Consider the following 111319-nt stretch of genomic DNA (forward strand, 5'->3'; position numbering starts at 1 on the left):
CGAGGCGTCGGCTGTGGTCGTCACGTCAGGCGGCATTGGCGGCAATCATGCTCTGGTGCGGCAGAACTGGCCGGTGGAGCGGTTGGGGCAGCCGCCTGCGGAGATGGTCAGCGGCGTGCCCGCCCATGTGGATGGCCGGATGATCGGTATTACCGAGGCGGCGGGTGGTGCGGTCATCAACCGCGACCGCATGTGGCATTATACCGAAGGCGTGAAGAACCATGATCCGATCTGGCCGAACCATGGCATTCGCATCCTGCCCGGCCCATCATCCTTCTGGTGCGATGCGCGCGGCGATCGTCTGCCAGCGCCCGCCATGCCGGGCTTCGATACGCTCGGCACGCTGAAAATCCTGCGCGAGAGGAACAGCGATTACAGCTGGTTCATTTTGACCAAGGCGATCATCAAGAAGGAGTTTGCGCTGTCGGGCTCGGAGCAGAACCCCGATCTGACGGACAAGAACATCCGCCTGCTGCTCAAGCGTCTGGGCAAGGAGCCGCCAGGGCCGGTGAAAGCGTTCATGGAGCGCGGCGAAGATTTCGCCGTGGCCGATACGCTGGAAGATTTGGTCGAGGCGATGAATGCGATCACCGGCGACGCCGAGCTGGATGTCGGGCATATCCGCACCCAGATCGAGGCGCGAGACCGCGAACTGACCAATGGTTTCAGCAAGGATGCGCAGATCACCGCCATCCGCGGTGCGCGCAATTATCTCGGCGACAAGCTGATGCGCACCGCCAAGCCGCATCGCCTGCTTGACCCCGCCGCCGGGCCGCTGATTGCCGTGCGGCTGCACATTCTCACCCGCAAGACGCTGGGTGGTCTGCACACCGATCTCAACGGTCGCGTGCTGGATGGTGGCGGCGTGCCGGTGCCAGGGCTTTATGCCGCAGGCGAGGTCGCAGGCTTTGGCGGTGGCGGCATGCATGGCTACAACGCGCTGGAAGGCACCTTCCTCGGCGGCTGCCTGTTTTCAGGCCGTGTCGCGGGCAGCAGCGTGGTCGCCTAGCTGGACTTCGCCAGCGTCACGACCTCGTCTCTGCCGTCCGTTTCGAACTGGAGGCGGGCCAGTTTCGCATAGAGCCCGCCCTGGCGGATAAGGCTTTGATGCGTGCCTTCCTCGATGATGCGGCCTTCATCCATCACCAGAATGCGGTCGGCCTTCAACACCGTGGCGAGGCGGTGGGCGATGACGATGGTGGTGCGCTTTGCAATCAACTGGTCCAGCGCCTTTTGCACCAGCGTCTCGCTTTCGGCATCCAGCGCCGAGGTCGCCTCATCGAGAAGCAGGATGGGCGCATCGCGAAGGATGGCGCGGGCAATGGCGATGCGCTGGCGCTGGCCACCGGAGAGCGTCACGCCGCGCTCGCCGGCGATGGTGTCGTAGCCGTCATCGAGATTGGCAATGAAGCCATCGGCCTGCGCGGCGATGGCGGCGGTGCGCACCTCGTCTCTGCTAGCATTCGGTTTGCCGAAGGCGATATTGTCATGGATGGAGGCGGCAAAGATCGCCACATCCTGCGGCACGATCGCCAGCCGCGAGCGCAGCGCTTCCAGGGTGACGGCGCGGATATCGGTGCCATCGATGGTAATACGCCCGGATTGCGGATCGTAAAACCGCATCAGCAGCGAAAAGACCGTGCTTTTGCCAGCACCCGATGGGCCCACGATGGCAACGGTTTCACCGGCTGCAACGGTGAAAGACAGGTCGGTGATGACAGGTCTGCCCGCACCTTGCGGGTAATGGAAGGCGACGTTTTCAAAGCTCGCTTCGCCGCGCGCCGGGACGGGTAGGGGAACCGGCGTTTCCGGGTTCGTGACGGGAGACTTTTCCTGCAAAAGTTCCGACAGGCGCTCTGCAGCGCCTCCCGCCTGCGACAGCTCGCCCCAGACTTCCGAGAGCTGGCCAAGCGAGCTTGCGGCGATGACGGAGTAGAGAACGAACTGGCTGAGCGTTCCAGCCGAAATGGTGCCGATCAGAACGCCATGCGCGCCGTACCACAGAATGGCAACGACGCTGCCGAAAACGAAGCTGATGGCGACAGCCGTCAGAACGGCACGGGCACTGATGGCAGCACGGGCGCCATGATAGGCCTTCTCGACGGCGTCATTGTAGCGGGTATTGGCCAGGGTTTCGGCATTGAAGGACTGAATGGTGCGGCTGGCGGATATGGTCTCGGCCGCGAAGGCGGACGAGGTCGCCAGCGTATCCTGCGTCGTTCTGGAGCGCGAGCGAACGGAACGACCAAACGCGATCAGCGGGAAGACGATGAGAGGGATGGCCAGCAGAGCAAGGCCTGAGAGGCTGGGGCTGGTGTAAACCATCATCACCACCCCACCCAGACAGAGCAGGATGTTGCGCAGCGCCTGCGATGCGGACGAGCCGAAGGCAGAGCGGATCTGCACGGTGTCGGCGGTCAGCCGCGAGGCCAGTTCGCCGGAATGGTTGACGTCAAAAAAGGCCTGCGACAGCGAAGTCAGATGCGCGAACACATCGCGGCGCAGATCGGCGACCACCCGTTCCCCGATGGTCATGACGTAATAGTAGCGCATGGCGCTGGCGAGCGCGAGTACGACGGCAATGGCCAGAAGCACGGCGAAATAGCTGTTGATCATCGCGCCATCGGCCCCTTCGAAACCATGGTCGATGATGCGGCGAACGGCAAGCGGAAGAGCAAGCGTGGTAGCGGATGACAGAACCAGTGCAAAGATGGCAGCGGCAACCAGCCCGCGATAACGCTTCAGATAGGGAAACAGGCTGGTCAGCGGTTTTGGCGTCTTGCGCGTAGCCGTTTTCGGTTCCTGAATGTCTGCCACGATCTACTCCTGCATGTGCCGGCTTTGCGAGTGGCTTCAACCAGCCTGCGGCAAGGTCAGCATCTCGGTCTGTGTCGCCAAGTGTGAAGCCAAGCATCGGCAGGCACTTGTTATCTCGGCGACCTTCATGTATAGGCTCCGCATCGAATTGGGAAGCCATGGCCAAATGGTCTCGAGCTTCATTATTGAATTGGCTCAGTTGACGCAATTGCGGCAAATGGTCCGCACGTCACTAAAGCAGGAAGATTGTCATGAAGGCTGAAATTCATCCCGACTATCACATGATCAAAGTGGTCATGACCGATGGCACAGAATACGAAACACGCTCCACATGGGGCTCCGAGGGTCAGGTCATGAACCTCGAGATCGATCCAACGTCTCACCCAGCATGGACGGGCGGCAACCAGCAGCTGATGGACCGTGGTGGTCGCGTTTCCAAGTTCAACAAGCGTTTCGGCGGCCTCGGCCTCTAATCCTGTTGACTGTGACGAATTCAAAAACCCCGGAGCGATCCGGGGTTTTTTGTTGTTCGACATTTCGCATCGTCCATGTGAACAACAAAAAAGCAGGCCGGAGCCTGCTTTTACAATTCATAATGTCGGCTGAAACTCAGTTGCCCGAGAAGGCCGTACGCAGCAGGTTGAGCTGCGCCTGAACGCTGTTTTCGTTGTCTGGAACCTTCGTGGCTTCCGACGGGCGATAGATTTCGCGGTCGAGAAGGGCAACGCGGTTCTGGAGACGCAGGGAACGCTCGACCAGATCACGGAAGGATTCCGGCAGGTCGTTCCAGCCTGGGGCTGCACGATCAACGTTGAAGTTATCGAGGCGAACCTTGTTCTTCTCGCTCAAGACCTGATCGCGGCTCATTTCGCCGTTGTTGACAGCACGCTGAAGAAGAAGCCAGGATGCCATCTGCATGAGGCGGGTCGTGAGACGCATGGACTCTGCTGCGTAAAGAACTGACGCCATACGCGGCAATACTTTGGAGGCTGCGCGTCCGGAACCGTCGAGGTAAGTCGCCGTTTCTTCCACCAAAGTCATGCCCTCGGAGTAGAGAGACTTGAACTGGTTGGATGCCGCAGCACGGCCAGCAAAACTGATGGTATTCAAAACCTGTTCTGACATTTTTTCAAATCCTGCTTACGCACCATACTAAGGCAACGGGACAGAGGCTTAATAGTTCCGGCCTCTTTGTATTTTCAGGATGATATCAATAACGCAAATGCGCAAGCTGATTATTAAAGAAAGGTTAATACCCACAGTTTTGCTCATATGAAGGCGAGACAAAAAAAGAGCCGCAAAAGCGGCTCTCAAGGTAAAACAGGGAGAAAAATCAGACCAAATCGCCGATAGGAGAAACTGCCTGAGGTTCAGCAGAACTGAACATGTATAATATTCACTTAAAAAGCTTAATTTTTCGTTAATGGTAAACGAAAATCTGATCCACTGCGTAACGTTAATGAAATGTTGCTCATGCTCAGGATCGAAACAGGCTCTCTGCTGCCTTGCGGCCCGCCGACTTCTTCTCTCGCTCGACTTCCAGTCGTTTGATCTCGGTTTCCAGACTGTGGATACGGGCCGTCAGATCATCCACCGACAGCAGCGACAGGTCGCCACCGATAACGTGAGTCGTGGCTTGCTGTTTCAACGGCTCATCATCAAAGACACTCATATTCCGGCTCCTTTTTCCAACTCCGCCTCATCCTCCGGGTATTGAGGTGCGCGAGGATCGAGCGAGGCGCTTTCCGGTGTGATCTGGGCCATGGCCGTGGTCGAGAAATTGTCCTTCTCTTCCGTCGGAAGGGCCGCCCGCTGTCTGGAGCGGAACATGGCATAGGCGGTGATGAGGAGATGCGAAGCGGCCGTAACCCAGAAGAGGGCGTAAGGGCCAAAGGATGTCATGATCGGGCCGCCGAGCGTCGGGCCTATGATGGTGCCTATGCCGTAGAGTAGCAAAAGACCGCCAGAGACTTTGACGAAGTCTTCCGACGAGGCATAGTCGTTGGCATGGGCCACGGCGATGGGATAGGGCGCATTGGCCGTCGCGCCATAGACCGCGATCATACCGATCAGCACATAGACATGGCCGGGCTGGATGAGGGTCACGGCAAGGCCTGCAAGCGCTGCAACGCCTGACAGGCCTGCCAGCACGTAGCGACGGTCTATTCTGTCGGAGAGCTTACCGGCTGGAAACTGCGCCAAGGCGCCAATGAAGATGGTGACACTGACCATGATGGCGATGGTGGTGGGATCAAGACCCGCGCGCGCGCCAAAGACTGCGCCCAGCGTTCCATATGCGCCGTTGGCAATGCCGATGAGCAGGATGCCGACGAAAGAGACGGGCGAATTTCGATAGAGCGCGGGTAAATCGAGTTTCACCTTTTTCAGGGGCTGAGGACTTTCCGCTTTCGACAGCATGGCGGGCATAATGGCGACGCAATAAATGATGGCGCAGACCATGAACAGCGTTGTGGTGTTGACGTTACCGAAGGGTACAACCAATTGCCCCGCCACGACGCCGAACAGGGTGATGGCGATGTAAAGCGAAAAGATCGCGCCTCGGCTTTCATTGGTGGCGCGTTCGTTTAGCCAGCTTTCGATGATCATCGAGGTGCCTGCGGTGCAGAAACCGGTCAGCGCGCGCAGCGCCACCCATGACACGTCATCGATGAAAAGTCCGGTTAGCAAGATGGTGAGGCAGATGAGGGCGACGAAGCTGCCAAAGGCCCTGATGTGACCAGCGCGCCGCACGATGGCGGGTGCAACAAAGCAACCAACAACGAAGCCAGCCGCCCATGATGTGCCGAGAAAACCCAGTACTTCGTTGGAATAGCCTTCCGCCGATCCGCGAACGGGAAGCAGAAGACCCTGAAGGCCGTTGCCCAGAAACAGAAACAAGGTGCTGGATAAAAGAGCGAATACGGGTAGAAGGTTTCTGCTCATAAGCCACTCTCATGCTAAGCGATTCAAGATAAAGATCTGGTCGACGACGCGCGAATAGGTTGCCTGTCCTTGGTGAACATTAAAAATGTCCAGCCTGTGACGCTGTTTCAATAAAGCCAAAAGGTTTCGGGATGACGAAGGCAATCGGGCTTTTTCTGCTTCTGGCCATGTGCATCCAGATCATCCGCCCGCTCGGCCTGCCGGGACTGCGCAAGCGCGGCGACTGCTGGAAGATCGCGGTTGCGGCGTTTGTGATTTGGACGCTGGTGTTGTTGCTGCGGCCTTGAGGGGGGGGGAGGGGCTGTCTCTCGACCCTCATGCCGAGGTGCTTTGCCCAAAGGGCAAAGCCTCGAAGCATCCGCCACGCATTCTGCCCTAAAGCCCGCAACCCACGTCCTTCGAGGCTCCTGCGGGGCACCTCTCCTTCGACAGGCTCAGGATGATGGATGCGGGTTGCTGATGTACCAACCTGAAACCGTGCCACTATTCGCTTTCGAGACATCCCGCCACATGGGATAAATTCAAAAACAAACCGCTCGCAACGGGTTGCGAGCGGTGTGAAGAATGGCGTGTGATGATGCGAACGGGTTAAGCCGCGATTTCCTGCTCATCGCTCCAGTTGCCGAGTGCGGCGAGCGAGTTCATTTCAGCGCGGTGCTGGAAGGCGCGTTGGCCGGCGGCGACGTTTTCTGGTTTGCCGCCCCAGGCCTTGAGCGCGGTATCCTGAAGCGCGCGACCGTAGGAGAAGGTGAGTGCCCATGGCAGGTCGTAGCCAGCATTCATGGCAGAGAGATGTGCGGTTGCTTCTTCGGCAGACTGACCGCCGGACAGGAAGGCAACGCCCGGAACAGCGGATGGTACTGTGGCTTTCAGAACCTTGACCGTCTTTTCGGCCACTTCATCGACAGATGCCTTACGGGAGTTCTTGCCATCAATGACCATGTTCGGCTTCAGGATCATGCCTTCGAGGTTGACTCGGGCGTCATAGAGATCGGTGAAGACGGTGCGCAGGACCCATTCGGTTACTTCCGCACAGCGATCGATGCTATGGGTGCCGGGTTCGCCGTCCATCAGCACTTCCGGCTCGACGATGGGCACGATGCCTGCCTGCTGGCAAAGTGCGGCATAACGGGCAAGGGCCTGCGAATCCGCCTTGATGGAGCCCCATGTGGGCAGGCCATCACCGATGTTGATGACACCACGCCACTTGGCGAAACGCGCGCCAGCGTCGTAATATTTTTTCAGGCGGTCAGCGAGGCCATCGAGACCTTCTGTTACGGTTTCGCCAGGGAAGAAAGCCTGTGGCTTGGCGCCGGTATCGACCTTGATGCCGGGGATAGCGCCCGCAGCTTTGATGATATCGACGAAGGGCGTGCCATCGGCCGCTTTCTGGAAGAGGGTCTCTTCGTAAAGGATCACGCCGGAAATGCACTTTGTCATGGCGTCGTTTGTGCGAAACAGCATTTCGCGGTAATCGCGACGGCTTGTTTCCGTCGATTCCAGATTGATGCCGTCGAAACGTTTCTTGATGGTGCCGGTGGATTCGTCCGCAGCCAGCAGGCCTTTGCCATTGGCAACCATTTTCACTGCAATATCTTCAAGACGCTCAGTCATTTTCAATCTCCATCGGAACAATGAATGTGAGTTAGCAGAAGTTCCAAGGCAGGAAAATGGCGCGCTAAATCATTGAAACGATTGAAATCATTTCAATCGTTTGAAACTTTAGGAATTCTTTTAAAATATTTAAATGTGCGGAACCAGTGCAGCTCTAAGCTTCGTCGTGCGTGGTCTCTGGCATCTGCTACGTAGCACTTGTGGATAGGGTAGTGAATTTTAGGGAGAGGCTCGAGGATGGTGAGCAAGAGCCCCCGCTCCCGTAATGAGAGCGGGGGATCAGTTTGTTTTTACTTCTGCTCGTGCAGAATGGCGACGCCCGGAAGGACCTTGCCTTCCATCCACTCCAGGAATGCGCCGCCTGCGGTGGAGATGTAGGTAAAGTCATCTGCCACGCCTGCGTGGTTCAGTGCGGCCACCGTATCGCCACCACCGGCGACGGAGACGAGTTTGCCGTTTCTCGTACATTCTGCTGCGTGCTGGGCAGCGGCGACGGTTGCCTTGTCGAAGGGAGCGATTTCGAAGGCGCCGAGGGGTCCGTTCCAGACGAGGGTTTCAGCACGGGAAATCCAGCCCTTGATGGCTTCAACGGACTTCGGACCGACGTCCAGAACCATCGCATCGTCAGGGATTTCGTTGATATCGACGACTTCGTTTTCAGCATTGGCCTTGAATTCGCGCGCGATCACGCCGTCTTCCGGCAGCACGATGGCGCAGCCGGCGGTGGCGGCTTCGATCATGATCTGCTTGGCGGTTTCAGCCAGATCATGCTCACAGAGCGACTTGCCGACATGGGTGCCGCGTGCAGCGAGGAAGGTGTTGGCCATGCCACCGCCGATGACCAGCGCATCGACTTTCTTGACGAGGTTCATCAGCAGGTCGATCTTGGAAGAGACTTTTGCACCGCCGACGATGGCAACAACCGGGCGAGCAGGTGCGCCGAGGCCTTTTTCCAATGCCTCAAGCTCCGCCTGCATGGTGCGACCGGCGTAAGCGGGCAGGTGGCGGGCGAGGCCTTCTGTGGAGGCATGGGCGCGGTGAGCAGCCGAAAACGCATCGTTGACGTAGATATCGCCGTTCTTGGCAAGCTCCGCGACGAAAGCGGCGTCATTCTTCTCTTCGCCCTTGTGGAAGCGGGTGTTTTCCAGAAGCAGGATATCGCCATTGTTCATCTTTGCCACCGCATCGGCAGCAGGCGCGCCGATGGCCTCGGAGGCGAAATGCACGCTGTGGCCCAGAATCTCTTCCACCGACGAGGTGATGAGGGAAAGCGACATATCGGCGACGGGCTCACCCTTCGGGCGGCCGAAATGGGCCAGCAGAATGACTTTCGCGCCTTTTTTCGACAGTTCGAGAATGGTGGGCGCAACGCGCTCGATGCGGGTCTTGTCCGTTACCTTTCCGTCGGCAACCGGCACGTTGAGATCAACGCGGACGAGAACGCGCTTTCCGGAGATGTCAGTGAGGTGATCGAGGGTCTTGAAGGCGGGCATATATCGATCCTGATGTCGTTGAACGGGATGGGTTTGCGGGCGAACATACTATGCCTGACCGGTGGTGCAAGTCGCTCAGTCATCATTTTCTGCCAGAGAAGTGTCCGGTGTCGATGCTGGTATCTTGGTACCGGAGGTGGTTGCCTCGCGGACCTGCTTCCGTTTTGCTCGTCTTGCGCGGCTGCGCTGGATGATTTCCTTCAGGTTGATGAAGACCGGGAGTTCGGTTGCCGGTTCCACCGGTTCCAGTGAGATGCCGACGCTGGAAATGGCGTGGTTTTCATCGAGATCGCGAACGATCAGAATGAGGGAACCCAACCGCACGCGATCGGCATATTCGGCCTTGCCACCGAAGCGGCTCTGGATGAGTTCGCCGACCGTCAGCGATAGTTCTTGTGTAGAGAGCAGACCGGGGCCGTAAGACGCATCCAGCTCTTTTGCCGGGCGCTGGGGGGAGATGGCGAAGGTGCCGAAAATATCCTCGTCATCTTTAGTTACCGGTTTGGCGCTGGCGAACAGACGGTCCAGAAGGCGGGTATAGCTGGGCATGACGAAGAGATAGACCAGATCGTTTTCCCGCAGGCGGCCCGCATATTGATAACGGATGGATTTGCCGTCCCGCACCACCAGCGAGGGCATAGCCCAGCGGGGAATACGCTCCCCCTGAAGCACGGCGCTGCCCTTGGCGACGCGGTAGGAGATGAGTTCGTGGTTGGCGGTGCCGGGCAGGTCCACCTCTAGCTTATCCACATCACCCATACGCGGTGGCACGATGAGGCCGAGCCGGGTGGCGACGGGCTTGATGGTCCAGCCCTGTATCAAAAGCGAGACGAGCACGATGATGAAGGCCGCGTTGAAATAGGTTTCGGCACCTTGTAACCCGCCCAATGCCGGAAGGATGGCGAGCAGAATGGAGACGGCACCGCGCAGGCCGACCCATGCGACGAAAGTGGTTTCCTGCTGGGTGTAGTTGAATGGCAGGAGGCTGAGCCAGACGGCGAGCGGTCGTGCGATGAAGATGAGGAACAGCGCGAGCAGAACGGCTGGTATGATGATAACGGGGAATTGCGACGGCGTGGCGAGGAGACCGAGCATCAGGAACATGATGATCTGCGCCAGCCATGTCATGCCCTCATGGAAGCGGCGGATGGCGCCCTTGGCAAAGACGGTGCGGTTGCCGGCAATGATGCCCGCCACATAGACCGCCAGAAAGCCGCTGCCATGCAGGGCGCCGGTGAAGGAAAAGACGAGAAGCGCCAGCGCCAGAACGAGAATCGGCACCAGGCCGCGGTCCACCTGAAAACGGTTGACGACACTGGCAATCATCCATCCGCCAGCCAAGCCGAAGATGACGCCGAGCCCCATTTCCTGGACGAACAGCAGAAGAAAGCTGGTATCGAAGCCCGCGAGGCCCTGACCCTTTGCCACCACCTCCACCAGCGCAATGGTGAGAAAGATGGCCATGGGATCGTTGGTGCCGGATTCGACTTCGAGCGTGGAGCGGACCTGATCGCGGATATGGATGCCGCCGATGCGCAATAGGAAGAAGACCGCCGCGGCATCGGTGGAAGCGACGATGGAGCCGAGAAGCAGGCCTTCCAGCCAGGAAAAGCCGAGCAGCAAAGCTGCGGCACCAGCGAAAAAGATCGAGGTCAGCACCACGCCGACAGTGGCCAGCGAAATGGACGGCCCTGCCGCCAGCCTGAAGGACTGGACGGAGGTGCCGAAGCCGCTATCGAACAGGATGACAGCCAGCACCAGCGAGCCCAGCATATAGGCCAGCGGATTGTTGCTAAAATGAATGCCGAGGCCATCGGTGCCAGCGGCAAGGCCGATCATCAGAAAGAGGAGCAGCAGTGGCGCGCCGAAGCGATAGGCGATGAGGCTGGAAAAGGCAGCGACAAGAACGAGGACGGTGGCGACCAGCAGTAAGATGTAAAACGATTCCACGCACACGTCCCTTCATGAAGGCCGCATGGCGCACATGCTCCCGCACGTCAGCAGTCAATGCGCCACGTTTTGGACGGCCACGGCGCATGGGTTTCGCGCGGCGGGCAGGGCAAGGCGAGGTGTATCGAGTGATACGGCAGGGCACGATGCGCAACGCACACGCGACCGAATCCCTAGAGGCGATTTTTCCGAGGCAAAATGGACCAGAGCAAGGCGAGCGGGGAGGAAAATGACGCTTTTGCCCATCGATTTGACGTCACGGCAGCTGGCTATCGAGTGTATAGTGTAGCTTGACACTTTTCGCGTTGTTGGGTAGTTTTAAACTCATGAAAATCCGAAACGTGATCCATAAGGGTTTGCGCCGTTTGATTGAGGACGATGACGCGTCCGGCTTGCAGGCGGCCGTGGTGCCGAAACTGCTTCGCATTGTCTCTTTCCTTCAGGATATGGAACGCGAAGACGAATTACGCACGGTTCCGAGCTGGAAGGCGCATCAGCTGACCGGTGATCGCAAGGGCACCTGGAGCCTGTTCGTTACAAAGAACTGGCGGATCACGCTGCGGATCGATCAAGCGGAAATCGAGATTGTCGATCTCGACTATGAAGACTATCACTAGGAGGTGGCTATGAATGCGATGCAAGGCATCCGCCTGAAAAACCCCGCTCACCCCGGCGGTTTCATCAAAAGCGAGATTATCGAACCGCTAGGCCTGTCTGTCACGGCTGCGGCGCAGGTCCTCGGTGTCACGAGAGCGGCCTTGTCGGCTCTGCTGAATGAACGCTCGCATCTCTCTTCGGAGATGGCGTTGAGAATCGAGAAAGCCTTCGGTGTGTCCATGGATACGTTGATGAGGATGCAGAACAGCTTTGATATTGCGCAGGCGCGCAAGCGGGAAGGCGAGATCAATGTCGCGCCGTTCAGCGGCAAGCCAATCGATCAGCAGACCGCGCTGGGCTGACCTGAAAACTGATGTCCCAAAACACAAAACCCGGCAGGATTGCTCCCGCCGGGTTTTGCTTATTTACTATCTGCGAAAAATCAGATGGTCTTGGCCAGTGCCACTGCCGTGTCGGACATGCGGTTGGAGAAGCCCCATTCGTTGTCGTACCAAGTGAGGATACGCACGAAGTTGCCTTCCATGACCTTTGTCTGGTCCGTTGCGAAGATGGAGGAGTGGCTGTCGTGGTTGAAGTCACGGGAGACCAGCGGCTCGTCCGTATAGCCCAAGATGCCCTTCAGCGCGCCGTTGGAGGCGGACTTGATGGCGTTGTTGATTTCCTCGACGGTCGTTGCCTTCTTGGCGACAAACTTGAAGTCGACGACCGAGACGTTTGGCGTTGGAACGCGGATCGATGTGCCGTCGAGCTTGCCCTTGAGGTGCGGCAGCACGAGGCCAACGGCCTTGGCGGCACCTGTCGAGGTCGGGATCATGGACAGGGCTGCTGCGCGGGCGCGGTACAGGTCCTTGTGCATGGTGTCCAGCGTTGGCTGGTCGCCGGTGTAGGAGTGAATCGTGGTCATGAAGCCGTGGTCGATACCGACGAGGTCATCCAGAACTTTGACGACTGGAACCAGGCAGTTTGTAGTGCAGGATGCGTTGGAGATGACGAGGTGATCCTTCGTCAGCTGGTCGTGGTTGACACCGAAGACGACCGTCAGATCTGCACCTTCGGCAGGCGCCGAGATGATGACGCGCTTTGCGCCAGCGGTCAGGTGAGCGGCGGCCTTGTCGCGGGCAACGAAGATGCCTGTGCATTCCAGCGCGATATCGACGCCGAGTTCCTTGTGCGGCAGCTGGGCCGGATCGCGCACGGCTGTGACCTTGATCGGCTTGCCACCGGCCACGATGATCGTGTCGCCTTCGACCTTCACGTCAGCCGGGAACTTGCCGTGGATGCTGTCGTAGCGGAGCAGATGCGCATTCGTTTCGACCGGGCCGAGGTCGTTGATGGCAACGACTTCGATATCCGTGCGGCCGGATTCCACGATGGCGCGAAGGACGTTACGGCCGATGCGGCCAAAACCGTTAATGGCAACTTTTACAGTCATTGAGATACTCCCTGTCAATATCGTCGAATTTTGTTTGAAATGCTTGGAGTGGCGACACTGCTTGTCGCGCCGCTCCAGATTCTATTCAGGCCGTTAGCCGAGCTTTTCTTCTGCGGCAGCAACGACGGCTTCTGCCGTGATGCCGAACTGCTTGTAGAGATCCTTGGCCGGTGCGGATGCGCCGAAGGAGTGCATGCCGACAAACGCGCCGTCATTGCCGATGAAGTAATCCCAGCCCTGACGAATAGCGGCTTCGACACCAACCTTGACCGGCGAGTTGCCGATGATCGCCTTGCGATAGGTTTCTGGCTGTTCCTTGAACAGTTCAAAGCACGGGACCGATACAACGCGGGTGGAGATGCCCTTGACCTTGAGGTCGGCGGCAGCCTTCAGCGCAATCTCGACTTCCGAACCGGATGCAAAGATCGAGACCTTGGCGTCGCTTGCCGAAACCAACTCATATGCGCCGTAGGAGACGAGGTTCTTTTCCTCGTAGTCCTTGCGGGCCGGAGCCAGGTTCTGGCGGGTCAGCGCTAGGGCAGATGGGCGGTTCTTCTGGTGCAGCGCGAACTGCCAGGCTTCCGCCGTTTCCGTCTCATCCGCAGGGCGGAAGACGAGAAGGTTCGGAATAGCGCGAAGCGCTGCGATCTGCTCGACCGGCTGGTGGGTTGGGCCGTCTTCACCAACGCCGATCGAGTCGTGCGTCAGAACGTGAACGACGCGGATGCCCATGAGGGCTGCCAGGCGGATGGACGGGCGGCAATAATCCGAGAAGATCAGAAAGCCGCCAGCGTAAGGAATAAGACCGCCATGCAGTGCGATACCGTTCATGGCTGCTGCCATGCCGTGTTCGCGGATACCGTAGTGGAGGTAACGGCCTGAGAAATCGGTCGGTGTGATCGACTTCATCTGGCTGGTCTTGGTATTGTTGGAAGGCGTCAGGTCGGCAGAGCCGCCGATCGTTTCGGCCAGAATGCCGTTGATGACTTCGAGCGTGTCTTCGGATGCCTTGCGGGTGGCAACCGTTGGGTTGTCGGCGGCAACCTTCTTCTTGAAGGCGTCGATGGAGCTGTCGAAATTACCGGTCAGGTCACCGGCAAAGCGGCGCTTGAACTCGGCCTTCTTGTCGGCGTCGGTCGCTTCCAGGCGAGCTTCCCACTCCTGACGCGTCTTGGTGGAGCGCAGGCCGGCCAGACGCCATGCATCGAGCACGTCCTCTGGAATGACGAAGGGTTCTGCTTCCCAGTTCAGGCTCTTGCGGGCAGCTGCGATTTCTTCGGCACCCAGCGGGTTGCCGTGCACCTTGTGTGTGCCCTGCTTGTTCGGCGCGCCAAAACCGATGATGGTCTTGCAGGCTATGAAGGTCGGGCGGTCGGATGCGTGAGCGGCTTCGATAGCATTGGCAATTGCTTCCGGGTCGTGACCGTCGATCTCGATTGTGTTCCAGTGAACAGCCTTGAAGCGGGCGATCTGGTCTGTCGAGTCCGAGAGGCCGACTTCACCATCGATGGTGATGTTGTTGTTATCCCAGAACAGCACGAGCTTGTTGAGCTTCAGGTGGCCAGCCAGCGCAATCGCCTCGTGGCTGATGCCTTCCATCAGGCAACCATCGCCGCACAGCGCGTAGGTAAAGTGGCTCTGAAGGTCGGAGCCGAACTCTTCTTCCAGCTTGCGCTCGGCAATGGCCATGCCGACGGCATTGGCGATGCCCTGACCCAGCGGGCCTGTCGTGGTTTCGATGCCGGTGGCGTGGTGGTATTCCGGGTGACCAGCGGTCTTGGAACCCAGCTGACGGAAACGCTTGATCTCGTCGATCGTCATGTCCTCATAGCCTGTGAGGTAGAGGAGCGAGTAAAGCAGCATAGAGCCGTGACCGGCAGACAGCACGAAGCGGTCGCGGTCTGGCCACTGCCATGCCTTCGGATCGAATTTCAGGTATCGGGTGAAAAGGACCGTGGCCACATCCGCAGCGCCCAATGGCAGGCCGGGGTGGCCAGAATTGGCCTTCTCCACAGCATCCATGGCAAGAAATCGGATTGCATTGGCCATCCGGTCGTGTTTGTCGCGAGAAATCATGGCTTTTCCGTCTGTTCCGGGTGAAAGGAGATAGCCGTTATGACTATCCAAAAAGCGGTTTGATGCATAGCAGGTAGGGCGGTGCTGTCAATAAAACGAGGGGCGCTTGCAGTTCGATCGGCAACAAAAATCGTTTCGTATTTTGGCAATATTCGGGCCACCGCCCACATTCGGCCCTTGCCGCGCTGCATTCATCCACAGCGCAAAGTGTTTGAATGTATTGGTTTGATTGACGTGGGCGTTAATCAGGTCATATCGTGCAAGCGCCCTGATTGACACCAAGAGACAACGATTCGGCTTGGCTCTGGCGGTTTGGAAGAAACGATGACGGCGGAAAAAACCATACAGATTGCGTTGACGGAGCTCAGCTCTGCCATCAACAACCTTGAGAACGCGATCGATATGCGGATCGAGCGCCAGCGGGAAAATGGCGAGGTCGAGAGCGAAGTGAAGCGTGTGCATGTGGACCGTGCGCGGCTGGCGCAGGAGCTTGACCAGTCGCAATTTCGCGCCAACCGCCTCGAGGAAGTGAACCGCGAGGTTTCCCGCCGCCTCGTGACCGCGATGGAGACGATCCGCGCAGTGCTGGATCGATAGGGACTGAGGATATCATGGCTCAAGTGACGGTAATGATTGACGGCAAGGCGTACCGCATGGCGTGCGAGGCGGGGCAGGAAGCGCACCTGACCGATCTCGCCAGCCAGTTCGACCAATATGTCGGCCATCTGAAAAGCCAGTTCGGCGAAATCGGCGATTTGCGACTGACGGTGATGGCGGGCATCATGATCACTGACGAGATGTCGGAGCTTTCCCGCAAGATCGAGGCGCTGGAAGCCAAGGTTGCCACGTTGCAGAAAAACCGCGACGGGATGGCACAAAGCAAGGCGAAAACCGAGGAAATGCTGGTGGACGCCATTTCCGAACTGTCCACGCGGTTGAACGGAATTACGGAAAAGCTCGTGGCTCGTCCCAAGCCGGTGGTGAATTGAGCCGTTTTCTTCGCTGCTGTTAAGCGTCGTTTTTCAAAGCCTCTATAGCAAAGCTGCGCTCGTAGGCTCCGAACGTTATTTTCCGCGATATTGCCGTCGGTTACCCCTTCCGCTACCCACAGAACCATCCTATATAGATGACGCGTTCTGCGCTTCTCGACAGGAAACTCAATCCCTGGGGCCATACTCGATCCAAAGGGAGCTGTCCCTGGCCAGGCCCGTGGGCTTGGACATATGGCGCCCACCTACGTTTGTAGGCACCCAGGATCGTAAAACTCCATCGGTCGCCGCGGATCGCACTTTCTCTTTTTGATCGATATTTCAGGCTTTGGCAGGCGCCTTGCCGCCAAGGCGTGCGCTGACCGGTTTCCGCGCCATTGTTGCGGCCATGCGCCGATATCACTGTATCATTTGTTTTTCATCTGCCGGTCATTGCATTGGCGGAACAATTCCTTATTATTCGTGTTGGTATGTCCGCTCCCGCTTTCAACTATAGCGATTGTGGTTGCAGCCGCGACATGCCGTTCAACAGCCCAGAAGAGCTAAACTTGTTTATTGAAATTATGACCGTGGTTTTGCTCACCGTACTGAACGGTGTGCTTGCCATGTCCGAGCTTGCCGTTGTCTCCTCCAGACCGGCGAGGCTCAAAGTGCTTGCCGCACAAGGCAGCAGGGGCGCCGCCATGGCGCTCACCCTTGGAGAAAATCCCGGACGTTTTCTTTCCACCGTGCAGATCGGCATCACGCTTGTTGGCGTGCTCTCGGGTGCTTTTTCCGGTGCGACACTGGGTGCACGCTTCACCAGCTGGCTTCTGGAGCAGGGCGTGCCGGACCGTGCCGCCGATGCCATCGGCGTCGGCGTGGTGGTTGTCGCCATCACCTATCTATCGCTGATCGTTGGTGAACTGGTGCCGAAGCAAATTGCCTTGCGCGACCCTGAAAAGGTTGCCGTGCGCGTTTCGCCTGCCATGGTCATGCTGTCGAAGATCGGCGCGCCGGTCGTCTGGCTGCTGGATCGCTCGGGCAAACTGCTGCTGGCCATCCTCGGCCATAGCGGCGAATCCAACGCATCGGTCACCGATGATGAAATTCGCACGGTTCTGGCCGAAGCCCATAGTGCCGGTGTGATCGAAACCGAGGAATCGGCGATGATCACCAGCGTCATGCGGCTTGCAGACCGCAATGCCCGTGGCCTGATGACGCCGCGTCGCGACGTGGAAGTGGTCGATATCGAGGATACGGCGGAAGAAATCCGCGAGCAGTTGCGCGCCACTCAGCGCTCTCGCTTGCCGGTGCGCAACGGTGCGTCCGACGAAATACTCGGCGTTCTCTTTGCCAAGGATGCCTTCGATGCGCTGGCGTTCGGCAAGGAACTCAACGTTCGTGAACTGCTGCGCGAAGTGCCTGTCGTGTCGGATTTGACCAGTGCTGTCGATGTGATCCAGTCGCTGCGCCGCTCGACCGTGCATATGGTTCTTGTCTATGACGAATACGGCCATTTCGAAGGTATCATCAGTTCCGGCGACGTATTGGAAGCCATTACAGGTGCATTCCAGGAAGATGATGGTGAAGAGCCTGCCATGGTGGAGCGCGAAGACGGCAGCTTCCTCGTAGCCGGCTGGATGCCAGCCGACGAATTTGCCGACCGCATGGGTTTCCAGATTTCCGACGACGCCGAATTCGAAACGGTGGCCGGTCTGGTTCTCGACGAGTTCCGTCGCTTGCCGGAGCTTGGCGAACACATTACCCGCAATGGCTTCCGTTTCGAGGTCATCGACCTTGACGGTCACCGCATCGACAAGGTGCTGGTCAGCCGGGCTGCCTGATGACATCGGGCGACCTCGATAAAGCACAGATCAGGCATGAGCGTCTCGCCCTGCGGGACGCTCTTTCCGTTGAAGAGCGCGTTGCCAAAAGTCTGAGCATTGCGGCCAAGGGTACAGATGCGCTGACCTTTGCTACTGGAAAGACCGTCTCTGGCTTCCTGCCGATCCGCTCCGAGGCGGATCTACGACCCTTGATGCAGGCCTTGCGCGCTCACGGTGCGCGTCTCTGCCTGCCGGTCATTCTGGACCGTGAGACGATTGTCTTTCGCGAGTTCGCGACGGGTGTGGAGCTGGTCAAAACCGGCTTCGGCACCACCGGCCCCGATGAAAACGCGGCGGTGCTGGACCCCGATATTCTGCTGGTGCCGCTATCGGCTTTCGACGCGGCAGGCCACCGGATCGGCTATGGCGCCGGGCATTACGACAGGGCAATCGCCAAACTCCACGCAAAAGGACTTGATACAACCCTTATCGGCATTGCATTCGACTGCCAGGAAGTGCCATCAGTGCCCGCGCAGCCGCACGATGTGGCGCTGGATGCCGTTCTGACCGAGAGCGGCATGCGTTACTTCAAGGGCAGGACGGCTGGATGAGACTTCTTTTTCTCGGGGATATGGTTGGCAAGTCGGGCCGCACGGCGGTGTGGGAGCGTCTTCCGGGGCTGATCTCCGACCTGAAACTGGATTTCGTCATCGTCAATGGCGAGAACGCCGCTGGCGGTTTCGGCATCACCGAGGAGATTTATCTCGAGACGATCAATGCCGGTGCCGATGTGGTCACGACCGGAAACCATGTCTGGGACCAGAAGGAAGCCGTGACGTTCTGCGAGCGGCACGACCAGTTCCTGCGGCCTGCCAATTACCCCAAGGGAACGCCCGGCAAGGGTTCCGGCCTATTTTATGGCCGCAATGGCGCGCGTATTCTTGTGGCCAACATCATGGGCCGCGTCTTCATGCACCCGGAACTGGACGATCCCTTTAGCTCGGCAGAAAGCATTCTGGGTGCCTGCCCGCTGGGTGAACAGGCGGATGCCATCGTGTTCGACTTTCACGCGGAAGCGACCAGCGAAAAGCAGTGCTTCGGCCATTTCGTAGACGGTCGCGCTAGCTTCGTCGTCGGCACCCACACGCATGTGCCGACCGCTGACGCGCAAATCCTGAACGGCGGCACGGCCTATATGTCAGATGCTGGCATGTGCGGCGATTACGATTCCTCGCTCGGCATGGAAAAGGAAGAGCCGATCAACCGGTTCATTTCCAAAATGCCCAAAGGCCGCTTCGAAGCGGCGAGCGGTCCCGCGACCATCTGTGGCGTTGGTGTAGAGATTTCGGATCGCACGGGACTGGCGGAGAAGATCGCGCCGCTGCGAATGGGGCCAAGATTGGCAGAGACGGTTCCGGCTTTTTGGGCTTGATGCTTGTTATTATATGGCGCCGGGTGGGGCTTACCCCCCCTCTGTCCTGCCGGACATCTCCCCCTCAGGTGGGGAGATCGACTTGCGGCAGCCTTTCGGCCACTTCTAACGTTGGAAGTGAAGCGGCGTCAGAGCGCCCAGCCGATCTCCCAACCTGAGGGGGAAATGCCGGCAGGCAAAGGGGGGTGAACCCTACCCGCCAACCTCACCATACCCACCTCCAATGACGACATTGTGAGCGGCATCCCGCTCTTGCTTCTGGACGATCTTCCAACCTTGCCGCATCCTTTCCTCACTCATCTCGTTTCCGGGAGTGGTGTTGATGCTTCGCATGCTCATTCTTGCAGTGTCAGGGCTTTTGATTGCTGGCGCCGCATCGGCTCAGCAGCAGCCGAGCCGTCCCTCCGTCAACCGCCCGCCCATCAGCCAATGTCAGGCCATTGCCCAAAATCTGCCCGGCGTGACCTTTGCAAGCGTCAAGTCTGCGGATGTCCGACTGGCTCAATCCACGGCGAAGGAAGAGGTGGCGATACAATATATCGCTCACTCGACATTTCTGATCACCTCGCCGGAAGGCGTGACCATTGCCACTGATTATAATGGCGTCTACCGCCCGCCCGTTACGCCAACCGTCGTGACGATGAACAATGCGCATTCGACGCATTATACGATGCACCCTGACCCCGGCATCAAACATGTTCTGCATGGCTGGAGCGATGTGCCGGGCGAAAAAGCGGTGCATAAATTGCAGGTTGGAGATGTCTATATCCGTAATGTCACCTCAGACATCCGCAATCGCTGGGGCGGCGGTGGGCTGTTGCAGAAGGATGGAAATTCGATCTTCATTTTCGAGGTCGCAGGCCTTTGCATCGGTCATCTCGGCCATCTGCATTATGAGCTGACGGAGACGCAATATGCCGAAATCGGCCGTCTGGATGTGCTGATGGTGCCGGTAGATGGTGGATTGACGATGGGCTCTGACAGTATGAGCCGGATCGTGAAGCGGCTGCGTTCCGCCTTGATCCTCCCGATGCACCAGCCAAGCGCGCTCAAGCAGTTTCTGGTGACGTTTGGAGCGCAGTTCAAGATTGCCTATGCCAGCAGCCCCGTGATCAGCGTTTCCATGAGAAACCTTCCCCGCCAGCCGCAAATCCTCGTGCCGCAAGGCATGTGAAAGGTGACTGGCGGGGGCTGTCGTTATGCGAAGGTCAGGTGCTGTCTAACACCGATATCCGGTGTCTTGTCATCCGACAGGTTTGCCTTGGCGATTTCCCAGCCGAATTTCAGCGTGCTGTCAGTGGATGCCCAAATCTCGGCATCATCGACATGCAAGGCGAGCATTGTGAGATCTGGGTCACTCTTCCCATGTTCGTACCAGGCAGCGGTGACGGAGTTCCAATATTCGTCCAGTTTCGCTTTGTCTTCGCGAACTTCCAGCTTGCCGGAGAGGCAGGCATGATAATCGTGATCCTTGCCGATGACGCAAAAATGGGCGCGCGCGCCGGACTTCAGTGTCTGGACGAGATCGGAACTCTTCTTGGTGAAAAACCAGATGGTATTGGTCTTGGGATCGGCATGAGGTGCCATTGGTTGCATGTGGTTGTGGAGGCCTTCAAGGCCCAGCATACCGGCATGCACGGAATTGATTTCGTCCCAAAGCTGACGGGCAGGGGCGTCGCGTGCTTCACTCAGACTGACCATTGAATGTGTCTCCTTCACGTTTCTCGTTATCTGTTACGATCAGCGGGCAAGGCTGCCTGCTTTCGTACTGGTAACCAAACGGCGAGAGTACATTTCAGTTCCCTAAAGCGTTTCCTGTTAACCGGAACAGGTCTCCTCATGTGTTGCGAGAAGAGTGGACCTGTGGGCTTGAACAGCCGGGCCATCGCACTTATAAGCACCGCAATCCAAACAAACGATCCGATCAGGGGTGCCATGGCTGGCCATTCACAGTTCAAGAACATCATGCATCGCAAGGGAAAACAGGATTCGATCCGTTCGAAGATGTTCTCCAAACTCGCGCGTGAAATCACCGTTGCTGCCAAGTCCGGTCTGCCGGATGTAAGCATGAACGCCGCGTTGCGTCTGGCGGTCCAGAACGCCAAGGCGCAGTCCATGCCCAAGGACAATATCGACCGCGCCATCAAGAAGGCGTCGGGCGCGGATGCCGAGAACTACGATTATGTGCGTTACGAAGGGTACGGCCCCGGCGGCACGGCGGTCATCGTCGAAGCGTTGACGGACAACCGCAACCGCACGGCCTCCAATGTTCGTTCGATCTTCACCAAGGCCGGCGGCGCACTGGGCGAAACGGGTTCCGTTTCCTTCTCCTTCGACCGCGTCGGCGAAATCACCTACAAGGCCTCGGTCGGCGATGCCGATACCGTCATGGAAGCCGCTATCGAAGCCGGTGCCGACGACGTGGAAAGCAGCGAAGATGGCCATACCATCATCTGTGGTTTTGAAGCGATGAACGAAGTGTCTAAGGCGCTCGAAAGCGTTCTGGGAGAAGCCGAAAGCGTCAAGTCCATCTGGAAGCCGCAGAACACGGTGCCGGTGGATGAAGAAAAAGCACAGTCGCTGATGAAGCTGATCGACAACCTCGAAGACGATGACGATGTTCAGAGCGTCTACTCGAACTTCGAAGTCTCAGAGGAAATCATGGCCAAGCTTTCGGCCTGATATTTTCGCCCTGAAGAATGCAGAGGCCTCCGGCAGCAATGCGCGGAGGCTTTTCTTTTTCAGTCGCTTTTTGCTATCAAAGATATTATTTCTGCCTTCGGTTTATTTTTTTGTCTTTTTATTCCGTTGGATGGAGAGCGTTTTGGGCGCAACGACGATCGTCAGGCTGGTGGGGTGGTGCTTTCTGGTGTTGGGGCTTGTGTTTGCCGCGGCTGGCGCTGGCCTGTTTTATTACGACAACCAGTTTGCGGCGCGCGCATTGCGGGCTGAAGGTGTGGTCTCGGACCTCGTTCGCAAAAGAGACGAAACGGGCTACACCGCGATCGTTCGCTTTACTGACGCCCAGAGTCAGCAGCAGGAAATGGCGGATCGAATGAGCTCCAGCCCGCCGCGCTTTTCGCGCGGAGACAAGGTGGATATTCTGTACGATCCGCAATCACCGTCAAGCGCGCTGATCGATGATGTCCAAGGCCGTTATTTTTTGCCCGGCATGTTTGGTGGGTTGGGGATCATTTTCACGATCCTCGGCGGTGCCATGGTTCTCGTGCTTTTTTTCAGGAAGCGTCGCAATGCCTGGCTGCTACGCTTCGGGCAGCCTGTGGAGGCGGATTTTCTGCATGTGTTTCGGGATGAGAAGCTGAATGTGAACGGTGCCAACCCGTTTCGTGTGGTTGCGCAGGGTGCCGACCCCACAAACGGGCGCATAAGGCGCTACGAAAGCGGCCCGATATGGGTCGATCCGACGGATCAGTTACAAGGCCGAAAACTGCGGGTTTTGGTCGATCCGAAAAAGCCCGAGCATCACATGATCGACTTGACCGATGTCGTCAGCGGTCCCGCATGACTGCGAGATCGCTTTGAACTGAATGCCGTTAGGCGGCCTGTCTCAGGCCGCTGCGAACTTCGGCGAAGACTTCGACCGAGCGAAGGCGTTTTTGGATGTCGTGAACCGGCATCGAGACGATCAGCTCGTCCGCATCGGTGGCCGACAGGAATTCGCCGAGTTTTTGCTCGACTGTCGCGTGAGAACCGACCACTGCGTATCTGAGCGTATGATCCACCGTGATGCGCTCCATGTCGCTCCAGTAATCATCCATATTGTCGACGGGTCGTGGGAACTGAGTGCGGACATTCTTTCGCAGATTGACGAATTGCTGCTGCGCCGAGGTGAACAGATGTTCCGCTTCATCGTCGGTATCTGCCCCGACACCCATGACGCCAACCATGACATAGGGCTTTTTCAGTGTTGCCGATGGCTGGAAGCGTTCGCGGTAGATCGCGATGGCGTCCATCAGCATGTCTGGCGCGAAGTGCGATGCAAAGGAGTAAGGCAGGCCGAGCATCGCTGCCAAATGCGCGCTATAGGTGCTGGAACCCAACAGCCATATCGGCACATTGGAGTTCATGCCGGGCACAGATAGAATGGCCTGGTCCGGCTGTGGTGCGCCGAGATATTGTTGCAGCTCGATAATATCGTGCGGAAAGTTTTCAGCACCGGCATCGAGATTGCGCCGCAGCGCGCGGGCTGTGCGCATGTCGGTGCCGGGCGCACGACCAAGGCCGAGATCGACGCGACCCGGCAGGAGGGCGTCCAGTGTACCGAACTGTTCGGCAATGACGAGGGGCGAGTGATTGGGCAGCATGACGCCGCCGGAGCCGACGCGGATGCGCGATGTTGCAGCACCAACGTGAGCGATGACGATCGCGGTCGCGGCGCTGGCGATGCCCGGCATGCCGTGATGTTCGGCAAGCCAGATGCGCTCATAGCCCTGTTCTTCGGCCTTGATCGCCATGCGGCGCGAATTGTCAAGCGCCTTGCTCGCGTTCTCGCCTTCACCGATGGGCGACAGATCGAGAATGGAAAAAGGAATCATAGGACGCTCCTGATGCGTTTCGTGTTGTGCAAGATGTAAGTTTTATGGCCGAATTTGCCAGTGCAATCGCGCCGAATTGAACGATGGATCAAAAAAACTGGTGCACCGCTGAGACGGTTTGCAACCGAAAAATCCAGCGAGGTTTTATCGCCCTCTGTGCAATCCCATCTGCCTTCTTTGGCAATGTTGTCGTTTTGTTCACTTATCGCTGGCAGGTTTTGACCCTTGAGGATAGGGTGCCATATGCAAAATGCGATTCGAATTATCGGGATAGATCCCGGACTGCGGCGAATGGGCTGGGGCATCATCGAAACACTGGGCAACAGCCTGCGTTTCGTGGCCTCCGGCACTGTCACGTCGGATGGCGATATGGACTTGGCTTCGCGTCTTTGCCAGCTGCATGACGGGCTGTCGGATATCGTGCATTCCCATCAACCGCATGAGGCGGCGGTGGAGCAGACCTTCGTCAACAAGGACGCCGTCGCAACGCTGAAGCTTGGTCAGGCACGTGGCATTGCCATGCTGGTTCCTGCGCGCGCCGGTTTGCCGGTTGCCGAATATGCCCCCAACGCCGTCAAGAAGGCGGTGATTGGCGTCGGCCATGGCGAAAAGCAGCAGATCCATATGATGCTCAAAATTCTGATGCCCAAGGCTGAGTTCAAGGGCAACGATGCAGCCGATGCCCTTGCCATCGCCATTTGCCACGCCCACAACCGCGCAAGCGAGCGCATGCGCCGCGTGCTGGCGGGCGGCTGATTTCCTCTTTTCACAGGCGTTACCATGATCGGAAAACTCAAAGGCACCATCGATGAAATCGGCGACGACCATGTGGTCGTGGACGTGCACGGTGTGTGTTACGTGGCCTATTGCTCGGCGCGCACCCTGTCTCGGCTGGGATCGGCGGGGGAAGCCGTCGTTCTCTTCATCGAGACCTATGTGCGCGAAGACCAGTTGCGGCTTTTCGGGTTCCTGACCGCTCTGGAACGGGAATGGTTCAACCTGTTGCAGAGTGTTCAGGGTGTGGGTGCCAAGGTTGCACTAGCCGTGCTGTCGACGCTGACGCCGTCTGAGTTGGCCAATGCGATTGCGCTTCAGGACAAGGTCGTGGTGTCGCGTGCGCCTGGTGTCGGGCCGAAGGTGGCGGTGCGTATCGTCACAGAGCTTCGCAACAAGGCTCCGGCTTTCGCGGGCGAGGCGTCCGGCTCTATCGGCTTCAAGCAGGAACTTGGTGAAGGCGTCGCGTCCGCGCCGGTGGCCGATGCCGTCTCGGCGCTCACCAATCTCGGTTATTCTCGCGACCAGGCCGCCAATGCGGTTGCAGCGGCGCTGAAGAACGGGGGAGAGGGTGGCGATAGCGCCAAGCTGATCCGGCTGGGGTTGAAGGAGCTTTCGCGATAAGCCTTCCTGTGTTATTTTCCTTACAATTTCCAAAAAGTAAGAAAGTTTGCGATCATGGGATTTCAGACCACCATCACATCCAAAGGACAGATGACTGTTCCGAAGAGCGTTCGCGAACAGCTTGACATCAGACCAGGTGACAAATGCTATGTCTGGGTCCGTAACCGTGAGATGGTCGTCGTGCCGCGCAACCAGTCATTCAACGATTTGGCCGGTTTGCTAGGTGCTCCACCGAACGGCAGGAAGCTGACGATTGACGACATGAATCCTGCGATCGGGTATTCGGTGTCTGCAGCTTATGGGGAATCAATGCGCAACGAGGATGATGAATGAGCGGTCGATTTGGTATCGATACGAATATTCTTCTGCGTATTGCCGTCAACGATGATCCTGCTCAAAGGGACTGCGTCGTAAACTTTATAAACGAGCTCGGGGAGAACGATACGCTGGTCGTTGGTGTGGTCGTGATGATTGAAACGGCTTGGGTTTTGGAGCGGTTTTATGGCTACTCCAAAAACGCCGTTCTTGATTTTATTCAGGCTATCCTCGAACGTCGTGAAATCGAGGTGCCGGATTATGAAGTGGTCGGTAACGCGATCGATATTTGCCGCAATTCCGGCGCGGATTTTTCCGATGCCGTCATTTCGGAAATGAACAGAGTGGCTGGCTGCACCGTGACCTATACATTCGACCAGAAAGCGGCGCGTAAAATACCCGAAATGGAAATGCTGACATGAGCGACGCGGCAAGGCTGATTTCTTCGGAAAAGCGCGGCGAGGATATCGATACGACGCTGCGCCCGCAGACGCTGGATGACTTTACCGGTCAGGCGGAGGCGCGCGCCAACCTCAAGATTTTCATCGAGGCGGCGAAGAACCGAGGCGAGGCGCTGGACCATGTGCTGTTCGTGGGCCCGCCCGGCCTTGGCAAGACGACGCTGGCGCAGATCATGGCCAAGGAACTCGGCGTCAACTTCAAGTCCACCTCCGGACCCGTCATTGCCAAGGCGGGTGATCTTGCAGCGTTGCTCACCAATCTGGAAGAGCGGGACGTTCTGTTTATCGACGAAATCCATCGGTTAAGCCCTGCCGTGGAGGAAATCCTCTATCCCGCGATGGAAGATTTTCAGCTTGATTTGATCATTGGCGAAGGGCCAGCCGCGCGGTCTGTGAAGATCGATTTGTCCAAATTCACGCTGGTCGCCGCCACCACGCGTCTCGGGCTTTTGACGAACCCTTTGCGGGATCGCTTCGGCATTCCCGTTCGCTTGTCTTTCTACACCGTCGAGGAGCTGGAGCTCATCGTGCGTCGTGGGGCGCGCATTATGGGATTGCCGATGACGGAGGAGGGCGCGCGCGAGATCGCGCGTCGTTCGCGTGGCACGCCGCGCATTGCCGGGCGGCTCTTGCGACGGGTGCGGGACTTTGCGGAGGTAGCGCGGGCGGAATCGGTCACACGTCAGATTGCCGATGAGGCGCTGACGCGGCTGCTGGTGGACAATATGGGCCTCGACCAGTTGGACATGCGCTATCTCACGATGATTGCGGTGAATTTCGGCGGCGGGCCCGTCGGCATCGAAACCATCGCGGCTGGTTTGTCGGAACCGCGTGATGCCATCGAGGATATCATCGAGCCCTATATGATCCAGCAGGGTTTCATTCAGCGCACCCCACGCGGACGTATTTTGACCGCAACGGCGTGGAAACATCTGGGCATGCAGCCGCCAAAAGACATCGAAGCGGCACAGTTTCGCATGACGCTCGAGGACGACTGATCGTGATCACCCGCCGCGCATTGCTCAAGACCGCTGCGACGATGGCGGCGGGGCTGGTCTCTCTTGGCGCCTATGCGGGCGGCATCGAGCCTTTGGCGCGACTTTCGACTACACGGTATCGCATCAATTCGCCTGGCTGGCCCAAGGGGCAAAGCTTGCGTATCGTGGCGCTTGCGGATTTTCATGCGTGCGAGCCGTGGATGCCCGCCGAGCGGATCGCCAGGATTTGCGATTATGCCAACACGCTGGGTGGCGATGTCATGCTGCTACTGGGCGATTACATGTCCGGAATGAAACTGGTGACGGGCGTCGTTCCGCCGGAAGATTGGGCCAAGGCTCTCTCGGGATTGAAGGCACCGCAAGGGGTACACGCCGTGTGTGGTAACCACGATTGGTGGCAGGACCCGGAAGCACAGCGTTTGCGGCTGAAGGAAACCATCGCGCATCGGGCGTTACGATCCGTCGGTATTCAGGTGCATTCGAACCAGGCTGTCCGCTGCGGTCCCGATATACAGCCGTTCTGGATTGCGGGAGTGGAAGACCAGTGGGCCTATCTGACTGGACGCCGAACGACGGGTCTCGATGATCTCCCCGGCACGCTTGCGCAGGTCACGGATGATGCGCCTGTCATTCTGCTGGCGCATGAGCCGGATATTTTCGTGTCGGTTCCGGAGCGTGTCTCGCTGACCTTGTCGGGGCACACCCATGGCGGTCAGGTCAATCTGTTCGGCTGGCGTCCGGCCGTGCCATCTCGCTTCGGGGAACGTTTCGTCTATGGCCATGTGGTCGAGGAGAACAGACATCTGGTGGTGTCCGGCGGTCTTGGATGCTCCATTGCTCCGGTCCGTTTTCTGTCGCCCCCAGAGGTGGTGGTGATCGATCTGGGCGAGGCTTAAGGAACCATTCACAGCTCTGACCATTCCCGTTTTTTGGCAAGGAGCGCAGGATGACGAAGTTTCGCAAGGGTACCAAGGTGCAATGGAAATGGGGTTCTGGCAAAGGCGAGGGCAAGGTCGCCGAAAGTTTCACTGAGGACGTAGAGCGCAAGATTGCGGGCTCCGTCATCAAGCGCAAGGCTAGCGAGGAAGAGCCCGCCTATCTCATCGAGCAGGAAGACGGCGGCGAGGTCTTGAAAAGCCATTCGGAACTGGAAAAAGCCAGTTGATCTTTTAAAGATGACTGCTCTTTCCGTTCCGACAACAGACGTGAGTGAGAGAGCCATGAGCTACGATCCGTGCCGCGTGTTCAGAAAACTGGCGCGCAACAATCGGCTGGCAAATATAAGACTTCACACCGCCTGCGGTCTGCTCTCGCAGGAGGAATTCGTCGCTCCCCGAACCAGTTTCTTTTCGACGATCCGCGCGACGCTGAATCATATCTATCTGGTCGATCTGTTTTATTTGGATGCCCTGAAGGGCGGCACGTTGGGATATGCCGCGTTTGCTCAGGAAGAGCCTTTCGGCGACATACCTGCTTTGCGGGATGAGCAAGCGCAGTTGGACGAGGACCTCATCGCTTTTGTGGATATGTTGAAGCCGGACGATTTAGCCGCGACCGTGCGAGTGCATCGGGCAGAGCGAATACAGCAAGACCGTTGCGACGATATTCTCACACATCTCTTCCAGCATCAGACGCATCATCGCGGCCAAGTACACGCGATGCTGTCCGGCACCTCCGTTAAACCACCGCAACTGGACGAATTTATCGTTGGCGATGATGCGGGGGTTCGCAAAGTGGAGCTGGACGCGCTAGGCTGGTCGGAACGTGACCTCATGTTCCCGGAAGACAAAACATATGACTGAAGACACCCGCATCCGCATGAAATTCAAACCCAAGCGCATTTTCCAGATGCGTGTGGCAGGCATCGCGTTTCGCGATGGCCATGTGCTGGTACACCGGGCAACGCATGAAAAATTCTGGAGCTTTCCCGGCGGTCGTGCCGAAATGGGCGAGCAGTCGCAGGAAACGTTGGCGCGGGAAATGGTGGAAGAACTTGGCGTCGAGGCTAAAGTCGGGCGGTTGCTTTGGGTGGTGGAGAACTTCTTCCATTACGAGGGCAAGGACTGGCACGAGCTTGGTTTTTACTACTTGATGGAATTGCCCGAGACGTTTCCTTTCCACGAAGAAAACATCGTCCACCGCATGCAGGATGGCAAGCATCCTCTGGAATTCCGCTGGGCAAGAGCGACCACGCAAGCCTTGACGCAGTTGGATATTCCACCGTATTTCATCGCGGGTGAGATCGAAAATTTACCCTCTACCGTCCAGCACGTTGTTTGGGATGATCGCAATCTGGATGACAAATGAGGGGGTGGGGGGGTGGTTCTCCCGCCGTGTCTAAAGCAGAAAACTTCTCCAAGGACCTTCGCATGACTGACCTCACCGTATCACTCTCCGGCGAACTGATCGAACACGGCCACCGGCTGACCCAGCGGGTCTACTACGAAGACACCGATTTCTCCGGCCTCGTGTATCACGCCCGCTATCTGCATTTTCTCGAGCGTGGCCGCACCGATTATCTGCGGTGCCTCGGCTGTGAACAGAGCGCTTTGCTGACGGCGGATGACGAGGGGTTGGTGTTCGTGGTCCATCGCATGGAAATCGACTTCAAGTCACCGGCGCGGATGGACGATGTGTTGACCATCACCACGCTGACAGAGAAAGCCGGTGGGGCCAAGATGGTGCTCAACCAGGAGATACGGCGCGGAGAAACACTGCTGGTTGCCGCCAAAGTGATTATTGCCGTGATCAATGCCAAGGGAAGACCGCGGCGGTTGCCGGATACGATTGCAGAGAAATTTCTGAAGTAAGAAATTGCAAATCCAACGATCACGGCAGAAGTGTCGATTTCGTAACACTCTCTTAACCATAATGTAGTCTACCTTAACCATTCGGTATTTGTGCGCCGCACGCCTTCCTTTTACCAAATTTACGGTCAAGGAAGGCTAAATGGTAATATCGGGGCACGGCTCATGGGGTTTTCGGCAGTCGCTGAAGGACTTCAAACGTTGATGCGCGTTTAAATCGCCCGGTCATGCACCGGGCGTTTGGATTCGGGGATTGGATTTTTATGGAACAGGCAGGTTTGGCCGCAGCAACGCACGACGTAAGTCTTTGGGCGCTGTTCATGCAGGCGGGTCTCATCGTCAAGCTGGTTATGATCGGCCTCATCGCCGCGTCTGTCTGGACATGGGCCATCGTCATCGACAAATATGTGTCCTTTGGCAAGGCAAAGCGCCAGTTCGACCAGTTCGAGCAGGTGTTCTGGTCGGGCCAGTCGCTGGAAGAACTTTACCGGACACTGGCAGAGCGCCAGAACACCGGTCTTGCGGCCATCTTCGTGGCCGCCATGCGCGAATGGAAGAAGTCCTTCGAGCGCGGTGCACGGTCTCCAATCGGTCTTCAGATGCGTATCGACCGCGCCATGGACGTGACCATGGCGCGTGAAGGCGAAACCTTCGAAGCGCGTCTCGGTTCGCTAGCCACGATCGGTTCGGCGGGTCCGTTCATCGGTCTGTTCGGTACGGTTATCGGTATCATGACCTCGTTCCAGGCGATTGCCGGTTCCAAGTCCACCAACCTTGCGGTTGTGGCCCCCGGTATCGCCGAAGCGCTTCTGGCGACGGCCATTGGTCTGGTTGCCGCTATTCCGGCGGTTATCGCTTACAACAAATTCACAGGCGATGCAGGCAAGCTCTCTGCGCGCATGGAAGGCTTTGCGGACGAGTTCTCCGCCATCCTTTCGCGCCAGATCGACGAGAAGCTGCAGACACGCCAGGCCGCGCAGTAACCGCGTAACCGAGCGAGTGGAGTAACACGATGGGTATGTCAGCAGGCGGTGGTGGCGGTGGGTCCGGTGGACGCCGTGGCCGAGGCCGGGGACGCCGCAAAGGTGGCGCGATCAGCGAAATCAACGTGACGCCGCTCGTCGACGTCATGTTGGTGCTGCTCATCATCTTCATGGTGGCGGCACCGATGATGACGGTCGGCGTGCCTGTCGATCTGCCGCAGACATCTGCCAATGCGCTGAACTCCGATACGCAGCCAATTACGATTTCGGTGAATGCAGACGGCGTCATCCATTTGCAGGAAACGCCGATCCAGGCGGCGGAAGTGGCCGACAAATTGCAGGCTATTTCGACGACCGGCTATAATGAGCGCATTTTCGTGCGTGCGGACTCCGTTGCCGCCTATGGCATCGTGGCCGATGTCATGGCGCGCATTCAGGCTGCGGGATTCAAGAATATCGGCCTTGTGACACAACAGAAACAGGACAATTGATCTAGGTATGAAGGGCAGCGTCACCACATCTGCGATTGTGCACGCCTCGCTGCTGGCCTTTGCCCTCGTGTCTCTGGGCTCGCCAGCGCCGCTCGAGGTGTCTCAGGCCGAGTCGATGCCCGTCGATCTCGTGTCTGTTGAAGAGATGACGCAGATCCAGCAGGGCGACAAGACCGCGCCCAAGGCCGAGAAGTCAGCCCCGGTGCCGACCACGCGTCCCGATATCGTGCCTGACGCCCAGAATACCGGCAACAACACGGCCGATCTCGACGCGCCGCCGACGCCGACCACCAAGCCCAACAACAATGACAGTGCTGCCGCTCCTCCCAAGCAGGAAAAGCCCGCGCCGGTTACGGACACCAAGCCGAACGATGTGAAAGACATCGTCAAGGAAGAGACATCCGCGCCCAAGCCGATGGAAACCGCGTCGCTTCCTATTCCGAAGCCCGAAATAGCGACACCACCGACGCCGACACAGCCACCAGCGCAGCAACAGGCGCAGGAACCACCGCCGCAAAATCAAGAGCCGGCGGAAATTCCGGTGCCGCCGAATGTGCCGCGCCCCAATTCCCGTCCGCAGCCGCCTGAGCCGAAGCCGGAGCCGCCCAAGCAGGCAGAGCAGAAGCCAGCTGAGACGAAACCTGCCGAAAAACCAGCGGAAAAGAAGCCGGACCAGGCCAAGTCGACCGAGAAGCCAACCGACAAGAAACCCGCAGATCGCAAGCAGGAAACGGCAAAGTCCGCATCCTCGCAGGCCAGCGAGTTCAATGCGGACGAGATTTCCAAGCTGCTGAACAAGCAGGCACCATCCGGTGGCGGCGCGAAACGGTCGACTGAAACCGCATCGCTTGGCGGCAAGAAGACGATTGGTACCGGCCTGAGCGCCAGCGAAATCGACAATGTCAGAGGCCAGATCGAAGGCAACTGGAACATGCCCGGCGGTTTGACCGGCGTCTCCGAGGTGCGGGTGGTCGTTCGCGTATCGCTGGATCAGAACGGCAATATCGTCGGCCAGCCCGAAGTTACCGCGACAGGTGGCCCGGATGGAACACGTCGCGCCGTCGAAGGCAGTGCGCGTCGTGCGATCTTCAGGTCTCAACCCCTGAAAAACCTGCCACCCGATAAATACGAAGGCGAAAAGGGATGGAATACGATGGTCCTGAACTTCGACCCATCCGAGTTTGCGACTTAAACCGACAGTTTTGGGACCGATGACAACACCCACACCCAATTCGATGTCCAATTTTTGTATGAAGCTGAAAGGCTTGTCTCAATGATCAAGTTCTCTCTCCTGCGCGCGATGGTGGTTGCCTCCGGCATGCTGCTGTCGTTCGTTGCCGTCACACCGGCCAATGCTGAAGTTCAAATCAACATCAACAAGGGCAATGTGCAGCCGTTGCCGATCGCCATCACCGACTTCATGTCGGGCGATGGTATCGGCGCGCAAGTCTCGCAGGTTATCGCGGCCGACCTTCAGCGCTCCGGGCTGTTTGCGCCCATCAACAAGAATGCGTTCATCGAAAAGATCAGCAATCCCGATCAGCAGCCGCGTTTCGAAGACTGGAAGGTCATCAACGCGCAGGCACTGGTCACGGGACGCGTCACCAAGGAGGCCGATGGTCGCCTGCGCGCCGAGTTCCGCCTGTGGGACACGTTTGCCGGTCAGCAGATGAGCGGCCAGCAGTTCTTCACCCAGCCGGAAAACTGGCGCCGTGTCGCCCATATCATCGCCGACGCGATCTATGAGCGTGTGACGGGTGAAAAGGGTTACTTCGATACCCGTGTCGTTTTCGTCTCCGAAAGCGGTCCCAAGACCGACCGTAAGCGTGCGCTGTCGATCATGGACCAGGACGGCTTCAACGTTCGCAACCTGACCAACACCAAAGACCTCGTTCTGACGCCGCGCTTTTCGCCGAGCCGCCAGGAAGTGACCTACATGTCGTTCGAAGGTCAGCAGCCGCGCGTTTATCTGTTGCAGCTGGAAACCGGACAGCGCGAAGTGGTCGGCAACTTCCCCGGCATGACGTTCTCGCCGCGCTTTTCGCCGGATGGACAGAAGGTCATCATGAGCCTTCAGCAGGAAGGCAACGCCAACATCTATACCATGGATCTGCGGTCTCGCACCACGACGCGTCTGACGAACACCGGTGCTATCGATACTGCACCGTCATATGCGCCGGATGGCCAGCGCATCGCCTTTGAAAGCGACCGTGGCGGCCGTCAGCAGATTTACGTGATGAATGCCGATGGCTCCGGCCAAACCCGTATTTCCTTCGGCGACGGCTCCTATTCCACGCCGGTCTGGTCTCCACGCGGCGATTTGATTGCCTTTACCAAGCAATCCGGCGGCAAATTCTCCATTGGCGTTATGAAGCCGGATGGTTCGGGCGAGCGTATTCTGACGTCGGGCTTCCACAATGAGGGGCCGACATGGGCGCCGAATGGCCGCGTGCTGATGTTCTTCCGTCAGGCAGCCGGTTCCGGTGGCCCGCAGCTCTATTCCATCGATCTGACCGGTTATAACGAGCAGTTGATCAAGACGCCGACATTTGCGTCCGACCCGGCTTGGTCGCCGCTTCTGGATTGATAAAGCCATTATGGCGGGACGTTTGAAGCGTGCCGCCATATTTTATAAGCATGTGATACCGGGAACTGTTTCGTCTTTTGCTGCGATGTTGTTGTGAGGGCGCAAAAAAAGTGGGACATTTCCTTTCTGTTAACCATAATTGTTTGGGGGCAATTAACTGCATTCGGTTATTGTCTGGCAACGTTACTGAAATTCTAAGGAGAGACCGGCTATGAGCCGTACAAACACTTCGGCACTCGGCCCGATGCAGAAAATTGCCCGTAACCCGGCCATGATCGCACTGACGCTTGCGCTTGCGCTGGCCGGTTGCGCCAACAAGAAGAACATGCCCAACAGCGCCGGCGAGCTTGGCCTGGGTGGTGGTGCAGGTTCTGCGACGCCTGGTTCCGCACAGGACTTCACCGTCAATGTTGGCGACCGCATCTTCTTCGATACCGATAGCACGTCGATCCGCGCCGATGCGCAGCAGACCCTGCAGCGTCAGGCACAGTGGCTGGCTCGTTATCCAAACTACGCCATCACCGTTGAAGGCCATGCCGACGAACGCGGTACCCGCGAATACAACCTTGCGCTGGGTGCACGCCGTGCAGCCGCCACCAAGGAATTCCTTGCGTCGCAGGGTGTTCCTGCAAACCGCATGAAGACCATTTCCTACGGTAAGGAACGTCCGGTCGCCGTTTGCGACGACATTTCCTGCTGGTCGCAGAACCGTCGCGCCGTCACGGTTCTGGGCGGCGCCCGCTAACTGTATCGCGATTGTGTGATGATGATTGAGAGGCGGTCTTCGGGCCGCCTTTCTTTTTTCCATAGTTTGGCCGAACTTAAGTTGCTTTTTTACGCCAGATGGAAAAAATCCGGTTTTGCGTCGTTGGGGCGCAAATCAACCAGACAGGACGCAACATGAAGAAACTTGTCGTGGCGGGAATGCTGGGGCTTGCAGCCTGCACCGGCTTGAGCGGCGTGGCCGTCTCGGGTCCGTTGTTCGGTTCAGGTGGGGCCTTCGGCACGTTGAACACGCAAAATGCACCGGTGGTAAAGGTGCAGGCAAACGATACCTATCGTGTGCAGCAGCTCGAGGAGCAGATCCGCCAGCTGAACGGTCGCATTGAGGAAATGAGTTTCCAGCTGCTGCAAATGCAGGAAACGATCCGCAAGGCACAGGAAGACAATGAATTCCGCTTCCAGGAGCTAGAAGGTGGCAAGTCTGCCGCACCGGCACCGAAGAAGAAGGCCGAAGCCGAGATACCATCGGCAGGTCCTCAGGATGACGTCGCAACCATCATTGAAACGCCGTCTCAGGGCGGCGCTTCAATGGGTGGTGCGCAGGGTACAGACCGGATGGCGACCGCACCGCGCGCCAATGCGGCCCCCGGCGAAAGCACGCTCGGCTCCATCGAACTCGATTCGCGCGGAATGCCGGTCGGTGGTTCGCTGAACCCGAATGTCAATAATTCCGCTGGCAAGTTGCCGGGTGTCGATACGGGACGTTCGTCCACGACCGATCCGGTCAATACCGCGGCACTCACCAGCGAAAACGATATCTATCAGGCCGCCTACAGCCATGTTCTCTCCGGCGATTACAAGGCGGCGGAAAAAGGTTTCGAGCAATATATTCAGGGCTACCCCAAGGGTGCCAAGGCAGCGGACGCCAATTTCTGGCTGGGCGAAGCGCAGTATAGCCAGGGCAAATTCACTGATTCTGCCAAGACTTTTCTGAATGCGCATCAGACCTACAGCAAATCGCCCAAGGCACCGGAAATGCTGCTGAAGCTCGGCATGTCGCTGGCTGCCCTCGACAACAAGGAAACCGCCTGCGCGACCCTTCGCGAAGTGCCGAAGCGTTACCCCAGCGCATCCAAGACCGTTCTGGGCAAGGTTACCAGTGAACAGAAACGCCTGAGCTGCCAGTAAAATGGTGAAGCGGCGATGACGATATGTCGTTTCCCTTGAGCCCGATCGCGCCCCTTGAGGCTGCCCGGCGTTTCATTCAGAAAATTTCAAAGCCATCCACTGTTCTCGTCGCCATTTCAGGCGGTAGCGATTCCACCGGATTGCTGGTGGCGCTGCATCAGGCTGTCCAGGATGCGGCCAGGCATGATATCTCTCTTCACGCTGTCACCATCGACCACGCGCTTCGTGCCGAATCAGCGGATGAGGCGCAAGGTGTGGCTAGCCTTTGTGCGACGCTTGCTATTCTTCATCACCTTCGTCGTTGGGACGATCCAAAGCCCGCAACGGGACTGTCGGCGGCGGCGCGGCTAGCACGATATGCGCTGATTGGAGCCGTCGCGGGTGAAATTGGTGCCGACATGGTCGTCGTTGGCCACACATGGGGTGACCAACAGGAAACGATTGCGATGCGCGGTGCCAGAAGCGAGCGGCAGGACAATCTCGGCCTTGCGGGCATGGCCGATGCGGTGCTCTACGATGCGCGCTACTGGATGATACGGCCCTTTCTGAATGTCACCCGACAGGATATCCGCGACTTCCTCCTTGCCAAGGGCCAATCCTGGTATGACGACCCTAGTAATGACGACGCGAAATATGAGCGGGTGCAGGTGCGCAACGGCTCCGTGGACGCTCAAGGGGTGTTGATTGATCAATCAATCAACCGATCGATGCTGTCATCAGATGCGGCGCAACTGATTGAACGATATGCGGCATCCTGTGGCCACGGGCTTGTTGCGCTCGATGCTGAGAGTTTGACGCAAGACCCGACGACGCTTCGATATGCGCTTTCCGCTCTGGCCTGCGTCATCGGTGGGCGGCGGTTTGCTCTGGGGGCTGCCAGTATGGACAAGGTCCTGGCTTTTGTCATGAGTGGCGCGTTGGGACGGGTGACGGCGAGCCGCGTTGTCTTCGATAGACGCAAGGACGCGCTTTATCTGATGCGCGAGAACAGAGGCATTCTCAGCGTTACCATTCCCGCAGGAACCAGCGCTATCTGGGATGAACGGTTCGATATCAGCAATGATTCTCTTGCAGATATCGCGGTGCGCGGATTTGGCGCGGCACCTGTCGCTATGTCCATCGATTTCGTATCATCAGTTCCGCCAGGGGTTGCCAAACGTGCGGCGCAGGCGATGCCGGTCTTTATCGGGGCAGGGGGCGATTGGTCGGTGGAGACGCCGGCTGATATCACTGTGACCCCACGGCTTGCGCCGTATGACCTTTTCCTTCCGCGATTTGATGTCCAATTGGCGAGCGCCATTGCAAGGCTTCTCGGCCGGTCTGCCTATCCGCTACCGCCTGTTTGAGGGCGCAAAGCCGGTAAACCGGATTTTTCGCAGAGTTTTTACCTCAAATCGCAACTGATATCCTTGCCTGCCTTGGCAACGGCAACTGTCCTCCTTATGTTAGGGGCAACATAATGGCGGGCGCACATTTGCCCGTTGCAGTTCGGGGAGTTCGATGAACCCAAATTTTAGAAATTTCGCCTTGTGGGCAGTGATCGCTCTGTTGCTGATTGCCTTGTTCAGCATGTTCCAGACATCGCCGTCGCAATCGGCGTCACGAGAGATCCCCTATTCGCAGTTCCTGAGTGATGTCGATGCGGGCCGTGTCCGCGAAGTGACTGTCACCGGCAACCGCGTTCTCGGCACCTACACCGAAAGCAATACGGCCTTTCAGACCTACTCGCCTGTGATCGACGATGCCCTGATGGAGCGTCTTCAGAGCAAGAATGTCAGCATCAATGCGCGTCCGGAAAGCGATGGGTCCTCTGGATTCCTGAGCTACCTCGGCACGCTGTTGCCGATGTTCCTCATTCTCGGTGTCTGGTTGTTCTTCATGCGCCAGATGCAGGGCGGTTCGCGAGGCGCGATGGGCTTTGGCAAATCAAAGGCCAAGCTTCTGACGGAAGCGCATGGCCGCGTCACGTTCGACGATGTCGCAGGCGTGGACGAAGCCAAGCAGGATCTGGAAGAGATTGTGGAATTCCTGCGCGACCCGCAGAAATTCCAGCGTCTGGGCGGCAAAATTCCGCGCGGCGTTCTGCTTGTCGGCCCTCCCGGTACGGGTAAGACGCTGCTGGCACGCTCCGTTGCGGGTGAAGCCAATGTGCCGTTCTTCACCATCTCGGGTTCTGACTTCGTGGAAATGTTCGTCGGCGTCGGTGCAAGCCGCGTTCGTGACATGTTCGAGCAGGCGAAGAAAAACGCACCTTGCATTATTTTCATCGACGAAATCGACGCCGTTGGTCGCCATCGCGGTGCTGGTCTTGGCGGCGGTAACGATGAGCGCGAGCAGACGCTGAACCAGTTGCTGGTCGAAATGGACGGCTTCGAGGCGAATGAGGGCATCATCCTGATCGCTGCGACCAACCGCCCCGACGTTCTTGACCCTGCGCTGTTGCGTCCGGGCCGCTTCGACCGTCAGGTCGTCGTTCCTAACCCGGATATCGTCGGTCGTGAGCGCATTCTGAAGGTTCATGCCCGCAACGTACCGCTGGCTCCGAATGTCGATCTCAAGGTTCTGGCGCGCGGCACACCAGGTTTCTCCGGTGCCGACCTCATGAACTTGGTCAACGAAGCTGCGCTGATGGCTGCGCGTCGGAACAAGCGCGTCGTGACCATGGCGGAATTCGAAGACGCCAAGGACAAGATCATGATGGGTGCTGAGCGCCGCTCGTCCGCCATGACCGAAGCCGAAAAGAAGCTGACGGCCTATCACGAAGCCGGTCACGCGATTACGGCTCTGAAGGTCCCGGTTGCCGATCCGTTGCACAAGGCAACGATCATTCCGCGTGGTCGTGCACTTGGCATGGTCATGCAGTTGCCGGAAGGCGACCGCTATTCCATGAGCTACAAGTGGATGGTGTCGCGTCTCGTCATCATGATGGGTGGCCGTGTCGCGGAAGAACTGACCTTCGGCAAGGAAAACATCACGTCGGGCGCATCGTCCGATATCGAGCAGGCCACCAAGCTCGCCCGTGCGATGGTGACGCAGTGGGGCTTCTCCGACGCTCTGGGCCAGGTTGCCTATGGTGAAAACCAGCAGGAAGTGTTCCTCGGTCACTCCGTTTCGCAGTCCAAGAACGTGTCTGAAGCCACGGCGCAGACGATCGACACGGAAGTGCGTCGTCTGATCGATGAAGCCTATACCGAAGCGCGTCGGATTCTGACCGAAAATCACGATGGCTTCGTTGCTATCGCAGAAGGTCTTTTGGAATATGAAACGCTGACCGGCGAAGAAATCAAGGCGCTGATCCGTGGCGAAAAGCCTTCGCGTGATCTGGGCGATGATTCGCCAAGCGGTCGTGGCTCTGCGGTGCCGAAGGCTGGCACCAAGAAGGACGGCCCGAGCGAAGCCAAGGATGGTGGTGAGGCGGAAGGCGGCATGGAGCCGCAACCGCACTGATTGCTTGACCTTTCAAGTGTTTGAGGGCCGTCCGTCATGGGCGGCCCTTTTGCGTTTCAGCGCGCTTTGCTGCGCATGACTTAATTGGTAACAACATATATTGGCTGTTCGCGGTAATTGACGTGCTGTCGGCTGCCTTTTATGGCATTGAGCGGGAAATGGGTGTCGCGCACATGGTTGCGCCTGGCATCCGTGACAACATCTGGAGCTCCTATGACACGTCGCTATTTCGGAACCGATGGTATTCGCGGGCAATCCAATGTCTTCCCGATGACGCCGGATTTGGCCATGCGCGTCGGTATCGCGGTCGGTACGATCTTCCGGCGTGGCCAGCACCGCCACCGCGTCGTTATCGGCAAGGATACACGTCTGTCCGGTTACATGCTGGAAAACGCGCTCGTGGCCGGTTTCACCGCGGCCGGGCTCGACGTGTTTCTGCTCGGCCCGATCCCAACGCCTGCCGTTGCCATGCTGACGCGTTCGCTTCGCGCGGATATCGGCGTGATGATCTCCGCGTCCCACAACCCTTTTTCAGACAATGGCATTAAGCTGTTCGGGCCTGATGGTTACAAATTGTCCGACGAGCTTGAGCTTGAAATCGAAGAGTTGCTCGATCGGGATATCTATGCGCAGCTGGCAAAGCCGCACGAGATTGGTCGCGCCAAGCGCGTGGATGGCGACATTTATCGCTATATCGAATTCGTCAAGCGCACGCTGCCACGCGACGTCACATTGAGCGGTCTGAGGATCGCCATCGATTGCGCCAACGGTGCCGCCTACAAGGTTGCCCCCGCCGCCCTTTGGGAATTGGGCGCTGAGGTCGTGACGATCGGTAACGAGCCTAATGGCACCAACATCAATTTTGAATGCGGCTCGACCCATCCCGATGCCCTGCAAAAGAAGGTGCATGAAGTTCGCGCCGACATCGGTATCGCGCTGGATGGCGATGCCGACCGCGTCATCATCGTGGACGAGCGCGGCCAGATCGTTGATGGCGACCAGTTGATGGCAACGATTGCCGCCAGCTGGGCCGATGACAATATTTTGCGTGGCGGCGGTATCGTGGCCACCGTCATGTCCAACCTGGGCCTCGAGCGCTTCCTGGATGACAAGGGTCTGACGCTTGCGCGCACCAAGGTGGGCGACCGTTACGTGGTCGAGCACATGCGCAACAATGATTTCAACGTGGGCGGCGAGCAGTCGGGCCATATCGTTCTGTCGGATTACGGCACGACCGGCGACGGGCTGGTGGCAGCACTTCAGGTTCTGGCACGCGTCAAGCGTTCCGGCCTCACGGTCAGCGAAGTCTGCCGCAAGTTCGAGCCGGTGCCGCAATTGCTGAAGAACGTTCGTGTTTCCGGTGGTAAGCCGCTGGAAAATCCGGTGGTCAAGCAGGCCATTGCCGACGCCGAATCTGCGCTTGCCAACAATGGCCGTCTGGTCATCCGACCGTCTGGCACAGAACCGCTTATCCGCGTTATGGCGGAAGGTGACGATAGCGCGCAGGTCGAGCGCATCGTCAACGATCTCGTCGGTGTGATATCGAACGCCAAGACGGCGGCTTGATAATAAATCTATGAAATTCCAGGCCAGCAGAGATGCTGGCCTTTTCTTTGGTGTGTCAGGATGCCAGCGCTTCGGAGGCTCTGGCCGTGGCCTCGGTACAGAGGAAATCGGCGATGTCGTTCTCTCCCATCGGGCGGGAGAAGAAATATCCCTGCACCAAATTGGCGCCGAGATTTCGGATGACCGCCATCTGCTCGGCGGTTTCAACGCCTTCGACAATCGTGTCCAGCCCCATCTCGCGGCTGAGGATCAGAACGGATTTGACGATCTTGTAGCTGGCGGGATTGCTCTGCACTTCGTGTACGAAGCTGTGGTCGATCTTGATCTTGGTGAGCGGCAGCGAATGGAGCGATGTCAGGCTGGAATATCCGGTGCCGAAATCATCCAGGGAAATACCGCATCCGATTTGTCTCAGCATCTCCACCGATTGCCGCGCCTGACGCGTATCGTGGATAAAGGCCGTTTCGGTGATTTCGAGATCAAGGCGCGATGCGGGAAAACCACTGGTCTCGATGATGGCGATAATGCCAATGACAGCGTCCGAGCTGTTCAAATCCTGCGCCGATAGATTGAACGACAACCGGATATCGCCCGGCCATCTGATGGCCGCTTCGAGTGCTTTTTTCAGGAGCGGGCGCGTGAGACTGCCAATGATGCCAGCGCGTTCAGCAATGGGGATGAACAGACCAGGTGAGATCTGGCCCAGATAGGGGCTGTTCCAGCGCGCCAGGGCCTCGAAGCCTGTCGTTCTATGCTGCGCGATATCGACGATTGGCTGAAAGACGGTGGAGAGCTCGGCGGTGAGGTCTGCCTGCTTCAGCGTCTGTTCTATGCGCGCATCGCGGTGAATTTCTGCCACGTGCTGCTCGGTGAAAAGCGTGCTGTTGCCGCGCTTTCGCCGTTTGCCGTTGTAAAGCGCGTAATCGGCACGGTCGAACAGTTCTTCGGGCGAGGAAGCCAAATCCGGGAAAACGGCGATGCCAATGGAGCCGGAGATCATGATCGTGGCATCGGGAAGGTCGAAGGGTGAGCGTAGTTGGTCGCACATGCGATTGCCATCGCCAACGATGTCGTGGTCATCGGCCACATCCGAGATGACAAAGGCGAACTCGTCGCCGCCCAGACGCGACAGGAACATGTCCGAGGCTGAGAAAAGCCAACCGAGACGATTGCTCACGTCCACCAGCAGTCTGTCGCCGGTCGAGTGTCCGTAGAGATCATTGACGGGTTTGAAGCCGTCTAGATCGATTACGCCGACTGCCAGCCGTTGGTTCCCGGCTTTTGCGTTTTCAAAGGCTTCCGCCAGATGATGGAAGAAAGCCCGGCGGTTTGGCAGCCCCGTCAGGCTATCGATATTGGCCAGCCGAAGGTTCTCGTTGCTGAGCGCTTCCGTTTGCTGTTGCGCGATGATCATTCGTTCGAAATTGCCGTAATTCACCATCAGCACAGCCAGCATGCCAAAGCTGACCAAGAGAACATTGATGGCAATCGCGATGAATGTAGGCTGGCTGGAAGTGGCAAAGAACACGATGAAGGTGCCATTGACGATGACCGCGACGACAAAGGCCGCAGAGCGCACATGCATGAGGCAGAAGATGCAGGAAATGACCGTGATGGCCATGTAAAAGGCGATGTGGGATTGCTGATAGGCATTGCCGTAAGGGTACAGAAGAAGAGACCAGAGCGTAAAGGCACTGGCAATGACGATGGCAAGGCGCTGCGTTCTTTTCAATGCCGAGAGCGCCTCGCTGGCTGGCGGGCTGTGATCACGCGATTTCCACCAGAAGAGAACCCTGACGATGCTGACCAATGTAAAAAACGAGGGGACGACCACTGTCAATGAAAGCGGAGCGACGGATAGATGCGTGGCTGCGAGTGCCCATGTACTCGAAATAAGAATGAAGTACATCATCGGCATCTGTCTGCAGAAAGCGCGATACTTGGCTTTCAGCAATTCAGGGTTATGATCTGGAATTCGCAGAAATTCGAGAATGTGGTTCAACGTCGTGCCCAAAAGGTAAGAAATTCTCAGCAGATTTGACAACGTTTCCTTGGAAACGGGGCGTTTCGGTCCGGAGATGGATATTCGAAGAACAGCCCGTCACGGCTGGCCTCAGATCTTGCCGTATCATGTGGTTTACGTAGTCTATACTGACGATATCTCGTCAATGTTGAAATAGACGCAAAAATATTAGCTAACGAAACATTATTATATATAAATATTCATTCTCATAAAAATTGCGGCAAACGACCATATGCCCGCAATGCGCGCGTTTGCTGGGTTGTCGTGCAAGTATGGTCGTGCACTTCAGTCAATATTCAACCGTCTCATTAATAATCGGGACATGGTTATCTCCAATATTAAGAGTGATTTAACCATTTTCCTTCAGATTTCATACATGAAGAATTTAACAGGTATGCCGCGCAGGTCGCCTCTACCTTTTATGGAGCCGCAATCATGAAGAAGAGTCTGATCGGTATTGTTGCCGCTTTGATGGCATGCCACACTGCCTTCGCCGCTGACGTCTACCAAGAGCCGCCACCGGCATTTGTCGATCAGGCACCTGAAGTCGCTGTTCAGGAAGCCAGCGGCTGGTACCTTCGTGGTGATGTTGGATATTCGTTCAACAAATCGCGTAGCTTCGAGTTTAGCCGCGCTGCTGGCGGAACAAACACCCTGATCCGCTCCTCCAGAACCGATGCGGATGACAGTTTCCTCTTCGGCGCGGGTGCTGGTTATCAGATCAACAATTACCTGCGTACAGACCTGACGTTCGACTACATGGCGAAATCGGACTTTCGCGGTCAAGCAAGTGCGGCAGGCGGTGGCGTCGATAATTTCCGCTCGTCCCTGCGTGCCTACAGCTTGTTGGCCAACGCCTATGTCGATCTAGGAACATACGGTCGCATCACCCCTTATCTGGGTGCAGGTATCGGTGGAGCGCATGTGAAATGGGATACTGTCAAACTGGACAGCGGTTGCTGCGAGTTTGAAGGTAAGGGCGATTGGCGCTTTGCCTATGCATTGATGGCCGGCGCATCCATTGACGTGACATGCAATCTCAAGGCCGACGTTGGTTATCGCTTCCGTCAAATCGGCAGCGGTGAAATGTTTGGTGGTCGTGGTGCTGTCAGCTCAGGACACGACAAGGGTTTGACATCGCATGAAGTTCGCCTTGGTGGCCGCTACGTCTTCAACGGTTGCGATACGGCACAGTATATTCCGCCAGCCGATATTCCGCTTCAGCCAGCCGTTTACAAATAAGCGTCACGCTTTGGATTTATAAATGACCGCCCGTATCCACGATGGATGCGGGCGGTTTTGCTTTTGGGTGATGTTCCACATCATGCCGCAGATGGAGCAGGTTTCTTGTCGCTTGCGACACATTCCACTTGACGGCGAGAGCTGAGACAAATAGCAACGCTGTCAGGACACTCCACCCTAACGTGGAGCGCCTATCTGGAAGGATAGTCAAATGACAGATATAATGAAGCCGGACACCCGTCCGGGCAATACGCATTTCTCTTCTGGTCCCTGCTCGAAGCGCCCCGGTTGGTCGCTCGAAGCTCTCGCTGATGCGCCGCTCGGTCGCTCGCATCGCGCCAAGGTTGGCAAAGCCAAGCTCAAGCAGGCCATCGATCTCACCCGCGAAGTCCTGAACGTTCCTGCCGATTATCGCATCGGTATCGTTCCCGCATCCGACACCGGCGCCGTTGAAATGGCTCTGTGGTCGCTGCTTGGCGAACGCGGCGTCGACATGGTTGCGTGGGAAAGCTTCGGTGCCGGTTGGGTGACCGATGTCGTCAAGCAGCTGAAGCTGAAGGACGTGCGCAGAGTAGAAGCCGACTACGGCGTTCTGCCTGACCTTTCCACCATCGATTTCGACCGTGACGTGGTCTTTACCTGGAACGGCACCACATCGGGTGTTCGCGTTCCAAACGCCGATTTCATTCCTGCTGATCGCAAGGGTCTGACCATCTGCGATGCGACATCTGCCGCATTTGCGCAGGACATGGACTTCTCCAAGCTCGACGTCGTGACCTTCTCCTGGCAGAAGGTTCTGGGCGGCGAGGGCGGCCACGGCGTCATCATTCTGTCGCCACGCGCTGTCGAGCGTCTGACGACTTATGTACCGGCTTGGCCTTTGCCGAAGATTTTCCGCATGACATCCGGCGGCAAGCTGATCGAAGGCATCTTCACCGGCGAAACCATCAACACGCCGTCCATGTTGTGCGTCGAAGACTATATCGATGCGCTGCTGTGGGCGAAGAACCTCGGTGGTCTGAACGCCCTCATGGCCCGTGCGGATGCCAATGCGAAAGTTATCTTCGACTTCGTGGCCGAACATAACTGGATCGCCAATCTGGCTGTTGTTGACGAAACGCGTTCCAACACGTCAGTTTGCCTCAAGATCGTCTGCAAGGATGTTGCCGCTCTTGATACTGCAGCCCAAGCCGATTTCGCCAAGGGCATGGTTGCCCTTCTCGAAAAGGAAAACGTCGCGCTGGACATCGGTGCGTACCGCGATGCTCCATCCGGTCTTCGCATTTGGGCCGGTGCTACCATCGAGACAGCTGATATGAAGGCTGTCATGCCTTGGCTGAAGTGGGCATTCGAAACGCAGAAGGCTGCGACCTTCAAGGCTGCCGCCTGATTGATTCCGGCCCTGCCACGGCAGGGCCGCTCATGCCTCATTCTCAAGAATAAACCCATTTTCAAGGAGCCCACACCATGGCACCTCGCGTACTCGTATCTGACGAACTGTCGGAAACCGCCGTCCAGATTTTCCGTGATCGCGGCGTAGACGTTGATTTCCAGCCGAAGCTTGGCAAGGATAAGGACAAGCTGGCCGAAATCATCGGCAACTACGATGGCTTGGCCATCCGTTCCGCCACCAAGGCAACGGAAAAGCTGATCGAAGCCGCCACCAACCTCAAGGTCATCGGTCGCGCCGGTATCGGCGTCGATAACGTGGATATTCCAGCCGCGTCGCGCCGCGGCATCATCGTGATGAACACGCCCTTCGGCAACTCCATCACGACGGCCGAACATGCCATTGCGCTGATGTTCGCCGTTGCCCGCCAGCTTCCTGCAGCGGATGCTTCCACGCAGGCTGGCAAGTGGGAAAAATCCAAGTTTATGGGTGTCGAAATCACCGGCAAGACGCTGGGCGTCATCGGTGCGGGCAACATCGGCGGCATCGTGTGCTCGCGCGCCATCGGCCTCAAGATGAACGTCCTGGCCTATGACCCCTTCCTCTCGCCAGAGCGCGCGCAGGAAATGGGTGTGACCAAGGTCGAGTTGGACGAATTGCTCGCCCAGGCCGATTTCATCACGCTGCACGTACCGATGACCGACAAGACACGCGGCATTCTGGGCGCTGAAAACCTTGCAAAGACCAAGCCCGGCGTCCGCATCATCAACTGCGCCCGTGGCGGTCTGGTGGATGAGGCAGCGCTCGCCGACGCCATCAAGTCCGGCCATGTCGCTGGTGCCGGTTTCGACGTGTTCGAAGTCGAGCCTGCGACCGAAAGCCCGCTGTTTGGCCTGCCAAACGTGGTTTGCACGCCACACCTTGGCGCCTCCACAACGGAAGCTCAGGAAAACGTGGCGCTTCAGGTTGCCGAACAGATGTCGGATTACCTCGTCAAGGGTGCGGTTTCCAACGCCATCAACATGCCGTCGATCACGGCTGACGAAGCTCCACGCTTGAAGCCCTTCATCAAGCTGGCGGACGTTCTCGGCTCCTTCGTCGGTCAGGTACAGGAAAGCGCCACCAAGGAAATCGAAATCCTCTATGATGGCGCCACCGCCAACATGAACACCAAGGCGCTGACATCGGCACTGCTGGCCGGTCTCATCCGCCCACAGGTGGCTGACGTCAACATGGTTTCCGCGCCTGTCATGATCAAGGAAAAGGGTATCATCCTTTCCGAAATCAAGCGCGACAAGACCGGCGTTTACGACGGCTTCATCAAGCTGACCGTGAAGACCGAAAATCAGGTTCGCTCTGTTGCCGGTACGGTGTTTTCGGATGGCAAGGCGCGCTTCATCCAGATCAAGAACATCAACATGGATGCCGATGTCGGTCAGCACATGATCTACATCACCAACACCGACGTTCCCGGCATGATCGGCTTCATGGGGATCACTTTGGGTGAGGCGGGTGTCAACATCGCCAACTTCCAGCTAGGCCGTGAAAAGGAAAGCGGCGATGCCATCGCGCTTCTTTATGTCGATGGTCCTGTGTCCGAGGACGTGTTGGACAAGTTGCGCGCCAACCCGGCCATCCGTCAGGTCAAGTCGCTGTCCTTCAATATCGACTGAGCTGATTTCAGTCATTTCGGTGATAGAATCACCCGGTACAGGAGAAATCCTGTGCCGGGTTTTTTGTGTTTATGGTCAGATGTTTATCTATGGTTGCATATCACGAAAATTTTTATACTATTCCCCTAAAAATGATGATCCATAGTTGCTATATCGACGTTCAAGAGCCGCTCAATGGGAGGGCGGTGCAACAGGAGAAGACGATGTTTGCTGCCATAAGGCGCTTTAGGGGTTTGTTTGCGGTTGCCGCGCTGGGCATCGCCGTTTCATTCATTGCCGTGGATATGGCCGAGGCCAGACGCGCGAGCGGTGGATTTGGCAGCCGTGGCACGCGGACCTTTTCTGCGCCACCGACAACCAACACGGCTCCTGGCCAGTCTGCGCCGATTAACCGCAGCATGACACCGAACACCAACCAGGCGACACAGCCCGGCGCAGCGCAGCCCGCACGTCCAAACGCGCAGGCACCGCAGCAGAGCCGTGGTATGTTCGGTGGCATGATGGGTGGTCTCATGGGCGGCTTGCTGATGGGTGGTCTGTTCGGCATGCTCATGGGCGGTGGCTTTGGCGGCATGGCCGGTTTCTTCGGCCTGTTGATCCAGGGTCTTCTTATTGGCGGTCTCATTATGCTGGCCATGCGTTTCTTCGCATCGCGACGTCAGGGCAAGCCAGCCTTTGGTGGTGCAGCGGGCAACGGTTCGGCGCGCAATGATTATTCCGCGCCGCAGACCAATCATGGTTCGACGGGTGGGTTCAAAATCCCCCAGATGGGCTCCAAGGCGGGCGCCGTTGCAGGTGCATCGGCTGCTGCCGCGTCTTCGGCACCCAAGGCGGTACCGCATGAAAATGCGGTTTCGCAAGGCGACGAGATCGGCGTAACACCGGTTGATCTGGAAACTTTCCAGAAGACGCTGCAAAACGTTCAGGCTGCCTACGCCGCTGAAGATTACGGCACGCTGCGCAAGCTGACCACGCCAGAGGCCATGTCCTATCTGGCCGAGGAACTGAGCGACAACGCCACCAGCGGCGTGAAGAACGACGTTCGGGATGTGACGCTGTTGCAGGGAGACGTTGCCGAGGCCTGGCATGAAGAGGGCAAGGATTACGCCACCGTCGCGATGCGCTACTCCGCCATCGACGTCATGCGTGACCGCAACACCGGCAAGATCGTTCAGGGCAACGAACACGAGCCGGAAGAATCAGTCGAGCTGTGGACGTTCGTCCGCAACGGCCAGGCGGAATGGCAGGTTGCCGCGATCCAGGAAGCTGCCTGATCGTCTTTAAACAATCTCGCGGGAATTGTGGCTGGTGCAGACTGTGTTCTGCACCAGCCTTCTCTTTTGCGAACGCCTTGCAGGGCAGGGCGTGTGGCCTTTTGGTCGCCAAGCCTTTGTTGTTGCTCGCCGCAGTTCATCCACGCAATCACCTTTTTCTATTCATATAACGTTCAGTCAAATCCGTCTAACCAAGGGCGGAACACAGCAATGTGAAACTGACGCGAGCATCAAAACGCGTTTTTTGGCGGAACCGGATCTTGAAAACCGCGTTCACGATCCAAGTTCGGATGGTACCCCAAGAACCATCCACTCAATCGGATCAGGCAACCTTTGCTCGTAAGGTTCCTGCGAGTACGGAGAGCAAGCACGATGAAACGCTTCGACCTGATCGATGGAATGCGCGGATATTTCCTCGTCTTCATGCTTATCAACCACCTCGTTTTTGCAGGCGGTCTATGGCTGATGGAAATCAACCATAGACAGCTTGCATTCGTTGAAGACGCGCAAGGTTTCGTGTTCCTGTCTGGCCTGCTGATCGGCATGGTCTATGCGCGCAAGATGATGAAGTACGGTTATGAAGCCGGTCGCGATATGATCTGGAGCCGTGCGCTAGAGCTCTACAAATATGCGATGGGGCTCGTCATCGCGGTGCTCTTCGCGCGCATGGTCATCCCTCATGCGCCTTACATCTGGTACAACTGGCTCGGCATGACATCGTTTGACGATCCGCTGCGTCTGGCTGCAATCGCCACCTTCCTGTTCCAGCCAACCTTCATGGATATCCTGCCGCAGTATATCGTTTACATGATCTTTGCGCCGCTGCTGGTGAAGCTCTGCCTTGACGGCAAGTGGGCCTATGTCATGGCCGGTTCGCTGCTGGTGTGGATGGCAGGTCAGCTCGGTTTGCAGCAGCTGTTCACCACGCCCGTCAACGAACTCGTCAAGGGTGCCGATGAGCAGGGGATTCGCGTCAGCTTCAATCTGTTCGGCTGGCAGTTGGTGTTCTATTCGGCACTGGTCATGGGCGCTATGACGGCGCAGAACAAAATCGCCTGGACGAAGATTTTCTCGCCGGAGCGTAGCTGGATTCCCAAGGCCGCGCTTTTGGTCTGCCTGTTCTTCGTGCCCTTGCGTATCGCAACGGCCTGGAACCTGATGCCGGAATTCATGCTAGGCAAGTTCTCGACAATGGAAATCCGTGCCGACTTTGGCCCCGTTTACCTCATTAACTTCCTGGCCGTTGCCGTTGGCTTGACCTGGTTGCTGATTGCAGGTCCAAAGCATCACAATCCGCTGGTTCAGAAGGCCGCAGCTGCCGTCATCTGGGTCCTGTCGCTGAAGTTCCTTCAGCTTCTGGGTCGCCACTCGCTTCAGGTCTATGTCTGGCACGTGGCTATCGTTTACGGCATCTACTATCTCGATGGCCGCACCGCAGAGTTGACGCAGTTCGAAAAGACCATCATTGCGCTGGTGGGCGTTGCGATGCTTGCTCTTCCTGCCCTGTGGCGTGAGCGGGACAAGTGGATCGGCAGCGGCCAGAAGACAGCTGGCGCCTAAGGCTCACACAATCTGATTTTCCAATCGGTAGAGGGCGGCCCTGTCGCCCTCTACTTGCGTGTTGGCGCATTTGTTTCTATATGCAGGCCTGAAAAATCTGGCTTAATGCTTAGCGGCAAGCTGGATACGACAGGCGGCGGGGCCTTGAACCCCGGTATGACTGACGATTGGAAAACACGTGAACACGCTCGACTTTGATAAGAAGCCGGAAGACACCCGCATTGTCGTCGCCATGTCCGGCGGCGTGGATTCGTCGGTGGTTGCAGGCATTCTCAAGCGCGAGGGTTATGATGTCCTCGGCATTACCCTTCAGCTCTATGACCATGGCGCTGCCGTCCACCGCGCGGGCTCCTGCTGCGCAGGACAGGACATCGATGATGCGCGTCGCGTTTGCGAGACGCTCGGTATTCCCCATTATGTGCTGGATTACGAAGCCCGCTTTCGCGAGACAGTGATCAACCCATTCGCAGAAGCTTACGCCATGGGCGAAACGCCGGTGCCTTGTGTTGCGTGCAACCAGACGGTCAAGTTTGCCGATCTCCTCGCTACCGCGCAGGAACTGGGAGCCGATGCGCTGGCGACCGGCCACTACATTCGCTCGCGGCTCAACCCCGTGCCCGGCCATCCCAACCGCCGCGCGCTCTATCGCCCCATCGATAGCGACCGCGACCAAAGCTGGTTCCTGTTTGCCACCACGCAGGAGCAGATCGATTATCTGCGGTTTCCGCTGGGCGGTCTCTCCAAGGCTGAAACGCGAGAGCTTGCTGAAGAGATGGGCCTCGTCGTTGCCAAGAAGGCCGACAGCCAGGACATCTGTTTCGTACCGCAGGGCAAATACACCGATATCATCAACAAGCTGAAGCCGAATGCCGCGCTGGTGGGCGATATCGTCCATCTCGATGGCCGCGTGCTCGGCCGTCATGATGGCATCGTCCACTACACCATCGGCCAGCGCCGTGGCATTGGTGTCGCCACTGGTGAGCCACTTTACGTCGTGCACCTCGATGCCCGTGGCCGCCGCGTTGTCGTTGGCCCACGCGAGGCGCTGGAGACCCACCGCGTTTATCTCCGTGACATGAACTGGCTGGGCGACAACGCGCTTCTGGACGACGCCCGTCACGGCTTTCCCTGCTTTGCCAAAGTCCGCTCCACACGCCCCCCCGGCGAGGCTATGTTGCATGCCGACGACCGAGGCATTTATGTCGATCTCGCCATCGCTGAGGCCGGTGTCGCGCCGGGCCAGGCCTGCGTCCTCTACTCCGCCCCCGGCGCAGACGCTCGCGTTTATGGCGGCGGCTTCATCGAGCGCTCGGAACGCTCGCCAGACGCTGAAGCCTCGCTGAAAGCGCTGTTGCAAAACCCTGTTGCAGCCTGAAACCATTCAGGTTTTTGTCACAAGGCAGAAACCATCCTTTTTGCGCATCTTGCGCTTGACACCAAAGGGAGCGGCACCTTATAAGCCGCTCATCCTGATGGACGGACAGCTACAAAACTGTCACGTCCCTCTGTGGCGGGGTAGCTCAGGTGGTTAGAGCAGCGGAATCATAATCCGCGTGTCGGGGGTTCAAGTCCCTCTCCCGCTACCATTATTTTCTAAATTGGTTTTATTTTTTGGTTTGTTGCTACGGCGAATGCTGTTGCATTTGCTCACGGCACGACACAAATCTTCAATCAAAAAGGCCGCCTTGGTAGGCGACCTGATTTTGGATCTTGCTTATCACAGGTATTACGCTCGGCATGAGACGAGACGTGTGCCTATGGCTGGTAATTAAAGACCGGCGCGCGGATAACGGTCGCGTTCCTTGGCGATCTGGTCGGCGTTGTATGGGTCGAGGGTGTCGTCGAACTGCTTCCAGCCTTCCTGATTGTAGGCTGTGCGGCGTTCTGCTGGGTCGACCCAGTTGGAGCGTTGCAGGATGGCTTCGGCTTCAGGAACCATAGCTTCATCGACACGGGCGGTGACAATGGTGCCGCCGCGGCGAACGCCTTCAGCGTAGACATGTGCGTCTTCTTCAGACACGCCAGAACCCGTCAGCGCGCCGACGATACCGCCTGCTGCGCCACCGGCAACGGCACCGGCTACAGCGCCTGCGGCTGTGGCTGCGAGCCAGCCGGCAGCGACGACAGGGCCGACGCCTGGAATGGCCATCAGCCCGAGGCCTGTCAGAAGACCACCTGCGCCGCCGACGACCGCGCCAATGCCGGCACCTGTGCCAGCGCCTTCGGCGGCCTTTGAATCATCATTGTCGTGGTGATGTTCGTTGCCGTGGTTGTTTGAGACGATGCTGATGTCGCCTGAGGGTACGCCATGTGCTTCAAGGGCGTTGACCGCAGCACGTGCGTCGGAATGGTCGTCGAATAGTCCAGTTACAGTCTTCATGATTTCGTCCTCAAATTGGTTTTGGTTACTTCGCGACGACGTTGCCCTGATAGTCCAAGGCGACAGAAACGGTCTTGCCGTCCTTCATGCCTGATGCCATCCAGATGCCCTTGTCGTTCTTCATGAGGTCCTTGACGCCTGAAACGCCGGATTCTTCCATGCGCGTCTTGGCCTGATCTTCGGTAAAGCTATTGGCGCCTTCAACGGGAGCAGGCGCATTGTTTGCGCCAGGCGTGGCAACGGCTGGTGTGCTGCCATCAGCTGTCGGTGCAGGGGTGGTCTGGGCCATAGCGGAAAAAGCGGACGCGCTAAGCAGCGCTGCCGCAAGAATGATCTTGTTCATGGTGGTTTCCTCTCATGCGGGCCAGTCTCTGCGGCTCCGTGGTAGGCTAACCCGGTCGGGAGTCATTCGTTCCATATTCGTCATATAAAATGAAATGTGCTCGCCACAGTCACGGGGTGCAACGATGTCGCTTTGGCGCCGTTATCTGTCCTTCAATTACGGAGGGTGCGGCCATGCCACGTCATGTATTCTGGAAAGGTCATTTGCGCCTTTCTCTCGTCACCGCAGCGGTTTCGCTGACCCCCGCAACGACCGAAAGCGGCAAGGTTCGCTTCCACGTTCTCAACCGCAACACCGGAAACCGCGTCGAAAGTGTCTATGCCGACAGCACGACGCATCGGCGTGTGGCAGACAAGAACCAGGTCAAGGGGTTTGCCAAAGAAGATGGCAGTTTCGTTCTGCTGGAAGATGACGAGATCGATGAAGTCGGGCTGGAAAGCACCCGCACGATCGATGTGCAGACCTTCGTGCCCAAGGATTCCATCGACTGGATCTGGTATGATCGCCCGCATTTTCTAAAGCCGGAAGACAAGATCGGTGCCGAGGCCTTTGGCGTGATCCGTGAGGCGATGAAGGCCAATGACGTGGCTGGCATTGCGCGGCTCGTTCTTTACCGTCGCGAACATGCCGTTCTGCTCGAGCCAGCCGGCAAGGGCATCATCCTTTGGACGTTGCGATATGCGGATGAGGTGCGCGAGGGCATCGACACGCTGGAGCCGAAAAAGAAGATGGACACCGAGCTTTTGTCCATGATGGAAAAGCGGATCGAGAAGAACACCACCGCCTGGAAGCCAGCGATCGTTCAGGACACGGTTCAAAAGAAGATCAAGTCGCTGCTGAAATCCAAGGAGAAGGACAAGGCGCCTGCACCGCGCAAATCCGAAGCGACGAAGAAGACCGGTGGTAATGTCATCAACATCATGGATGCGCTGAAGAAAAGCCTCGCTTCGGAGAAACGAGGCTAAGCCTTTTCGTTTTAGGGGAGTGGCCGGGCTGCGTCGAAAAACCCGTCCCATGGGTCGTTTTTCAATGCCGCCAGCCGGTTGGCGATGTTGCTGACCGTGAAGTAATCCGGGCCGATCTCGTTGGAAAGCTCTGCCCAACTGACGGGCATGGATATGGCAGCACCCGGTCTTGCCCGTGTGGAGTAGGGGGCGACTGCAGTATTGCCGCGGCCATTGCGCAGATAATCGATGAAGATGCGGCCGTTGCGCTTGGCCTTGGTCGACACTGCGACGAATGTGTCGGGTTCGCTCTTGGCCATATCCGTTGCCATGGCTTTGGCAAAACTCTTGACCTTCGCCCAGCTTGCCTGCGGTTTCAGCGGGCTGACCACGTGAAGGCCCTTGCCGCCGGAGGTCTTGACGAAGGCTGCCAGGCCCACATGTTCGAAGCGTTGCTTGAGGTTTTCGGCGGCCGAAATGATCTCCTCCCAGCTGACATCCTCGCCGGGATCGAGATCCATCGTGATCATATCCGGCTTTTCGAAACTTCTGACCGTCGCGCCCCAGAGGTGAATTTCAAGCAATGCCGATTGCACCAGCGCCATCAGCCCGTCGAAATCCGTGATGCGGATCAAGGGTTCGCCCTGCTTGTCCTTGGGATCGGCGATCTTGCTCACAGCACGGTTCATACCCCGCCAGGGATGTTTTTGAAAGAAATGCGGGCCTTCTATGCCATCGGGGCAGCGCATCAGCGAGAGCGGGCGATCAACGATATAGGGTGCCATCAGGTGCCAGACCTGCGCATAGTAATCGGCAATGCCTTCTTTCGTCACGCCGTCCTTCGGCCAATAGAGCCTGTCGGGATGAGTAAAGGTCACGCTGGTTTTGGGGACGGGTTTCGCCGTGCTTTTGGGGTCCTCGCGCTTGATCTCCGATACGTGCTTGTCATCGCGCAGACCCCGAAAGGATGCATGGCGCAGGTTGCCATCTGCCGACCATGCGCGAAACTCCACTTCAGCCACGCGCTCCGGCTTGACGAAGACGAGATCGCGTTTGGCAAGAGCGGTCAGCTTGTCCGCAAAGGGGCTGGTCTTGCTGGTGAGCGGGCTCAAGGTCTTGAAAAGGTTTTCCGCGACGTCTGCTGTGAAGCCGGTGCCGACGCGACCGACATGGTGCAAACCGTCTTCATCATAGACACCGACAGCAAGGGAGCCGATCGCCTGATCGGACGTGGATGAGACGGTGAAGCCGCCGATGACGAATTCCTGGCGGCTGGAGCATTTGGATTTGACCCATTGGCCCTTGCGACCGGATTGATATTTGCTGTCCCGCAGCTTGGAGATGACGCCTTCGAGGCTGAGGCGGCAGGCGTGATCCAAGATCATCTCGCCGCTTTCGCCAAAGTGCTCGCTGTATCGCAAAAGGGGATTGTCGGAGGGGATGAGCTTTTCCAGCAGATGTTTGCGATCGATCAGCCCCGCATTCTGCAAATCGTGACCATCGAGGTGGAGAAGGTCGAAGGCATAATAACGAAAACGGTCGGTCCGGCCTTCGCTCAAATCATGCTGCAAAGCGGAGAAGTCCGACGCGCCATTGTCGCGCTCAACGACGATTTCACCATCCAGCAGCGCGGTTTCCACCGGTAGGGCAGCAAAGGATTTCGCGACATCGGTCCCGAATTTCTCCGTCCAGTCCAGGCCGCTGCGCGTCAAAAGGGTGACGGTGCCATTGTCGATGCGGACCTGAATGCGGTAGCCATCGAATTTGATTTCGTGCAGCCACCGATCTCCGGCGGGTGGTTTGGGCTTCAGACTGGCGAGCGCAGGCTGAACGAAATCCGGCAGCTTTGCCTTGCGCGCGCCTTTTGGAAAATCATGGGCCTGTTTTTCGGCAGGAGCTTGGGTCTTTGTGCGTTTGCCAACCGGTTTGGAATTCCAGGTATCCTCAGGTTTTTGAGCGATCGCCTTGATGCTGCGGCCGGATTTTACCGAATCGGGCTTTTCGTCCAGAATATCGACGTCGTCTTTCGTGCGGGCTTCCTCGTCTTCCACTTTGATGAGTAGCCAGTTCTCGCGCTTTTCCTCCGGCTTGCCGTGCATGCGCACCAGATGCCAGCGTCCTCGCAGCTTTTCGCCTTCAAGCTCGAATTCCAGGTGGCCTTTCTTGTAACCCTTTTTCGCGTCACCCACCGGATGCCACGTGCCCTTGTCCCACAGAACGACAGTACCGCCGCCATATTGGCCCTTCGGGATAACGCCCTCGAATTCGCCATAGCTCAGCGGGTGGTCTTCGACGTGAACGGCCAGCCGCTTGTCGTCGGGATTGAGGCTCGGACCACGCGTGACGGCCCAGCTTTTGAGAACGCCATCCATTTCCAGACGGAAATCATAATGCAGCCGTCTTGCATCGTGTTTCTGGACGACGAAGGAATGTCCCTCGCTCTTTTCCTGCTCGCCTTGTGGTTCGGGGGTCTGATCGAAGCGGCGTTTGGCGTTGTAGGTTTGCAGACCCATGATCAGCTCGCTTTTTTCGTTGCGGCCTTTGCGGCGGGCTTTTTGGTCGTTTTCTTCGGCAGCGCCTTTTCATTGTCTGCACTGCGACGCAGGGCTTCCTTCAGATCGACGACGTTGTCGCGTTTTTCCGGCTGCGCCTTCTTGATGGCGCGACCGTCGATCTTGGCCTGTACCAGCTCCGCCAGCGCATCGTTGTATCGGTCGGGATAGGCGGAAGGGTCGAACGTGCCTGCGCGCTTGCGGATGATGTGGCTCGCGAGGTCCAGCATCTCGTCATCGAATGTGATGTCCGGCACCGACTTGAAGGTCGTGCTTTGTGAGCGAACCTCGTAGTCGAAGTTGAGTGTGGTTGCGATGAGAGTCTTTTCGTGGGGGCGGATGATGAGAATACGGTTGCGACGAAATAGAACAGCCTCGGCGAGCGCTGCCACGTTCTGGCGCTGCATGGCCTTCGCCAGCAGCGTCAGTGCCTCCTCGCCCTCCGGATCGGTCGCGGCGAGAAAATAGGGCCTGTCGAAATAGAGTTTGTCGATATCGGCGCAGGCGATGAAGTTTTCGATGTGAATGACCTTGTCACTGTCGGGCATGAGTGCGGCGATCTCATCACCTTCAACGATCACGTGGTCACCATTATCAAGCTCGAAACCTCGGACTTGATCGTCCTTCTCCACCTGCTCGCCGGTGTCGCTATCGACATATTGCCGCTCGACGCGGTTTCCGGTCTTTCGGTTGACGATGTTGAAGGAGATTTTTTCCGATGAAGACAGCGCCGAGTAGAGACCGACCTCGCAAGCGAAATCGGCGAATTTGATGTGGCCTTTCCAGCTGGCGCGTCTTGTCACGGGCGTGCACCTTGCTGGCTTGAGGCGAGACGCAACTGTTCGACGGATTTGTCGATTGTCTGCATGTCGTGCGACGTGACGACCGGAATGGGGTCGGATGCCATGGCTTCCAGCACTTCAGGTGAAAGCCCACCGTTATGGATGACCCATTCCATAGCCTCGCGGGTTTCGCGTTCGGCGCGGAGTTGCGCATGAAGCGCGAGGATCAGGCGGTCGCGCACATCATAGGTCTTGTGGCCGGTTTTCGTTTGCGTTTGCGCCATGGCGTCCCTTCCTCAATCCGCATGCCCTGGGCAAATCGGTTACTCTGCCGACTTTGTACCGTCTCAGCGAATGCTAAACTAACGCTGGCACGGCTTGCCTCGTTCCACATCGCTGGACAATCAGAGCGAGTCCTTTTGTATCAGGGAATATCGGCGGCACTGCTCGCAGACGTAATGTAAAGTATCGTCCGGGGATTTGGACAACGGAAAAATTATGAGGAAAAATGGACGATACATTTGCCAAGTATCGTTTGCCGAAATAAAATAATTCCACTCACGTCAAAAGCGACAACGGCGATGATAAACGCGCATGTCTTTATGGTCTTGGAAAATTTTGAATATTTTTTGTCACAATGATATTTTTAGATTTGAAATCGATTTGGTTTCAAGGGGTTAACCTAAGTGATGGGTGTGGGGCATAATTTGTCGTTTTTGGGAACGAAATCCGGCCTGCGGAATTATGCTCCAGGGTCTAAGACGTGGGGACTGTTTTGAATTTTATCGGCGGCGGGGAATGCGGGAATTTGTTCCGCGATTTTGCTTGGGACAAAAGTCCCCTTGGCCTGCCAGACGCGTGGCCTGTTGAGCTTCAAACACTCGTCAACGTGATGCTGGGATCACTTCAGCCGATGTTGCTGGTCTGGGGGCCTGAGCAGACGACGCTTTATAATGACGGTTATGCCGTCATGTGTGGCAACCGACACCCTGCGGCCTTCGGGCGTCCGTTTCGCACGCTGTGGTACGATATCTGGGATGGCGTCGAGCCCATCATATCGGCGGCCTATGCCGGGCAGGGAACGTCGATGGACGACATCGAATTCATCATGCACCGCAAGGGTTATCCTGAAGAAACGCATTTCTCGTTTTCTTACACGCCCGTCCGCGACCGTGACGGTGTGGTGCTGGGAATGTTCTGTGCATGCTCTGAAATCACCAGCGAAATCAAGCTGCGGCGCGAAGAGAAAAACCAGCAGGAAAAGCTGCTTCAGATTTTTGAAATGTCGCCCGCGGGGATCGCGACGCTGAGCGGTCCTAACCACGTGTTTGAATTTGCCAATGAAGAATATTATTCGATGATCGGTGTGGGCCGTGACATCATCGGAAAACCGGTGGCCGAGGCCGTATCGGAAGTCGTGCGTCAGGGGTTCATCGATCTCCTCGACAATGTCTACCAGACCGGCAATCCGTTTTCGGCCCGTGCAGTGCCTGTTGAACTCAACCGTGGACCATCCGGTGAACAGCAAAAGCGCATGATCGATCTTGTCTATCAGGCGATGCGCTCTTCAAACGGTGAAACCATCGGCATTCTGGTGCAAGCGCAGGACGTGACCGAACGCCTTGCTGAACAGAAGCACCGTGAACTGATATCCCACGAACTCGGCCATCGCCTGAAAAACCAGTTGGCCATGGTGCAGGCGATCGCGTCCCAGACGCTTCGCACTGCCAAGGATGTATTATCCGCAAGACGAACCTTGTCCGACCGCATCGCCGTGCTCAGCGCAGCCCATGACACCGTCATCCAGGGCGGGCTGGGCACCTCGGAAGTTCACAAGCTGGTCAACCAGATGTTGGAGGTTCACGATGATCCGATGGCGTCCCGATTTACAGTGACGGGGCCGAAGCTGCGTGTCGGTTCAAGGCCGTCGCTTTCGCTTTCGCTCATCCTGCACGAGCTTGCGACCAATGCCGTGAAGTATGGAGCGCTGTCTGTGTCGGAAGGACGGGTGGATATTCGCTGGAATGTCGTGACGGAACACCCGGAGCGGTTCGAGCTCGTATGGACCGAGACGGGTGGGCCGATCGTGAACGCGCCGGAGCGAGAAGGCTCCGGCTCGCGCCTCATCAAGGCGGGGCTTGCCGGTGCGAATGACAGCCGTGTCGACATCGTCTATGACGCAAACGGCGTGTGCTGCCATATCTCGGCAGAGCTGGTCAGTTTCCAGCAGGAGCATTAGTCGTCATGCAACCGCAACCACAGCTTCTCGTTGTCGAGGATGACGGTCTGATCCGGCTTGACCTTGTCGATATGGTTTCGGACCTCGGCTGCTTCGCTTATGAGGCGTCCACCGCAGACCAGGCGGTCAAATTGTTGGAGGACAAGAATTCGATCACCGCAATTTTGACCGATATCGACATGCCCGGCGCCATCAATGGGCTTGGGCTGGCGAATGTGGCGCATCGACGCTGGCCGCATATCAAGGTGGTGGTGATTTCGGGGCGGTATAATCCAGCTGAAGGCATCCTGCCGCCTGGCGCGATATTTCTGACCAAGCCGGTGTCCCAGAACAGTGTGGAAAAGGCGCTGTCGGATATCGGTCTTTTTTTATGAGCGAATTTCAGCCCGCTCGGTAAAAAGGTAACAGCTTCCGAGCATTTTCCTGCTCAGATGAAATAATCGTTGAAAATTCGTTAAAATCAGATTCGACATATGATTCGATGCGGTATAGAACATAAGCGTTCAGTGAAATGAACTTCAGCACTTGGCATGTCTTGGGAGGATGAGCCTTGTCATATGTCGCTTTTCAACGCGTGGGGGCGCAGTTGTCGCCTCAACAGGTCACGGACCTGCAGACTATATTCGATGGCGTATGTTTCGAGTGCCTTGAAGACCGCAGCAGTAAAGTCGCCAATGAATGTGCAGCCGTTCTGATCAGAAGTGCCCAAAGGGGCATTCTCGACCACGAGATGCTGCGTGACATTGGAAAAGCGGTTCTCAGACGTCATTGATCACAACTGATACGAATGGTGCAAGCGCCCGGTTACCCGGGCGCTTTTGTTTGTGTCAGGCTTTTTCTTGAACATGTGCTTCCAAAAACCACAGTGATTTATCCAGATCGCGCGAAGCGGCGGTGAAGATATCGGCCGTGTTGGCGTCGCCTGCATCGTCGGCTTCATCGATGGATTTGCGGATGAGGTTCGCCACGTCGCCGTATCGTTCGATCAGTTCATCAAGATGGTCATGGATTTTGAAAATATCGGTTGGATAGGCCTTGAGCTTCGACGTCGAGGCAACCGACTGGACGCTTCCGAGTGCCGTTCCACCCAGCTGAACAGCGCGCTCTGCAATCGTGTCGCTGTGCTTGTCGAGCGAGGTGCGGAATTTATCCAGCAGCTCATGGATCGCGATAAATTGTGGGCCCTTGAGGTTCCAGTGCGCCTGCTTGGTGACCAGAGACAGGTCGATGACGGAGGCCAGCGCCTCATTCAGAAGTCCGATGACTGTTGCTTTTGCATTGGAGGGTAAATCGTTTCTGGTCTTATGGGTTCTCATTTTCTTCTCCTGAAACACCGCTCGTTACTTTATTGTTTTGGGACGTTCGAGAAAGCAACGAGTGGGAGCGTCAGTCGTTCCAAAATCTATCGGTGTAGAAAATATTTCGCGTGCGGCTTATCTGTCGGGTGGCACATCGCTCATGATCACGCGGTTCAGGAGGATGAGAGAGCGGTCTGGCGCGATGCGATAGGTCTCGTAAGCCCGGCGCCCGTCTCCCATGCTGAAGTCGTGGCTCAGAGTGCTGCCAATAGGAGATTTGGTCAGCTTCGTTCTCGGTTGCCCGCCATAGGTGATGCTGCCGGGAATGGGTTCGACAGCGGGCGATGCGGTCGTGCAGGATGCGAGCGCAAGGGCACATAGGAGGGCGAGTTTGTTCATCTTGGTCTCCTCGATTTCGACTTCGTCATACAACCATAACCGACCAGCGTCTTTTGCGTTCCGGGCATAAAAAAGCCCCGCATCCTTTCGAATGCGGGGCAGGGTCCTTGGGAGGATCGTTTTTTAGTCTTCGTTGGCAGCCAGCTGCGTCAGCACCTGTCCACGACCGCGAATGCGCATGATCAGTGGGATCAAGAAGGCGGCAGCCGCGACAACAAACAGGCCCACGGCAATCCACGAGGTGAAGAGAACCGAAGGGTCACCCTGACCGATGGCGAGTGCGCGGCGCAATTGCTGTTCTGCCAGTGGCCCGAGGATGAGGCCGACGACGGCAGGCGCAATCGGGTAGCCGAAGATGCGCATGACGTAGCCGAGGATACCGAAGGCCAGGAGCATGCCCAGTTCGAAGACCGATGGGTTGGCGCCGATGGTGCCGAGCGTCGCAAACAGCAGGATGCCCGCATAGAGCCACGGCTTTGGAATGGTCAGCAGCTTTACCCACAGGCCGATCAGCGGCAGGTTGAGAACCAGCAGCATGAGATTGGCGATGAAGAGGCTGGCGATCAGGCCCCAGACGAGCTGCGGATTTGTCGCAAACAGAAGCGGGCCGGGCTGAAGGCCGAACTGCTGGAAACCTGCGAGCATGATGGCGGCGGTTGCCGTGGTCGGCAGACCCAGCGTCAGTAGCGGCACAAGCGTACCGGCAGCGGATGCATTGTTGGCCGCCTCAGGACCGGCAACGCCTTCGATGGCGCCGTGGCCAAACTCTTCCGGGTGCTTCGACAAGCGCTTTTCCGTGGCGTAGGACAGGAAGGTGCCGATTTCTGCACCGCCCGCTGGCATCGCGCCAATAGGGAAGCCGATCAAGGTGCCGCGCAGCCATGGCTTCCAGGAGCGTGCCCAATCCTGCGCGCTCATCCAGACCGAACCCTTGACCGCTTCGACCTTCTCGTCACCGCTTTGTCCCTGCGCCACGATGAACAGGGTTTCGCCGATGGCGAACATGGCAACGGCGAGCGTTGTCACCTCCACGCCGTCGAGCAGATCGGGAATGCCGAAGCTCATGCGTGTCTGGCCGGTCAACTGGTCGATGCCGACGATGGCGAGCGTAAAGCCGATGAAGAGGGAGGTGAGGCCGCGCAGTGCCGAATCACCGAAGGCGGACGACACGGTAACGAAGGCCAGCACCATCAGCGCGAAATATTCGCGTGGGCCGAAGACCAAGGCCAGCTTGACGATGTAGGGCGCGACGAAAGCCAAAGCGATGGTGGCGATGAGGCCAGCCACGAAGGAGCCGATGGCGGCGGTGGCCAGCGCCGGTCCGCCACGTCCCGCGCGGGCCATCTTGTTGCCCTCCAGTGCTGTGACGATGGAGGCGCTTTCACCGGGTGTGTTCAGTAGGATCGAGGTTGTCGAGCCGCCATACATGCCGCCGTAATAGATACCGGCAAACATGATGAGCGATCCGGCTGGATCGAGCTGGTAGGTGACGGGCAGAAGCAGCGCAACGGTCAGTGCCGGGCCAATGCCGGGCAGAACGCCCACGGCAGTGCCGAGCGTAACGCCGATCAGTGCGTAAAGAAGGTTCATCGGTTGCGCAGCAACCGCGATGCCTTGCAGCAGAAAATCAAAAGTGCTCATGGACAGTTGTCCCCCTGTCGGGTGAAGCCCTTGCTGCGCTTAAAATGCGGGCGCCAAGGCTTCATGTCTTGTTGTTTATCGAGTGGATCGGCCGTCAGAAGAACAGCCGCTCCAAGGGTCCAGCGGGCAGCGACAGTTGCAACAGCTGCGCAAAGATCACCCAGATGATGAAGCTGAAAACGATACCGATGGGGATCGAATACCAGAGCTTGCGTTTGCCAAAGGCGCGCGCGGTAAACGCAAAGAGCAGGCCGGTGGCAATCGAAAAGCCAGCGACGTTCAGCAGAAGCATCTGCGCGGCAAGACCGGCGATGACCCAGAAGACAGGTCCCATTTCCTGTTTGTCACGGGCCGGAAACTCATTGCGCCACGCTTCGAACCCGGTCCAGATCGCAAGTCCGACAAGACAGAAGGCAATGGCGTAAGGAACGGTGGCCGGGCCGACCGGAGAATAACCGGTGACACTGGCAAGCCGTGCCGAATCCCAGAAAATCACGGCGGCAACGATCACCAGAAAAACGGCGATGCCGAACGCCGCCCAATCAGGGCGGCGCTTTGTGGGTTGGGAAGGGGATGAACCCTGGCTCATTTTACCAGTCCGATGTCTTTGAGGATGGCTTCAGTCGAGGCGGTGTCCTTTGCAAGCTGTTCCTTGAAAGCGTCACCGGCAAGATAGGTGTCCATCCAGCCCTTGGTCTTCAGCGTTTCCTGCCACTTGGCAGACTTCGCCAGTTTTTCGACATCGGCGCTGACGGCCTTTTCCTGCTCAGGCGTCAGGCCTGGAGGGGCTGCAACCATGCGCCAGTTCTGGATCACGACGTCGAGGCCGCTTTCCTTGAGCGTCGGTGCTTCGATGCCTTCAATCTTGGCTTCGCTGGAGATGGCGAGAAGACGAACGGTTCCGGCCTTCACCTGGCTTTCGAATTCGCCATAGCTGGAAATACCGGCGGTTACCTGCGCGCCGAGAATAGAGGCCAGCGCCTCACCGCCGCCGGAGTAAGCGATATAGTTGATCTTGGTTGGATCAACGCCAGCAGCCTTGGCAATCAGGCCCGCCGTGATGTGGTCGGTGCCGCCAGCCGAACCGCCGCCCCAGGATACGCTGCCCGGGTCTTTCTTGAGCTGCTCGATGAGCTGGCCGATGTTCTCAAGCGGCGAAGATGCTGGAACGACGATGACTTCGTATTCACCCGTCAAACGCGCAATCGGCGTGACGTCCTTCAGAGTAACGGGTGCCTTGTTGGTGAGGATCGCGCCCACCATGACGTAGCCGCCGACGATCAGAGCGTTGGGATTGCCCTTCTGCTGGCTTGCGAACTGTGCAAGGCCGATGGTGCCGCCAGCGCCGGGAACGTTTTGAACCTGAACGCGCTTGGAAATGCCGTCTTCCTGCAGAACGGTCTGCAACGAACGCGCCGTTTGGTCCCAGCCGCCGCCAGGGTTGGCCGGTGCGATGATGGTGTAATCGGCTGCTGCCGCTGGAAGTGCCATTGCGCCTGCGAGAAGCGAAGCGATGAGAAAATGCTTCAAAGTGAACCCTCCTTGTATGCCGTTTCGGCATGTTGTTGTGATCGCGGAAGGGGCGCGCACGGACGACATCAAGGGTGGCAAACCAGCGACCCGAACCATCTGTCCTGTGAGACTTATCCTCCCGCTTCTTCAGTCCGCCTCCACGGATGAACCAAGAACTGCACAGCACCATAGAAAGCTGTCATCTAACTGACGCTTGGCAATTCCTCAGCACATTTACTGTCTATTAATTTTTGAAAAACGTCTACTGGGCGCGCAAAGCTTCGTTCCAGCGCTCAATGATGCGGGCTCGCTTGACCTGATCGAGATAGACCATCAGCCCCGGACTGACCGGTACAGGCCGCAATTGCGCGCCGTGGATGGCCTGCATCATGTTGGCCGTGTTGTCGCCCGCCACGTCAGGGCTGACGGCGGGGATCTGCAACTGCCGCGCCATGATGGTCTGTCCCTCCTTCGACATGAAGAATTCCAGATAGCGGCGACCCAGTTCTGCATTTTTCGCTGCCTGCGGCACCAGCCCGATGCGCGACATGACGACGGTATAGTCCTTCGGCAGCACGATGCCGACATCGGGGTGGCGCGATGCCCAATCCGCTGCATAGGAGCCGAGGATGTTGTAGCCCAGCACGAAACGGCCATCGGAGATGCGTTCCAGGATGGCGGAACTGGTGGAATACACCTTCACGCCTGCCGTTCCCATGCTCTTGATGACGTTCCAGATATCGCCGAATTGTTCCTGATCCCGCGACATGAAGAGAAAGCCGACGCCGGAGCGCTCTATGTCGTAGGTCGCGATGCGCCCGTGGACCTCTTTGGCGTGCCGCTCCAGATAATCCACGAATTCTGCCCGGCTGGCCGGGGGCTTTTCGGTCTGGAAACTCGGCTTATGGTAGACGAAGACGGCGGGCTCGAAGGTCAGCGCATAGGCCGTGTTGCGCCAGTTTGCCCATGCGGGCCAGCGCGCGCTCATTGGCAGATCGGAGCGCTGAGCGTAACCGTCATTGCTGAGTTTGACCTGAAGATCCATGGCGGAGGAAAAGGCGAAATCGGCGGTTTTTTCACCCGCATCCGTTTCGCGCACGATGCGATCGTAAATCTCCCCCGTCAGCATGTCCTCGTAGGAAACAGCCACATCCGGGTTCGCCTTCTGGAAGCCTTCGATCATCGGTGTGGCAAGCGGCTCGTCGAGCGAAGAGTAGACCACGAGCGTTTCCGCATCCGCCTTGCCGGAAAGGGCAGGAAAAAGCATCTGCTGCGCCTGCAAACAGGTGGCGGCAGTCAGGAAAAGACAGAGAGACAGAAGAATACGCATGGAAAAGATCATGCCGCAGCGCCTTGCCATTCACAAGACGGAAAGGCTTGGATAGTTTCAAAGCCAAATGGAGGATTACTGGCGTTGAGAATTCTGCTGGTGGAGGACAATCAGGTTCTGTCGGAAGGCCTTTCTGCGCTTTTGCGGGGAAGCGGCTATGCCGTGGACGTGGTGTCCGATGGCGCGTCCGCCTCTGCCGCCATCGCCGCTGAAAATTTCGATCTCGTGATTCTCGATCTCAACCTGCCGGAAATGGACGGCATAGACGTGTTGCGTTCCATGCGCGCCCGTCAGGACAAGGCGGCGGTGTTGATCCTCACCGCCCGCGGTTCGCCGGAGGAGCGGGTAAAGGGGCTCGATCTCGGTGCCGACGATTACATGACCAAGCCTTTCGACATCAATGAATTCGAGGCGCGGGTACGGGTGCTGCTGCGCCGCAATGCCGGGCTGCGCTCTTCGCTCGCCAGCTTCGGTAACGTCTCCTTCGACCTCACCTCGCGCACATTTTCCGCCGAAGGGCATCCGCTCGACATTCCCGCACGCGAGGTGGCGCTGCTGGAAGTGCTGTTCATGCGCGCCGGAAAAGTGGTGGCAAAGGAAGCCATCGTGCAGTCTTTGACCGGCTTCGATGACGAGCTTTCCGGCAATGCCATCGAGCAATATGTCAGCCGTCTGCGCAAACGTCTGGGGCCTCACGGGCTGACGGTGAAGACGGCGCGGGGCATAGGCTATTACCTCGAAAAACTGCCGGAGACCGCGCAATGAGGCAGGCCGCCTATTCGCTGCGGCGGCGCCTGCTGGGCTGGCTTCTCATTTCCACGGCCATCATCGGCTGCATCGCGCTGGCCGATACCTATCGTGAGGCCATCAACACTGCCAACATCGTCTCCGACCGTGTGCTCTCCGGCTCTGCCTTGGCAATTGCCGAGCGGGTCGTGGTGTCTGAAAACGGTTCGCTGGAGGTGGACATTCCCTACGTGGCGCTGGAAATGCTGACATCTGCTGCGCAGGACAGGGTATTTTACCGGGTGGATGGTCCAAACGGCCAGTTTCTGACCGGCTATCAAAATCTGCCCTCGGTGGACAAGGCGCGCAGCGACGCACCGATTTTCATCGACGCAGAATTTCGTGGCGAGCCCATTCGTGTCGCGGCGATCGAGCGTTTTGCATCGACGGGCGTCAACTCTGTGCCGTTTACCGTGACGGTGGCAGAGACCACGATTGCCCGTAGCCGCCTGGCGCAGGCGATCATTATTCGCTCCGCGCTTCGCCTTCTGTTCATGATCATCGGTGCGGCTATTATCGTGTGGATTGCGGTGACGATTTCACTGCGCCCACTGTATCGGCTCAGCGAAGCCATCGATGAACGCAGCCCCAACGATCTGCATCCGATCCGCCAATCCGTGCCGGTGGAAGTCGAGAACCTCGTGGAAACGGTGAATTCCTTCATGGTGCGGCTGCAATCGGCGCTGGATGCGCTACGGCATTTTACGGGGAATGCCAGCCATCAGTTGAGAACGCCGCTTGCGATTATTCGCACGCAGTTGGCGCTCTCGGCACGCGCTTCGACCTTGCAGGAGGCACAGGCAGCTGCTCACAAGGGCGACGCTTCTGTCGCACATGCAGAGCATATTCTGGCGCAACTGCTGCGCATGGCCAATATTGATGCTGCCGGTTCTGGAGAGAAGCAAAGCCTTGTCGACGTCGATCTCGTCTCGCTGGCGCAATCCGTCACGGCTGACTACGTGCCTGCCGCCGCAGATGCTGGCATCGACCTTGGTTTCGAACAGGTGGAGACGGCGAGCATTCCGGCAGAACCGCTTTTGCTGGGCGAGTTGCTGGGCAATCTCATCAGCAACGCCATTGCCTATGCCGGACGCGGTGCGGAGGTAACGGTGAGGGTGGGAAAAGTTCAAGGCTCGGCGTTTATCGAGGTGGAAGATAACGGTCCGGGAATTTCTGCGGAAAAAAGAGACGTCGTACGGCAGCGCTTCGCCAGAGGCGATGGGAATGCGGCACCCGGCGCAGGACTTGGCCTCGCAATTGTCGAAGAGATTGCTGCACTGTTTAACGGGCAATTGTCTCTTGAAGACGGCACGTCTGGAAAAGGTCTGAAAGCCACCGTGCGTTTTTCGTGAAGCGGCGCATGAGCGCCGCTTCGTTGGTCGAAAGCGATGTTACTCGTTAATCTTGTCGATCAGCTGCATCATGATGTCCGAACAAGCCTTCATCGGCTCGTCATCGGCGCATTTGATGTCGATCTTGGTTTCGCCCTGCTCCAGGCGGAAATGCGCGCCCTTAGAAGGTGGCGGAGGCGGTGGTGGCATCATCATGCGATCACGCGGGCCGCCTTCTCGTGGACCGCCCTCTTTAGGACCCCAATGGCCGGGTGGTGGCGGTGGAGGAGGGGCATCGGCTCTTGGCCCAGCACCCGGAGGTGGTGGAGGAGGCGGTGGCGCATCAGCCTGTTGGCCCGCATCTGGCGCGCCGCCTGGAGGCGGTGGTGGTGGCTGCTGGGCAAACGTAGACCCTGCCGCTAGGAACAGCGCGGCACCGGCAATAATCAGCTTTTTCATGAGGGAGACCTCTGTGTTTGACAATGTGAAAACAACGGTCAGTCAGGCGGTCGGTTGCTCCCCAGCGAAAATAAAGTTCAAGATTCTCATCGGTAAAAAATTACCCCATCCGCTCCGATGCATAACTCCCGGGGCTTGGCGGGAAGACCACCGTACGATTGCCGTTGATGAAGGTGCGGTGGTGGATGTGGGCGTGGATGGCGCGGGCTAGGACCTGGCTTTCGACATCGCGGCCGAGCGACACGTAATCTTCCGCTGATTGCGCGTGGGTGACGCGGACCGTGTCCTGCTCGATGATCGGGCCTTCGTCCAGATCGGCGGTGACGTAATGCGCTGTCGCGCCGATGAGCTTTACGCCGCGCTCGTACGCCTGCTTGTAAGGGTTGGCACCCTTGAAGCTGGGCAGGAAGGAGTGGTGGATGTTGATGATGCGGCCCGACATCTTGCGGCACATCTCGTCCGACAGCACCTGCATGTAACGCGCCAGCACAACCAGTTCAGCACCGCTCGTGTCGATCAGGTCCAGCAGTTGCGCTTCGGCTTTCGGCTTGTTGTCCTTCGTCACCTTGATGTGGTGGAAGGGAATGTCGTGATTGACGACCACCTTCTGGTATTCGAAATGGTTGGAGACGACGCCGACGATATCGATGGGCAGAGCACCGATCTTCCAGCGATAGAGCAGGTCGTTCAGGCAGTGGCCGAAACGGGACACCATCAGTAGTGTCTTGGTCCGCTCGCCATCGCTGTAGATATTAGCGTCCATGCCGAATTCCTTGGCAATGGGCGCAAAGCCAGACTGAATATTGTCCATGCTTTCACCTTCCTCCGAGATGAAGGAGACGCGCATGAAGAATTTGCCGGTTTCGAGGTCATCGAACTGGGAGCTGTCGACGATGTTGCAACCCTTGTCCGCCAGATAACCCGAGATGGCGGCGACGATGCCGCGTTTGGATGTGCAGGCTACGGTCAAAACATAGGTCGTCATCGGCTTCCCCTCATCATGTGTCGCAACGGCCTATAGCGCAGGTCGGGAACGGCGAAAAGCCTCTCGCACTGAACCAAGGCCTTGAATGGATAGGGCATGTTGGGAGGGGCAAGCCATGCCGGAAGCGACATCGGATGTTCAAAGGAAAAGCCGCTACCGAAATTAAAGGTAGCGGCTGAGTTTTCGTCAGGAGAGGAAGCTGTCGCGCAGCGCTTCGAATTTCGAAAGCTGGTTGGCCAGCAGTTCCTTGTTTTCGTCGCGGCGCACGAACAGCTTGAACATGGCGCTGCCACCGGCATTCATGAACCAGACGGACAGTGACCGGCGACCATGGAACGTGCGGTCCACGAAGGTGATCGTCGCGCAATTGTCTTTCTTGATGTGCCCGCCAATGGGGCTGTCACCATGAATGTTGAACCAGCCATGTCCTTCCGTTCCCTCCGGCAGGTGGCCGGGAACTTCGAAGACGATGTCCGGCGTCTGCACGATCATCAGAACTTCGCCCCAGCTGCGTAGCTCGTTCCAGATATCGATGAACTTCTCGGCGGGCGCGGAGACGGCGGCACCGTGCGGCAGAACGGCCAGCACGTCAGCCGGTGTCACGCCAGCAGTTGCCGCAATGGCTTCCACCACGCCATCGGGTTTTTCGGCAAGCGCTGCCCTTGCGCGCTCGGCAATGGACGTGTCGCTCATGCCTGGGCTGCCACGGGCAGGTCTTCGCCGTTCTGGCCCTCGTGAATGATCACGTCGAAGCCTTCGAAATGCGGTCCTGAGAGATACTCGACCTTGCCGCGATTGTTGCCGGCATTGGCGTGAGCCGCGCGGAACTGTTCGGATTTCGTCCAGGCGGTGAAATCGTCTTTGGTGGCCCAGACGGTGTGGGATGCGTAAAGCGTGTGGTCGTCCGCTTTCGCGCCCTTCAGCATGTGAAACTCGACATAGCCCGGCATTTCGGCGAGGTGACGCTTGCGCTCGCGCCAGATGGTCTCAAACGCTTCTTCAAAGCCCGGCACGACACGGAACCGGTTCATGGCAATAAACATGGATAGTCTCCCTTTCAGTTCTGGCACCAGTGTTGGCACCGCTGCCCCTGGGGACGGAGATATTAAAGATAACAAAAATAGTCAACTTATCGGATTGTGCGGTTTATAAAGATGTGTAATTAACTCAACTTATATGGCGTGCAGGCTGTAGCGCGCCGCATTGTTTCAGGATTATGCCATGCCGCTTTCACTTCGTTCCCTCATCATCAGTGCCATTGTTCCCGTTTCGCTGGCGCTCTCTCCCGTTGCCGCCAGCGCCTCCGATCAGGGTAACCCGCAGGCGAAGCGCATCGTGGCGGTAGGTGGGACGATCACCGAAATTCTCTACGCGCTGGGTGCGGGAGACCGCATCGTGGCGCGTGACTCGACCAGCAGCTTTCCGGCGGAAGCACTGACGAAGCCGGATATAGGCTATATGCGCGCGCTGTCGTCGGAAGGCATTTTGTCGCAAAAGCCCGATCTCATTCTGTCAGAAGACGGCGCCGGTCCTGCCGACGTGATCGGCATTCTGAAAGCCAGCGAAGTTCCGATGGTGACGGTCGACACGCCGCCGCTGCCGAGCGCTATTGCGAAGAAAATCGAGGATGTCGGCGCAGCGGTCGGCCTTTCGGACAAGGCCAAGGGTCTGGCCGATGAGGTGGACAAGGGCCTTGCAGCGCTGGCCAGCGACGTTGCCACTGTCGGGACTAAGAAAAAGCGCGTGCTGTTCGTTCTGTCCACCGCTGGTGGTCGCATTATGGCGGCGGGCAAGGATACGGAAGCGGCTGCGATCATCGAAATGGCCGGTGGTATCAATGCGGCCCAGGAGATTACCGGCTACAAGCCGTTGACGGACGAGGCCGTGATTGCGGCAGCTCCCGATGTGGTCTTGACCATGCAGCGCGGCAACCATGCGGAAAATCCCGATCAGGTGTTTGCGCTTCCTGCCTTCCAGTCCACCCCGGCTGCGGCGTCCAAGTCGCTGATCAGCATGGATGGCCTTTATCTCATCGGTTTCGGTCCACGCACCCCTGCGGCAGGACGCGAACTTGCCGCCAAGCTTTACCCTGAAATCGTGAAGCCATGAGCGTCGCAGTGGTGAGCCAGGGCGCGGGTCCCATAGCAGGAGACCGTTCTCGCAAGGGTGCCATCACGATTGTTGCACTCGTTGCGGTTCTGGTTTTTGCCTGCTTTGTCTCTCTGGCCAGCGGCCCGACGGGCGTGGGGCTGCATGAACTCTGGCTCTATTTTACCGGACACGCCGATACCATGGATGCACGCGACCGGGTTATCCTTCAGGCCGTGCGCCTGCCGCGCACCGGTCTCGGCCTGATGATCGGGGCCGGGCTTGCCGTTTCGGGTGCCATGATGCAGGGACTGTTTCGCAATCCGCTGGCCGATCCCGGCCTGATCGGCATCACATCGGGGGCTGCGCTGTTTGCCGTCGCGGCATTGGTGTTGGGGGGCAGCATGCTGGCACCGCTCGTGCTGTTTTTCGGGGCGCATTTCCTGCCGCTGATGGCGTTTTTTGGTGGTCTGATCAACACGCTGCTGCTCTATCTGATTGCGACCCGCAATGGCTCCACCTCGACCACCGTTCTCGTTCTGGCCGGCATTGCGATTGCAGCGCTCAGCGCCGCATTGATGGGGCTGATGATGTTCGTGGCCGATGACCGGGCGCTACGCGACATCACCTTCTGGAGCCTTGGCTCGCTGGGCGGAGCGACATCGCTGAAAATCTGGACGACGCTGCCGTTTTTCCTCGTCATTCTCGCCAGTATTCCTTTCGTGTCGAAGGGGCTGGATGCGCTGATCCTCGGAGATGCAGTTGCGTTTCACATGGGCATACCGGTGCAGCGCCTGAAGCGCGTCGTCATCGTTGCCGTTGCCGCCGCCTGCGGAGCGAGCGTTGCGGCGGCGGGGTCGATCGGTTTCGTCGGCATCGTGGTGCCGCATCTTCTGCGCCTGGTCATCGGTTCGTCGCACCGGTTTCTGCTTCCTGCCTCTGCCATCGGCGGGGCGGCATTGCTGCTTCTGGCCGACAGTTTCGCGCGCACCGTGGCAGCACCCGCCGAACTGCCCATCGGCGTCGTGACCGCGCTGATCGGTGCGCCGGTCTTCCTGTTTTTGCTGTTGGGCCGTGGCAATGGTCTAGGTCTGAGGAACGTGTCATGATTTCCACGCGTGGTGTTACCGTTACACGATCTGGCCGCCGCTTGCTGGACGATGTCTCCATCAAGCTTTCGCCGGGCACGTTCAGCGTCATTATCGGCCCCAACGGGGCTGGAAAATCCACCCTGATGAAGGTGCTGTCAGGCGAAATGCGGGCGGATACGGGCGCCGTTGCCTATGGCACTGTCGATGTCGGTTTGTTCAAACCGGCGCAGCTTGCGCGTCTGCGGGCCGTGTTGCCGCAAAGCACGGTGCTGTCGTTTCCCTTCACGGCGCTGGAAATCGTGCGCATGGGTGCCGTGGCGCAGGGGTCTCTTCAGCCGGAAGAGCAGGCGAGGGCGGCACTGGCCAAGGTCGGCTTGAGCGGTTTCGAGGGACGGGCTTACAACATGCTTTCGGGTGGGGAGCAGCAGCGCGTCCAGTTCGCGCGTGCGCTTGCGCAAGTGCCGCAGGCCGTCGAGAACGGCGAGGCGAAGGCGCTTTTGCTGGATGAGCCGACCTCGAGCCTCGACCTTGGTCACCAGATTTCCGTGCTGGAAACCGCGCGGGATTTTGCGAAAAGCGGCGGCACGGTGCTGGCTGTTCTGCATGATCTCAATCTCGCGGCGGAATTTGCCGATCAACTTATCGTCATGCACCGCGGCAGAATTACCGCCTGCGGCCCCTCTCACGAAACGATCAACGACGAGACGATTGCGCGGGTCTACGGCATTGGCGGCACCGTGGGTCGCATACCCGCCGGTCACATACCCTATGTGCTACCGCAATCACGCCATCGGTAGAAATGTTCAGGGTTCGGGCCGGGTCGAGACGTAGAGGGCAGCGCCCAGCATGACTGCGGCGACGATAGTCGCACGCAACGCCGTTGGTTCTGTTCCGAACCAGAAGATCGCGTAACTCATTGTCATCAAAGACACGGCTGCGATTTTCGCTTTGCGCGGGACCGCACCTTTTTCCCGCCAGTTGCGCAGCGACGGGCCAAATCTGGGGTGGGAGAGAAGCCATGCCTCCAGCTTCGGTGACGATTTGGAGAAGCACCAGAGCGCGATCAGCAAAAAGGGCGTCGTCGGCAAAATTGGCAGGAAAGCACCGACGATACCGGTGGCAACCATGAGCCAGCCAAGACAGAGATAAAGGATGCGCATGTGTGCCGGTATCATGAGTTTTGATGTCAGGATAGTGGGAAAGCCGTAGCGCCGAGGCTTGGGTGATTATCTGCCATGCGCCTTGAAATGGCCTCAAGGGTTGAAACTCTCGGCTCCAGCGGCTATCTGCCTGCCCCGATGCCTGCGGCATAAGCAGGACACCACGAAGCAGGAAGAAGGAAACACCATGGCCAAACTTATCCACTCTATGGTCCGGGTGCTGGACGAGAAGCGTTCGGTGGGTTTTTACAATCAGGTTTTCGGTCTGGAGATCGCGGAGCGTTTCGAGTTCGAGACCTTCACGCTGGTCTATCTCAGCAATGCCGAAGGTGACTTCGAGCTTGAGCTGACGATCAACAAGGGCCGAGAAGTGCCCTACGCGTTGGGCGATGGCTATGGGCACATCGCTGTGAGCGTCGATGATGTGGATGCCGAGCATGCCCGCCTGACCGAATTGGGCCTTGCTGTCGGTAAGATCATCAATGCCGATTATAAAGGCGCGCCGTTTGCGAAATACTTCTTCATTTGCGATCCGGATGGGTACAAGATCGAAGTGCTTCAGCGCGGCGAACGCTTCAAGTAAATAAAGAGGGCTCTCATGGCAGAAGCGGGCGTGAAACTGGACGAAAGCTGGAAACGCGCGCTGTCGACTGAATTCGCCAGCCCTTACATGCAAAAACTGAAAGACTTTCTGCTAGCCGAGAAAAATGCCGGCAAGCATATTTTCCCGAAAGGCGGCGAATATTTTCGCGCGCTTGATCTGACGCCTCTGGATGAGGTGAAGGTGGTCATCCTCGGGCAAGACCCCTATCACGGCGCTGGTCAGGCGCACGGCCTGTGCTTTTCGGTCCAGCCCGGGGTGCGCATCCCGCCCTCGCTTGTCAATATCTACAAGGAATTGCAGAGCGACCTTGGCATAACGCCCGTCAGCCACGGCTTTCTGGAGAGTTGGGCCAAACAGGGCGTTTTGTTGCTCAACAGCGTTCTGACCGTGGAGGAAGCACGTGCGGCCTCGCATCAGGGGCAGGGCTGGGAAAAGTTCACCGATACCATCATTCGCACGGTGAATGACGAGTGCGACGGCGTGGTCTTTCTGCTGTGGGGCTCGTATGCCCAGAAGAAAGCATCATTTGTCGACCAGGCGAAACATCTGGTTTTGAAGTCGCCACATCCGTCGCCACTGTCTGCCCATAACGGCTTTTTCGGAAACCATCATTTTTCGAAAGCAAATGATTTTCTGAAGTCCAGAGGCCGAGAGCCGATCGATTGGCAGTTGCCCGAAAAAGTGTGATCGAACCGAGCAAAAACTGCTTTGCACTTTTCCATTCCCTGATCTAAAGATAACCGGACTGTAATCTGAAGGATTTACGCCGGTGACGCTTCTCTCTGCGCAAACATCTGTCGCTCTTCCCAATCCAGCCGCGATTGTCGATGCCTTCCACGAGCATTTTGCCGAGTATATGACGATGACCCGCGAGGGGGAGGCGTTGCACTTTGAGGCAGATTACGGCAACGGCACGTTCGATGCCGAAGACGGACGTTTTGCAGCACGGATCAATTGCGTTTCGGAAAATGTGCTGCTGTCCGTCAAGGCCATGGTGGCCGAACATATCGTTGAGTTTACCGGCGATACGTCGCTGGACTTCCGCTGGGAGGGCCATGGCTCTGACATGAGAGAGATGCCCAACCTCTTCAGCGGTCGGGTGGTGCGCGCCTATAATCTGACCCCGAAAATGCGCCGCGTGGTGATTGCTATAGACAAGGGTATCGAGCGCCTCCTGAATGGCGGTCTGCATGTCCGTATTCTCATCCTTCCCGACCAGAACCGCGCTCCGGTCTGGCCGCATCTGTCGAAGACGGGCGCGATTGTCTGGGCAAAAGGCGAGGACGAACAGGCGCGACGCGTCTACACCATTCGCTCCGGCAGCATCACGCGCGGCGAGATCGATCTCGATTTCGTCATGCACGAAGGCGACCATATGCCCGGCGCGCATTTCGGTGCAACGGCTGCTGCGGGCGACCTCGTCGGTATCGTCGGTCCCGGTGGTGAACTGCCGGATGCAGACACGTACGTCTTTGGCGGTGACGAGACCGCACTGCCGGTGATGCTGCGCATGGCTGCGGAGATGCCGGCGGGCAAAAAGCTGACCGTCTATGCTGAAATCGACAATCCGCAGGAGCGGCAGGAGATTTCGTCCAAGGCTGACGTCAACTGGAACTGGCTTTATCGCTATGGTCAGGAGGCTGGAACGGCTGGCTTGCTGGAAAAGGCGCTGCGCGCTCACCCATGGTCCGGTTCTGACGGACTGCATGTCTTCGTTGGCTGCGAGAAGGGCGAGGCACGGCTTGTCAAGAGAATGCTGGGTGATGAAGTGCGCCTCCCGAAGACTGCCTTCGTCACCGCTGGTTACTGGGTGAGGGGTGCCAATGACGACCACTGATCGTGGCGTGTCATTTGCTGAACAATTCACCTCATCGTTTCCAAATTGAGAACAATGCGTTCTGAACGTTCCATCTATACGAAAGACCCGATCTGCACCATCTTGAGCCCATGAACGAAGGGCGTCGCTTTTCTGCGAGCCCGCTCAATCCGAGGGATCAAAATGTTGAACCAGATCAAAGGGCTGCACCACGTTACATCGATGGCTGGCAGTGCACGCGGCAACAACCAATTCTTCACCGATACGCTGGGCCTGCGCCGCGTCAAGAAAACCGTCAACTTCGATGCGCCCGATGTTTATCACCTCTATTATGGCGATGAGGTCGGCACGCCTGGCTCCGTCATGACCTACTTTCCGTTTCCACACATCGCGCGTGGCCGTCAGGGCACGGGCGAAGTCGGCACGACACTGTTTTCGGTGCCGGAGGGTTCGCTGGCCTACTGGCAGGACCGTCTGGCCAAGGCCAATGTGGATGGTTTGAAAGCCGATGAAGCCTTTGGCAACAAGCGCCTGCATTTTGCCGGTCCCGATGGCGATGGCTTTGCGCTGGTCGAGATCAAGGACGACGAGCGCGCGCAATGGACCGCAAATGGCGTTGGTGAAGATCAGGCCATCCGGGGTTTTCAGGGTGCTTCGCTGCGCCTTCAGGACGAGGGTGCTACCGCTGAATTGCTGAAGTTCATGGGCTATCAGGAAGTGGACCGTCAGGACGGCGTGCTGCGACTGGGTATGCCCGGCGGCAATGGTGCCGATGTCATCGACATCGAAACCATGCCGAATATCTCGGGTGCGCGTCTCGGTGCCGGTTCGGTTCATCACATCGCCTTTGCTGTCGAAAACCGTCAGACGCAGCTCGAAGTGCGCAAGGCATTGCTGGATACGGGCTATCAGGTAACGCCGGTCATCGACCGCGATTATTTCTGGGCGATCTACTTCCGCACACCCGGCGGCGTACTGTTTGAAGTCGCCACCAACGAGCCGGGTTTCGACCGCGACGAGGACACCGCGAATCTGGGCGAAGCGTTAAAGCTGCCAACACAGCACGAACATCTGCGCGCCACGTTGGAGCAGCATCTGGAACCGCTGGAACAGTGATCGTCACAAAACAAGACAACGCCTGCGGCTTCACGGTCGCGGGCAGTCGTCGGGAGATATTGCCATGAGCAAGGATAGTTATGTTCACAAGGTCCGTGCCGGTGCGCCGGGCCAGCCAGCCTTTTTCGTCTTTCACGGCACCGGGGGCGACGAGAACCAGTTCTTCGACTTCGGCTCTCGTCTTCTACCGAATGCGACGGTCGTCTCGCCCCAGGGTGATGTCTCCGAGCATGGTGCGGCGCGGTTTTTCCGCAGAACGGCCGAAGGCGTCTATGACATGGCAGATCTGGATCGCGCGACCCGGCAAATGGCGGCCTTCGTCACTGCCAACCGCGATTATCACGAGGCTGGCCTCGTCGTTGGTCTGGGTTTTTCCAATGGTGCGAATATTCTGGCCAACATTCTGGTCGAATATCCTGATCTGTTTGATGCCGCGGTGTTGATGCATCCGCTGATCCCGTTCGAGCCGAAGCCAGCGCCCGCCCTTGCGTCTCGACGGGTGCTGATGACGGCAGGCGAACGCGACCCTATCTGCCCGATGCCGTTGACCAATCGTCTGGCGAATTATTTCAGGGCGCAGGGTTGTGAGGTTGAAATGGAATGGCACGCTGGCGGCCATGACATTCGCGGGAACGAAATCGAGGCGGTGAAGGCGTTTCTGGCGCCGTATATTTGATAGCTTCCGTCATGTCGGCCTTGCGCCGGTATGACGGGGAGTGGGCTACGACTAATGCCTACCGATATCCGCAATCCTGCAACTGCTTCTCATAGCGGATAGCCATGTTGGCGGAGCGGCGGGCGGCCTGTTGAATGGCGCGGTTGTTGCGCCAGACGCCGTTCGAATAGCCCGCGTGGCCGGAATAATAAGCGAGATAGAGATTGTAGGGGTCGTTCAGAGCGATGCCGTTCTGGCGGTTGCTCTTGGCGTGGTACCAGCCGACGAAGTGGATGGCGTCGGTGAAATCCGTGCGGCTGGCGTTCCAGCGGCCTGTCTCGCGCTGATAAACCTTCCACGTGCCATCCAGTGCCTGGGCGTAGCCATAAGCGGTGGACTTACGTCCCCAGGGAATGAAGCCGAAGAGCTTGTTGCGCGGCGGGCGGGCATAGGGCTGGAAGCTGGATTCGGTGTAGATAGTGGCCATCATGACGGGCACCGGCACGCCGAACTCACGCTCTGCCGCCTGCGCATCTTTTTTCCAGTTGTTGAACATGCCGTTTCGCTGTTCGAAAATCGCACAGGCATTGGTGATCTGCGACGGAGCCGTCGCGCAGCCAGCCAGAACAGTCAAAAGAAAAACGACGACAAATACGCCACGCATCGCGAAACCTCTCGTTCCGCTCATTACTAAATTGTAAATCTTAACGGTCGGTTTTGAGACAAGGTTAATGCAAATGCGATCTATTAAGGTTTCATTGACAATCAGATGCGGCCCATGGCGCTTGCCATCTGATAGAGCGCCAGTCCCGACGCCGTTCCGGCATTCAAGCTATCGAGTTGCGGCGACTGGGCAATGCGGGCGGTGTGGAAGCGGGACAACACGTCCTGCGGCAGTCCATCCCCCTCGGTGCCGATGACGAGCGCCATTCTAGCCGATGCGGGTATGTCGCGGATTTCCGCAGTGCCCGCCGGGGAAAGGCTCCAGATATCGAAGCCTTCAGTCGCCAGCGTTTCCAGCATGCCAACGGCACTTCCGCCACGATGGTAGGGGACAGATAACACCGAGCCGACGGAGACGCGCAGGGACTTGCGATAGAGCGGATCGCAGCAGGTCGTGTCCATGAACACCGCATCGGCGTAAAAAGCGGCGGCGTTGCGAAACATGGCGCCGAGATTATCATGATTGGAAATGCCGCAACCGGCCAGCACGAGCGAGGTGTCAGGCAATTGCTGGATGGTCGCCGCCAGGTCGTTTTCGCTTGTGCGCTTTCCAATCGCCAGAATACCCCTGTGCAAGTGGAACCCGACGATGGCATCCAGCACCTCGGCCTTCGCCACATAGACCGGCACCTCCGCCGGGAAGGCGCTGATGATGTCGGCGACGCCTGCCAGACGGTTCTCGAGGATCAGAATGCTTTCAGCCGCGAAGTCGCCGCCAGCTCTGTGCGCTGCGGCCAGCATGCGCAGAACGACGGTGCCTTCCACGATAAAGCGGCCCTGCCTGCCGGTCAGGTCACGCTCCTTCACATCACGGAAATCTGCGATACGCGGATCGTCGGCCTGCGTTATCGGGATAAAGGTTCTGATATCAGGCAGATCAACGGGCATCGATGGTAATGTCTGCCACGAAGCGACCGGCCTGCACGTTGAACACCAGCGCCTTGCGCGTGCCATTGGCCAGCCGTCCGTAAAACAGCATGTCGCCACTGGCAAACGAGACGTTTTCGATGGTGAAGCCCTGCGGCAGGCTAGCGGTGGCGGCGACCGGCGCGTCCGAAGGAACGGCGTTCGTTGCTGCGCTTGTCGCGGTCTTGGACGGGCCGACCGCCTTATAGACAACCGCACCGAAGACAGCCATAAGGCTGATAAACATCACGGAGCCCGACACGATCTGCAAACGGATCATCTTGCGGCGAACTTTTTCCATGGCCGGGTCTAACGGCTGGTCGTCCTGTTCGGCTTGCTCGATCTGCGTCATCGGGATCCTTGGATATTGTTGAGTGATCGGAAAATAAGAATGAACGACCCCTTTAAACAAGGCGGAGACGCAAGGAAAGTCCTGATTGCCGGAGACGACGCCGAAGGCCGCCTCGATGCATGGCTGGCAGCCGAGGTCGGTGGCGATCTGTCGCGCAGCCGCATCAAGGCGCTGATCGAGCAGGGCGCAGTTTTTCTCGATGGAAAACCCATCACCGAGCCAAAGAAGAAGGTGCATCCGGGCGACCGCATCGAGATCACCATGCCGGAGCCGGAAGACCCGGAGCCCAAGGGTGAGGATATTCCACTTGACGTTGAGTATGAGGACGAAGACCTCATCGTGCTTTTAAAGCCACCTGGCCTCGTCGTGCATCCCGGTGCCGGCAACTGGACGGGTACGTTGGTCAACGCGCTGATCCACCATTGCGGTGACAGTCTTTCCGGCATCGGAGGGGTCAAGCGCCCCGGCATCGTGCACCGTCTGGACAAGGAAACCAGCGGTGTGATGGTCGTTGCCAAAAACGACAATGCTCATCGCAAGCTGGCCGCACAATTTGCCGACCACGGACGGACCGGGCCGCTGGAGCGTGCCTATAAGGCGATCGTCTGGGGCCGCCCCAAGACCCTGCGCGGTACCATCGATGCGGCTCTGGGGCGCGGAGCCGACCGCACCAAGCGTGCCGTCAAGCGCGAAGACACGGACGATGCGCGCGAGGCCATCACCCACTACGAGGTGGTCGAGCGCTATCATGAAAAGCCGGATGCGACCTGCCTGGCCTCACTGGTGGAGTGTCGTCTCGAAACCGGCCGCACCCATCAGATCCGCGTTCATATGTCCCATATCGGCCATCCGCTGATCGGTGACCCTGAATATGGCGCGGCCTTCCGCACCAAGGCCAATCTGTTGCCGGACGAGGCAAAAGAAGTCGTCAACCGGTTCCCGCGGCAGGCTTTGCATGCCTATCTTCTTGCTTTCGAACACCCCCGCACGGGCGAGGTCATGGAGTTCGAAACGGATATGCCAGACGACATGGAAGAGCTGGCGCAGGCACTTCGAGGCTAAAACTGCCCAAATACAAACACAGTCGCTCTGGGAGACATCGCCTCCCAGAGGAACTTTTGGCGCCGGAAATTTCGGTAAGCATTAAATTACGCTTCCACATTAGTTTATGATAATTACTTAAATAACGATCTATTTTACTGTCTCATTTTCGCTTCAATTAATCCTACTTTTTTGCAATGCAATAAATCGTCCAGTCGAAGTCAGTATTGCCTCTGAAGATACACTACCGAGGATTGAAATCTGCTTTGCAACCTGTTCGTTAGAATGCACAAACCAGGGATTGAGCGCCATGAATGTCAATGACCGTAAATTCATCTTTCATGATCTTCAAAAAATAGAAGGTTATATTGATCCGCCTGACGCTCTTGTCTTTACCTCGCTGCTGCATGCCCAGCAGAAAAGGTCGTTCGAGGGAGGCGTTGCCGAGATCGGTGTGTTCTATGGCCGTTCTTATTTCCTTCTGCGCAAGGCGGTGGGCAATGATGGCCGGGTTCTTGCCGTCGACCTGTTCGACCTCGAAGATGGCGATGGGGAATGCCGCCAGTACGAGCGCTTTCTCGATAACGGCAAGCGGCTCGATCTCAGGGTCGATGAAGACCTCGTCATCAAGGGCGACAGCACTCAGCTCAATCCTGACGTGGTGCTCGAAAAGGTCGGAAAGGTTCGTTTTTTCAGCATTGACGGCGGCCATATGCTGCGCCACGTGCTGGCCGACAGTAAGCTGGCGATGGAGGTTCTGGCCGACCACGGCGTGATTGCCTTTGACGACACGTTCAATCCGCAATGGCCCGAAGTGACCGTCGGTGTCGCTGACTTCCTGCGCGAAACGGGCGACGAATTCAGCGCCTTTTGCATGACGAAATACAAGACCTATGTCTGCCGGCGCGAGTACCACGAGTATTATCAGCAGGTCGTCCTGCAGTCACCGGAATTGCTGGCCTTCGATCACGTGGAAACGGAGTTTCTGGGCTCAAAGGTCACGCGTCTGCATAACCCCATGGGTCGCCGGATGATTTATGAGTTGATGATCCGTTCGGGCTTAACGAATTTTTCGGAACGAATTTATCGTTGATCTGTTTTTAAACCAACATGGAAGCAGGTTATTCGATAACGCGCGTTTGAATTGCGCGCGCTTGAAACGTGAGTTTCCAATACATATTTATCACATGGGTTCGTGCGGGGTCGGAGTTCGACACGCAATTTTGGTTCGCCTGAGACGGGAACCAGCCTGGAACATAGATAAGGGGGTGCTTTATGGCCCGCAACAGTTTGCCTTCGATTACTGCCGGTGAAGCCGGTCTGAACCGATATCTCGATGAAATCCGCAAGTTTCCGATGCTGGAGCCGCAAGAGGAATACATGCTCGGCAAACGTTATGCCGAGCATGGCGACCGTGATGCCGCGCATCGGCTGGTGACGAGCCACCTGCGTCTCGTCGCCAAGATCGCCATGGGTTACCGCGGCTACGGCCTGCCGATCGGCGAAGTCGTATCCGAGGGCAATGTCGGCTTGATGCAGGCCGTCAAGAAGTTCGATCCGGAGCGCGGCTTCCGTCTTGCGACCTATGCGATGTGGTGGATCAAGGCCTCCATTCAGGAATACATTCTGCGCTCCTGGTCGCTGGTGAAGATGGGAACGACCGCCAATCAGAAGCGTCTGTTCTTCAATCTGCGTCGTTTGAAGGGCAAGATTCAGGCCATCGATGAGGGTGATCTGAAGCCCGAGCATGTGACCGAGATTGCGACCAAGCTTCAGGTATCCGAGGAAGAAGTCATCTCCATGAACCGCCGTCTGCACGGCGATGCGTCATTGAACGCGCCGATCCGCGCGGCGGAAGGCGAAGCAGGGCAGTGGCAGGACTGGCTGGTGGATGATCACGAGAGCCAGGAAACCGTGCTCATCCAGCAGGATGAACTAGAGACTCGCCGCCGCATGCTCAGCAAGGCCATGGGGGTGCTGAACGAGCGTGAGCGCCGCATTTTCGAAGCCCGTCGTCTGTCCGAAGACCCGGTGACGCTGGAAGATTTGTCCACCGAGTTCGATATCAGCCGTGAACGCGTTCGCCAGATCGAGGTCCGTGCCTTCGAGAAGGTTCAAGAGGCGGTGCAGAAGGAAGCGCTCGAAGCTGCCAAGGCTTTGCGGGTGGTCGACGCATAAAGCGTGTTCCGACCAACTCTCCGTCACCAATAAAAAAGGCCCCGGATGGATCCACCCGGGGCCTTTTCGTTTGTCTGGCGCTGCTGATGCAGCCCTGATTACTGATTACTGATTGGTGGCAGGTGCAGCGGCACTCCATTCGCGCAGCGCCGTGTCGAAGGCGGCCTTGCCATCGGCACCCTTTTGCAGGGTCAGAAGCGCGCGGCGACCGTTGCGATAGGACACCGGAATGTCGATCCAGTCACGGGTGCGCATCAGTTCCAGATTGGTCTTGAGCGCATCCGGGAAGTCATTCAGCGCGATCATATGAAAATCGTCGGTGATCTTGGCTGGAACCGCAATCAGGGCGTTACCACGATCCTGCTCGGTGCTCTTCATAGCAATGCGCTGAACGCTGTCGATTGCGCCGCCTTCGAAACCGGGACCTACCGAGAAGACGATCTCGACCAGATGGCTGGCGGGCAGGGACGGGTCGGTGTTGCGCTTGAAGGTGATGAGAGCGCTCAGGCCGCGGCCGGGGATGGTGATCTGGCCCTGAACGGTGGACGACGGCTTGCCTTCGGCATCCGCTTCGTTCTGTAGCGACCAGGACACCGTACCTTCGATTGCGGTCGGCACGGTCTGACCGAGAACTTCTTCGTAGAGGAACATGCGGTGACCTGACGCAGCAGCGGCGGCCTGCTGGGCAGGCGCTGCCTGTCCGGCTGGGGGCGTTGCCGTTCCGGCTGCCGCAGGAGGCGTCTGTGCGCCCGCTTCCGGTGCAGCTTCCGTCTGCTGATAAACGGACTGGCCTTCAGCCGTGGCCGGTTGACCATTGGCGCCTGGGCCTGCGCCCTCGTCTTTTTCCGTGCCGTCAGCCAGAAGCCGCTGCGTGAACTTTGTGCCTGTGACAGAGCCATCATCGATCGGCGGGGTGCCCGATGCGGCTGGCTGCTGACCTGTGGTGCCGGTTTGCGCTGGCGGTGTTGTCGTCGCTGGCGTGTTAGCTGGTGCTGACGCCGTTTCGGTCGATGGTGTTGATGTCGTGCTGGTGCCGGTCTGGGCCGACTGTACCAGCCCACCGACCATATCGTTCAGCGTATCGCGATTGACCCACAATGCATAGGCACCGCCTGCGAGCAGAACGACGCCGCACAAGCCTAAAACCATGCCCGCATAGTTGCGTTTCTGCTTTTTCTTGGTCCTGTAAGCAGACGCCGGAATGCCGTCAGCGGAGATGCCGGAATCGAAGTCACTTTTGGTGGCATTACCCGCGTTGGTGCTGGAGGTGCCATCGTAACCGATCAGGTCTTCCAGATCGTCCCAAGGTGTGCGTTCCTTGTCGTCCTTCTTGCCAGCCTGCGGCGCGAAGGGGTCTTCGTCTGCACGGGGTAGGCTCGGACCGTTTTTTGCCGTCAGGTCGAGCGACGTGTCCTGGAAATAGGTCGAGTAATCCTCGACAACGGCCGGAGACTGCTTTTGTGCGTCATTCTTCTGGTCTGGATAACGATTGTCATCATCTGCGAAAGCCGGGGCTTCGCCGAAGTGAACGTCATCGTTGCGCTGATCGGCGCGGGGCTCGTCAGTGGCGACATCCTGATAATAGGGTGAGGGTGCCGAGTAGCTCGCATCATAGGGCTGCGGCGTGTTCTTGTGGAAAACGTCCCTGTCATCGGCATGGTGCACCGGTTCCTGATGAAGGTCTTCCACAGGCTGATGCGCCGGCTCTTCGGTCTGGTGGGCGTAACGCTCTTCTTCCGGCGTGTCCTGTCCAACCCAATTGTGATGGGCGTGGTCTTCATCATCGACGGTGACGGGTGCGGGCTCTGCCTCAGGCTCTGGGGTGTAGCGTGCCTCTTCCGTGGCCGTCGTGAAATAGGTCGGCGCCTCGGGCTCGCGGTGGACGTATTCTTCTACCGGCTCGACATAGCGTTCTTCGGCCTTCGGCTCTTCGTGGTATGTCTCATACGCGACGGGAGCAGGTTCGACCGGCGCATAATGCTGCGGCTCTTCCGGGGCAGGCTCTTCCTCATGGACGCGCTGTTCTTCAGCAACGGTTTCTTCGTAATATGGCGAGGAAACATCCGGTGCTGGCGGGGCGGCAACGGGTACTGCTGCCACGTCGAAATCGTCTTCGTCATCCTCGATGGCGGGAAGCGCCTCGGAATATTCGCCCTCGACTTCGGCGATGGCAGTGTCCAGCTTGAGGATTTGCCGCTTCAGCAGCTCTTCCGGCGGGCGCGGCTTCATGTTTTCAAGCTGGCGCACGACCGCGCTACGCGCCTTGTCGTACACCTTCACCCGGTTTTCGGGGGTATTGTTCGCCAAGCCATCCACGGCCTTGCGAATGACTGCTACAAAATCCGCCATAAGCACTTTCTCGTCGAGGCCAATGACGTTCTGGCCCGATATGGTTTATGAAACTTGATCGCTGAGGACATTAATCCTCAAATGGATCAGTCACAAGTATTGTGTCATCCCGCTCAGGGCTGGTGGAGAGCAGAGCGACAGGCGCCCCGATCAGCTCTTCGACCTGACGGACATATTTGATAGCTTGAGCAGGCAAATCCGCCCATTTACGGGCACCGACGGTGGATTCTTTCCAACCTTCAAGCGTGACGTAGATCGGCTCGACGCGGGCCTGCGCGCCCTGGCTTGCCGGAAGATGGTCGATTTCTTGACCGTCCAGCTTGTAGCCGACGCAAATCTTCAGCTCTTCCAAGCCATCGAGAACGTCTAGTTTGGTCAGCGCAATGCCGGTGATGCCGTTGGTTGCGACGGACTGGCGGACCAGCGCTGCGTCAAACCATCCGCAACGGCGCTTGCGACCTGTCACGGTGCCGAATTCGTGGCCTTTTTCCCCCAGGAACTGGCCGACTTCGTCATGCAGTTCCGTCGGGAAAGGGCCTTCGCCAACGCGGGTCGTGTAAGCCTTGGTGATGCCGAGAATATAACCGAGCGAGCCCGGCCCCATGCCGGAACCAGCCGCTGCCTGTCCGGCCACGGTATTGGACGAGGTCACATAGGGGTATGTGCCGTGGTCGATATCGAGCAGCGAGCCTTGCGCGCCTTCAAACAGAATGCGGGCACCGGCGCGACGCTTCTTGTCGAGCAGCAGCCAGACAGTTTCGCTGAATGGCAGGATCTGATCGGCAACCGATGTCAGTTCCTGCATGATGGTTTCGTGGCTGACTTCGGCTGCACCAAAGCCACGGCGAAGGGCGTTGTGGTGTGTCAGAATGCGGTCGACCTTGGCCGAGAGCGCTTCCGTGTCTTCCAAATCCATGACGCGGATGGCGCGGCGGCCGACCTTGTCTTCATAGGCCGGGCCGATGCCACGACGGGTCGTGCCGATCTTGGTGCCGCTGTTAGAGGCGGCGTCTTCGCGCATGCCGTCCAGTTCGCGGTGCAGGGAGAGGATCAGCGTGGCATTGTCGGCAATGCGCAGGTTCTCAGGCGTGACCTTTACACCCTGAACGTCGAGACGGCCGATTTCGGCAATCAATGCATGCGGATCGACGACGACGCCGTTGCCGATGACGGCAAGCTTGCCCGGGCGCACGACACCGGAAGGCAGAAGCGACAGCTTGTAGCTGACGCCATCGATCACAAGCGTATGACCGGCATTGTGACCACCCTGATAGCGCACGACAACGTCAGCGCGTTCGGATAGCCAGTCTACGATCTTACCCTTGCCTTCATCGCCCCACTGCGAGCCGACCACCACGACATTCGTCATTTCTTGCTTTCCTGCTCCTGGCGTCGAAACGCCCCTAACTCAAACCCGCAAATCTATACTGCGTTGTTTTGCGGAAAGCGACCCTGTTTATGCGCCGAAACCTTGTTTTTCCGGCACAATTCGGTTTGGCGCTGTCTGTTGAAGCGCGATCCGCGCTTGCCGAACGCGAATCGGCGGTGCAGAACAACGGTGGTTGTTGATCTGAAAGTCGAAGATTCCCGTGTCATCCAAAGCCTATCTTGTTTTGATCATCGCCACATTGTGCTGGGGTGGAAACGCCGTGGCGGGAAAAATGGCGGTTGGCCATATCAGCCCCATGGTGCTGACATTTCTCAGATGGACGATCGCGGTGGCGATCATTACAGCGATTTCCTTGCCGCAGCTGGCTCGTGACTGGCCGGTCGTGAAAAAACGTCTGCCATACTTCTTTGCCTTGGGCGCTGTGGGTTACACCTGCTTCAACGCTGCACTCTATACAGCGCTGAAATACACTTCGGCTGTCAATGTCGCGGTCATTCAGGCGGTCATTCCAACGGTGATCTTCGCGTTCAACTTCGCGCTTTTTCGCACCCGTATCTCTGCCGCGCAAATCGTCGGTTTCGTCCTCACCATCAGCGGCGTGTCGCTTCTGGCATCGCATGGCGATCTCTCGTCGCTGCTGGCACTGGAGTTCAACGTTGGAGATGCGATCATGCTGCTCGCGGTTCTGTCCTATGCGATCTACACCGTCATGCTGCGGTGGAAGCCGAAGGTGAACTGGCGCACGCTGATGGCCATTCCGGCGATGGCTGCGATGATATCATCAGTTCCGCTGTTGTTGTGGGAGGTGTCGCAGGACGCGGCAATATGGCCGGATGCCAAGGGATGGATGATTGCGGCCTACACCGCGCTGTTTGCCTCTCTCATCGCGCAGATATTCTTCATCTTGGGCGTCGAGCGCATCGGCCCCAACCGGGCCGGGCTGTTCATCAACCTGATCCCGGTGTTCGGGACCTTTCTCTCCGTGCTGATCCTGGGAGAGACGTTGCATCCCTATCAGATTCTCGCCCTTCTTCTGACGCTGGGTGGGATCGCGGTGGCAGAAAGAAAAAAACCGCCGCTTCCTTGAGGAAACGGCGGCAAGTTGGTCATGATTCGAGAAGGGCTGTAGTTACCGCGCGGCCTGCGACTGATCGAAGCCAGTGAAATACTGATCGAGGGCGGACATGGCCTGCTGGCGGCTGACGTTGATCGTCTCTGCGCTGCTCAATGGCGCGGCAGATGCGACGACTTCCTGTTCGATGGCTGAAAATCCGCGGGCGAAACCGCCGGCGCCTGCCGCATCGGCATGGCTGGAGACAGAGGCGATCACGGTACCACAGATGGCAGCAGCAAAGAGTTTCTTCAGCATTGTCATACCCCGTTTTTGAGCGTCAGCCAGCTTGGTGCCGGTCTTATCCGCGTTATCCTTTTGGCGTCGAATGTTTCGTCCGGGCCAGTGATCACGACATTACATGGCAGTGTTTTCAGGGGATTTAAGCCGATAGCTACAATTTTATCGGTCTTTAATTTTAATGCGATTTATCGCGGTTTTCTCAAAAAAAGCGCCGCAGTAAGCCTAATTTTGCTGCCCGGCCATGATCTCGTGGGCGCGGTTTGCGAGGTTTTTCCGGCCGCTTGTGGCTGACGCGTTGGTAATGACGGAGGGAAGGGTCGAGGTCTCACCCTCCTGGGCGGCCGTCAAGGCGATCATGCGCGCGGCGATTTGGGAAATCTCGTTGCGGATGGCGTCGTCGTTGCCCGTGCCTTTGCCGTTCAGCAGACGTTCGGTCAAAGCAGTTCCCTGATTTCGGATGTCTTCGATTTCGCGTGCAATCTGCTCGGGCGTGACGATTGTCGCACCCAACTGGATCAAGGGCGTCGCAGTCTCAGCCGTGTCGATAGCGGCGCTCTCGCTGTTTCCAGCCATACGATCCTTCAGTCGGGCAACTTCCTGCGCGCGGCGTTCCAGCAGCATCTCGTTGTCGGCGTTGCGCGCAGCTTCGGTGGCCAGCTGTTCTTCGAGCCTTGCGATCTTGCGGCTTTCACGGGTCATCTGGTGGGCAGCTTCGCGATTCTTGGCGGCTGCCTCTTCCAATTCTTTGGTGATCGTCTCGCGCTCTTTGCGCCAGGATGCGAGCTTGTGTTTGGCTTGCTCGACCTCGATATCGCGTGCCGATAGCGTGATCTTAAGGTCATCGAGTTCGCGGGAGATGGCGCTGACGCGTCTGGTGAGATTGGAGATTTCCTGCGTGCGGGAGATCGCCGTTTCCTCGGCATCGCCCAAAGCGGCCTTCAGTCTTGCCGCTGCATCTTCGTGACGGCGCGACTTGGCGCGCAACTCGTTTGCTTCAAGCGTCATCGCTTCGAGTTGGCTCTTGAGCTCACGGGTTTCGGTCAGAAGCGCGGTGGTGTCGCTGAGTGCGCTGTCATTCCTGAATTTCAGAGAATGGGCTTTTTCACGCTCGACATCCAGTTCTTGGCGCGTGCGGGCGTTTTCTGCTGCGTAGAGCGCGCGCGCCATGTCTTTCTGCGCGCGCACTTCCTGCGGGCTGATCGGCATCGTCGCGCGCAGTCGCTTTTCCGTATAAACGACGATCCGCCGATGGATCGATGGCGCCAACAGCGAAACGAGCAGAATGGCGGAGAGAAAACCGAGTCCGAAAAGAAGGGCGTATTCGATCACGCAGGTCGTCTCCACTCACAAAGGGCAATGCGGGCCATCACTCAGGCTTTCCGACATTGCAGCCTGTTCACGACAGGCGTTCGATCATCTCACGGCAAACTTGCGCCAGACCTGATCGCGGATGCTAACTTTACGCGAAATCGCTGATAGTGCGAATCAGAACGGATTCCAGGTTGGCTGCTGGGTGAGCTTGAGATAACCGACATTAATGCCGAGGCGCGCGCCAATACCGGTTCTGATCGGCGCAATGGTGACATCGCTGTTTTTCAACACGGTCATGCCCACGCCGGCGACGATGAAAGCCGAACCGCTGACGCCGCCGTAGCGACGGTAGAGCGAATCAACGGCGGGAAGATTGTAGACCAGCATCATGGCGCGTGTGCCCTGACCGCCGTAATCCAGTCCCAGCGACGGGCCTTGCCAGAAGACGGGATGCTGACCGGCATTCTTGGTATAGAGCTGGCCTTCGCCATAGGTCAGACCGGCTACGAAAGCGCCGGAGCCTTCCTGACCAAGAATGTAGCCATTGGGCAATCCGTATTGCTGGAACGCGCGCTCGACGACCTTTGCAAGCCCGCCCGTGGTTTCACCGAAGAAACCGTGGCCAGCGTCGATGATTTCCTGAAACGAATACTGGTCGCTGCTTTGGGCAGAAGCCTGACTCCAGGAAACGCAAAGGCTCGCGAGTACCACGAAAATCTTGACCAGTCCCAGGCGTGCAATGGTGCGCAGTTCGGTAAATCGCATCGTCAAGTCCGTCCGTCTGTTTGTTCGTTTTTGCCCTGTTAAGACATTTGGCATTTTGAAACCATGATATTAACAATCGGTTTACCAAATATGGTGTCATTATGGCTTAATAACTTCCACACGGTCCGCGCAACCCTTGCGCAGGAGAGAATTTTATGACGAGCAAACCAAACCTGACGCTATCAGGCCCGGATCTGGCGGCCCTTTTGTGCAGTCGCGTGTGCCATGACGTGATTTCTCCCGTTGGAGCGATCAACAATGGACTGGAACTGCTGGATGAGGGTGGCTCGGACGCGGATGCGCTCGATCTGATCCGCACCTCGGCCATCAATGCGTCGGTTCGCCTGAAATTTGCCCGCCTTGCGTTTGGTGCATCCGGCTCCGCCGGCGCTTCCATCGACACGGGTGAAGCGGAAAAGGCGGCCAAGGATTTCGCTGCTGCCGAAAAGAAAGCCGAGGTGACCTGGAACGGTCCGCGCGCCATCGTGCCCAAAAACCGGGTCAAGATGCTGCTGAACCTGTTTCTGGTGGCCTACAGCGCCATTCCACGCGGCGGCAATGTGGATGTCGTTCTGGAAAACCCGGAGACCGATGCTCGGTTCGAAATTACGGTTAAGGGCCGCATGATGCGCCTGCCTGCGAAATTCGTCGCATTGTCAGAAGGCACCGAAGAAGAAGCGGTCGATGCGCATTCCGTACAGCCCTATTACACACTTCTAATGGCGCATGAGGCTGGCATGACGATCGATTATGCCGTGCATGAAGACCGAATCGTCTTCACGGCCTCTACTGCTGCGGAAGCCTGATCTTTTTTGGCACGCAAAAGGCATTCGCGCAAAGCGGTGTGTCTGGAGCGTGCATGGCCACTTGAACATCTGATAGGACTTGCTCGCCCATCAACAGCCTTGCATAACACTTCCATTAATGCCTTGTACGTCGAAAATCGTCAGGCGTGGAGATCGATATGGCAGGGGCTGTGGTGTGGCAGCGTTTCGAGGGGCTTGTTTGCTTCGTTGCAGGCATCGCCCTATTCTTGCACTGGAACGACGAGATGGCATGGTGGTCGGCCGTTCTCATATTTTTCGTCCCAGATCTCACTTTTTTTGGCTATCTATTTGGGTCGAAAGTCGGGTCGATGTGCTATAATCTGGCCCATATTTATGCTTTCGGCATAATCTTACTCACGATCGGCATTGTTGGATCAACTCCAATTTTCATCGGATGTGGTGCGCTTTGGCTTGCTCATTCAGGTTTTGACCGCATGTTGGGTTACGGTCTGAAACTGCCGGACAGTTTTTCCTCGACACACCTTGGTCGTATAGGGAAGCAGCGCTTTCCCTGACTTTTTACCGATATGAATCATCGCCAGGGTTGTCATATGGCGGTCAAATTGACAGCCCGCCCATGTCAGTGAGGCAAGCATCATCTCAAATATGAAAATGCGTCTGACCGAGCGCAACACAATATGGTGATCATGGCTGCCAGTGGCAGCCATGGTTGTATTCTGGTTTCGGCTCATACAATCTTCCGCTTCATCACCTCGTTGAGGTAGGCTTGATCTGCTATGCGGAAATGCGTCTGCCCAACAATACAAAAGCTTTGCGCTTTGTAGAATTCGATTGCCGAGTTGTTCTCGGAATTGACGGTCAACCAGACCTCGGAAATACTTCGTGCGCGACATAATCCTATTGCTTCGTTCAATAAGCCCGCACCCAACTTTTTCCCGTGATGCCTGGGCTGGACGTATAATGTGCGAATTTCCGTCGCCCAGCGTTCAGGGGTGGGTGCCTGACTATCGAACGACACGCGAATGAAGCCATCAATACCATCTTCGTTTTCAGAAACGATGATGCTTTCGCTCCCGCTCGTGAGGATGGCTTCGAATTTGGCACCCGTGAATTCGTTTAACGCATAATCGGCGAAAAAGGCATTTACGCCTTTCCTTAGATAGGTGCCGATCCAGACCTCCAGCGAGATGGCCGCAAGGCTTGACGCATCTTCGGATCGGGCAGGTCTGAAATGCATGGGGCTCGACTTTTTGTAAGACGGGACGGATTTTCAGGTTTGTGAATACAAAAAAACCGCCTGTTGAAGGCGGTTTTTTGCATGCGGCATGCTTGGGAGACGATCAGGCTGTTGCGAGAAACTCGGTCGCAGCGTCAGGCTCGCGCAGAACGTATCCGCGACCCCAAACCGTTTCGATGTAGTTTGCACCGCCAGCGGCATTGGCCAGTTTCTTGCGCAATTTGCAGATGAAGACGTCGATGATCTTCAATTCAGGCTCGTCCATACCGCCATACAGGTGGTTGAGGAACATTTCCTTGGTGAGCGTGGTCCCCTTGCGGAGCGAAAGAAGCTCCAGCATCTGGTATTCCTTGCCGGTGAGGTGAACGCGCTGACCGCCGACTTCCACCGTCTTGGCATCGAGATTCACGATAAGCTCGCCCGTTGCGATAACCGACTGGGCATGGCCCTTGGAGCGGCGAACGATGGCGTGAATACGTGCAACAAGCTCGTCCTTGTGGAAAGGCTTGGTCATATAGTCGTCCGCGCCGAAACCGAGGCCACGAACCTTGTCTTCAATACCAGCCATGCCGGACAGAATGAGGATCGGTGTCTTGACCTTGGACAGACGGAGCGTTCTCAGAACCTCGTAACCCGACATGTCGGGAAGGTTGAGGTCGAGAAGAATGATATCGTAATCGTAGAGCTTTCCAAGATCCACGCCTTCCTCACCGAGGTCGGTTGTGTAGACGTTGAAACTTTCGGACTTCAACATCAGCTCAATGCTCTGAGCTGTCGCGCTGTCGTCTTCGATCAATAGAACCCGCATAATTATCCCCTTTGCCGCCGCGGAAGGTAATGATTGCCTTTTGCGCGATACGGATCCAGTCGTTGCCTGATTTGCAGGCTGCCACCAAATGGTTAACAAATTCTAATTACCTTTGGCAAGGTGTGTAGAATTTATTAAATAATGGCTCCAGTCTGCTGATATTCAACGTGAATCCGCATCGCCAAACATGAACCATAGCGTGAAGTTATCCCGCTAAGTGATTCAACCGACTCTTACATTGTCGTGCCCGCTGTTTTTCGGGCTTGGCATTTACCGACCTTTAAATGATCTGCCTTATCATTAACGATGCCCGTAAACGAAAGGTTAACGACGACGTTTTTTTATTAACGTCCGGTAACTTTTCAGAATCATTCCGGCACATGCTTGGGTGAAGGGCCGGTTCCAGTTTTTACCGGGGTCTCGCTATCCACGGAGTATTGCGTATGAAGTCGCGTGACAGCCTAGTTCGCCTGAAGGAATTTCAGGTCAACGAAAAACGTCGTCAGTTGCAACAATTGCAGTCGATGATGTCCGAATTCGAACGAATGGCCAAGGAGTTGGTCCATCAGATTTCTCTGGAGGAGAGCAAATCGGGAATCACCGATCCATCGCATTTCGCCTATCCGACCTTCGCGAAGGCTGCTCGTCAGCGCGCGGATAATCTTCAGGTTTCCATCCGCGAGCTGAAAATGCAGGAAGAAGCGGCGGAAGCGGTGTTGGAAGAGGTGCAGGCGGAATATGACAGGGCCGCAGCCCTTGAAAGTCGCGACGTGGCCATTCGCGCTCGCGCCTAACAGACAGACAAAACGAATCGTCCTCATTGACGGTGGCCAGTGGATCAGGAGGCTGCTTTCAATGGCGCGACGTCATGTGTTTTCGTCGGGGTTATCGCTCAGATGCCCGGCGCAAATTCCTTTTATGGGTCCGACAAAAAGCCGCTCGACGTTCGAGCGGTTTTTTTATGCGCGTGATTTGTTTATGATCGGCATTTCCGTCGCTGATCCCCACGCTACCTCGTCGGGGATCAGCGCGGATCGAATGCAAGATGTGCGGCAATCTTGTCTCATGGCGCGGAACGAAAGCGGACGCGGACGGCCGTTTGAGGGTAGCGGTCAATCTGCGGCTCGCCGAACCTGCCGATGTCGCACAGATCCCCATCGTACGGTTCGACGGTTTGCACAGTTTCGAGGATTTGCCGATGGATGGGCGGAGGGTGGGGGACTACTGGTTCTGATCTGCCGAGCGTCAAAACAAATCAGCGCCACGCAATCCCCAAAATAGTGGAGACTGGTGACGCTTGATGTTTTTGCCATCGATATGCCCTTTTGACGGGGCATCAGCAAATTTAGTGGCGGTACTGCTGGATACGCGTGGTGCGCAGGCCAGCAAGGCCGTGGTCACTGATGGACGACTGCCAGGAGAGGAACTCCTCCACTGTCAGTGTGTAACGTTCGCAGGCTTCCTCGAGGCTCAATAATCCTCCTCGTACCGCGGCGACAACTTCTGCCTTTCGACGAATGACCCAGCGGCGCGTGTCCGCAGGGGGCAAATCGGCAATCGTCAGAGGGCTGCCATCGGGGCCGATGACATATTTAACTCGTGGGCGTATCATTTCGGTCATTGGACACTCTACACAAACTCAAGACCATATTTGATGCACTTTAGGACCGTACCTTTAAAAATTACCTAAGCTATCAGAGACATTTTGTTAAGAATTTGAATGGTTTCGCCTGATTTGTTCGAGCTTTGCTGGATTCTTGTGCCAAAACAGAAAAATCGTTTTATTATTTTTTGCGCCAATTGTTCCCGACAATGCCATATCTGAATTTGATAATATTAGTGCCAGCCTGGAATTTCGCTGTAATTGACCGCGCCTGCCGCTTCCTTTGTAGAAACGACAGGCGCGTGAGAGACGAGGCTAAAGCATCGCCAGCGAAATTTCTGTTTTTCCAGGTCCATAGGCCAGTTGGCAGATGCCGCCATGCGCTAGCGAGATGCGGTCCTTTTCGTTCAGAGGAACGATGAAACTTGCCGACTGCATGCCGTTGGCCGCAGATGCTGTTCCGCTCAGTGCAAAGGAACTGGATGTGTCATTGATCCTGATCGTCACCGTGTGTCCAGACGATGAAATAACTAACAATGAAAGGGTGATCAGGTAGAGGCCTGTCACGGCCACCACCAAATCCTTCTGTGTCTCTGCCACGATATTTCCAAGCGCAAAGCCGCCTTGCTGGATAGGCAGGTCGGTGAAGCCGGAGAGGGTGCCTGCCGTGTGCGAGACGTTGCCAGACGCGCGTCCTGCACGCGCGACCGGACGCTGCGGCATTATAACATGCCCTGCACCCGAGATAGAGAGTGCTGTTTTCCAGTCCGCTCCATTGGCCGATGTCTTGATGGAAAAGCTGTCGGTTCCCGCCAGTCCCATTTCCGCGCGGCCCGACCAGCCGGATTGAAACAGGAGGGATGCGGTATCGGCAGGTGTTGCCTTGTTGACCTTCACCTGATGCCCGCCGCCCACATTGGTAAACAGGCTGGCCGGTGATGCCACCGTGAGCCTGTTTTCCACATCGGCTGACGCATTGACGCCCAGTTGCTGGAACGCGCCTGTTGCGGGCAGGGGAGCATCCTGCCAACGTCCCTCATGCAGAACTTTGGTGCGTCCGGTGTCCAGGAACCATGCCTGCCATCCTTCGCGCGGTACGATGTAAATCCATGCATCGTCCTGCCGGAAGGCGATTTTCCCCGCTTGTCTTTCCCACTCCCCGGTGGGTGTAGAGGCGATGAGAAAGCAATCGCCGTCTTCTGCGTCTTGCGGCGGCTCACTGATTTCACTTGTGATGGTCAGCTGCGTGATCGCGTCCAGCCTTTGCAGGGCCTCATTATGCGTCACGTGTTTTTGCGCCTGGGAGGGCAAGATATAGGGCAGTTCAAGTCTCGATGTCTGTTCGATCATGTCTCAATCTCCGTTGCGTGGGAGATTGTGCGGCCACCTGAATGCCCGTGGAGAAAAAATAAAATAATTTTGCGATTTAAGGCGCTGCACCCCAGGCGATGAAATCCGGGTTCGCCAACGCGTCTTCATCGCTGTTCTTGACTTCGTAGCGCAAGGGAAGACCGGCAATATCGAGCGTTATGCCGCCTGCTGCGCGCAACACGGCGTCACCCGCTGCGGTGTCCCACATCATGGTGCGGCTGAAGCGCGGATAGACATCGGCGGCACCTTCGGCCAGCATGCAGAATTTAAGCGAAGAACCGATGGATATGCTGTCGATCAGGCCATGGGCAGCGACGAAGGCCTCCGTCTTCGGAGTGCAGTGGGAGCGGCTGATGACGGCGATGGGAATGGTGGGCTTGGCCCTGCAACGCACGTTGCGGCTGTCGCTTGGCTCAAATTCGTCGGTGACCCTGATTTTCTGCGCAACGTTGCCGTCGCCTGTCCACATCACCTTCAGTGCCGGGGCATAGACCACGCCCAAGACAGGCGTTCCATTGCGCACGAGCGCGATGTTGACGGTAAAATCCTGTTTGCCGGAAATGAACTCCTTGGTGCCATCGAGCGGGTCCACCAGGAAAAACGCGTCTTCGGCCTTGGGAACGATGCCCATCGAGGCTGCCTCTTCGGCAATGACCGGAATGTCGGGGAAATGCTGTGCCAGTGCCGCCAGGATGACGGTTTCGGCTCTCTGGTCGGCTTCCGTGACGGGCGAACAGTCATTCTTATAGGTAATGTGGGGACCGGCGGCATGCACCGCCATGATTTCTCTGCCCGCCCTCAACGTGGCTGCTGTTAATATATCGAGCATCGAAGTCCTTCTGGTCAATCGCCGGACGCGTTCCATCAGCGATACGACATAAGCTTTCAAACCCCGGTTTACAACGCAACCTGTTTGTCGCCAAGTCATGAAAATAAGCGGTAACAGGATACGGTTTCAGGGTGACGAGCTGCTTTTTACAGCACTCTCTGCCAAATATATGATCGTTGTGAACGCTGAGGTGGCATTCAATGTGGAAATTCCAAATAAAAAGCTGTTTTACAGATTTTTGACTTCACATTTCGCCCGAACGCGATATGGGTTTTAACCAAGGGGGACAGAAAATGCAGCCCCCGGAAGCAACATAACGAGACCTGTTCCCTCGAGAATAGGTCCGGGGGAAAGATATGGAGTATTTTGTCCAGCAGCTCATAAACGGGCTGACTCTTGGATCGATCTATGGCCTCATCGCTATCGGCTATACGATGGTTTACGGCATTATCGGCATGATCAACTTCGCCCATGGCGATATCTTCATGCTCGGCGGCTTTGCTGCATTGATCGTCTTCCTTATTCTTACGTCGTTTTTTGCCGGTATTCCCGTCGCGATCCTGCTTTTGGTGATGATGCTCGTTGCCATGCTGATGACCGGCCTGTGGAACTGGGCCATCGAGCGCGTGGCCTACCGTCCGTTGCGTGGCTCCTTCCGCCTCGCGCCGCTGATCACCGCCATCGGCATGTCGATTGCATTGTCCAACTTCATTCAGGTTACGCAGGGCCCGCGCAACAAGCCGATCCCGACGCTGGTGACCGATGTGTACCATTTCGGTGCCATCACGATTTCACTCAAGCAGTTGCTGATCGTGGCGATTACCTCGGTTCTGCTGCTCGCCTTCTGGTATATCGTCAACAAGACACCTCTCGGCCGTGCCCAGCGCGCCACCGAGCAGGACCGCAAGATGGCGGCGCTTCTGGGCGTTGATGTCGACCGCACGATTTCCATCACCTTCGTCATGGGTGCGGCACTGGCAGCCGTCGCCGGCTCCATGTATCTGATGTATTATGGTGTTGCGTCCTTCAATGATGGCTTCATCCCCGGCGTCAAGGCGTTTACCGCAGCCGTTCTCGGCGGCATTGGTTCGCTTCCCGGTGCCGTGTTGGGCGGGCTGTTGATCGGCCTCATCGAAAGCCTCTGGTCGGCGTATTTCTCCATCGCATACAAGGACGTCGCAGCGTTCGGCATCCTCGCATTCGTGCTGATTTTCAAGCCGACCGGTATTCTGGGTCGTCCGGAAGTCGAGAAGGTTTAAGATCATGGCAAATATCGCTTCCGAAAACGATACGCCCGACCCGAGCGTGATGGCGCAGGCTGTCAAGGAAGGCATCTTCGCAGGCCTCGTGTCGCTGGGAATGTTCATCCTCTATGTCGGCATCGTCACCTATCAGGACATCAACAACCAGTTGATCTGGGGCACCCGCTGGGGTCTTCTGGCCATCTTCGTCGGTATTGCAGCCGTCGGCCGCTTCCTCGTCGTCGGCTTCCTGCGCCCGCATCTGGATCGCCGGAAGATTTCCAAGGCCAAAACCGGCATTCTGGAAATTTCTGAGGAGAAGGGCTTCTTCCGAAAGCATTTCCTCAAGATCGCGCTGGTCTTCCTGCTGATCTATCCTGCCATCGCGGTCGGTCTGTTCGGTTTCCAGGGATCATTGAAGCTGGTCGATAACTTCGGCATTCAAATCCTCATCTACGTGATGCTAGCCTGGGGTCTGAACATCGTGGTTGGTCTCGCTGGCCTGCTCGATCTCGGTTACGTCGCCTTTTATGCGGTAGGTGCTTACTCATACGCATTGCTCTCGAGCTATTTCGGATTGTCCTTCTGGGTTCTGTTGCCCATGGCCGGTATTCTGGCGGCCTTCTGGGGTATCATTCTCGGTTTTCCGGTCTTGCGTCTGCGCGGCGACTATCTGGCCATCGTCACACTGGCATTCGGTGAAATTATCCGGCTCGTGCTGCTCAACTGGACGGAAGTGACCAAGGGAACCTTCGGTATCTCCGGCATTGCGAAGGCATCGATCTTCGGTATCTGGTCCTTCGATGTCGGTGCACCGAACAACTTTGCCAAGGCCTTTGGCCTGCCGATGTCGTCGTCCTACTACAAGATCTTCCTGTTCTACGTCATTCTGCTGCTGTGCATGCTGACGGCATACGTCACCATCAAGCTGCGCCGCATGCCGATCGGCCGTGCATGGGAAGCTTTGCGTGAAGACGAAATCGCGTGCCGTTCGCTCGGTATCGATACCGTCAAGACCAAGCTGACCGCCTTTGCAACGGGCGCCATGTTTGGCGGCTTCGCTGGCTCCTTTTTCGCGGCGCGTCAGGGTTTCGTGTCGCCGGAGAGCTTCGTGTTCCTCGAATCGGCTGTCATTCTTGCCATCGTCGTTCTTGGCGGCATGGGTTCGCTGACTGGCATCGCCATCGCGGCTGTTGTCATGGTGGGCGGTACGGAACTGCTGCGCGAAATGGAATTCCTGAAGCATATCTTCGGGCCTGATTTCACACCGGAACTCTATCGCATGCTGCTGTTCGGCTTAGCGATGGTTATCGTCATGCTGTTCAAACCGCGCGGCTTCGTCGGTTCTCGTGAACCCACCGCCTTCCTGAAAGAGCGCAAGTCCATTTCCGGCGACTTCACCAAGGAAGGTCACGGCTGATGGCTTCCGGAAACAGTGCAATGACAAAAGACACCATTCTCAAAGTCGAACATCTCTCCATGCGCTTCGGTGGCCTCATGGCCATCAACGACTTCTCCTTCGAAGCCAAGCGTGGAGACATCACCGCCTTGATCGGCCCGAACGGGGCCGGCAAGACGACCGTCTTCAACTGCATCACCGGCTTCTATAAGCCGACGATGGGCATGATTACGATGCAGCGCATAACGGGCGAGGAACATCTTCTCGAACGTCTGCCGGACTTCGAGATCACTAAGAAAGCCAAGGTCGCGCGCACCTTCCAGAACATTCGGCTGTTTTCCGGCCTGACCGTTCTGGAAAATCTTCTTGTCGCCCAGCACAACGCGCTGATGAAGGCATCCGGCTATACGTTCCTGGGCCTGCTCGGAATGCCGGTCTATAAGAAGGCTGCTGCGGGTGCGATCGACAAGGCCAAATACTGGCTCGACAAGGCCGATCTGACGGAACGTGCCGACGATCCGGCTGGCGATCTTCCCTATGGTGCGCAGCGCCGTCTGGAAATTGCCCGCGCCATGTGCACCGAACCGGAGCTCCTGTGCCTGGACGAGCCTGCTGCTGGTCTCAACCCCAAGGAATCGCTGGCACTCAACAATCTGTTGCGTGGCATCCGCGCCGAAGGCACGTCGCTGCTCCTCATCGAGCACGATATGTCGGTCGTGATGGAGATTTCCGACCACGTCGTGGTTCTCGAATATGGTCAGAAGATTTCCGATGGTACGCCTGACCACGTGAAGAACGACCCCAAGGTCATCGCCGCCTATCTGGGTGTCGAGGATGATGAAGTGGAAGAAGTTATTGCAGAAGAACTTGGGGGGACAATTTGATGTCCGGTGAACCCCTTCTCAAAGTCCAGGGTGTCGAAACCTATTACGGCAATATTCGCGCATTGGCAGGCGTCGATGTCGAAGTGAACAAGGGCGAAATCGTCAGCCTCATCGGTGCCAACGGTGCTGGCAAGTCGACATTGATGATGACGATCTGCGGCAGCCCGCAGGCGCGCTCTGGTTCGGTTATTTTCGATGGCGAAGACATCACCAAGGTGCCCACGCATCTGATCGCGCGTCGCCGTATTGCGCAATCGCCCGAGGGACGTCGCATCTTTCCACGTATGACGGTTCTGGAAAACCTCCAGATGGGCGCCAATCTGGATAATCTGAAATACTTCAAAGAGGACGTCGAAAAGATTTTCACGATGTTCCCGCGCCTGAAGGAACGTCAGAGCCAGCGCGGCGGCACGCTGTCGGGTGGCGAGCAGCAGATGCTGTCCATTGGTCGTGCGTTGATGTCGCGCCCGAAACTGCTGTTGCTGGATGAGCCGTCGCTTGGTCTTGCTCCTCTGATCGTCAAGGGCATTTTCGAGGCGATCAAGACGCTCAACAAGGAGGAGGGGCTGACCGTCTTCCTCGTGGAACAGAACGCATTTGCCGCCCTGAAGCTGTCCGACCGTGCTTATGTCATGGTCAACGGCAAGGTGACGATGAGCGGTTCGGGCAAAGAGCTTCTGGCCAATCCCGAAGTGCGTGCAGCCTATCTCGAAGGCGGTCGCCACTGATTGCTGCGCCTGCTGTGAGCGGGCGCAGATCATGCATAATGATAAAGCCTGCCGGTAAACGGCGGGCACTACGAAGACAGGCCCTGTCGCAACGAAGCGGGGCACTGATGGGGAAAAAGATGCAGGGACTTTTTTTCGAAAGCGACAGCGGCGTTCGGTATATCCTGCGCGGTCTGGTTGTTCTCTTGGGCTTCTGGACGGCGTGGCGCACGGGCAAGTCTGTGGCCGACAGTTGGGAAAACTACCCGCGCGTGGTCGTCTACACCCTGTTGCTGGGCGTTGTGATGCGTTTCATGCACTACGCGCTGTTTGCCGGGCCGATGTTGAGCGGCTTTTACTACCTGATGGATGTGGTCGTTCTGCTGGCTTTTTCGACCGTCGGCTTTCGCATGCGCCGTACCAACCAGATGGTCAATAACTACTATTGGCTGTATGACCGAACTTCATCATTTTCTTATAAGAAGAAAGATTGACAGCGGCGTTTTTCTGAATTCAGAATGCCCGCAAGAGTGGAACAGCCTGAGCAGTTAAGGTGGGTGCTGAGCAGGCAGGGATAAACAACCCAACCATGGAACTGGGAGTAATATAATGAAGAAGTCTCTTCTTTCCGCAGTTGCGCTGACCGCAATGGTCGCCTTCAGTGGTTCTGCCTGGGCTGACATTCTCGTCGGCGTCGGCGGCCCGCTGACAGGCCCGAATGCGGCCTTCGGCGCACAGCTCCAGAAGGGTGCTGAGCAGGCTGCGGCAGACATCAATGCTGCCGGTGGGATCAACGGCGAACAGATCAAGATCGTTCTGGGCGATGACGTGTCCGACCCCAAGCAGGGCATCTCGGTGGCCAACAAGTTCGTGGCTGATGGCGTCAAGTTCGTTGTCGGTCACTTCAACTCCGGCGTTTCCATTCCGGCGTCCGAAGTCTACGCAGAAAACGGCATCCTCGAAATCACGCCTGCTGCGACCAACCCGGTTTTCACCGAGCGCGGCCTGTGGAACACCTTCCGCACCTGCGGTCGTGACGACCAGCAGGGCAGCGTTGCCGGCAAGTACCTGTCCGAAAAGTTCAAGGATGCCAAGATCGCTATCGTTCACGACAAGACCCCTTACGGTCAGGGCCTTGCCGATGAAACCCGCAAGACTTTGAACGCCTCTGGCGCCAAAGAAGTGATCTACGAAGGCGTCAATGTCGGCGACAAGGACTTCTCGGCCCTCATCGCCAAGATGAAGGAAGCTGGCGTTTCGATCATCTATTGGGGTGGCCTCCACACAGAAGCCGGTCTGATTATCCGTCAGGCAGCTGACCAGGGTCTCAAAGCCAAGCTCGTTTCGGGTGACGGCATCGTGTCCAACGAACTGGCTTCTATCGCAGGTGATGCCGTTGAAGGCACACTGAACACATTCGGCCCTGATCCAACCATCAATCCTGCCAACAAGGACCTCGTTGCGAAGTTCAAGGCTGCCGGTTTCAACCCTGAAGCTTACACGCTCTACTCCTACGCCGCTCTGCAGACGATTGCAGCAGCTGCCAAGGATGCAGGCTCGCTCGACGCGGAAGCCGTTGCCGCCGCCATGAAGAAGGGCAAGTTCTCGACCGTTCTCGGCGAACTTTCCTTCGACGAAAAGGGCGACCCGAAGGCTCCTGGCTACGTCATGTACGAGTGGAAAAAAGGCCCGGACGGCAAGTTCAGCTACTTCCAGCAGGGCAGCTAAGCCTCATTGCATGAGAAACAGAAAGCCCGGCAGCGATGCCGGGCTTTTTTCGTTGGTGGGTCATGCTTGCCGGTTGCCGCCACAATGGAGCCAACAAGACGGGCAACAACATCGTCATCTGAATATTGCAATTAGGGATGGCAATGACGATACGGCGTGTTGTGATTTTTTCCGGCATCCTTGCCGTTCTTCTAACGGTGATTGTGTCGCTTCATGTGTATAGCAACGCTCGCACGACGCAGTTGTTTGGCGACATCATTGCGCGGGTTGAAACGGATAAGCCCGTCGTCGCGCTCACATTCGATGATGGTCCTTCCGCGCGGTTCACGAAGGATGTTTTGACGATCCTCAAAGACCGCGACGTGAAAGCGACGTTTTTTCTGATCGGCAAGGAAACAGCTGAAAATCTGCCGCAGGCGCGGCTCATCGTCGATGCAGGTCATGAGATCGGCAATCATTCCTACAGCCATTCGAACATGGCGTGGATGGGACCGGGCAGGGTGAAAGACGAGATCGAGCGGACCGATGCGGCCATCCGCGCGGCGGGATATCAGGGCGAAATCCTCTTCCGCCCGCCCTACGGCAAAAAGCTCGTTACGTTGCCCTGGTATCTCTCGCAGAACAATCGCAAGACGATCATGTGGGATGTCGAGCCGGAATCCTATCCGGAGATTGCCGGAAATGCCGATGCGATGACTCGATATGTGGTCGATAACGCCAAAAACGGCTCCATCATCATCCTGCATGTGATGTATCGTGGCCGGGATGTGTCGCGTCAGGCTCTGCCGCAGATCATCGATGGTTTGCGGCAGCGGGGTTTCGGGTTCGTCACCGTCTCGGACCTGCTGAAAGACCGCCAACCATAACCAGCCATCATGTGGAGGCTTCGAGTAGGCGCAAAACAGTGTCGGCGCGTTCGCTCACGCTGCATTTCGCAAGAATGACGGTGTCGTAGCCGAGTGCTTGGTAGTCGCGCAGCAGACGTTCATATTCCGCTTCGGCGGCGCTGAAATCATGCTGACGTTCATCGTCGGTCACATAGATGTCGGGCCAGGGCGGGGTCATGAACACCAGTGGGTTGTAACGGTGCGCCGTCTTCAATGTGTGCAGAAAACCGTCCCCGCAAACATGATGCAGGGCAGACGCGGCATCGATCAGGCCTCGGTCGAAAAAGACCCAGCCGCTGTGCGGCACTTGCGCGCGATCCGCCAGTGACAGAGAAACCGCCAGGCGAGCGAAGGCTTCCATATCGATCCACGGAAGGGCTTTACCATCAGCGCTCATTTCAGCGGCGACGATACGCCTGCCTGGTTCTTCGACGGTGGCGTAACCACGTCGTGCCAACTCCGCCAGCAGTGTGGATTTGCCACCGCCGGAACAGCCGGAAATGATGACCAGATTATCTGATGATTCTCTCATGTTCTGATGTTTCTAACTTTCGGAAATTATTAACGTTTTGGGTCTGAAACATTACACCGTTTTAATGTTTGAAACGGGAACCGAAAACGAGATGCGACGTTTCACTGCACCATCAATGAGGTCTCAAAATGAAAACTCTTCTTATCTCGTCTTTGATCGCTGTTTCCTCTGTCTTTACCTTCGCGGCCCCGTCCTTTGCGCAGGGCGTCACGGTCACGACGACGGAGCGCGTCGTTCGCCAGCCTGTGCGTGACGAATACCGTCCTCGTCATCACCAGCGCGGCCCACGCGATTGCTACGTCAAGAAGGTACGTACCCACCATCACGGCCGGGTTGTGATCAAGGAAACCCGCGTCTGCCGTTAATCGGTTTCAGACAACGCTTAGATAAACGGGCGCAGCTTATGCGCCCGTTTTTTATGTGTCGTGTAGAATATGAGCCGCTTTTACGGCAGCGGACGCCCGGTTCTCTACGCCCAGCTTGACGTAAATCTGCTCCAGATGCTTGTTCACCGTGCGGGCCGAGAGGCCGAGAATATCGCCGATATCGCGGTTCGATTTGCCCTTGGCGATCCACAGCAGGACTTCCGATTCTCGGATCGTCAACGAAAAATGCTGGCGCAACATGGCATCGGCGGATGTATCGCTGGCAGCCGTCAGCCGGAACAGATGCTCATCCGGCCCCATCGCACCGAGGAACGTCAATTGCAGCGTGGCGCGGTCGGCCTGCTGAATGGTCAGCGGCGCATCCCGAAGCGTATCGTTGCCCCGATTGGCCAGCCATTCCGCGATGTGTTGCGTCACGATCTCCAGCCCATCGTCGCGGCCCGTTGCGGCATTCACCAGCCGTGTCGCCTGTGGGGTCGACCAGTGGATGGCGCCGTTGGCCCGCACCGCCAGCAGGTGACGGCCCGCAGCATCCAGTGCTACGCGGGCGCTTTGGGCGGAACGGGCGTTGGACAGGTGAACACGAATGCGGGCGCGCAATTCGTCGATGTTGATGGGCTTGGTCAGATAATCGACGCCTCCGGCTTCCAACGCTCGCACCACATGCTCCGTTTCGGTCAGGCCGGTCATGAAGATGACTGGGACTTGCGTCACAGCAGCGTTGGATTTCAGCCGCGTGCAGGTCTCGAACCCATCCATGGACGGCATCACGGCGTCCAGCAGGATGATGTCGGGGGTGATGCGTTCGGCGATGTTGAGAGCGGCTTGGCCCGATGTGGCGATCAGCACGGAAAAGCCTGACTGTTCCAGCGCATCGGTGAGGAAGCCCAGCGCATCCGGGCTGTCATCCACCAACAGAACGATATCCTTGGCTAGCGCGGCAGACTGTAAGCTCATGGCTGACGCTCCCTGGGTGCTGGGTTTTCAAAACGGCGGAGAAAGGCGGCATAGCCTGCCATGTCGAAGGACTGGACGTAGGTTGTCAGTTCTTCCGTGAAGGCCAGATTTTCCGATGTGCGGGCGAGATCGGCAAGCTTTGCCTCGATGCCTCTGATATAGCCGATTTCGCCCAGTTGCTGCAAATCCTTGATGTGCTGCGGCCCCGGCGTGGTGATTTCCGCTACTGCTGGCTTGGCAGGGGCGGGGGAATCGGTTTCGTAAATCCAGGTGAGACCCAGATGAACCGCGAGCTTGTCGCATAGGCGGCGGATATCGACGGGTTTGGCAATCGCATCGTTGTGATTGTCTTCGCCTGCACCGGCGACAGAGCCATCGCCGATATTGGCTGACAGCATGATGAGGGGTGCCGATTGGCCCGCCTCGCGCAAACGAGATACCAGTTGCCAGCCGCTCATGCCGGGCATGGAGATGTCGATGAGGAAGAGGTCGGGCTTTACGCCTTCGATCAGCGTCAGGCACTCCGGGCCGCTTTGCGCCGTCAGCACTACGAAATCGAGCGGACCCAGCACTTCGCGCATCAATTCGCGATGGTCTTCATTGTCGTCCACGACGACGATGGTTCGGCGTGGGCCGGAATAGGAGACGATCGTCTTTTCCGCCGCCGGTGCCGTGTTGGGGCGGTCTACTGCCGAGAGCATCAGCCGGACCTTGAAGGTCGAACCCTTGTCCTTTTCGCTGACGACAGAGATTTCCCCGCCAAGCGTATTGGTCAGCAGTTGTGTGATGGTGAGGCCAAGGCCGAGGCCCGGCATGGGGCGAATACTCTCTGCCTCGCCGCGCTGGAAGGGCTCATAGATGCGGCTCAAATCTTTCTCGGCAATGCCGCGCCCGGTATCGGAAATGGTGAAGGTCGCGACCTGACTGCGATAGGTGACATCGAAATTGACGGTGCCTGCGTCGGTAAACTTGATGGCGTTGGACAGAAGATTGACGAGGATCTGGCGCAGGCGTTTCTCATCGGTGCGGACATATTGCGGCAGCGCCCCGCTGCGGGCATGTTTTAAGTCCAGCCCCTTGGCCTGCGCCTGCGGCTGAAACAGATCGATGATCTGGTCCAGAAAATCCTTGATATTGATTTCGTTGGAGTAGACTTGCAAACGGCCTGCCTCGATCTTGGAAATATCCAAGAGGCCGTCGATCAGCCCGGAGAGGTGGTCTGCGGAGCGCCGGATGACCTTGATGGCGGACTGGCGCGGCTGGGGAATGGTTTCATCGCGCTCGAGAATCTGGGCGTAGCCCAGGACCGCGTTGAGCGGTGTGCGCAATTCATGGCTTAAGCCCACGACATAGCGGCTCTTCGCCCGGTTTGCCGCCTCCGCCGTGTCCTTGGCGTTTTGCAGGGCGGCGTCGGTTTTCTTGTGGGCAGCGATTTCCTTCAGTAGCAACGTGTTCTGGCGTGAGGATTCCTCCTCGGCCACCACGCGGCTGTCATGAGCCAGAACCAGAAACCAGCAAACGATGCCAGCGATGACGGCAAAGACGAAGAAGACGGCAAGGATGGTGCGGTTGACTACATCGACGGTCGCGGGGGAGGCGGTTCCCACCTGATGGGCGATGAGCGCGAGGGTGCCGCCGAGGACGGCGATGGCGAGCGCCGCCGACATGGCATATCTGCCCAACCGGCTAGAGAGCCGGGCGACCAGATCATTTGGCAGGAAGGTGCGGGCGACTGTTGCCACCTGATAGTTGAGCTTGGCCTTTGGCTTGCACATATCGTGGCAGCGGCTGTCCAGCGAACAGCAGAGCGAACAGATGGGCGCGGCATAGGCCGGGCACCAGGCCATGTCTTCGGGCTCGAAATCATGCTCGCAAATGGAGCAGGTGATACTGCTTTCCAGTTTCCATTTCTGGCGCGGTTTGCGCGCAAGGTAGAATTTGCCCTTCGTGCCCCAGGCAAGCAGCGGCGATGCCGTGAAGGCAACGATGAGGGTGAGGTAAGGCGCAAGTGATGCAGCAAGCGCACCGAAGGTGCCGAAATGCGCTGTCAGCGCAATCGTGGCCGACAGGGCCATGGTGCCGACGCCAACGGGGTTGATGTCATAGAGATGCGCGCGCTTGAATTCGATGCCGGGCGGCGCGAGGCCGAGCGGTTTGTTGATGAAGAGATCGGCTGAGATGGTGCACAGCCACGCCATGGCGACGATGGAGAAGATGCCGAGCGTTTCTTCCAAAAGCCGGTAGATGCCCAGTTCCATCAGCAGCAGCGCAATCAGTACGTTGAACACCAGCCAGACGACGCGGCCCGGGTGGCTGTGGGTGAGGCGCGAGAAGAAGTTGGACCATGCCAGGGACCCCGCATATGCGTTCATCACGTTGATCTTCAACTGCGAAACGACGACGAAAGCCACCATCAGCAACAAAGCGGCGTTTTCGTTGGGGATCATGTATCCGAAGGCTGTGAGATACATTTGCGAGGGATCGGCGGCGCGGTCCACCGATACGCCGGAGCTGAAGGTCAGCACCACGAGGAAAGAGCCCGCCAGCAGTTTCGGCACGCCCACCAGCACCCAACCGGCGCCGGCGAGAAATACGGCAAAGCGATGCCGCAGCTTCAGCTTGCCCTCGGCGGGGAGGAAGCGCAGGAAATCCACCTGCTCACCGATCTGCGACATCAGCGCCAGAATGACGGCAGAGGCAGCGCCGAAGTCGACCAGATTGAAATCCGCAACGGTGCCGGGCGGGCCGGAGGCGTGGTGGATGCCTGCAAAGGCGCGCCAGAGATCGAATTTTTCCCAGTCCAGAAAGGCGATGAAGATGAAGGGCAGGACGTTGAGAATGATCCAGAACGGCTGGGTGATGATCTGGAACCGGCTGATGAGCCGCACACCATGGGTGACGAGCGGAATGACCATGATGGCCGAGATGATGTAGCCGATCCACAGGGGTATGCCGAGCGCCAGTTCCAGCGCACCCGACATGATGGATGCCTCGATGGCGAACAGCATGAAGGTGAAGGCGGCGTAGATGAGCGAGGTGATGGTGGAGCCGATATAGCCGAAGCTGGCTCCACGCGTCAGAAGGTCGATGTCGACGCCGTAGCGGATGGCATAGCGGCTGATGGGAATCCCGACGGCCAGCATGACGGTGGCGGCGACGAGTATGGCAAAAAACGCGTTCGTCGTGCCGTAGGAGAGGGTAATTGCGCCGCCGATGGCTTCCAGTGCCAGAAACGAAATCGCGCCGATAGCGGTGTGGGAAATGCGGCTTGAGGAAAACTGCCGGGCGCTTTTGGCGGTAAAGCGCAGCGCGTAATCTTCCAGCGTCTGGTTGGCGACCCAACGGTTATATTCGCGCCTGACGGGGATGATGCGTTGCCTTGCGGCCATGCCGGTTTTCCATAGCCTCCGAAACGGTCTGAGGTCTGCGACCGAGGGCAGACGGAAAAATGGCGTCGCCCGGATAGAGCGACGCCATTTTCAAATATTAGGCAGCAGCCGACTTTGCGAGCGGCACTTCTGCGATCGTCTTCAAAACGACGGACGCGATCTGGTATGGGCAGCCCTGGGAGTTCGGACGACGGTCTTCAAGGTAACCCTTGTAGCCGTTGTTGACGAAGGAGTGCGGAACGCGGATCGATGCGCCACGGTCAGCAATGCCGTAGGAGAACTTGTTCCATGGCGCTGTTTCGTGCTTGCCAGTCAGGCGCAGATGGTTGTCCGGGCCGTAAACGTCGATGTGCTCTTTCCAGTTCTTTTCGAACGCACCCATGAGCGCTTCGAAATACTCCTTGCCGCCAACTTCACGCATGAACTTGGTGGAGAAGTTGCAGTGCATGCCGGAGCCGTTCCAGTCGGTATCGCCGAGCGGCTTGCAGTGGAATTCGACGTCGATGCCGTACTTTTCGCACAGGCGAAGAAGCAGGTAGCGAGCGATCCAGATCTGGTCGGCCGCGCTCTTTGAGCCCTTGCCGAACACCTGGAACTCCCACTGACCCTTGGCCACTTCGGCGTTGATGCCTTCGTGGTTGATACCGGCTTCGAGGCAGAGGTCGAGGTGCTCTTCAACGATTTCACGGGCGATGGAGCCGACGTTCTTGTAGCCGACGCCTGTGTAATATGGACCCTGTGGAGCGGGGTAACCCTGCTCAGGGAAGCCGAGCGGACGACCGTCTTCGTAGAAGAAGTATTCCTGCTCGAAGCCGAACCATGCGCCTTCGTCGTCAAGGATGGTTGCGCGGCTGTTGGAAGCGTGTGGTGTAACGCCATCCGGCATCATGACTTCACACATGACGAGTGCGCCGTTGGTGCGGGCTGGGTCGGGATAGATTGCGACGGGCTTCAGAACGCAATCCGAGCTGTGGCCTTCGGCCTGCATGGTGGAGGAGCCGTCAAAGCCCCAGAGCGGAAGTTGCTCGAGTGTCGGGAACTCGTCGAATTCCTTGATCTGCGTCTTGCCGCGTAGGTTTGCTACCGGCTTGTAACCATCCAGCCAGATGTACTCGAGTTTGAACTTAGTCATTACGAACCTCTCATAGGTTAAGATGCGAAGCCTTGATATCCTTCTGCGAGCAAAACCGTTTTCTAACCGTTCCCGCTTTCAAGTGCTGCCTTTATAGAAGCATGCGCCGTGCCAGTTTCGCCGTGGAGATAAGGCCCTCTTCATTTTTTCGACGTAAACTGATTCTTGAAGGCGAAAAATCAGCGAAGAGCCAAATGTCAGAATTTGGAAAACTGTGCCATTTCCGATGCTTTTGCAGGGGCAGACGCTATTTTTGGTCAAAAATGATGCCATTTTGATGTGCCGGCTCAAATTTCCCGCAGAAATTCGGCGGTTTGAGTCAATATCTGCATAAAGACTGTTCTTTAGACTTGGCTGAATATAGAATGCCTATTTTTTAGGCTTTGTGATATTTTTTTAATCAGAAGGGGTGCTTTTCAGCTTTTTTGAGAGTATATTTCAAGTGAAGCAACAATGCCGGGTATTCAACGAGAGAGTGAATGTCATGAGAAACGAGCCACATATGGAAAGCGCCACAATCTACCAGTTTCCCGTCGGTGGCCGTGCAGGTTTCAAAGGACTGCGCAACGACGCTATTTTGAAGGGTCCGTCGGTGGTAGCGCCCAAGACGTTCATCGACTTCGACAGCTGGTATCATCAGGAAGCGATCCTGGAAAATTCCGACATCGACAAGCCACACAACTGAGCCCTTAAGCTTCCGTATGTCTCGGCGCCCATGACGCGCGCCGGGAGGGTCGGGCAAATGTTCCTCTTTAGCCACCCCACCTACGTCAATTGACGTATACGGTTTTGCGGAAGCCAGACCGATAGTCCCCTCCAGCAGCGGTAAAATAACCGCTGAGCCCAAAGAGGCTGAACAGGAGAGGGGTCCTTCCGATGACTTTCAAGAAGATGCTGACCGGCGCTTTGCTCGGTGCCATTTTATCCACCACCGCATTCCACGGCGCTTTCGCCGCTGACGATACAATCAAGATCGGCGTGCTGCATTCGCTGTCCGGCACGATGGCGATTTCCGAAACGACACTCAAAGACGCCATGTTGATGCTCATCGACGAGCAGAACAAGAAGGGTGGCGTTCTCGGCAAGAAGCTCGAAGCTGTCGTTGTCGATCCCGCATCCGACTGGCCGCTCTTTGCTGAAAAAGCCCGTCAGCTGATTAGCCAGGATAAGGTCGCTGCCGTTTTCGGTTGCTGGACCTCGTCCTCGCGCAAGTCGGTTTTGCCGGTGTTTGAAGAGCTGAATTCCATCCTCTTCTACCCCGTGCAATATGAGGGTGAAGAATCCTCTCGCAACATTTTCTACACCGGTGCCGCTCCCAATCAACAGGCCATTCCTGCCGTCGATTATCTGGCCAACACCGAAGGCGTCGAGCGCTGGGTTCTGGCGGGTACGGACTATGTCTACCCACAGACAACCAACAAAATCCTCAAGGCCTATCTGGAATCCAAGGGCGTGAAGCCTGAAGACATCATGGTCAACTACACTCCATTCGGCCATTCCGATTGGCAGACCATCGTCTCCGATATCAAGAAGTTCGGCTCGGCTGGCAAGAAGACCGCCGTCGTTTCCACCATCAACGGTGACGCCAACGTGCCCTTCTACAAGGAACTGGCAAACCAGGGCGTAAAGGCCGAAGACATTCCAGTCGTCGCCTTCTCTGTCGGTGAAGAAGAGCTTGCCGGTCTCGACACCGGCCCGCTGGTTGGC

The 111319-nt window shown here is 57.5% G+C and carries 115 protein-coding genes, 1 tRNA gene and 1 other RNA gene (1 of these 117 cut by a window edge); 71 read left to right on the top strand and 46 right to left on the bottom strand.

Annotated features, from left to right (window positions below; all coding sequences use genetic code 11):
* The coding region (locus RRU01S_RS01295; protein WP_045228447.1) for an FAD-binding dehydrogenase at positions 1 to 1009 on the top strand (1009 nt) is incomplete at its 5' end.
* Here RRU01S_RS01295 and RRU01S_RS01300 read toward each other — a convergent pair.
* Positions 1006 to 2817 (bottom strand): ABC transporter transmembrane domain-containing protein, encoded by a 1812-nt coding sequence (locus RRU01S_RS01300; protein WP_045228448.1) that lies wholly within the window; start codon positions 2815 to 2817, stop codon positions 1006 to 1008. The genes RRU01S_RS01295 and RRU01S_RS01300 overlap by 4 nt on opposite strands.
* Positions 2818 to 3068: 251 nt before the next feature.
* On the opposite strand from RRU01S_RS01300, the gene rpmE reads away from it, so the two are divergent.
* Entirely contained in the window at positions 3069 to 3290 is a 222-nt protein-coding gene (rpmE, locus tag RRU01S_RS01310; protein WP_045228450.1) for a 50S ribosomal protein L31, read from the top strand.
* 136 nt (positions 3291 to 3426) lie between these two features.
* Here the strand turns inward: rpmE and rcdA are convergent, their stop codons facing one another.
* From rcdA to RRU01S_RS01325, 3 genes are all read right to left on the bottom strand, one after another.
* Entirely contained in the window at positions 3427 to 3942 is a 516-nt protein-coding gene (gene rcdA / locus RRU01S_RS01315) for a protease adaptor protein RcdA (RefSeq protein ID WP_045228451.1), read from the bottom strand.
* A gap of 352 nt (positions 3943 to 4294) precedes the next feature.
* Positions 4295 to 4489, bottom strand: a complete 195-nt coding sequence (locus RRU01S_RS01320) for a DUF1192 domain-containing protein (RefSeq protein WP_045228452.1) — start codon at positions 4487 to 4489, stop codon at positions 4295 to 4297.
* A complete protein-coding gene (locus tag RRU01S_RS01325) occupies positions 4486 to 5760 on the bottom strand; it encodes an MFS transporter (protein WP_045228453.1) in 1275 nt (424 codons plus the stop codon). Before RRU01S_RS01325 ends, RRU01S_RS01320 begins: the two co-directional genes overlap by 4 nt.
* A 131-nt stretch (positions 5761 to 5891) precedes the next feature.
* On the opposite strand from RRU01S_RS01325, the gene RRU01S_RS26140 reads away from it, so the two are divergent.
* Positions 5892 to 6047 (top strand): hypothetical protein, encoded by a 156-nt coding sequence (locus RRU01S_RS26140; RefSeq protein ID WP_164470667.1) that lies wholly within the window; start codon positions 5892 to 5894, stop codon positions 6045 to 6047.
* A gap of 301 nt (positions 6048 to 6348) precedes the next feature.
* Here RRU01S_RS26140 and RRU01S_RS01330 read toward each other — a convergent pair whose 3' ends face one another.
* The 3 genes from RRU01S_RS01330 to RRU01S_RS01340 all read right to left on the bottom strand — a co-directional run bounded on the left by RRU01S_RS01330 (position 6349) and on the right by RRU01S_RS01340 (position 10817).
* On the bottom strand, positions 6349 to 7374 hold the full coding sequence (locus RRU01S_RS01330) for a class I fructose-bisphosphate aldolase (RefSeq protein ID WP_045228454.1): 1026 nt from the start codon (positions 7372 to 7374) through the stop codon (positions 6349 to 6351).
* Between the two features lie 290 nt (positions 7375 to 7664).
* A complete protein-coding gene (locus RRU01S_RS01335; protein WP_045228455.1) occupies positions 7665 to 8867 on the bottom strand; it encodes a phosphoglycerate kinase in 1203 nt (400 codons plus the stop codon).
* A 75-nt stretch (positions 8868 to 8942) separates the two neighbouring features.
* Complete coding sequence (locus tag RRU01S_RS01340; protein WP_045228456.1) at positions 8943 to 10817, bottom strand: potassium/proton antiporter; 1875 nt, start codon at positions 10815 to 10817, stop codon at positions 8943 to 8945.
* A 326-nt stretch (positions 10818 to 11143) separates the two neighbouring features.
* Between RRU01S_RS01340 and RRU01S_RS01345 the strand changes: the two genes are divergently transcribed.
* Positions 11144 to 11434 (top strand): type II toxin-antitoxin system RelE/ParE family toxin, encoded by a 291-nt coding sequence (locus RRU01S_RS01345; RefSeq protein ID WP_045228457.1) that lies wholly within the window; start codon positions 11144 to 11146, stop codon positions 11432 to 11434.
* Positions 11435 to 11443: 9 nt separating this feature from the next.
* Positions 11444 to 11776: a HigA family addiction module antitoxin gene (locus tag RRU01S_RS01350; RefSeq protein ID WP_045228458.1), complete on the top strand. Its 333-nt coding sequence runs from the start codon at positions 11444 to 11446 to the stop codon at positions 11774 to 11776.
* An 80-nt stretch (positions 11777 to 11856) separates the two neighbouring features.
* Here RRU01S_RS01350 and gap read toward each other — a convergent pair whose 3' ends face one another.
* Positions 11857 to 12867 (bottom strand): type I glyceraldehyde-3-phosphate dehydrogenase, encoded by a 1011-nt coding sequence (gene gap, locus RRU01S_RS01355; protein WP_045228459.1) that lies wholly within the window; start codon positions 12865 to 12867, stop codon positions 11857 to 11859.
* A 93-nt stretch (positions 12868 to 12960) separates the two neighbouring features.
* On the bottom strand, positions 12961 to 14943 hold the full coding sequence (tkt, locus tag RRU01S_RS01360; protein WP_045228460.1) for a transketolase: 1983 nt from the start codon (positions 14941 to 14943) through the stop codon (positions 12961 to 12963).
* Between the two features lie 324 nt (positions 14944 to 15267).
* On the opposite strand from tkt, the gene RRU01S_RS01370 reads away from it, so the two are divergent.
* From RRU01S_RS01370 to RRU01S_RS01395, 7 genes are all read left to right on the top strand, one after another.
* On the top strand, positions 15268 to 15540 hold the full coding sequence (locus RRU01S_RS01370) for a DUF4164 domain-containing protein (protein ID WP_045228735.1): 273 nt from the start codon (positions 15268 to 15270) through the stop codon (positions 15538 to 15540).
* A 14-nt stretch (positions 15541 to 15554) separates the two neighbouring features.
* Entirely contained in the window at positions 15555 to 15932 is a 378-nt protein-coding gene (locus RRU01S_RS01375; protein ID WP_045228462.1) for a cell division protein ZapA, read from the top strand.
* 141 nt (positions 15933 to 16073) lie between these two features.
* A non-coding RNA gene (gene ssrS, locus RRU01S_RS25185) (6S RNA) lies at positions 16074 to 16232 on the top strand.
* Between the two features lie 263 nt (positions 16233 to 16495).
* Complete coding sequence (locus RRU01S_RS01380; protein WP_045228736.1) at positions 16496 to 17758, top strand: hemolysin family protein; 1263 nt, start codon at positions 16496 to 16498, stop codon at positions 17756 to 17758.
* Positions 17758 to 18351: a 5-formyltetrahydrofolate cyclo-ligase gene (locus RRU01S_RS01385; protein ID WP_045228463.1), complete on the top strand. Its 594-nt coding sequence runs from the start codon at positions 17758 to 17760 to the stop codon at positions 18349 to 18351. Before RRU01S_RS01380 ends, RRU01S_RS01385 begins: the two co-directional genes overlap by 1 nt.
* Positions 18348 to 19172 (top strand): TIGR00282 family metallophosphoesterase, encoded by an 825-nt coding sequence (locus RRU01S_RS01390; RefSeq protein ID WP_045228464.1) that lies wholly within the window; start codon positions 18348 to 18350, stop codon positions 19170 to 19172. The genes RRU01S_RS01385 and RRU01S_RS01390 overlap by 4 nt, the downstream gene beginning before the upstream one ends.
* Positions 19173 to 19491: 319 nt before the next feature.
* Positions 19492 to 20346 carry an MBL fold metallo-hydrolase gene (locus RRU01S_RS01395; RefSeq protein WP_081879967.1) on the top strand — a complete coding sequence of 285 codons (855 nt, stop codon included), beginning with the start codon at positions 19492 to 19494 and terminating at the stop codon, positions 20344 to 20346.
* Between the two features lie 23 nt (positions 20347 to 20369).
* Here the strand turns inward: RRU01S_RS01395 and RRU01S_RS01400 are convergent, their stop codons facing one another.
* Entirely contained in the window at positions 20370 to 20873 is a 504-nt protein-coding gene (locus RRU01S_RS01400; RefSeq protein WP_045228466.1) for a pyridoxamine 5'-phosphate oxidase family protein, read from the bottom strand.
* A 234-nt stretch (positions 20874 to 21107) separates the two neighbouring features.
* Between RRU01S_RS01400 and RRU01S_RS01405 the strand changes: the two genes are divergently transcribed.
* Positions 21108 to 21854: a YebC/PmpR family DNA-binding transcriptional regulator gene (locus tag RRU01S_RS01405; protein ID WP_045228467.1), complete on the top strand. Its 747-nt coding sequence runs from the start codon at positions 21108 to 21110 to the stop codon at positions 21852 to 21854.
* A gap of 142 nt (positions 21855 to 21996) precedes the next feature.
* On the top strand, positions 21997 to 22698 hold the full coding sequence (locus RRU01S_RS01410) for a DUF3592 domain-containing protein (protein WP_165572196.1): 702 nt from the start codon (positions 21997 to 21999) through the stop codon (positions 22696 to 22698).
* 28 nt (positions 22699 to 22726) lie between these two features.
* Here the strand turns inward: RRU01S_RS01410 and RRU01S_RS01415 are convergent, their stop codons facing one another.
* Positions 22727 to 23728: an LLM class flavin-dependent oxidoreductase gene (locus RRU01S_RS01415; protein WP_045228469.1), complete on the bottom strand. Its 1002-nt coding sequence runs from the start codon at positions 23726 to 23728 to the stop codon at positions 22727 to 22729.
* A 243-nt stretch (positions 23729 to 23971) separates the two neighbouring features.
* Here RRU01S_RS01415 and ruvC point away from each other — a divergent pair, with 243 nt between their 5' ends.
* The 19 genes from ruvC to glmM all read left to right on the top strand — a co-directional run bounded on the left by ruvC (position 23972) and on the right by glmM (position 40692).
* Positions 23972 to 24484, top strand: coding sequence for a crossover junction endodeoxyribonuclease RuvC (gene ruvC, locus RRU01S_RS01420; protein ID WP_045228470.1), 513 nt, complete (start codon positions 23972 to 23974; stop codon positions 24482 to 24484).
* Positions 24485 to 24508: 24 nt separating this feature from the next.
* The gene (ruvA, locus tag RRU01S_RS01425) at positions 24509 to 25126 is read left to right on the top strand and encodes a Holliday junction branch migration protein RuvA (RefSeq protein WP_045228471.1); all 618 of its coding nucleotides are present in this window, start codon (positions 24509 to 24511) and stop codon (positions 25124 to 25126) included.
* 54 nt (positions 25127 to 25180) lie between these two features.
* Positions 25181 to 25459: an AbrB/MazE/SpoVT family DNA-binding domain-containing protein gene (locus RRU01S_RS01430; protein ID WP_045228472.1), complete on the top strand. Its 279-nt coding sequence runs from the start codon at positions 25181 to 25183 to the stop codon at positions 25457 to 25459.
* Complete coding sequence (locus RRU01S_RS01435) at positions 25456 to 25863, top strand: type II toxin-antitoxin system VapC family toxin (RefSeq protein ID WP_045228473.1); 408 nt, start codon at positions 25456 to 25458, stop codon at positions 25861 to 25863. The genes RRU01S_RS01430 and RRU01S_RS01435 overlap by 4 nt, the downstream gene beginning before the upstream one ends.
* A complete protein-coding gene (ruvB, locus tag RRU01S_RS01440) occupies positions 25860 to 26900 on the top strand; it encodes a Holliday junction branch migration DNA helicase RuvB (protein WP_045228474.1) in 1041 nt (346 codons plus the stop codon). The genes RRU01S_RS01435 and ruvB overlap by 4 nt, the downstream gene beginning before the upstream one ends.
* A gap of 2 nt (positions 26901 to 26902) precedes the next feature.
* The gene (locus RRU01S_RS01445; protein ID WP_045228475.1) at positions 26903 to 27796 is read left to right on the top strand and encodes a metallophosphoesterase; all 894 of its coding nucleotides are present in this window, start codon (positions 26903 to 26905) and stop codon (positions 27794 to 27796) included.
* A gap of 50 nt (positions 27797 to 27846) precedes the next feature.
* Positions 27847 to 28065: a hypervirulence associated TUDOR domain-containing protein gene (locus tag RRU01S_RS01450; protein WP_045228476.1), complete on the top strand. Its 219-nt coding sequence runs from the start codon at positions 27847 to 27849 to the stop codon at positions 28063 to 28065.
* Positions 28066 to 28120: 55 nt separating this feature from the next.
* Entirely contained in the window at positions 28121 to 28702 is a 582-nt protein-coding gene (locus tag RRU01S_RS01455) for a DinB family protein (RefSeq protein ID WP_045228477.1), read from the top strand.
* On the top strand, positions 28695 to 29207 hold the full coding sequence (locus RRU01S_RS01460; protein ID WP_045228478.1) for an NUDIX hydrolase: 513 nt from the start codon (positions 28695 to 28697) through the stop codon (positions 29205 to 29207). Before RRU01S_RS01455 ends, RRU01S_RS01460 begins: the two co-directional genes overlap by 8 nt.
* Positions 29208 to 29269: 62 nt before the next feature.
* Positions 29270 to 29710, top strand: coding sequence for a tol-pal system-associated acyl-CoA thioesterase (gene ybgC, locus RRU01S_RS01465; protein ID WP_045228479.1), 441 nt, complete (start codon positions 29270 to 29272; stop codon positions 29708 to 29710).
* Between the two features lie 260 nt (positions 29711 to 29970).
* Complete coding sequence (tolQ, locus tag RRU01S_RS01470) at positions 29971 to 30690, top strand: protein TolQ (protein WP_045228480.1); 720 nt, start codon at positions 29971 to 29973, stop codon at positions 30688 to 30690.
* Positions 30691 to 30719: 29 nt separating this feature from the next.
* Positions 30720 to 31181 carry a protein TolR gene (gene tolR / locus RRU01S_RS01475; RefSeq protein ID WP_045228481.1) on the top strand — a complete coding sequence of 154 codons (462 nt, stop codon included), beginning with the start codon at positions 30720 to 30722 and terminating at the stop codon, positions 31179 to 31181.
* Positions 31182 to 31188: 7 nt separating this feature from the next.
* A complete protein-coding gene (gene tolA, locus RRU01S_RS01480; protein WP_045228482.1) occupies positions 31189 to 32373 on the top strand; it encodes a cell envelope integrity protein TolA in 1185 nt (394 codons plus the stop codon).
* Between the two features lie 81 nt (positions 32374 to 32454).
* Positions 32455 to 33768 carry a Tol-Pal system beta propeller repeat protein TolB gene (gene tolB, locus RRU01S_RS01485; protein ID WP_045228483.1) on the top strand — a complete coding sequence of 438 codons (1314 nt, stop codon included), beginning with the start codon at positions 32455 to 32457 and terminating at the stop codon, positions 33766 to 33768.
* A 211-nt stretch (positions 33769 to 33979) separates the two neighbouring features.
* A complete protein-coding gene (gene pal, locus RRU01S_RS01490; protein WP_042617515.1) occupies positions 33980 to 34513 on the top strand; it encodes a peptidoglycan-associated lipoprotein Pal in 534 nt (177 codons plus the stop codon).
* 155 nt (positions 34514 to 34668) lie between these two features.
* Entirely contained in the window at positions 34669 to 35679 is a 1011-nt protein-coding gene (gene ybgF, locus RRU01S_RS01495) for a tol-pal system protein YbgF (RefSeq protein WP_045228737.1), read from the top strand.
* 23 nt (positions 35680 to 35702) lie between these two features.
* A complete protein-coding gene (gene tilS, locus RRU01S_RS01500; RefSeq protein WP_045228484.1) occupies positions 35703 to 37025 on the top strand; it encodes a tRNA lysidine(34) synthetase TilS in 1323 nt (440 codons plus the stop codon).
* A 154-nt stretch (positions 37026 to 37179) separates the two neighbouring features.
* A complete protein-coding gene (gene ftsH / locus RRU01S_RS01505; protein ID WP_045228485.1) occupies positions 37180 to 39126 on the top strand; it encodes an ATP-dependent zinc metalloprotease FtsH in 1947 nt (648 codons plus the stop codon).
* Positions 39127 to 39339: 213 nt separating this feature from the next.
* Positions 39340 to 40692, top strand: a complete 1353-nt coding sequence (gene glmM, locus RRU01S_RS01510) for a phosphoglucosamine mutase (protein WP_045228486.1) — start codon at positions 39340 to 39342, stop codon at positions 40690 to 40692.
* Positions 40693 to 40747: 55 nt separating this feature from the next.
* Here glmM and RRU01S_RS01515 read toward each other — a convergent pair whose 3' ends face one another.
* Positions 40748 to 42604 carry a putative bifunctional diguanylate cyclase/phosphodiesterase gene (locus tag RRU01S_RS01515; RefSeq protein WP_081879974.1) on the bottom strand — a complete coding sequence of 619 codons (1857 nt, stop codon included), beginning with the start codon at positions 42602 to 42604 and terminating at the stop codon, positions 40748 to 40750.
* 546 nt (positions 42605 to 43150) lie between these two features.
* Between RRU01S_RS01515 and RRU01S_RS01520 the strand changes: the two genes are divergently transcribed.
* The 7 genes from RRU01S_RS01520 to RRU01S_RS01550 all read left to right on the top strand — a co-directional run bounded on the left by RRU01S_RS01520 (position 43151) and on the right by RRU01S_RS01550 (position 51440).
* Positions 43151 to 43957, top strand: coding sequence for an outer membrane protein (locus tag RRU01S_RS01520; protein ID WP_045228488.1), 807 nt, complete (start codon positions 43151 to 43153; stop codon positions 43955 to 43957).
* Between the two features lie 211 nt (positions 43958 to 44168).
* Positions 44169 to 45347, top strand: a complete 1179-nt coding sequence (locus RRU01S_RS01525; protein WP_045228489.1) for a phosphoserine transaminase — start codon at positions 44169 to 44171, stop codon at positions 45345 to 45347.
* Positions 45348 to 45424: 77 nt separating this feature from the next.
* A complete protein-coding gene (gene serA / locus RRU01S_RS01530) occupies positions 45425 to 47020 on the top strand; it encodes a phosphoglycerate dehydrogenase (protein WP_045228490.1) in 1596 nt (531 codons plus the stop codon).
* 203 nt (positions 47021 to 47223) lie between these two features.
* Positions 47224 to 48294, top strand: coding sequence for a Tim44 domain-containing protein (locus RRU01S_RS01535; protein ID WP_045228738.1), 1071 nt, complete (start codon positions 47224 to 47226; stop codon positions 48292 to 48294).
* Between the two features lie 372 nt (positions 48295 to 48666).
* A complete protein-coding gene (locus tag RRU01S_RS01540) occupies positions 48667 to 49854 on the top strand; it encodes an OpgC family protein (RefSeq protein WP_045228491.1) in 1188 nt (395 codons plus the stop codon).
* A 178-nt stretch (positions 49855 to 50032) separates the two neighbouring features.
* Entirely contained in the window at positions 50033 to 51229 is a 1197-nt protein-coding gene (mnmA, locus tag RRU01S_RS01545; protein WP_045228492.1) for a tRNA 2-thiouridine(34) synthase MnmA, read from the top strand.
* A gap of 134 nt (positions 51230 to 51363) precedes the next feature.
* A tRNA-Met gene (locus tag RRU01S_RS01550) sits at positions 51364 to 51440 on the top strand.
* A gap of 182 nt (positions 51441 to 51622) precedes the next feature.
* On the opposite strand, the gene RRU01S_RS01555 is transcribed toward RRU01S_RS01550, so the two are convergent.
* Positions 51623 to 52234, bottom strand: a complete 612-nt coding sequence (locus RRU01S_RS01555) for a hypothetical protein (protein ID WP_045228493.1) — start codon at positions 52232 to 52234, stop codon at positions 51623 to 51625.
* Positions 52235 to 52259: 25 nt separating this feature from the next.
* A complete protein-coding gene (locus RRU01S_RS01560) occupies positions 52260 to 52577 on the bottom strand; it encodes a hypothetical protein (RefSeq protein ID WP_045228494.1) in 318 nt (105 codons plus the stop codon).
* 173 nt (positions 52578 to 52750) lie between these two features.
* On the opposite strand from RRU01S_RS01560, the gene ku (RRU01S_RS01565) reads away from it, so the two are divergent.
* Positions 52751 to 53542 carry a non-homologous end joining protein Ku gene (gene ku, locus RRU01S_RS01565; protein WP_045228495.1) on the top strand — a complete coding sequence of 264 codons (792 nt, stop codon included), beginning with the start codon at positions 52751 to 52753 and terminating at the stop codon, positions 53540 to 53542.
* An 11-nt stretch (positions 53543 to 53553) separates the two neighbouring features.
* Here the strand turns inward: ku (RRU01S_RS01565) and ligD are convergent, their stop codons facing one another.
* Genes ligD through RRU01S_RS01580 form a run of 3 tightly spaced genes read right to left on the bottom strand, consistent with a single transcriptional unit; the run spans position 53554 to position 57139 of the window.
* The gene (gene ligD, locus RRU01S_RS01570; protein ID WP_045228496.1) at positions 53554 to 56034 is read right to left on the bottom strand and encodes a DNA ligase D; all 2481 of its coding nucleotides are present in this window, start codon (positions 56032 to 56034) and stop codon (positions 53554 to 53556) included.
* Positions 56035 to 56036: 2 nt separating this feature from the next.
* Positions 56037 to 56876: a non-homologous end joining protein Ku gene (gene ku, locus RRU01S_RS01575; protein ID WP_045228497.1), complete on the bottom strand. Its 840-nt coding sequence runs from the start codon at positions 56874 to 56876 to the stop codon at positions 56037 to 56039.
* Entirely contained in the window at positions 56873 to 57139 is a 267-nt protein-coding gene (locus RRU01S_RS01580) for a hypothetical protein (protein WP_045228498.1), read from the bottom strand. Before RRU01S_RS01580 ends, ku (RRU01S_RS01575) begins: the two co-directional genes overlap by 4 nt.
* A gap of 524 nt (positions 57140 to 57663) precedes the next feature.
* Here RRU01S_RS01580 and RRU01S_RS01585 point away from each other — a divergent pair.
* Together RRU01S_RS01585 and RRU01S_RS01590 are read left to right on the top strand one after the other, a co-directional pair.
* Entirely contained in the window at positions 57664 to 59094 is a 1431-nt protein-coding gene (locus RRU01S_RS01585) for a sensor histidine kinase (protein ID WP_052815899.1), read from the top strand.
* A 5-nt stretch (positions 59095 to 59099) separates the two neighbouring features.
* The gene (locus tag RRU01S_RS01590; protein WP_045228499.1) at positions 59100 to 59468 is read left to right on the top strand and encodes a response regulator; all 369 of its coding nucleotides are present in this window, start codon (positions 59100 to 59102) and stop codon (positions 59466 to 59468) included.
* Between the two features lie 179 nt (positions 59469 to 59647).
* On the opposite strand, the gene RRU01S_RS26325 is transcribed toward RRU01S_RS01590, so the two are convergent.
* The 7 genes from RRU01S_RS26325 to RRU01S_RS01625 form a co-directional block, all read right to left on the bottom strand.
* Complete coding sequence (locus RRU01S_RS26325; protein WP_045228500.1) at positions 59648 to 59863, bottom strand: hypothetical protein; 216 nt, start codon at positions 59861 to 59863, stop codon at positions 59648 to 59650.
* Positions 59864 to 59921: 58 nt separating this feature from the next.
* Positions 59922 to 60428 (bottom strand): DNA starvation/stationary phase protection protein Dps, encoded by a 507-nt coding sequence (gene dps / locus RRU01S_RS01600; RefSeq protein ID WP_304503447.1) that lies wholly within the window; start codon positions 60426 to 60428, stop codon positions 59922 to 59924.
* 99 nt (positions 60429 to 60527) lie between these two features.
* A complete protein-coding gene (locus RRU01S_RS01605) occupies positions 60528 to 60791 on the bottom strand; it encodes a hypothetical protein (RefSeq protein WP_045228741.1) in 264 nt (87 codons plus the stop codon).
* Between the two features lie 123 nt (positions 60792 to 60914).
* The gene (locus RRU01S_RS01610; RefSeq protein ID WP_045228501.1) at positions 60915 to 62432 is read right to left on the bottom strand and encodes a tripartite tricarboxylate transporter permease; all 1518 of its coding nucleotides are present in this window, start codon (positions 62430 to 62432) and stop codon (positions 60915 to 60917) included.
* A 94-nt stretch (positions 62433 to 62526) separates the two neighbouring features.
* Positions 62527 to 63021: a tripartite tricarboxylate transporter TctB family protein gene (locus RRU01S_RS01615; RefSeq protein ID WP_045228502.1), complete on the bottom strand. Its 495-nt coding sequence runs from the start codon at positions 63019 to 63021 to the stop codon at positions 62527 to 62529.
* Complete coding sequence (locus RRU01S_RS01620) at positions 63018 to 63962, bottom strand: Bug family tripartite tricarboxylate transporter substrate binding protein (RefSeq protein WP_045228503.1); 945 nt, start codon at positions 63960 to 63962, stop codon at positions 63018 to 63020. Before RRU01S_RS01620 ends, RRU01S_RS01615 begins: the two co-directional genes overlap by 4 nt.
* Before the next feature lie 244 nt (positions 63963 to 64206).
* A complete protein-coding gene (locus RRU01S_RS01625; protein WP_045228742.1) occupies positions 64207 to 65274 on the bottom strand; it encodes an ABC transporter substrate-binding protein in 1068 nt (355 codons plus the stop codon).
* Positions 65275 to 65358: 84 nt separating this feature from the next.
* Between RRU01S_RS01625 and RRU01S_RS01630 the strand changes: the two genes are divergently transcribed.
* Entirely contained in the window at positions 65359 to 66039 is a 681-nt protein-coding gene (locus RRU01S_RS01630) for a response regulator (protein ID WP_045228504.1), read from the top strand.
* The gene (locus RRU01S_RS01635) at positions 66036 to 67412 is read left to right on the top strand and encodes a sensor histidine kinase (RefSeq protein ID WP_045228505.1); all 1377 of its coding nucleotides are present in this window, start codon (positions 66036 to 66038) and stop codon (positions 67410 to 67412) included. The genes RRU01S_RS01630 and RRU01S_RS01635 overlap by 4 nt, the downstream gene beginning before the upstream one ends.
* A gap of 39 nt (positions 67413 to 67451) precedes the next feature.
* On the opposite strand, the gene RRU01S_RS26145 is transcribed toward RRU01S_RS01635, so the two are convergent.
* From RRU01S_RS26145 to hmuQ, 4 genes are all read right to left on the bottom strand, one after another.
* On the bottom strand, positions 67452 to 67850 hold the full coding sequence (locus RRU01S_RS26145; RefSeq protein WP_045228506.1) for a hypothetical protein: 399 nt from the start codon (positions 67848 to 67850) through the stop codon (positions 67452 to 67454).
* A gap of 100 nt (positions 67851 to 67950) precedes the next feature.
* On the bottom strand, positions 67951 to 68835 hold the full coding sequence (purU, locus tag RRU01S_RS01645; protein ID WP_045228507.1) for a formyltetrahydrofolate deformylase: 885 nt from the start codon (positions 68833 to 68835) through the stop codon (positions 67951 to 67953).
* 186 nt (positions 68836 to 69021) lie between these two features.
* Positions 69022 to 69528 (bottom strand): heme utilization cystosolic carrier protein HutX, encoded by a 507-nt coding sequence (gene hutX, locus RRU01S_RS01650; RefSeq protein WP_045228508.1) that lies wholly within the window; start codon positions 69526 to 69528, stop codon positions 69022 to 69024.
* Positions 69525 to 69878, bottom strand: a complete 354-nt coding sequence (gene hmuQ / locus RRU01S_RS01655) for a heme-degrading protein HmuQ (RefSeq protein WP_045228509.1) — start codon at positions 69876 to 69878, stop codon at positions 69525 to 69527. Before hmuQ ends, hutX begins: the two co-directional genes overlap by 4 nt.
* Positions 69879 to 70056: 178 nt before the next feature.
* Between hmuQ and RRU01S_RS01660 the strand changes: the two genes are divergently transcribed.
* From RRU01S_RS01660 to RRU01S_RS01670, 3 genes are read left to right on the top strand one after another with little or no spacing between them, the layout of a single operon-like run.
* Positions 70057 to 70944 carry a heme/hemin ABC transporter substrate-binding protein gene (locus RRU01S_RS01660; protein WP_045228743.1) on the top strand — a complete coding sequence of 296 codons (888 nt, stop codon included), beginning with the start codon at positions 70057 to 70059 and terminating at the stop codon, positions 70942 to 70944.
* Complete coding sequence (locus RRU01S_RS01665) at positions 70941 to 72032, top strand: FecCD family ABC transporter permease (protein ID WP_045228510.1); 1092 nt, start codon at positions 70941 to 70943, stop codon at positions 72030 to 72032. The genes RRU01S_RS01660 and RRU01S_RS01665 overlap by 4 nt, the downstream gene beginning before the upstream one ends.
* Complete coding sequence (locus tag RRU01S_RS01670) at positions 72029 to 72811, top strand: heme ABC transporter ATP-binding protein (RefSeq protein WP_045228511.1); 783 nt, start codon at positions 72029 to 72031, stop codon at positions 72809 to 72811. The genes RRU01S_RS01665 and RRU01S_RS01670 overlap by 4 nt, the downstream gene beginning before the upstream one ends.
* A gap of 6 nt (positions 72812 to 72817) precedes the next feature.
* Here RRU01S_RS01670 and RRU01S_RS01675 read toward each other — a convergent pair whose 3' ends face one another.
* Complete coding sequence (locus tag RRU01S_RS01675; protein ID WP_045228744.1) at positions 72818 to 73174, bottom strand: YbaN family protein; 357 nt, start codon at positions 73172 to 73174, stop codon at positions 72818 to 72820.
* A 187-nt stretch (positions 73175 to 73361) separates the two neighbouring features.
* Here RRU01S_RS01675 and RRU01S_RS01680 point away from each other — a divergent pair, with 187 nt between their 5' ends.
* The 5 genes from RRU01S_RS01680 (at position 73362) to RRU01S_RS01700 (ending at position 77386) form a co-directional block, all read left to right on the top strand.
* Positions 73362 to 73757 carry a VOC family protein gene (locus tag RRU01S_RS01680; protein WP_045228745.1) on the top strand — a complete coding sequence of 132 codons (396 nt, stop codon included), beginning with the start codon at positions 73362 to 73364 and terminating at the stop codon, positions 73755 to 73757.
* 15 nt (positions 73758 to 73772) lie between these two features.
* Positions 73773 to 74465, top strand: coding sequence for a uracil-DNA glycosylase (gene ung / locus RRU01S_RS01685; protein WP_045228512.1), 693 nt, complete (start codon positions 73773 to 73775; stop codon positions 74463 to 74465).
* Positions 74466 to 74547: 82 nt separating this feature from the next.
* Positions 74548 to 75615: a DUF2218 domain-containing protein gene (locus tag RRU01S_RS01690; protein WP_045228513.1), complete on the top strand. Its 1068-nt coding sequence runs from the start codon at positions 74548 to 74550 to the stop codon at positions 75613 to 75615.
* A gap of 162 nt (positions 75616 to 75777) precedes the next feature.
* Entirely contained in the window at positions 75778 to 76710 is a 933-nt protein-coding gene (locus RRU01S_RS01695) for a VOC family protein (RefSeq protein WP_045228514.1), read from the top strand.
* Positions 76711 to 76774: 64 nt separating this feature from the next.
* Positions 76775 to 77386 carry an alpha/beta hydrolase gene (locus RRU01S_RS01700; protein ID WP_045228515.1) on the top strand — a complete coding sequence of 204 codons (612 nt, stop codon included), beginning with the start codon at positions 76775 to 76777 and terminating at the stop codon, positions 77384 to 77386.
* 58 nt (positions 77387 to 77444) lie between these two features.
* Here the strand turns inward: RRU01S_RS01700 and RRU01S_RS01705 are convergent, their stop codons facing one another.
* The 3 genes from RRU01S_RS01705 to RRU01S_RS01715 all read right to left on the bottom strand — a co-directional run bounded on the left by RRU01S_RS01705 (position 77445) and on the right by RRU01S_RS01715 (position 79346).
* Positions 77445 to 78029 (bottom strand): transglycosylase SLT domain-containing protein, encoded by a 585-nt coding sequence (locus RRU01S_RS01705; RefSeq protein ID WP_045228516.1) that lies wholly within the window; start codon positions 78027 to 78029, stop codon positions 77445 to 77447.
* A 101-nt stretch (positions 78030 to 78130) separates the two neighbouring features.
* On the bottom strand, positions 78131 to 78976 hold the full coding sequence (locus tag RRU01S_RS01710; protein WP_045228517.1) for a TrmH family RNA methyltransferase: 846 nt from the start codon (positions 78974 to 78976) through the stop codon (positions 78131 to 78133).
* Entirely contained in the window at positions 78966 to 79346 is a 381-nt protein-coding gene (locus RRU01S_RS01715; protein WP_045228518.1) for a hypothetical protein, read from the bottom strand. The genes RRU01S_RS01710 and RRU01S_RS01715 overlap by 11 nt, the downstream gene beginning before the upstream one ends.
* Positions 79347 to 79385: 39 nt before the next feature.
* Between RRU01S_RS01715 and RRU01S_RS01720 the strand changes: the two genes are divergently transcribed.
* From RRU01S_RS01720 to rpoH, 3 genes are all read left to right on the top strand, one after another.
* Positions 79386 to 80408 (top strand): RluA family pseudouridine synthase, encoded by a 1023-nt coding sequence (locus RRU01S_RS01720; protein ID WP_045228519.1) that lies wholly within the window; start codon positions 79386 to 79388, stop codon positions 80406 to 80408.
* A gap of 289 nt (positions 80409 to 80697) precedes the next feature.
* A complete protein-coding gene (locus RRU01S_RS01725; RefSeq protein ID WP_045228520.1) occupies positions 80698 to 81480 on the top strand; it encodes a class I SAM-dependent methyltransferase in 783 nt (260 codons plus the stop codon).
* Between the two features lie 182 nt (positions 81481 to 81662).
* Positions 81663 to 82565: an RNA polymerase sigma factor RpoH gene (rpoH, locus tag RRU01S_RS01730; protein WP_045228521.1), complete on the top strand. Its 903-nt coding sequence runs from the start codon at positions 81663 to 81665 to the stop codon at positions 82563 to 82565.
* Between the two features lie 105 nt (positions 82566 to 82670).
* Here the strand turns inward: rpoH and RRU01S_RS01735 are convergent, their stop codons facing one another.
* Together RRU01S_RS01735 and RRU01S_RS01740 are read right to left on the bottom strand one after the other, a co-directional pair.
* On the bottom strand, positions 82671 to 84914 hold the full coding sequence (locus RRU01S_RS01735) for a hypothetical protein (protein WP_045228522.1): 2244 nt from the start codon (positions 84912 to 84914) through the stop codon (positions 82671 to 82673).
* A gap of 70 nt (positions 84915 to 84984) precedes the next feature.
* The gene (locus tag RRU01S_RS01740; protein WP_045228523.1) at positions 84985 to 86283 is read right to left on the bottom strand and encodes an adenylosuccinate synthase; all 1299 of its coding nucleotides are present in this window, start codon (positions 86281 to 86283) and stop codon (positions 84985 to 84987) included.
* A gap of 220 nt (positions 86284 to 86503) precedes the next feature.
* On the opposite strand from RRU01S_RS01740, the gene RRU01S_RS01745 reads away from it, so the two are divergent.
* Complete coding sequence (locus RRU01S_RS01745) at positions 86504 to 87391, top strand: DMT family transporter (protein WP_045228524.1); 888 nt, start codon at positions 86504 to 86506, stop codon at positions 87389 to 87391.
* A 42-nt stretch (positions 87392 to 87433) separates the two neighbouring features.
* Here the strand turns inward: RRU01S_RS01745 and RRU01S_RS26410 are convergent, their stop codons facing one another.
* From RRU01S_RS26410 to RRU01S_RS01760, 3 genes are all read right to left on the bottom strand, one after another.
* Complete coding sequence (locus tag RRU01S_RS26410) at positions 87434 to 87673, bottom strand: hypothetical protein (protein WP_052815901.1); 240 nt, start codon at positions 87671 to 87673, stop codon at positions 87434 to 87436.
* 207 nt (positions 87674 to 87880) lie between these two features.
* On the bottom strand, positions 87881 to 88987 hold the full coding sequence (locus RRU01S_RS01755; RefSeq protein WP_045228747.1) for a coiled-coil domain-containing protein: 1107 nt from the start codon (positions 88985 to 88987) through the stop codon (positions 87881 to 87883).
* 156 nt (positions 88988 to 89143) lie between these two features.
* On the bottom strand, positions 89144 to 89740 hold the full coding sequence (locus RRU01S_RS01760; RefSeq protein ID WP_045228525.1) for a DUF1134 domain-containing protein: 597 nt from the start codon (positions 89738 to 89740) through the stop codon (positions 89144 to 89146).
* Positions 89741 to 89889: 149 nt separating this feature from the next.
* On the opposite strand from RRU01S_RS01760, the gene chpT reads away from it, so the two are divergent.
* Together chpT and RRU01S_RS01770 are read left to right on the top strand one after the other, a co-directional pair.
* Positions 89890 to 90540 (top strand): histidine phosphotransferase ChpT, encoded by a 651-nt coding sequence (gene chpT / locus RRU01S_RS01765; RefSeq protein WP_045228526.1) that lies wholly within the window; start codon positions 89890 to 89892, stop codon positions 90538 to 90540.
* A 158-nt stretch (positions 90541 to 90698) separates the two neighbouring features.
* Entirely contained in the window at positions 90699 to 91076 is a 378-nt protein-coding gene (locus RRU01S_RS01770; protein WP_045228748.1) for a DUF4260 domain-containing protein, read from the top strand.
* Positions 91077 to 91249: 173 nt separating this feature from the next.
* On the opposite strand, the gene RRU01S_RS01775 is transcribed toward RRU01S_RS01770, so the two are convergent.
* Positions 91250 to 91759, bottom strand: coding sequence for a GNAT family N-acetyltransferase (locus tag RRU01S_RS01775; RefSeq protein WP_045228527.1), 510 nt, complete (start codon positions 91757 to 91759; stop codon positions 91250 to 91252).
* 103 nt (positions 91760 to 91862) lie between these two features.
* Positions 91863 to 92567 (bottom strand): response regulator transcription factor CtrA, encoded by a 705-nt coding sequence (gene ctrA / locus RRU01S_RS01780; RefSeq protein ID WP_045228528.1) that lies wholly within the window; start codon positions 92565 to 92567, stop codon positions 91863 to 91865.
* A 443-nt stretch (positions 92568 to 93010) separates the two neighbouring features.
* On the opposite strand from ctrA, the gene RRU01S_RS01785 reads away from it, so the two are divergent.
* Together RRU01S_RS01785 and RRU01S_RS01790 are read left to right on the top strand one after the other, a co-directional pair.
* Positions 93011 to 93361: a hypothetical protein gene (locus RRU01S_RS01785; protein ID WP_045228529.1), complete on the top strand. Its 351-nt coding sequence runs from the start codon at positions 93011 to 93013 to the stop codon at positions 93359 to 93361.
* Between the two features lie 251 nt (positions 93362 to 93612).
* Positions 93613 to 93801, top strand: a complete 189-nt coding sequence (locus tag RRU01S_RS01790) for a hypothetical protein (protein ID WP_174447679.1) — start codon at positions 93613 to 93615, stop codon at positions 93799 to 93801.
* 111 nt (positions 93802 to 93912) lie between these two features.
* Here the strand turns inward: RRU01S_RS01790 and sciP are convergent, their stop codons facing one another.
* The 3 genes from sciP to cysQ form a co-directional block, all read right to left on the bottom strand.
* Positions 93913 to 94188, bottom strand: a complete 276-nt coding sequence (gene sciP, locus RRU01S_RS01795; protein WP_027675777.1) for a CtrA inhibitor SciP — start codon at positions 94186 to 94188, stop codon at positions 93913 to 93915.
* Positions 94189 to 94485: 297 nt separating this feature from the next.
* Positions 94486 to 95520, bottom strand: coding sequence for a DUF2793 domain-containing protein (locus RRU01S_RS01800; protein ID WP_045228530.1), 1035 nt, complete (start codon positions 95518 to 95520; stop codon positions 94486 to 94488).
* Between the two features lie 76 nt (positions 95521 to 95596).
* The gene (gene cysQ / locus RRU01S_RS01805) at positions 95597 to 96370 is read right to left on the bottom strand and encodes a 3'(2'),5'-bisphosphate nucleotidase CysQ (protein WP_045228531.1); all 774 of its coding nucleotides are present in this window, start codon (positions 96368 to 96370) and stop codon (positions 95597 to 95599) included.
* Between the two features lie 356 nt (positions 96371 to 96726).
* Between cysQ and RRU01S_RS01815 the strand changes: the two genes are divergently transcribed.
* The 7 genes from RRU01S_RS01815 to RRU01S_RS01845 all read left to right on the top strand — a co-directional run bounded on the left by RRU01S_RS01815 (position 96727) and on the right by RRU01S_RS01845 (position 103195).
* Positions 96727 to 97629 (top strand): branched-chain amino acid ABC transporter permease, encoded by a 903-nt coding sequence (locus RRU01S_RS01815; protein WP_045228533.1) that lies wholly within the window; start codon positions 96727 to 96729, stop codon positions 97627 to 97629.
* Positions 97630 to 97633: 4 nt separating this feature from the next.
* Positions 97634 to 99031 (top strand): high-affinity branched-chain amino acid ABC transporter permease LivM, encoded by a 1398-nt coding sequence (livM, locus tag RRU01S_RS01820; protein ID WP_045228534.1) that lies wholly within the window; start codon positions 97634 to 97636, stop codon positions 99029 to 99031.
* The gene (locus tag RRU01S_RS01825) at positions 99031 to 99894 is read left to right on the top strand and encodes an ABC transporter ATP-binding protein (protein WP_045228535.1); all 864 of its coding nucleotides are present in this window, start codon (positions 99031 to 99033) and stop codon (positions 99892 to 99894) included. Before livM ends, RRU01S_RS01825 begins: the two co-directional genes overlap by 1 nt.
* Positions 99894 to 100622 (top strand): ABC transporter ATP-binding protein, encoded by a 729-nt coding sequence (locus RRU01S_RS01830; RefSeq protein WP_045228536.1) that lies wholly within the window; start codon positions 99894 to 99896, stop codon positions 100620 to 100622. The genes RRU01S_RS01825 and RRU01S_RS01830 overlap by 1 nt, the downstream gene beginning before the upstream one ends.
* A 119-nt stretch (positions 100623 to 100741) precedes the next feature.
* Positions 100742 to 101095, top strand: coding sequence for a DUF6867 family protein (locus RRU01S_RS01835; protein ID WP_045228750.1), 354 nt, complete (start codon positions 100742 to 100744; stop codon positions 101093 to 101095).
* 115 nt (positions 101096 to 101210) lie between these two features.
* The gene (locus tag RRU01S_RS01840) at positions 101211 to 102329 is read left to right on the top strand and encodes a branched-chain amino acid ABC transporter substrate-binding protein (RefSeq protein ID WP_045228537.1); all 1119 of its coding nucleotides are present in this window, start codon (positions 101211 to 101213) and stop codon (positions 102327 to 102329) included.
* Between the two features lie 143 nt (positions 102330 to 102472).
* Positions 102473 to 103195: a polysaccharide deacetylase family protein gene (locus RRU01S_RS01845; RefSeq protein ID WP_045228538.1), complete on the top strand. Its 723-nt coding sequence runs from the start codon at positions 102473 to 102475 to the stop codon at positions 103193 to 103195.
* A 7-nt stretch (positions 103196 to 103202) separates the two neighbouring features.
* Here the strand turns inward: RRU01S_RS01845 and RRU01S_RS01850 are convergent, their stop codons facing one another.
* Positions 103203 to 103748, bottom strand: coding sequence for an AAA family ATPase (locus RRU01S_RS01850; RefSeq protein ID WP_045228539.1), 546 nt, complete (start codon positions 103746 to 103748; stop codon positions 103203 to 103205).
* 128 nt (positions 103749 to 103876) lie between these two features.
* On the opposite strand from RRU01S_RS01850, the gene RRU01S_RS01855 reads away from it, so the two are divergent.
* A complete protein-coding gene (locus RRU01S_RS01855; protein ID WP_045228540.1) occupies positions 103877 to 104113 on the top strand; it encodes a hypothetical protein in 237 nt (78 codons plus the stop codon).
* A 51-nt stretch (positions 104114 to 104164) separates the two neighbouring features.
* Here the strand turns inward: RRU01S_RS01855 and RRU01S_RS01860 are convergent, their stop codons facing one another.
* From RRU01S_RS01860 to RRU01S_RS01870, 3 genes are all read right to left on the bottom strand, one after another.
* On the bottom strand, positions 104165 to 105091 hold the full coding sequence (locus RRU01S_RS01860; protein ID WP_045228541.1) for a response regulator: 927 nt from the start codon (positions 105089 to 105091) through the stop codon (positions 104165 to 104167).
* Entirely contained in the window at positions 105088 to 108480 is a 3393-nt protein-coding gene (locus RRU01S_RS01865) for a hybrid sensor histidine kinase/response regulator (RefSeq protein WP_045228542.1), read from the bottom strand. Before RRU01S_RS01865 ends, RRU01S_RS01860 begins: the two co-directional genes overlap by 4 nt.
* A 97-nt stretch (positions 108481 to 108577) precedes the next feature.
* Positions 108578 to 109612 (bottom strand): glutamine synthetase beta-grasp domain-containing protein, encoded by a 1035-nt coding sequence (locus RRU01S_RS01870; RefSeq protein WP_045228543.1) that lies wholly within the window; start codon positions 109610 to 109612, stop codon positions 108578 to 108580.
* 502 nt (positions 109613 to 110114) lie between these two features.
* Here RRU01S_RS01870 and RRU01S_RS01875 point away from each other — a divergent pair.
* Together RRU01S_RS01875 and urtA are read left to right on the top strand one after the other, a co-directional pair.
* Entirely contained in the window at positions 110115 to 110297 is a 183-nt protein-coding gene (locus RRU01S_RS01875; protein WP_234936007.1) for a DUF2735 domain-containing protein, read from the top strand.
* Positions 110298 to 110488: 191 nt separating this feature from the next.
* Positions 110489 to 111319, top strand: partial view of an urea ABC transporter substrate-binding protein gene (gene urtA / locus RRU01S_RS01880; RefSeq protein WP_045228545.1) — the 5' portion only. The gene runs 459 nt beyond the window's last position; the window shows 831 of its 1290 coding nt (coding positions 1-831); it begins with the start codon at positions 110489 to 110491; its stop codon lies off the right edge, out of view.

Source organism: Agrobacterium rubi TR3 = NBRC 13261 (assembly GCF_000739935.1).
Taxonomy (GTDB): domain Bacteria; phylum Pseudomonadota; class Alphaproteobacteria; order Rhizobiales; family Rhizobiaceae; genus Agrobacterium; species Agrobacterium rubi.

Excerpts from the sequence above, each read along its gene's own strand:
- ung (WP_045228512.1), top strand. The coding sequence starts at position 73,773 with ATGGCAGAAGCGGGCGTGAAACTGGACGAAAGCTGGAAACGCGCGCTG.
- RRU01S_RS01725 (WP_045228520.1), top strand. The coding sequence starts at position 80,698 with ATGAATGTCAATGACCGTAAATTCATCTTTCATGATCTTCAAAAAATA.
- RRU01S_RS01430 (WP_045228472.1), top strand. The coding sequence starts at position 25,181 with ATGGGATTTCAGACCACCATCACATCCAAAGGACAGATGACTGTTCCG.
- rpmE (WP_045228450.1), top strand. The coding sequence starts at position 3,069 with ATGAAGGCTGAAATTCATCCCGACTATCACATGATCAAAGTGGTCATG.
- RRU01S_RS01865 (WP_045228542.1), bottom strand. The coding sequence starts at position 108,480 with ATGGCCGCAAGGCAACGCATCATCCCCGTCAGGCGCGAATATAACCGT.
- RRU01S_RS01715 (WP_045228518.1), bottom strand. The coding sequence starts at position 79,346 with ATGACGCAGATCGAGCAAGCCGAACAGGACGACCAGCCGTTAGACCCG.
- cysQ (WP_045228531.1), bottom strand. The coding sequence starts at position 96,370 with ATGCTCGATATATTAACAGCAGCCACGTTGAGGGCGGGCAGAGAAATC.
- RRU01S_RS01535 (WP_045228738.1), top strand. The coding sequence starts at position 47,224 with ATGTTTGCTGCCATAAGGCGCTTTAGGGGTTTGTTTGCGGTTGCCGCG.
- RRU01S_RS01850 (WP_045228539.1), bottom strand. The coding sequence starts at position 103,748 with ATGAGAGAATCATCAGATAATCTGGTCATCATTTCCGGCTGTTCCGGC.
- RRU01S_RS01330 (WP_045228454.1), bottom strand. The coding sequence starts at position 7,374 with ATGACTGAGCGTCTTGAAGATATTGCAGTGAAAATGGTTGCCAATGGC.
- RRU01S_RS01830 (WP_045228536.1), top strand. The coding sequence starts at position 99,894 with ATGTCCGGTGAACCCCTTCTCAAAGTCCAGGGTGTCGAAACCTATTAC.
- glmM (WP_045228486.1), top strand. The coding sequence starts at position 39,340 with ATGACACGTCGCTATTTCGGAACCGATGGTATTCGCGGGCAATCCAAT.
- hutX (WP_045228508.1), bottom strand. The coding sequence starts at position 69,528 with ATGAGCGACACGTCCATTGCCGAGCGCGCAAGGGCAGCGCTTGCCGAA.
- tolR (WP_045228481.1), top strand. The coding sequence starts at position 30,720 with ATGGGTATGTCAGCAGGCGGTGGTGGCGGTGGGTCCGGTGGACGCCGT.
- RRU01S_RS01435 (WP_045228473.1), top strand. The coding sequence starts at position 25,456 with ATGAGCGGTCGATTTGGTATCGATACGAATATTCTTCTGCGTATTGCC.
- RRU01S_RS01870 (WP_045228543.1), bottom strand. The coding sequence starts at position 109,612 with ATGACTAAGTTCAAACTCGAGTACATCTGGCTGGATGGTTACAAGCCG.
- RRU01S_RS01335 (WP_045228455.1), bottom strand. The coding sequence starts at position 8,867 with ATGCCCGCCTTCAAGACCCTCGATCACCTCACTGACATCTCCGGAAAG.
- ruvC (WP_045228470.1), top strand. The coding sequence starts at position 23,972 with ATGCAAAATGCGATTCGAATTATCGGGATAGATCCCGGACTGCGGCGA.
- chpT (WP_045228526.1), top strand. The coding sequence starts at position 89,890 with ATGACGAGCAAACCAAACCTGACGCTATCAGGCCCGGATCTGGCGGCC.
- ruvB (WP_045228474.1), top strand. The coding sequence starts at position 25,860 with ATGAGCGACGCGGCAAGGCTGATTTCTTCGGAAAAGCGCGGCGAGGAT.
- tolA (WP_045228482.1), top strand. The coding sequence starts at position 31,189 with ATGAAGGGCAGCGTCACCACATCTGCGATTGTGCACGCCTCGCTGCTG.
- RRU01S_RS01710 (WP_045228517.1), bottom strand. The coding sequence starts at position 78,976 with ATGCCCGTTGATCTGCCTGATATCAGAACCTTTATCCCGATAACGCAG.
- RRU01S_RS01400 (WP_045228466.1), bottom strand. The coding sequence starts at position 20,873 with ATGGTCAGTCTGAGTGAAGCACGCGACGCCCCTGCCCGTCAGCTTTGG.
- RRU01S_RS01325 (WP_045228453.1), bottom strand. The coding sequence starts at position 5,760 with ATGAGCAGAAACCTTCTACCCGTATTCGCTCTTTTATCCAGCACCTTG.
- RRU01S_RS01520 (WP_045228488.1), top strand. The coding sequence starts at position 43,151 with ATGAAGAAGAGTCTGATCGGTATTGTTGCCGCTTTGATGGCATGCCAC.
- RRU01S_RS01875 (WP_234936007.1), top strand. The coding sequence starts at position 110,115 with ATGGAAAGCGCCACAATCTACCAGTTTCCCGTCGGTGGCCGTGCAGGT.
- RRU01S_RS01860 (WP_045228541.1), bottom strand. The coding sequence starts at position 105,091 with ATGAGCTTACAGTCTGCCGCGCTAGCCAAGGATATCGTTCTGTTGGTG.
- RRU01S_RS01720 (WP_045228519.1), top strand. The coding sequence starts at position 79,386 with ATGAACGACCCCTTTAAACAAGGCGGAGACGCAAGGAAAGTCCTGATT.
- RRU01S_RS01835 (WP_045228750.1), top strand. The coding sequence starts at position 100,742 with ATGCAGGGACTTTTTTTCGAAAGCGACAGCGGCGTTCGGTATATCCTG.
- RRU01S_RS01670 (WP_045228511.1), top strand. The coding sequence starts at position 72,029 with ATGATTTCCACGCGTGGTGTTACCGTTACACGATCTGGCCGCCGCTTG.
- RRU01S_RS01460 (WP_045228478.1), top strand. The coding sequence starts at position 28,695 with ATGACTGAAGACACCCGCATCCGCATGAAATTCAAACCCAAGCGCATT.
- RRU01S_RS26410 (WP_052815901.1), bottom strand. The coding sequence starts at position 87,673 with ATGCTGAAGAAACTCTTTGCTGCTGCCATCTGTGGTACCGTGATCGCC.
- RRU01S_RS01680 (WP_045228745.1), top strand. The coding sequence starts at position 73,362 with ATGGCCAAACTTATCCACTCTATGGTCCGGGTGCTGGACGAGAAGCGT.
- RRU01S_RS01825 (WP_045228535.1), top strand. The coding sequence starts at position 99,031 with ATGGCTTCCGGAAACAGTGCAATGACAAAAGACACCATTCTCAAAGTC.
- ctrA (WP_045228528.1), bottom strand. The coding sequence starts at position 92,567 with ATGCGGGTTCTATTGATCGAAGACGACAGCGCGACAGCTCAGAGCATT.
- livM (WP_045228534.1), top strand. The coding sequence starts at position 97,634 with ATGGCAAATATCGCTTCCGAAAACGATACGCCCGACCCGAGCGTGATG.
- RRU01S_RS01590 (WP_045228499.1), top strand. The coding sequence starts at position 59,100 with ATGCAACCGCAACCACAGCTTCTCGTTGTCGAGGATGACGGTCTGATC.
- ruvA (WP_045228471.1), top strand. The coding sequence starts at position 24,509 with ATGATCGGAAAACTCAAAGGCACCATCGATGAAATCGGCGACGACCAT.
- RRU01S_RS01560 (WP_045228494.1), bottom strand. The coding sequence starts at position 52,577 with ATGAACAAGATCATTCTTGCGGCAGCGCTGCTTAGCGCGTCCGCTTTT.
- RRU01S_RS01320 (WP_045228452.1), bottom strand. The coding sequence starts at position 4,489 with ATGAGTGTCTTTGATGATGAGCCGTTGAAACAGCAAGCCACGACTCAC.
- RRU01S_RS01525 (WP_045228489.1), top strand. The coding sequence starts at position 44,169 with ATGACAGATATAATGAAGCCGGACACCCGTCCGGGCAATACGCATTTC.
- serA (WP_045228490.1), top strand. The coding sequence starts at position 45,425 with ATGGCACCTCGCGTACTCGTATCTGACGAACTGTCGGAAACCGCCGTC.
- RRU01S_RS01455 (WP_045228477.1), top strand. The coding sequence starts at position 28,121 with ATGAGCTACGATCCGTGCCGCGTGTTCAGAAAACTGGCGCGCAACAAT.
- RRU01S_RS01705 (WP_045228516.1), bottom strand. The coding sequence starts at position 78,029 with ATGCGTGGCGTATTTGTCGTCGTTTTTCTTTTGACTGTTCTGGCTGGC.
- RRU01S_RS01840 (WP_045228537.1), top strand. The coding sequence starts at position 101,211 with ATGAAGAAGTCTCTTCTTTCCGCAGTTGCGCTGACCGCAATGGTCGCC.
- RRU01S_RS01345 (WP_045228457.1), top strand. The coding sequence starts at position 11,144 with ATGAAAATCCGAAACGTGATCCATAAGGGTTTGCGCCGTTTGATTGAG.
- pal (WP_042617515.1), top strand. The coding sequence starts at position 33,980 with ATGAGCCGTACAAACACTTCGGCACTCGGCCCGATGCAGAAAATTGCC.
- RRU01S_RS01555 (WP_045228493.1), bottom strand. The coding sequence starts at position 52,234 with ATGAAGACTGTAACTGGACTATTCGACGACCATTCCGACGCACGTGCT.
- RRU01S_RS01635 (WP_045228505.1), top strand. The coding sequence starts at position 66,036 with ATGAGGCAGGCCGCCTATTCGCTGCGGCGGCGCCTGCTGGGCTGGCTT.
- ybgF (WP_045228737.1), top strand. The coding sequence starts at position 34,669 with ATGAAGAAACTTGTCGTGGCGGGAATGCTGGGGCTTGCAGCCTGCACC.
- RRU01S_RS01735 (WP_045228522.1), bottom strand. The coding sequence starts at position 84,914 with ATGGCGGATTTTGTAGCAGTCATTCGCAAGGCCGTGGATGGCTTGGCG.
- RRU01S_RS01775 (WP_045228527.1), bottom strand. The coding sequence starts at position 91,759 with ATGCATTTCAGACCTGCCCGATCCGAAGATGCGTCAAGCCTTGCGGCC.
- RRU01S_RS01800 (WP_045228530.1), bottom strand. The coding sequence starts at position 95,520 with ATGATCGAACAGACATCGAGACTTGAACTGCCCTATATCTTGCCCTCC.
- RRU01S_RS01785 (WP_045228529.1), top strand. The coding sequence starts at position 93,011 with ATGAAGTCGCGTGACAGCCTAGTTCGCCTGAAGGAATTTCAGGTCAAC.
- RRU01S_RS01540 (WP_045228491.1), top strand. The coding sequence starts at position 48,667 with ATGAAACGCTTCGACCTGATCGATGGAATGCGCGGATATTTCCTCGTC.
- RRU01S_RS01770 (WP_045228748.1), top strand. The coding sequence starts at position 90,699 with ATGGCAGGGGCTGTGGTGTGGCAGCGTTTCGAGGGGCTTGTTTGCTTC.
- RRU01S_RS26145 (WP_045228506.1), bottom strand. The coding sequence starts at position 67,850 with ATGAAAAAGCTGATTATTGCCGGTGCCGCGCTGTTCCTAGCGGCAGGG.
- ku (WP_045228495.1), top strand. The coding sequence starts at position 52,751 with ATGCCACGTCATGTATTCTGGAAAGGTCATTTGCGCCTTTCTCTCGTC.
- purU (WP_045228507.1), bottom strand. The coding sequence starts at position 68,835 with ATGACGACCTATGTTTTGACCGTAGCCTGCACATCCAAACGCGGCATC.
- tilS (WP_045228484.1), top strand. The coding sequence starts at position 35,703 with ATGTCGTTTCCCTTGAGCCCGATCGCGCCCCTTGAGGCTGCCCGGCGT.
- RRU01S_RS01610 (WP_045228501.1), bottom strand. The coding sequence starts at position 62,432 with ATGAGCACTTTTGATTTTCTGCTGCAAGGCATCGCGGTTGCTGCGCAA.
- RRU01S_RS01375 (WP_045228462.1), top strand. The coding sequence starts at position 15,555 with ATGGCTCAAGTGACGGTAATGATTGACGGCAAGGCGTACCGCATGGCG.
- RRU01S_RS01855 (WP_045228540.1), top strand. The coding sequence starts at position 103,877 with ATGAAAACTCTTCTTATCTCGTCTTTGATCGCTGTTTCCTCTGTCTTT.
- RRU01S_RS01390 (WP_045228464.1), top strand. The coding sequence starts at position 18,348 with ATGAGACTTCTTTTTCTCGGGGATATGGTTGGCAAGTCGGGCCGCACG.
- RRU01S_RS01380 (WP_045228736.1), top strand. The coding sequence starts at position 16,496 with ATGACCGTGGTTTTGCTCACCGTACTGAACGGTGTGCTTGCCATGTCC.
- sciP (WP_027675777.1), bottom strand. The coding sequence starts at position 94,188 with ATGACCGAAATGATACGCCCACGAGTTAAATATGTCATCGGCCCCGAT.
- RRU01S_RS01415 (WP_045228469.1), bottom strand. The coding sequence starts at position 23,728 with ATGATTCCTTTTTCCATTCTCGATCTGTCGCCCATCGGTGAAGGCGAG.
- RRU01S_RS01695 (WP_045228514.1), top strand. The coding sequence starts at position 75,778 with ATGTTGAACCAGATCAAAGGGCTGCACCACGTTACATCGATGGCTGGC.
- RRU01S_RS01815 (WP_045228533.1), top strand. The coding sequence starts at position 96,727 with ATGGAGTATTTTGTCCAGCAGCTCATAAACGGGCTGACTCTTGGATCG.
- RRU01S_RS01515 (WP_081879974.1), bottom strand. The coding sequence starts at position 42,604 with ATGATGTACTTCATTCTTATTTCGAGTACATGGGCACTCGCAGCCACG.
- RRU01S_RS01675 (WP_045228744.1), bottom strand. The coding sequence starts at position 73,174 with ATGCGCATCCTTTATCTCTGTCTTGGCTGGCTCATGGTTGCCACCGGT.
- gap (WP_045228459.1), bottom strand. The coding sequence starts at position 12,867 with ATGACTGTAAAAGTTGCCATTAACGGTTTTGGCCGCATCGGCCGTAAC.
- RRU01S_RS01605 (WP_045228741.1), bottom strand. The coding sequence starts at position 60,791 with ATGAACAAACTCGCCCTCCTATGTGCCCTTGCGCTCGCATCCTGCACG.
- RRU01S_RS01700 (WP_045228515.1), top strand. The coding sequence starts at position 76,775 with ATGAGCAAGGATAGTTATGTTCACAAGGTCCGTGCCGGTGCGCCGGGC.
- RRU01S_RS01740 (WP_045228523.1), bottom strand. The coding sequence starts at position 86,283 with ATGACGAATGTCGTGGTGGTCGGCTCGCAGTGGGGCGATGAAGGCAAG.
- RRU01S_RS01665 (WP_045228510.1), top strand. The coding sequence starts at position 70,941 with ATGAGCGTCGCAGTGGTGAGCCAGGGCGCGGGTCCCATAGCAGGAGAC.
- tolQ (WP_045228480.1), top strand. The coding sequence starts at position 29,971 with ATGGAACAGGCAGGTTTGGCCGCAGCAACGCACGACGTAAGTCTTTGG.
- rpoH (WP_045228521.1), top strand. The coding sequence starts at position 81,663 with ATGGCCCGCAACAGTTTGCCTTCGATTACTGCCGGTGAAGCCGGTCTG.
- ybgC (WP_045228479.1), top strand. The coding sequence starts at position 29,270 with ATGACTGACCTCACCGTATCACTCTCCGGCGAACTGATCGAACACGGC.
- RRU01S_RS26140 (WP_164470667.1), top strand. The coding sequence starts at position 5,892 with ATGACGAAGGCAATCGGGCTTTTTCTGCTTCTGGCCATGTGCATCCAG.
- tkt (WP_045228460.1), bottom strand. The coding sequence starts at position 14,943 with ATGATTTCTCGCGACAAACACGACCGGATGGCCAATGCAATCCGATTT.
- RRU01S_RS01790 (WP_174447679.1), top strand. The coding sequence starts at position 93,613 with ATGTGCGGCAATCTTGTCTCATGGCGCGGAACGAAAGCGGACGCGGAC.
- rcdA (WP_045228451.1), bottom strand. The coding sequence starts at position 3,942 with ATGTCAGAACAGGTTTTGAATACCATCAGTTTTGCTGGCCGTGCTGCG.
- tolB (WP_045228483.1), top strand. The coding sequence starts at position 32,455 with ATGATCAAGTTCTCTCTCCTGCGCGCGATGGTGGTTGCCTCCGGCATG.
- RRU01S_RS01385 (WP_045228463.1), top strand. The coding sequence starts at position 17,758 with ATGACATCGGGCGACCTCGATAAAGCACAGATCAGGCATGAGCGTCTC.
- RRU01S_RS01625 (WP_045228742.1), bottom strand. The coding sequence starts at position 65,274 with ATGCGTATTCTTCTGTCTCTCTGTCTTTTCCTGACTGCCGCCACCTGT.
- ftsH (WP_045228485.1), top strand. The coding sequence starts at position 37,180 with ATGAACCCAAATTTTAGAAATTTCGCCTTGTGGGCAGTGATCGCTCTG.
- RRU01S_RS01450 (WP_045228476.1), top strand. The coding sequence starts at position 27,847 with ATGACGAAGTTTCGCAAGGGTACCAAGGTGCAATGGAAATGGGGTTCT.
- RRU01S_RS01580 (WP_045228498.1), bottom strand. The coding sequence starts at position 57,139 with ATGGCGCAAACGCAAACGAAAACCGGCCACAAGACCTATGATGTGCGC.
- ligD (WP_045228496.1), bottom strand. The coding sequence starts at position 56,034 with ATGGGTCTGCAAACCTACAACGCCAAACGCCGCTTCGATCAGACCCCC.
- RRU01S_RS01350 (WP_045228458.1), top strand. The coding sequence starts at position 11,444 with ATGAATGCGATGCAAGGCATCCGCCTGAAAAACCCCGCTCACCCCGGC.
- RRU01S_RS01615 (WP_045228502.1), bottom strand. The coding sequence starts at position 63,021 with ATGAGCCAGGGTTCATCCCCTTCCCAACCCACAAAGCGCCGCCCTGAT.
- RRU01S_RS01845 (WP_045228538.1), top strand. The coding sequence starts at position 102,473 with ATGACGATACGGCGTGTTGTGATTTTTTCCGGCATCCTTGCCGTTCTT.
- RRU01S_RS01405 (WP_045228467.1), top strand. The coding sequence starts at position 21,108 with ATGGCTGGCCATTCACAGTTCAAGAACATCATGCATCGCAAGGGAAAA.
- RRU01S_RS01370 (WP_045228735.1), top strand. The coding sequence starts at position 15,268 with ATGACGGCGGAAAAAACCATACAGATTGCGTTGACGGAGCTCAGCTCT.
- hmuQ (WP_045228509.1), bottom strand. The coding sequence starts at position 69,878 with ATGTTTATTGCCATGAACCGGTTCCGTGTCGTGCCGGGCTTTGAAGAA.
- RRU01S_RS01660 (WP_045228743.1), top strand. The coding sequence starts at position 70,057 with ATGCCGCTTTCACTTCGTTCCCTCATCATCAGTGCCATTGTTCCCGTT.
- RRU01S_RS26325 (WP_045228500.1), bottom strand. The coding sequence starts at position 59,863 with ATGACGTCTGAGAACCGCTTTTCCAATGTCACGCAGCATCTCGTGGTC.